General features: G+C 45.7%; 124 protein-coding genes (2 of these 124 only partly in view). 46 read left to right on the top strand and 78 right to left on the bottom strand.

Going from position 1 to position 112,214, the window contains the following annotated elements; translation table 11 throughout:
* Together ICW03_RS03610 and ICW03_RS11650 are read right to left on the bottom strand one after the other, a co-directional pair.
* Window positions 1–757 carry the 5' portion of a linear amide C-N hydrolase gene (locus ICW03_RS03610; RefSeq protein WP_215349110.1) on the bottom strand. 353 nt of this gene lie to the left of the window's left edge, so 757 of the gene's 1,110 nt are visible here — the first part of the coding sequence; the start codon lies at window positions 755–757; its stop codon lies off the left edge, out of view.
* A 71-nt stretch (window positions 758–828) separates the two neighbouring features.
* Entirely contained in the window at window positions 829–960 is a 132-nt protein-coding gene (locus tag ICW03_RS11650) for a hypothetical protein (RefSeq protein ID WP_256441454.1), read from the bottom strand.
* Window positions 961–1,140: 180 nt separating this feature from the next.
* Here ICW03_RS11650 and ICW03_RS03605 point away from each other — a divergent pair, with 180 nt between their 5' ends.
* Together ICW03_RS03605 and ICW03_RS03600 are read left to right on the top strand one after the other, a co-directional pair.
* Window positions 1,141–1,419 carry a type II toxin-antitoxin system RelE/ParE family toxin gene (locus ICW03_RS03605; RefSeq protein ID WP_215349107.1) on the top strand — a complete coding sequence of 93 codons (279 nt, stop codon included), beginning with the start codon at window positions 1,141–1,143 and terminating at the stop codon, window positions 1,417–1,419.
* Between the two features lie 2 nt (window positions 1,420–1,421).
* Complete coding sequence (locus ICW03_RS03600) at window positions 1,422–1,724, top strand: HigA family addiction module antitoxin (RefSeq protein ID WP_215349104.1); 303 nt, start codon at window positions 1,422–1,424, stop codon at window positions 1,722–1,724.
* A gap of 119 nt (window positions 1,725–1,843) precedes the next feature.
* Here ICW03_RS03600 and ICW03_RS03595 read toward each other — a convergent pair whose 3' ends face one another.
* The gene (locus tag ICW03_RS03595) at window positions 1,844–2,305 is read right to left on the bottom strand and encodes a hypothetical protein (RefSeq protein ID WP_251374455.1); all 462 of its coding nucleotides are present in this window, start codon (window positions 2,303–2,305) and stop codon (window positions 1,844–1,846) included.
* Window positions 2,302–2,604: a DUF4258 domain-containing protein gene (locus ICW03_RS03590; protein WP_215349101.1), complete on the bottom strand. Its 303-nt coding sequence runs from the start codon at window positions 2,602–2,604 to the stop codon at window positions 2,302–2,304. The genes ICW03_RS03595 and ICW03_RS03590 overlap by 4 nt, the downstream gene beginning before the upstream one ends.
* A gap of 233 nt (window positions 2,605–2,837) precedes the next feature.
* Between ICW03_RS03590 and ICW03_RS03585 the strand changes: the two genes are divergently transcribed.
* Complete coding sequence (locus ICW03_RS03585) at window positions 2,838–3,497, top strand: putative quorum-sensing-regulated virulence factor (RefSeq protein WP_215349098.1); 660 nt, start codon at window positions 2,838–2,840, stop codon at window positions 3,495–3,497.
* 19 nt (window positions 3,498–3,516) lie between these two features.
* Here ICW03_RS03585 and ICW03_RS03580 read toward each other — a convergent pair whose 3' ends face one another.
* The 18 genes from ICW03_RS03580 to ICW03_RS03495 all read right to left on the bottom strand — a co-directional run bounded on the left by ICW03_RS03580 (window position 3,517) and on the right by ICW03_RS03495 (window position 23,459).
* Window positions 3,517–4,059 carry a TIGR00645 family protein gene (locus ICW03_RS03580; RefSeq protein ID WP_215349096.1) on the bottom strand — a complete coding sequence of 181 codons (543 nt, stop codon included), beginning with the start codon at window positions 4,057–4,059 and terminating at the stop codon, window positions 3,517–3,519.
* A gap of 152 nt (window positions 4,060–4,211) precedes the next feature.
* Window positions 4,212–5,174, bottom strand: coding sequence for a tripartite tricarboxylate transporter substrate binding protein (locus tag ICW03_RS03575; protein ID WP_215349093.1), 963 nt, complete (start codon window positions 5,172–5,174; stop codon window positions 4,212–4,214).
* Between the two features lie 85 nt (window positions 5,175–5,259).
* Entirely contained in the window at window positions 5,260–6,237 is a 978-nt protein-coding gene (locus tag ICW03_RS03570; RefSeq protein WP_215349090.1) for a zinc-binding dehydrogenase, read from the bottom strand.
* Between the two features lie 41 nt (window positions 6,238–6,278).
* Window positions 6,279–7,094, bottom strand: a complete 816-nt coding sequence (locus ICW03_RS03565) for an enoyl-CoA hydratase (RefSeq protein WP_215349087.1) — start codon at window positions 7,092–7,094, stop codon at window positions 6,279–6,281.
* A complete protein-coding gene (locus tag ICW03_RS03560; protein ID WP_215349084.1) occupies window positions 7,094–8,284 on the bottom strand; it encodes a CaiB/BaiF CoA-transferase family protein in 1,191 nt (396 codons plus the stop codon). The genes ICW03_RS03565 and ICW03_RS03560 overlap by 1 nt, the downstream gene beginning before the upstream one ends.
* A 73-nt stretch (window positions 8,285–8,357) precedes the next feature.
* Window positions 8,358–9,350 (bottom strand): NAD(P)-dependent oxidoreductase, encoded by a 993-nt coding sequence (locus ICW03_RS03555; protein WP_215349082.1) that lies wholly within the window; start codon window positions 9,348–9,350, stop codon window positions 8,358–8,360.
* A 1-nt stretch (window position 9,351) separates the two neighbouring features.
* On the bottom strand, window positions 9,352–10,248 hold the full coding sequence (locus tag ICW03_RS03550) for an amidohydrolase (protein ID WP_215349080.1): 897 nt from the start codon (window positions 10,246–10,248) through the stop codon (window positions 9,352–9,354).
* Window positions 10,249–10,253: 5 nt separating this feature from the next.
* Window positions 10,254–11,228 (bottom strand): tripartite tricarboxylate transporter substrate binding protein, encoded by a 975-nt coding sequence (locus tag ICW03_RS03545; protein ID WP_215349077.1) that lies wholly within the window; start codon window positions 11,226–11,228, stop codon window positions 10,254–10,256.
* Window positions 11,229–11,337: 109 nt separating this feature from the next.
* Window positions 11,338–12,123, bottom strand: coding sequence for a class II aldolase/adducin family protein (locus ICW03_RS03540; protein ID WP_215349074.1), 786 nt, complete (start codon window positions 12,121–12,123; stop codon window positions 11,338–11,340).
* 19 nt (window positions 12,124–12,142) lie between these two features.
* Window positions 12,143–13,501: an MmgE/PrpD family protein gene (locus tag ICW03_RS03535; RefSeq protein WP_215349072.1), complete on the bottom strand. Its 1,359-nt coding sequence runs from the start codon at window positions 13,499–13,501 to the stop codon at window positions 12,143–12,145.
* Between the two features lie 3 nt (window positions 13,502–13,504).
* Window positions 13,505–14,479, bottom strand: coding sequence for a tripartite tricarboxylate transporter substrate binding protein (locus tag ICW03_RS03530; protein ID WP_215349069.1), 975 nt, complete (start codon window positions 14,477–14,479; stop codon window positions 13,505–13,507).
* A 55-nt stretch (window positions 14,480–14,534) separates the two neighbouring features.
* The gene (locus tag ICW03_RS03525) at window positions 14,535–15,680 is read right to left on the bottom strand and encodes an acyl-CoA dehydrogenase family protein (protein WP_215349066.1); all 1,146 of its coding nucleotides are present in this window, start codon (window positions 15,678–15,680) and stop codon (window positions 14,535–14,537) included.
* A 41-nt stretch (window positions 15,681–15,721) separates the two neighbouring features.
* Entirely contained in the window at window positions 15,722–16,672 is a 951-nt protein-coding gene (locus tag ICW03_RS03520; protein WP_215349064.1) for a D-2-hydroxyacid dehydrogenase family protein, read from the bottom strand.
* 20 nt (window positions 16,673–16,692) lie between these two features.
* The gene (locus ICW03_RS03515) at window positions 16,693–18,735 is read right to left on the bottom strand and encodes a 3-hydroxyacyl-CoA dehydrogenase NAD-binding domain-containing protein (RefSeq protein ID WP_215349062.1); all 2,043 of its coding nucleotides are present in this window, start codon (window positions 18,733–18,735) and stop codon (window positions 16,693–16,695) included.
* A gap of 8 nt (window positions 18,736–18,743) precedes the next feature.
* Entirely contained in the window at window positions 18,744–19,562 is an 819-nt protein-coding gene (locus ICW03_RS03510) for an alpha/beta fold hydrolase (protein WP_215349059.1), read from the bottom strand.
* 5 nt (window positions 19,563–19,567) lie between these two features.
* Window positions 19,568–21,664: an acetate--CoA ligase family protein gene (locus tag ICW03_RS03505; RefSeq protein WP_215349056.1), complete on the bottom strand. Its 2,097-nt coding sequence runs from the start codon at window positions 21,662–21,664 to the stop codon at window positions 19,568–19,570.
* A 9-nt stretch (window positions 21,665–21,673) separates the two neighbouring features.
* The gene (locus ICW03_RS03500) at window positions 21,674–22,471 is read right to left on the bottom strand and encodes an enoyl-CoA hydratase/isomerase family protein (RefSeq protein ID WP_215349053.1); all 798 of its coding nucleotides are present in this window, start codon (window positions 22,469–22,471) and stop codon (window positions 21,674–21,676) included.
* Window positions 22,472–22,493: 22 nt separating this feature from the next.
* Entirely contained in the window at window positions 22,494–23,459 is a 966-nt protein-coding gene (locus tag ICW03_RS03495; protein ID WP_251374486.1) for a tripartite tricarboxylate transporter substrate binding protein, read from the bottom strand.
* Window positions 23,460–23,594: 135 nt separating this feature from the next.
* Here ICW03_RS03495 and ICW03_RS03490 point away from each other — a divergent pair, with 135 nt between their 5' ends.
* The 3 genes from ICW03_RS03490 to ICW03_RS03480 are packed head-to-tail and all read left to right on the top strand — an operon-like array spanning window position 23,595 to window position 27,207.
* On the top strand, window positions 23,595–24,371 hold the full coding sequence (locus ICW03_RS03490) for an IclR family transcriptional regulator (RefSeq protein ID WP_215349051.1): 777 nt from the start codon (window positions 23,595–23,597) through the stop codon (window positions 24,369–24,371).
* Window positions 24,372–24,384: 13 nt separating this feature from the next.
* A complete protein-coding gene (pcaF, locus tag ICW03_RS03485; protein WP_215349048.1) occupies window positions 24,385–25,587 on the top strand; it encodes a 3-oxoadipyl-CoA thiolase in 1,203 nt (400 codons plus the stop codon).
* A gap of 12 nt (window positions 25,588–25,599) precedes the next feature.
* A complete protein-coding gene (locus tag ICW03_RS03480) occupies window positions 25,600–27,207 on the top strand; it encodes an MFS transporter (protein ID WP_251374453.1) in 1,608 nt (535 codons plus the stop codon).
* A gap of 53 nt (window positions 27,208–27,260) precedes the next feature.
* Here the strand turns inward: ICW03_RS03480 and ICW03_RS03475 are convergent, their stop codons facing one another.
* The 4 genes from ICW03_RS03475 to ICW03_RS03460 all read right to left on the bottom strand — a co-directional run bounded on the left by ICW03_RS03475 (window position 27,261) and on the right by ICW03_RS03460 (window position 31,466).
* The gene (locus ICW03_RS03475; protein ID WP_215349046.1) at window positions 27,261–28,160 is read right to left on the bottom strand and encodes an SMP-30/gluconolactonase/LRE family protein; all 900 of its coding nucleotides are present in this window, start codon (window positions 28,158–28,160) and stop codon (window positions 27,261–27,263) included.
* 13 nt (window positions 28,161–28,173) lie between these two features.
* The gene (locus ICW03_RS03470) at window positions 28,174–29,142 is read right to left on the bottom strand and encodes a tripartite tricarboxylate transporter substrate binding protein (RefSeq protein ID WP_215349043.1); all 969 of its coding nucleotides are present in this window, start codon (window positions 29,140–29,142) and stop codon (window positions 28,174–28,176) included.
* A 183-nt stretch (window positions 29,143–29,325) separates the two neighbouring features.
* The gene (locus ICW03_RS03465; protein WP_215349040.1) at window positions 29,326–30,525 is read right to left on the bottom strand and encodes a CaiB/BaiF CoA-transferase family protein; all 1,200 of its coding nucleotides are present in this window, start codon (window positions 30,523–30,525) and stop codon (window positions 29,326–29,328) included.
* Complete coding sequence (locus ICW03_RS03460) at window positions 30,522–31,466, bottom strand: hydroxymethylglutaryl-CoA lyase (protein ID WP_215349037.1); 945 nt, start codon at window positions 31,464–31,466, stop codon at window positions 30,522–30,524. The genes ICW03_RS03465 and ICW03_RS03460 overlap by 4 nt, the downstream gene beginning before the upstream one ends.
* Before the next feature lie 59 nt (window positions 31,467–31,525).
* Here ICW03_RS03460 and ICW03_RS03455 point away from each other — a divergent pair, with 59 nt between their 5' ends.
* Window positions 31,526–32,248: an IclR family transcriptional regulator gene (locus tag ICW03_RS03455; protein WP_215349034.1), complete on the top strand. Its 723-nt coding sequence runs from the start codon at window positions 31,526–31,528 to the stop codon at window positions 32,246–32,248.
* A 79-nt stretch (window positions 32,249–32,327) separates the two neighbouring features.
* Here ICW03_RS03455 and ICW03_RS03450 read toward each other — a convergent pair whose 3' ends face one another.
* The 3 genes from ICW03_RS03450 to ICW03_RS03440 form a co-directional block, all read right to left on the bottom strand.
* Window positions 32,328–32,471 carry a hypothetical protein gene (locus ICW03_RS03450; RefSeq protein WP_215349031.1) on the bottom strand — a complete coding sequence of 48 codons (144 nt, stop codon included), beginning with the start codon at window positions 32,469–32,471 and terminating at the stop codon, window positions 32,328–32,330.
* A 114-nt stretch (window positions 32,472–32,585) separates the two neighbouring features.
* A complete protein-coding gene (locus ICW03_RS03445) occupies window positions 32,586–33,893 on the bottom strand; it encodes a Y-family DNA polymerase (protein ID WP_251374452.1) in 1,308 nt (435 codons plus the stop codon).
* Between the two features lies 1 nt (window position 33,894).
* On the bottom strand, window positions 33,895–34,386 hold the full coding sequence (locus tag ICW03_RS03440; RefSeq protein WP_215349028.1) for a LexA family transcriptional regulator: 492 nt from the start codon (window positions 34,384–34,386) through the stop codon (window positions 33,895–33,897).
* Window positions 34,387–34,594: 208 nt separating this feature from the next.
* Between ICW03_RS03440 and ICW03_RS03435 the strand changes: the two genes are divergently transcribed.
* Together ICW03_RS03435 and ICW03_RS03430 are read left to right on the top strand one after the other, a co-directional pair.
* Window positions 34,595–35,662: a tartrate dehydrogenase gene (locus ICW03_RS03435; protein WP_215349025.1), complete on the top strand. Its 1,068-nt coding sequence runs from the start codon at window positions 34,595–34,597 to the stop codon at window positions 35,660–35,662.
* Window positions 35,659–36,621, top strand: coding sequence for a tripartite tricarboxylate transporter substrate binding protein (locus ICW03_RS03430; protein WP_215349022.1), 963 nt, complete (start codon window positions 35,659–35,661; stop codon window positions 36,619–36,621). The genes ICW03_RS03435 and ICW03_RS03430 overlap by 4 nt, the downstream gene beginning before the upstream one ends.
* A 10-nt stretch (window positions 36,622–36,631) precedes the next feature.
* Here the strand turns inward: ICW03_RS03430 and ICW03_RS03425 are convergent, their stop codons facing one another.
* The 4 genes from ICW03_RS03425 to ICW03_RS03410 all read right to left on the bottom strand — a co-directional run bounded on the left by ICW03_RS03425 (window position 36,632) and on the right by ICW03_RS03410 (window position 44,552).
* Window positions 36,632–37,168, bottom strand: a complete 537-nt coding sequence (locus tag ICW03_RS03425) for a hypothetical protein (protein ID WP_215349020.1) — start codon at window positions 37,166–37,168, stop codon at window positions 36,632–36,634.
* A 304-nt stretch (window positions 37,169–37,472) separates the two neighbouring features.
* On the bottom strand, window positions 37,473–37,976 hold the full coding sequence (locus tag ICW03_RS03420) for a DUF1993 family protein (protein WP_215349017.1): 504 nt from the start codon (window positions 37,974–37,976) through the stop codon (window positions 37,473–37,475).
* Window positions 37,977–38,028: 52 nt separating this feature from the next.
* Window positions 38,029–41,544: an exodeoxyribonuclease V subunit beta gene (locus tag ICW03_RS03415; protein ID WP_251374451.1), complete on the bottom strand. Its 3,516-nt coding sequence runs from the start codon at window positions 41,542–41,544 to the stop codon at window positions 38,029–38,031.
* Entirely contained in the window at window positions 41,541–44,552 is a 3,012-nt protein-coding gene (locus ICW03_RS03410; protein ID WP_215349011.1) for a PD-(D/E)XK nuclease family protein, read from the bottom strand. The genes ICW03_RS03415 and ICW03_RS03410 overlap by 4 nt, the downstream gene beginning before the upstream one ends.
* Before the next feature lie 109 nt (window positions 44,553–44,661).
* On the opposite strand from ICW03_RS03410, the gene trxA reads away from it, so the two are divergent.
* The 5 genes from trxA (at window position 44,662) to ICW03_RS03385 (ending at window position 50,244) form a co-directional block, all read left to right on the top strand.
* A complete protein-coding gene (trxA, locus tag ICW03_RS03405; RefSeq protein ID WP_068321063.1) occupies window positions 44,662–44,988 on the top strand; it encodes a thioredoxin TrxA in 327 nt (108 codons plus the stop codon).
* A gap of 286 nt (window positions 44,989–45,274) precedes the next feature.
* Window positions 45,275–46,537, top strand: a complete 1,263-nt coding sequence (gene rho / locus ICW03_RS03400) for a transcription termination factor Rho (RefSeq protein WP_215349008.1) — start codon at window positions 45,275–45,277, stop codon at window positions 46,535–46,537.
* Window positions 46,538–46,693: 156 nt separating this feature from the next.
* Window positions 46,694–47,041: a type B 50S ribosomal protein L31 gene (locus ICW03_RS03395; protein ID WP_068321059.1), complete on the top strand. Its 348-nt coding sequence runs from the start codon at window positions 46,694–46,696 to the stop codon at window positions 47,039–47,041.
* 89 nt (window positions 47,042–47,130) lie between these two features.
* Entirely contained in the window at window positions 47,131–48,849 is a 1,719-nt protein-coding gene (locus tag ICW03_RS03390; protein WP_215349005.1) for a glycosyltransferase family 39 protein, read from the top strand.
* 3 nt (window positions 48,850–48,852) lie between these two features.
* Window positions 48,853–50,244 carry an MATE family efflux transporter gene (locus tag ICW03_RS03385; protein WP_215349003.1) on the top strand — a complete coding sequence of 464 codons (1,392 nt, stop codon included), beginning with the start codon at window positions 48,853–48,855 and terminating at the stop codon, window positions 50,242–50,244.
* A gap of 18 nt (window positions 50,245–50,262) precedes the next feature.
* Here ICW03_RS03385 and ICW03_RS03380 read toward each other — a convergent pair whose 3' ends face one another.
* From ICW03_RS03380 to ICW03_RS03360, 5 genes are all read right to left on the bottom strand, one after another.
* Window positions 50,263–50,724: a glycine zipper family protein gene (locus ICW03_RS03380; protein WP_215348999.1), complete on the bottom strand. Its 462-nt coding sequence runs from the start codon at window positions 50,722–50,724 to the stop codon at window positions 50,263–50,265.
* 27 nt (window positions 50,725–50,751) lie between these two features.
* Complete coding sequence (locus ICW03_RS03375; protein WP_251374450.1) at window positions 50,752–51,180, bottom strand: hypothetical protein; 429 nt, start codon at window positions 51,178–51,180, stop codon at window positions 50,752–50,754.
* A 124-nt stretch (window positions 51,181–51,304) separates the two neighbouring features.
* Window positions 51,305–52,252, bottom strand: a complete 948-nt coding sequence (locus ICW03_RS03370) for a tripartite tricarboxylate transporter substrate binding protein (protein WP_251374449.1) — start codon at window positions 52,250–52,252, stop codon at window positions 51,305–51,307.
* Window positions 52,253–52,338: 86 nt separating this feature from the next.
* Window positions 52,339–52,902, bottom strand: a complete 564-nt coding sequence (locus ICW03_RS03365; protein WP_215348992.1) for a disulfide bond formation protein B — start codon at window positions 52,900–52,902, stop codon at window positions 52,339–52,341.
* 6 nt (window positions 52,903–52,908) lie between these two features.
* Window positions 52,909–53,067, bottom strand: coding sequence for a DUF5993 family protein (locus ICW03_RS03360; RefSeq protein ID WP_215348990.1), 159 nt, complete (start codon window positions 53,065–53,067; stop codon window positions 52,909–52,911).
* Between the two features lie 111 nt (window positions 53,068–53,178).
* Between ICW03_RS03360 and ICW03_RS03355 the strand changes: the two genes are divergently transcribed.
* Window positions 53,179–53,958: an enoyl-CoA hydratase/isomerase family protein gene (locus ICW03_RS03355; protein WP_215348987.1), complete on the top strand. Its 780-nt coding sequence runs from the start codon at window positions 53,179–53,181 to the stop codon at window positions 53,956–53,958.
* An 18-nt stretch (window positions 53,959–53,976) separates the two neighbouring features.
* On the opposite strand, the gene ICW03_RS03350 is transcribed toward ICW03_RS03355, so the two are convergent.
* The 3 genes from ICW03_RS03350 to ICW03_RS03340 form a co-directional block, all read right to left on the bottom strand.
* Window positions 53,977–54,966, bottom strand: a complete 990-nt coding sequence (locus ICW03_RS03350) for an alpha/beta fold hydrolase (RefSeq protein WP_251374485.1) — start codon at window positions 54,964–54,966, stop codon at window positions 53,977–53,979.
* A gap of 83 nt (window positions 54,967–55,049) precedes the next feature.
* On the bottom strand, window positions 55,050–55,742 hold the full coding sequence (locus ICW03_RS03345; protein ID WP_215348981.1) for a fumarylacetoacetate hydrolase family protein: 693 nt from the start codon (window positions 55,740–55,742) through the stop codon (window positions 55,050–55,052).
* Window positions 55,743–55,777: 35 nt separating this feature from the next.
* Window positions 55,778–56,059 (bottom strand): SemiSWEET transporter, encoded by a 282-nt coding sequence (locus ICW03_RS03340; protein WP_068321027.1) that lies wholly within the window; start codon window positions 56,057–56,059, stop codon window positions 55,778–55,780.
* 106 nt (window positions 56,060–56,165) lie between these two features.
* Between ICW03_RS03340 and ICW03_RS03335 the strand changes: the two genes are divergently transcribed.
* Window positions 56,166–57,167 (top strand): tripartite tricarboxylate transporter substrate binding protein, encoded by a 1,002-nt coding sequence (locus ICW03_RS03335; RefSeq protein ID WP_215348978.1) that lies wholly within the window; start codon window positions 56,166–56,168, stop codon window positions 57,165–57,167.
* Window positions 57,168–57,214: 47 nt separating this feature from the next.
* Here the strand turns inward: ICW03_RS03335 and ICW03_RS03330 are convergent, their stop codons facing one another.
* The 5 genes from ICW03_RS03330 to ICW03_RS03310 all read right to left on the bottom strand — a co-directional run bounded on the left by ICW03_RS03330 (window position 57,215) and on the right by ICW03_RS03310 (window position 61,808).
* Window positions 57,215–57,610, bottom strand: coding sequence for a cytochrome c5 family protein (locus ICW03_RS03330; protein WP_215348975.1), 396 nt, complete (start codon window positions 57,608–57,610; stop codon window positions 57,215–57,217).
* Between the two features lie 70 nt (window positions 57,611–57,680).
* Window positions 57,681–59,594 (bottom strand): ferrous iron transporter B, encoded by a 1,914-nt coding sequence (locus tag ICW03_RS03325; RefSeq protein ID WP_215348972.1) that lies wholly within the window; start codon window positions 59,592–59,594, stop codon window positions 57,681–57,683.
* A complete protein-coding gene (locus tag ICW03_RS03320; protein ID WP_068321020.1) occupies window positions 59,587–59,832 on the bottom strand; it encodes a FeoA family protein in 246 nt (81 codons plus the stop codon). Before ICW03_RS03320 ends, ICW03_RS03325 begins: the two co-directional genes overlap by 8 nt.
* Window positions 59,833–59,990: 158 nt before the next feature.
* Window positions 59,991–60,746, bottom strand: coding sequence for a molybdate ABC transporter substrate-binding protein (gene modA / locus ICW03_RS03315; protein WP_215348970.1), 756 nt, complete (start codon window positions 60,744–60,746; stop codon window positions 59,991–59,993).
* Between the two features lie 39 nt (window positions 60,747–60,785).
* Complete coding sequence (locus tag ICW03_RS03310) at window positions 60,786–61,808, bottom strand: substrate-binding domain-containing protein (protein WP_215348967.1); 1,023 nt, start codon at window positions 61,806–61,808, stop codon at window positions 60,786–60,788.
* An 85-nt stretch (window positions 61,809–61,893) separates the two neighbouring features.
* Here ICW03_RS03310 and ICW03_RS03305 point away from each other — a divergent pair, with 85 nt between their 5' ends.
* Both ICW03_RS03305 and ICW03_RS03300 read left to right on the top strand, forming a co-directional pair.
* Window positions 61,894–62,709, top strand: coding sequence for a substrate-binding domain-containing protein (locus ICW03_RS03305; RefSeq protein WP_215350151.1), 816 nt, complete (start codon window positions 61,894–61,896; stop codon window positions 62,707–62,709).
* A 30-nt stretch (window positions 62,710–62,739) separates the two neighbouring features.
* Complete coding sequence (locus ICW03_RS03300; RefSeq protein ID WP_215348965.1) at window positions 62,740–62,964, top strand: molybdopterin-binding protein; 225 nt, start codon at window positions 62,740–62,742, stop codon at window positions 62,962–62,964.
* Window positions 62,965–63,055: 91 nt separating this feature from the next.
* Here ICW03_RS03300 and ICW03_RS03295 read toward each other — a convergent pair whose 3' ends face one another.
* Window positions 63,056–63,637 (bottom strand): hypothetical protein, encoded by a 582-nt coding sequence (locus tag ICW03_RS03295; RefSeq protein ID WP_251374448.1) that lies wholly within the window; start codon window positions 63,635–63,637, stop codon window positions 63,056–63,058.
* 157 nt (window positions 63,638–63,794) lie between these two features.
* Here ICW03_RS03295 and ICW03_RS03290 point away from each other — a divergent pair, with 157 nt between their 5' ends.
* The 5 genes from ICW03_RS03290 (at window position 63,795) to selD (ending at window position 67,795) form a co-directional block, all read left to right on the top strand.
* A complete protein-coding gene (locus tag ICW03_RS03290) occupies window positions 63,795–64,232 on the top strand; it encodes a GNAT family N-acetyltransferase (protein ID WP_251374447.1) in 438 nt (145 codons plus the stop codon).
* 6 nt (window positions 64,233–64,238) lie between these two features.
* Window positions 64,239–64,682, top strand: coding sequence for a YbgC/FadM family acyl-CoA thioesterase (locus ICW03_RS03285; RefSeq protein ID WP_215348962.1), 444 nt, complete (start codon window positions 64,239–64,241; stop codon window positions 64,680–64,682).
* A gap of 20 nt (window positions 64,683–64,702) precedes the next feature.
* Window positions 64,703–65,281 carry a hypothetical protein gene (locus tag ICW03_RS03280; protein WP_215348959.1) on the top strand — a complete coding sequence of 193 codons (579 nt, stop codon included), beginning with the start codon at window positions 64,703–64,705 and terminating at the stop codon, window positions 65,279–65,281.
* A gap of 142 nt (window positions 65,282–65,423) precedes the next feature.
* The gene (locus ICW03_RS03275; protein ID WP_215348956.1) at window positions 65,424–66,701 is read left to right on the top strand and encodes a DEAD/DEAH box helicase; all 1,278 of its coding nucleotides are present in this window, start codon (window positions 65,424–65,426) and stop codon (window positions 66,699–66,701) included.
* A gap of 26 nt (window positions 66,702–66,727) precedes the next feature.
* Window positions 66,728–67,795 carry a selenide, water dikinase SelD gene (gene selD / locus ICW03_RS03270; protein ID WP_215348953.1) on the top strand — a complete coding sequence of 356 codons (1,068 nt, stop codon included), beginning with the start codon at window positions 66,728–66,730 and terminating at the stop codon, window positions 67,793–67,795.
* Here selD and mmsB read toward each other — a convergent pair.
* Window positions 67,785–68,666, bottom strand: coding sequence for a 3-hydroxyisobutyrate dehydrogenase (mmsB, locus tag ICW03_RS03265; RefSeq protein WP_215350145.1), 882 nt, complete (start codon window positions 68,664–68,666; stop codon window positions 67,785–67,787). The genes selD and mmsB overlap by 11 nt on opposite strands.
* A 10-nt stretch (window positions 68,667–68,676) precedes the next feature.
* Entirely contained in the window at window positions 68,677–68,946 is a 270-nt protein-coding gene (locus ICW03_RS03260) for a cupin (RefSeq protein WP_215348951.1), read from the bottom strand.
* 60 nt (window positions 68,947–69,006) lie between these two features.
* On the opposite strand from ICW03_RS03260, the gene ICW03_RS03255 reads away from it, so the two are divergent.
* Window positions 69,007–69,303, top strand: a complete 297-nt coding sequence (locus tag ICW03_RS03255) for a DUF1330 domain-containing protein (protein ID WP_215348948.1) — start codon at window positions 69,007–69,009, stop codon at window positions 69,301–69,303.
* Window positions 69,304–69,386: 83 nt separating this feature from the next.
* On the opposite strand, the gene ICW03_RS03250 is transcribed toward ICW03_RS03255, so the two are convergent.
* Window positions 69,387–69,575 carry a hypothetical protein gene (locus tag ICW03_RS03250; protein ID WP_072582937.1) on the bottom strand — a complete coding sequence of 63 codons (189 nt, stop codon included), beginning with the start codon at window positions 69,573–69,575 and terminating at the stop codon, window positions 69,387–69,389.
* 161 nt (window positions 69,576–69,736) lie between these two features.
* Between ICW03_RS03250 and ICW03_RS03245 the strand changes: the two genes are divergently transcribed.
* The 3 genes from ICW03_RS03245 (at window position 69,737) to ICW03_RS03235 (ending at window position 72,900) form a co-directional block, all read left to right on the top strand.
* Window positions 69,737–70,711 carry a tripartite tricarboxylate transporter substrate binding protein gene (locus tag ICW03_RS03245; RefSeq protein ID WP_215348945.1) on the top strand — a complete coding sequence of 325 codons (975 nt, stop codon included), beginning with the start codon at window positions 69,737–69,739 and terminating at the stop codon, window positions 70,709–70,711.
* Window positions 70,712–70,744: 33 nt separating this feature from the next.
* Entirely contained in the window at window positions 70,745–72,334 is a 1,590-nt protein-coding gene (locus tag ICW03_RS03240) for a rhodanese homology domain-containing protein (protein ID WP_215348942.1), read from the top strand.
* Window positions 72,335–72,678: 344 nt separating this feature from the next.
* The gene (locus tag ICW03_RS03235; protein WP_215348939.1) at window positions 72,679–72,900 is read left to right on the top strand and encodes a TIGR02450 family Trp-rich protein; all 222 of its coding nucleotides are present in this window, start codon (window positions 72,679–72,681) and stop codon (window positions 72,898–72,900) included.
* Between the two features lie 58 nt (window positions 72,901–72,958).
* Here ICW03_RS03235 and ICW03_RS03230 read toward each other — a convergent pair whose 3' ends face one another.
* Window positions 72,959–73,474: a hypothetical protein gene (locus ICW03_RS03230; RefSeq protein WP_215348935.1), complete on the bottom strand. Its 516-nt coding sequence runs from the start codon at window positions 73,472–73,474 to the stop codon at window positions 72,959–72,961.
* A 103-nt stretch (window positions 73,475–73,577) separates the two neighbouring features.
* On the opposite strand from ICW03_RS03230, the gene ICW03_RS03225 reads away from it, so the two are divergent.
* Entirely contained in the window at window positions 73,578–73,967 is a 390-nt protein-coding gene (locus ICW03_RS03225; protein ID WP_215348932.1) for a group II truncated hemoglobin, read from the top strand.
* Here ICW03_RS03225 and ICW03_RS03220 read toward each other — a convergent pair whose 3' ends face one another.
* Window positions 73,968–74,945: a tripartite tricarboxylate transporter substrate binding protein gene (locus ICW03_RS03220; RefSeq protein WP_215348930.1), complete on the bottom strand. Its 978-nt coding sequence runs from the start codon at window positions 74,943–74,945 to the stop codon at window positions 73,968–73,970.
* Window positions 74,946–75,008: 63 nt separating this feature from the next.
* Between ICW03_RS03220 and ICW03_RS03215 the strand changes: the two genes are divergently transcribed.
* Entirely contained in the window at window positions 75,009–75,770 is a 762-nt protein-coding gene (locus ICW03_RS03215) for a TerC family protein (RefSeq protein WP_215348927.1), read from the top strand.
* 28 nt (window positions 75,771–75,798) lie between these two features.
* Here ICW03_RS03215 and ICW03_RS03210 read toward each other — a convergent pair whose 3' ends face one another.
* Genes ICW03_RS03210 through ICW03_RS03200 form a run of 3 tightly spaced genes read right to left on the bottom strand, consistent with a single transcriptional unit; the run spans window position 75,799 to window position 78,413 of the window.
* Window positions 75,799–77,016, bottom strand: a complete 1,218-nt coding sequence (locus ICW03_RS03210) for an NAD(P)/FAD-dependent oxidoreductase (RefSeq protein ID WP_215348922.1) — start codon at window positions 77,014–77,016, stop codon at window positions 75,799–75,801.
* Window positions 77,017–77,019: 3 nt separating this feature from the next.
* Window positions 77,020–77,532, bottom strand: a complete 513-nt coding sequence (locus ICW03_RS03205) for a hypothetical protein (protein ID WP_215348919.1) — start codon at window positions 77,530–77,532, stop codon at window positions 77,020–77,022.
* Window positions 77,533–77,555: 23 nt separating this feature from the next.
* On the bottom strand, window positions 77,556–78,413 hold the full coding sequence (locus ICW03_RS03200) for an LOG family protein (protein ID WP_215348916.1): 858 nt from the start codon (window positions 78,411–78,413) through the stop codon (window positions 77,556–77,558).
* A gap of 164 nt (window positions 78,414–78,577) precedes the next feature.
* Between ICW03_RS03200 and ICW03_RS03195 the strand changes: the two genes are divergently transcribed.
* On the top strand, window positions 78,578–78,790 hold the full coding sequence (locus ICW03_RS03195) for a hypothetical protein (RefSeq protein WP_215348913.1): 213 nt from the start codon (window positions 78,578–78,580) through the stop codon (window positions 78,788–78,790).
* 58 nt (window positions 78,791–78,848) lie between these two features.
* Complete coding sequence (locus ICW03_RS03190; protein WP_371819905.1) at window positions 78,849–79,667, top strand: ABC transporter substrate-binding protein; 819 nt, start codon at window positions 78,849–78,851, stop codon at window positions 79,665–79,667.
* Window positions 79,668–79,679: 12 nt separating this feature from the next.
* Here ICW03_RS03190 and ICW03_RS03185 read toward each other — a convergent pair whose 3' ends face one another.
* Window positions 79,680–81,095, bottom strand: a complete 1,416-nt coding sequence (locus ICW03_RS03185; RefSeq protein WP_215348910.1) for an MBL fold metallo-hydrolase RNA specificity domain-containing protein — start codon at window positions 81,093–81,095, stop codon at window positions 79,680–79,682.
* A 64-nt stretch (window positions 81,096–81,159) separates the two neighbouring features.
* On the opposite strand from ICW03_RS03185, the gene ICW03_RS03180 reads away from it, so the two are divergent.
* Window positions 81,160–82,044 carry an NAD(P)H-hydrate dehydratase gene (locus ICW03_RS03180; RefSeq protein WP_215348907.1) on the top strand — a complete coding sequence of 295 codons (885 nt, stop codon included), beginning with the start codon at window positions 81,160–81,162 and terminating at the stop codon, window positions 82,042–82,044.
* A 6-nt stretch (window positions 82,045–82,050) separates the two neighbouring features.
* Window positions 82,051–83,028 (top strand): DMT family transporter, encoded by a 978-nt coding sequence (locus ICW03_RS03175; protein WP_215348905.1) that lies wholly within the window; start codon window positions 82,051–82,053, stop codon window positions 83,026–83,028.
* Between the two features lie 11 nt (window positions 83,029–83,039).
* Here ICW03_RS03175 and ICW03_RS03170 read toward each other — a convergent pair whose 3' ends face one another.
* On the bottom strand, window positions 83,040–83,312 hold the full coding sequence (locus tag ICW03_RS03170; protein WP_215348902.1) for a hypothetical protein: 273 nt from the start codon (window positions 83,310–83,312) through the stop codon (window positions 83,040–83,042).
* An 81-nt stretch (window positions 83,313–83,393) separates the two neighbouring features.
* On the opposite strand from ICW03_RS03170, the gene ICW03_RS03165 reads away from it, so the two are divergent.
* Complete coding sequence (locus tag ICW03_RS03165; RefSeq protein ID WP_215348899.1) at window positions 83,394–84,023, top strand: FABP family protein; 630 nt, start codon at window positions 83,394–83,396, stop codon at window positions 84,021–84,023.
* Between the two features lie 91 nt (window positions 84,024–84,114).
* Here ICW03_RS03165 and ICW03_RS03160 read toward each other — a convergent pair whose 3' ends face one another.
* Both ICW03_RS03160 and ICW03_RS03155 read right to left on the bottom strand, forming a co-directional pair.
* Window positions 84,115–85,263, bottom strand: coding sequence for an aminotransferase class V-fold PLP-dependent enzyme (locus tag ICW03_RS03160; RefSeq protein ID WP_215348896.1), 1,149 nt, complete (start codon window positions 85,261–85,263; stop codon window positions 84,115–84,117).
* Between the two features lie 115 nt (window positions 85,264–85,378).
* On the bottom strand, window positions 85,379–86,281 hold the full coding sequence (locus ICW03_RS03155; RefSeq protein WP_215348893.1) for a DMT family transporter: 903 nt from the start codon (window positions 86,279–86,281) through the stop codon (window positions 85,379–85,381).
* A 147-nt stretch (window positions 86,282–86,428) separates the two neighbouring features.
* On the opposite strand from ICW03_RS03155, the gene ICW03_RS03150 reads away from it, so the two are divergent.
* The 5 genes from ICW03_RS03150 (at window position 86,429) to ICW03_RS03130 (ending at window position 89,419) form a co-directional block, all read left to right on the top strand.
* Entirely contained in the window at window positions 86,429–87,574 is a 1,146-nt protein-coding gene (locus ICW03_RS03150; RefSeq protein ID WP_215348890.1) for an alpha-hydroxy acid oxidase, read from the top strand.
* Window positions 87,575–87,733: 159 nt separating this feature from the next.
* Window positions 87,734–88,375, top strand: coding sequence for a hypothetical protein (locus tag ICW03_RS03145; RefSeq protein ID WP_251374445.1), 642 nt, complete (start codon window positions 87,734–87,736; stop codon window positions 88,373–88,375).
* A gap of 23 nt (window positions 88,376–88,398) precedes the next feature.
* Window positions 88,399–88,590 (top strand): hypothetical protein, encoded by a 192-nt coding sequence (locus ICW03_RS03140; RefSeq protein WP_215348887.1) that lies wholly within the window; start codon window positions 88,399–88,401, stop codon window positions 88,588–88,590.
* A gap of 92 nt (window positions 88,591–88,682) precedes the next feature.
* A complete protein-coding gene (locus ICW03_RS03135; RefSeq protein WP_215348884.1) occupies window positions 88,683–89,219 on the top strand; it encodes a cytochrome b in 537 nt (178 codons plus the stop codon).
* Window positions 89,220–89,242: 23 nt separating this feature from the next.
* Window positions 89,243–89,419 carry a hypothetical protein gene (locus ICW03_RS03130; protein ID WP_215348881.1) on the top strand — a complete coding sequence of 59 codons (177 nt, stop codon included), beginning with the start codon at window positions 89,243–89,245 and terminating at the stop codon, window positions 89,417–89,419.
* A gap of 53 nt (window positions 89,420–89,472) precedes the next feature.
* Here the strand turns inward: ICW03_RS03130 and ICW03_RS03125 are convergent, their stop codons facing one another.
* On the bottom strand, window positions 89,473–90,573 hold the full coding sequence (locus ICW03_RS03125) for an alkene reductase (RefSeq protein WP_215348879.1): 1,101 nt from the start codon (window positions 90,571–90,573) through the stop codon (window positions 89,473–89,475).
* Between the two features lie 83 nt (window positions 90,574–90,656).
* Window positions 90,657–91,562: a hydrogen peroxide-inducible genes activator gene (locus ICW03_RS03120; protein WP_215348876.1), complete on the bottom strand. Its 906-nt coding sequence runs from the start codon at window positions 91,560–91,562 to the stop codon at window positions 90,657–90,659.
* A gap of 144 nt (window positions 91,563–91,706) precedes the next feature.
* Between ICW03_RS03120 and ICW03_RS03115 the strand changes: the two genes are divergently transcribed.
* From ICW03_RS03115 to ICW03_RS03105, 3 genes are all read left to right on the top strand, one after another.
* Entirely contained in the window at window positions 91,707–92,192 is a 486-nt protein-coding gene (locus tag ICW03_RS03115; RefSeq protein ID WP_215348873.1) for a rubrerythrin family protein, read from the top strand.
* A 61-nt stretch (window positions 92,193–92,253) separates the two neighbouring features.
* Complete coding sequence (locus ICW03_RS03110; RefSeq protein ID WP_215348870.1) at window positions 92,254–92,421, top strand: rubredoxin; 168 nt, start codon at window positions 92,254–92,256, stop codon at window positions 92,419–92,421.
* Window positions 92,422–92,477: 56 nt separating this feature from the next.
* Complete coding sequence (locus ICW03_RS03105) at window positions 92,478–93,647, top strand: NAD(P)/FAD-dependent oxidoreductase (RefSeq protein ID WP_215348867.1); 1,170 nt, start codon at window positions 92,478–92,480, stop codon at window positions 93,645–93,647.
* Between the two features lie 65 nt (window positions 93,648–93,712).
* On the opposite strand, the gene ICW03_RS03100 is transcribed toward ICW03_RS03105, so the two are convergent.
* From ICW03_RS03100 to ICW03_RS03090, 3 genes are all read right to left on the bottom strand, one after another.
* Window positions 93,713–94,306 (bottom strand): urate hydroxylase PuuD, encoded by a 594-nt coding sequence (locus tag ICW03_RS03100; RefSeq protein ID WP_215348864.1) that lies wholly within the window; start codon window positions 94,304–94,306, stop codon window positions 93,713–93,715.
* Between the two features lie 172 nt (window positions 94,307–94,478).
* On the bottom strand, window positions 94,479–95,255 hold the full coding sequence (locus tag ICW03_RS03095; protein WP_215348861.1) for a 3-hydroxybutyrate dehydrogenase: 777 nt from the start codon (window positions 95,253–95,255) through the stop codon (window positions 94,479–94,481).
* Between the two features lie 69 nt (window positions 95,256–95,324).
* Window positions 95,325–95,828, bottom strand: coding sequence for a YqaA family protein (locus tag ICW03_RS03090; protein WP_215350139.1), 504 nt, complete (start codon window positions 95,826–95,828; stop codon window positions 95,325–95,327).
* Between the two features lie 202 nt (window positions 95,829–96,030).
* On the opposite strand from ICW03_RS03090, the gene ICW03_RS03085 reads away from it, so the two are divergent.
* Together ICW03_RS03085 and ICW03_RS03080 are read left to right on the top strand one after the other, a co-directional pair.
* Window positions 96,031–97,200 (top strand): acyl-CoA dehydrogenase family protein, encoded by a 1,170-nt coding sequence (locus tag ICW03_RS03085; protein ID WP_215348859.1) that lies wholly within the window; start codon window positions 96,031–96,033, stop codon window positions 97,198–97,200.
* Window positions 97,201–97,211: 11 nt separating this feature from the next.
* On the top strand, window positions 97,212–98,396 hold the full coding sequence (locus ICW03_RS03080; RefSeq protein WP_215348857.1) for a CaiB/BaiF CoA-transferase family protein: 1,185 nt from the start codon (window positions 97,212–97,214) through the stop codon (window positions 98,394–98,396).
* Here the strand turns inward: ICW03_RS03080 and cls are convergent.
* From cls to ICW03_RS03065, 3 genes are read right to left on the bottom strand one after another with little or no spacing between them, the layout of a single operon-like run.
* On the bottom strand, window positions 98,393–99,868 hold the full coding sequence (cls, locus tag ICW03_RS03075) for a cardiolipin synthase (protein WP_215348854.1): 1,476 nt from the start codon (window positions 99,866–99,868) through the stop codon (window positions 98,393–98,395). The genes ICW03_RS03080 and cls overlap by 4 nt on opposite strands.
* Window positions 99,865–100,617: an endonuclease/exonuclease/phosphatase family protein gene (locus tag ICW03_RS03070; protein ID WP_215348851.1), complete on the bottom strand. Its 753-nt coding sequence runs from the start codon at window positions 100,615–100,617 to the stop codon at window positions 99,865–99,867. Before ICW03_RS03070 ends, cls begins: the two co-directional genes overlap by 4 nt.
* Window positions 100,617–100,817, bottom strand: a complete 201-nt coding sequence (locus ICW03_RS03065; protein ID WP_215348847.1) for a hypothetical protein — start codon at window positions 100,815–100,817, stop codon at window positions 100,617–100,619. The genes ICW03_RS03070 and ICW03_RS03065 overlap by 1 nt, the downstream gene beginning before the upstream one ends.
* 66 nt (window positions 100,818–100,883) lie before the next feature.
* Between ICW03_RS03065 and ICW03_RS03060 the strand changes: the two genes are divergently transcribed.
* Window positions 100,884–101,579 carry an ABC transporter permease gene (locus tag ICW03_RS03060; protein WP_215348844.1) on the top strand — a complete coding sequence of 232 codons (696 nt, stop codon included), beginning with the start codon at window positions 100,884–100,886 and terminating at the stop codon, window positions 101,577–101,579.
* Window positions 101,572–102,279, top strand: coding sequence for an ATP-binding cassette domain-containing protein (locus ICW03_RS03055; RefSeq protein WP_215348841.1), 708 nt, complete (start codon window positions 101,572–101,574; stop codon window positions 102,277–102,279). Before ICW03_RS03060 ends, ICW03_RS03055 begins: the two co-directional genes overlap by 8 nt.
* Here the strand turns inward: ICW03_RS03055 and ICW03_RS03050 are convergent, their stop codons facing one another.
* From ICW03_RS03050 to apbC, 11 genes are all read right to left on the bottom strand, one after another.
* Window positions 102,280–102,570: a hypothetical protein gene (locus ICW03_RS03050; RefSeq protein ID WP_215348838.1), complete on the bottom strand. Its 291-nt coding sequence runs from the start codon at window positions 102,568–102,570 to the stop codon at window positions 102,280–102,282.
* A 3-nt stretch (window positions 102,571–102,573) separates the two neighbouring features.
* Window positions 102,574–103,635 carry a formate dehydrogenase subunit gamma gene (locus ICW03_RS03045; RefSeq protein WP_215348835.1) on the bottom strand — a complete coding sequence of 354 codons (1,062 nt, stop codon included), beginning with the start codon at window positions 103,633–103,635 and terminating at the stop codon, window positions 102,574–102,576.
* A 47-nt stretch (window positions 103,636–103,682) separates the two neighbouring features.
* Window positions 103,683–103,919, bottom strand: a complete 237-nt coding sequence (locus tag ICW03_RS03040; protein WP_215348833.1) for a hypothetical protein — start codon at window positions 103,917–103,919, stop codon at window positions 103,683–103,685.
* The gene (fdh3B, locus tag ICW03_RS03035; RefSeq protein ID WP_215348830.1) at window positions 103,919–104,575 is read right to left on the bottom strand and encodes a formate dehydrogenase FDH3 subunit beta; all 657 of its coding nucleotides are present in this window, start codon (window positions 104,573–104,575) and stop codon (window positions 103,919–103,921) included. Before fdh3B ends, ICW03_RS03040 begins: the two co-directional genes overlap by 1 nt.
* A 27-nt stretch (window positions 104,576–104,602) precedes the next feature.
* A complete protein-coding gene (locus ICW03_RS03030) occupies window positions 104,603–107,581 on the bottom strand; it encodes a formate dehydrogenase subunit alpha (protein WP_215348827.1) in 2,979 nt (992 codons plus the stop codon).
* Window positions 107,582–107,647: 66 nt separating this feature from the next.
* Window positions 107,648–107,869 carry a formate dehydrogenase gene (locus tag ICW03_RS03025; protein ID WP_215348825.1) on the bottom strand — a complete coding sequence of 74 codons (222 nt, stop codon included), beginning with the start codon at window positions 107,867–107,869 and terminating at the stop codon, window positions 107,648–107,650.
* Between the two features lie 115 nt (window positions 107,870–107,984).
* A complete protein-coding gene (locus ICW03_RS03020; protein WP_215348822.1) occupies window positions 107,985–108,635 on the bottom strand; it encodes a molecular chaperone in 651 nt (216 codons plus the stop codon).
* A complete protein-coding gene (locus tag ICW03_RS03015) occupies window positions 108,632–110,722 on the bottom strand; it encodes a 4Fe-4S binding protein (RefSeq protein ID WP_215348819.1) in 2,091 nt (696 codons plus the stop codon). Before ICW03_RS03015 ends, ICW03_RS03020 begins: the two co-directional genes overlap by 4 nt.
* Before the next feature lie 11 nt (window positions 110,723–110,733).
* Window positions 110,734–111,312, bottom strand: coding sequence for a DUF3306 domain-containing protein (locus ICW03_RS03010; protein ID WP_215348816.1), 579 nt, complete (start codon window positions 111,310–111,312; stop codon window positions 110,734–110,736).
* Entirely contained in the window at window positions 111,312–111,845 is a 534-nt protein-coding gene (locus ICW03_RS03005) for a DUF3305 domain-containing protein (protein ID WP_215348812.1), read from the bottom strand. Before ICW03_RS03005 ends, ICW03_RS03010 begins: the two co-directional genes overlap by 1 nt.
* Before the next feature lie 14 nt (window positions 111,846–111,859).
* Window positions 111,860–112,214: the end of an iron-sulfur cluster carrier protein ApbC gene (apbC, locus tag ICW03_RS03000; protein WP_215348809.1), read on the bottom strand. It continues 734 nt past the right edge of the window; 355 of the gene's 1,089 nt are visible here — the last part of the coding sequence; its start codon lies beyond the right edge, outside the window; its stop codon occupies window positions 111,860–111,862.

The following is a 112,214-nucleotide window of genomic DNA, read 5'->3' as shown; positions in this document are numbered from 1 at the left end:
CAGGCATACCATGCAAGCCAGTGCCCGAACTAGGCGCATTGAAAGTCGCACCATTAATTTTTAGTGGTGGTTTTTCGACATTAGAAAGATTGACATAGTTACCAATATCGCGCAGATGATACTCAAACGGCGGATCATTGGTCATGACGGTGGTTGGATTATCAAAAATCGTCAATTGGCCTTTAACGTACTCCACTACGATGCTTTTGCCTTTAGCGTCATGGAAGGTGTAATGCACTAGTGGGGTAGCAGTTCCATAGATCGCAAGCTTGGCACCATTGACTTTAATCTGCTGTAGGCCTGCTTTAATCTCATCCACAGTTGCGAAATTAGATAGTGCATAAGTAAGCACTTGGACTGAGTTAATGCTATTGGCAGATTCAGCAGCAGAAACTGCTTGGTATTGAGCGCTATTCGGAAGATTGAGTACACCACCCATCAAACCTTTTTCATTCATGCCATCAACCAACTCTGGCAGGCCTAATGGATTCATTCCGGCGACAGCATATTTAGTAGTCCAGCTACGACCAGAACCATATTGACCATCAGCGCCAATTCCCTTTAATGCGTAGTTCTTAGGAATGGTAATAAGCTCAGACTTGAGTGGCATACCAAATTCCATAGTCCGACCATACACAGAGCCACCGTCGCTACCCTTGAGCATGAAGCTAGTACAAGCATTACTAATTAATGGTGCAAACGCCAATGTGGCAGAAACTGAAGCAGCAAGAATTTGCTTAGTCCATGAATGTTTCATGTATTTCCCTTTATATAGACTGATATCTCAGGAAATTCTAACTGAATGGCTAGGCAAAAGAATCCAATTATTTAGAAGATCTTCAGAATTCTGAAAATGCCCCAAATCATCCAAATAATGAGCAAAATCAGGACAGTTCGTGCATCTAACTGGATCTTAAAGAGACGTAATGTCTTATGGGTACATTCAACAGATACTTGCAAGCTTAACCCTCCTCTATGTAGATGGATTCAGCGTAGAGACTTTTGGGGGTAATAGGTAGGGATTGAGGATGACTTGGCTGTAGGAAAGCCTTTAAGTTCCATTAATAAACTTAGCTTTCTAAGCCTTTACAAGTGTAAGGCTTTACTTTACACTTTGTTCTGAGCCTTTAAAATGAATATATGATTGAATCGTATATTCATAAGGGCCTAAAGGAATTATTTGAAGACGGTAAAAGTATCAAGATTCAGAAGTCTTTAGTAAGCAGAATCATCCGTCGTTTAGACGCTATTGACTCCGCTAAATCACTTGATGATCTAAGGGTTCCTGGTTTTAATTTTCATGGATTAGAAGGGGTTCCAAAACGCTATAGCATTCATGTCAACGGCCCTTGGTGCCTTACCTTTGAATGGCGCGAAGAAAATGCTTATCGACTTAACCTGGAAAACTATCATTCATGATCATGCGTAAAAGACCCCCAACCCACCCTGGCGCCATTCTGAGAGAGGACGTTTTCCCTACTTTAGGGATTTCCGTTACTGAATTTTCAAAACACCTGAGGGTCTCTAGACAAACGCTGCACGCAGTTCTCGCCGAGAAAAGTGCCATCACCCCAGAACTTGCCCTCAGACTAGGAACCTTTTTAGGGAATGGTCCGCATCTGTGGATTGAAATGCAATCCAAATACGATCTATGGAACGCAGAAATCAAATTAAAAAAAATACTTCCCAAAATTCCATCATTCAACGGTCTTTTGGCAGCCTAATCCCGCCAAAGGCTCCAATCGTTGGTCGGATCAACAAATCAGATGATCCCTTGAAATAGAAAGTAAACGCCATGCCTTTGATGGCGCTGAAGAGTTACTGAGATGCTACTAGGCAAACATTAAGCAACTACGAGGTCTGATCGCCATCCTTTGTTGCGCACTTCCCTAACCACAATCTTTTGATTGATAAGGCGCTCCACGGCACTAACACGGGAAACAACCGAGCTTATCGTCTGATCACCATCCGCATGCGCCATATATAAAACCCGGACCATTTTGTCTGCCCATTTTGGTAAACGTCCATGCTTCTCCCAGCGAGCGATTGACTGGGCATCAGCGCCCATCATCGTGCCAAGCCCTGCCTGAGATAAAAGCATTCCACCGCTACGGATATACCGAAACTCAACTCCACTTAAAGGGCTTGATTTTTCAGCCAAAGCTAAACAGATGGCTTTGGTCAGTCCTTCCACATCATGAATTGCCACACCTTTCCCATAAGGCGTTGAACGTATTTCGAAGCCATTCTGCAGCCATACATTCTTGAGGCCGCCGTCGGTGTAATGATGCATTTTCTTATTCATGTAATCTCATATACCGTAATAACAATTAAATCCTCGGATGGAATCTCTACATTGACTATGGCTGCGATATTCATGCCGGCGCTATACCGCTCCATCTGACATTTAATACCAGAATGCCTCATATCTGGCTCTGGCTCCCTCTTAATCACTCCACATTTCAAAACATCAAACAACATCGCATTAGTAATATGACGCTCACGCATTCTCAAACTCGCATGATGCGTGATAGTCACATTCATCGTTTGTAGTGCTGCCTTGCGTATATGCTTTTGAAGCTGCGCCTTGGAGATCTTAAGCATGGGCGCTACCTATCAAATTGATAGGTAGCCATAATATATCATTTTGATAGGTATAGCGCATGAAGGCTTATAAATAATGGGTGGGATCCCATTTTAATTAAGCCCATAACCCAATTTATTGGAGGGATTCTTAATTCCATGTTAGCAACTCAGACTAATGAGCTTGTAACCTCTTTTTGATCGATCCACCCATTCAAGGCACAATGGGTTGATTCAATAACAACGAAGCCCTTATGCCCCAAGCCATTATTTTTGATGTAGAAGCAACCGATAAGAACGATGCTGTCATTATTGAAGCTGCTTCACTTGATGTCACTTCACTAAATCCATTTGAAGTGGGTAATCCTTGGGTGCAACGCTATAACCCAGGCAAGCCGATTAGCTTGGGCGCTCTTGCTACACACCACATCATGGATGAGGAGTTAGTCAATTGCCCCGCCAGTAGTTCTTTTCGCTTACCAGCTGGCACTAAGTACCTCATTGGACATAACATTGATTTTGATTGGGTTGCTATTGGCAAACCTGAAGTTAAAAGAATTTGCACACTAGCGCTAGCTCGTAGCCTTTGGCCTGAGCTAGATAGCCATACTCAAAGCGCTCTGCTCTATCACTTCGAACGCGCAACCGCGAGAGATCAATTGCGCAACGCGCATAGCGCTTTGGCTGATGTATGGATTTGTTCCAAGATTGTTGGAGAAATTATCGATAAGTTGCACCCAGTCTCTTTAGATGCTTTTTGGGAAATGTCTGAGAAAGCACGCATTCCGAAGGTGATGCCTTACGGCAAACATAAAGGTGAGCTGATTAGCCAAATGCCTGCCGACTACAAGCAATGGATGCTGCGTCAAGACAATGTTTCTGAATATCTGCGCAAAGCCTTAGAAGCTAAATAGCGGGCATTCCTTATTGCCGTTAGTGTGGCTTATGCGCTGCCGTCACTATTTTTTCGGTATAAGCAATTGCTACAGCTGATAGCACAAAGGTGATGTGAATTAAGGTTTGCCACATCAAGGTTTTTTCATCATAGGATGCCGCATTGATAAATGTCTTGAGCAAATGAATTGATGAAATGCCAATAATCGCAGTTGCCAGCTTTACTTTGAGAACACCTGCATTGACATGTGAAAGCCATTCAGGCTGATCGGGGTGATTCTCCAGCTCCAAACGCGAGACAAATGTTTCCCAGCCACCAACGATAACCATGACCAACAGATTAGAGATCATGACAACGTCGATCAATCCCAATACCACCAGCATTAAGGCAGTCTCAGTCATCGACTTGTCTGCCATCATAGTAATGAGATGAACTAACTCTATCCAAAACTGCCAAACATACACACCCTGGGCAACAATCAATCCCAAATAGAGGGGAGCCTGCAGCCAGCGGGACATGAAAATCCAGCGCGGCAAAGGTCGTAATTTTTTATCTAGGAATATCTGTTTATCTTGGTTCATATTCAAATATTAAACACTTTTGACCTTATTAAAGACCTAACAACCTTAGGGGAATTAATTGTGTGGCGCGAAAATGTCTTTAGTCATCTATTTTGGGCGATAAAAAAGGTGGGCTGTATGACCCACCTTTAAATGTTTGCTGCTCACTACTTTTAATCAACCGTTACTTCAGTTGTTTTAACTAACTTCACCCAAAACTTCTCATCATCCGCCAAGAACTTAGCAAATGCGGCCGGAGAAGCTGATGTAGAAATATCGGTTCCTTCGCGAGCTAGTGCAGCCTTTAGGTTTGGATTTTTGAGAGCGACTTGGGTTGCATCGTAAATCTTCTGAATAATCTCGGGCGGTGTGCCCGCTGGTACAAACAAGCCGTACCAAAACTCGATCGAATAATCCGGCAACCCTGCTTCTCGCATACCAGGCAGACCTGGCGCTAATGGTGAGCGCTCGCGTGAAGAAATAGCCAAGCCTTTTAAGCGACCGGCTTGAACCATAGGCAATACAGAAGGCGGGGTACCAAAGGTCAGCTGGGTATCGCCTGCAATGACTGATTGCACGGCAAGCGCGCCACCGCGGAATGGAATATGCGTCATCTTCACATCAGCAACTTGCCCAAAAAGTGCGCCAGCCAAATGCGGAGCAGAGCCGTTACCAGAAGAACTGTAGTTCAAGCCGCCTGGATCCTGCTTTGCTTTTGCAATTAATTCTTTTATGTTATTTATTCCCGCTCCTGGATAAGCAGCAATCACGATTGGCGAACTAGTAACCTTTGTCACCGGCAATAGATCGCTCGCCTTATAGCTCAACTTCGGATTGAGAGCGGGGTTCACAGAAATGCTGCTTGGACTCGCAAGCAACACTGTGTAGCCGTCTGGCGCTGATTTGGCCACCTGATCAGCAGCAATACTGGAGCCTGCTCCTGGCTTGTTTTCTACTACGATCGACTGCCCTAACGCCTGCCCCAAAGGCACACTTAGGTTTCGAGCTACATAATCTGCAGCCCCGCCTGGGGTAAAGCCAACAACTAATTTAATAGGCTTATTGGGATATGACTGAGCTTGTAGACTACCCATCATTACAGCCAATACCAGCGGAACAAATAATTTGAATTTCATCGTTGTCTCCTTGCTACTTATTTTTTTAACTGCTGTTTATTTTGCATTTCTGATTTGTATTTCTATTTATTTTTACTGGCACTACTTAAGGTGTTCCTGCTAATACAATTTTTCCTAAATGCTGATTGCCATCCATCATGGCCTTTGCTTCTAGTAGATTTTCAAAGGGAATGGTTTTGTAAATCATCGGTGTTACGCGCCCTGCTTCTATCAACGGCAAAATTTGCTCCTTAAAAGCAGGCAATGATTCTGCACGCTGCTCCGGTGTGCGTAATTTATTTGATACACCAAATAAGCTCAGACGTTTAGCATGCAAAGCTTCAATGTCAATCTCGGCTTTCAATACACCATCTACATAACCTACAGTTGCCAGGCGGCCTTGGAAGGCCATGGATCGCACGCATTCAGCAAAGACTGAACCGCCAACGGTGTTGATGACTAAATCAACTCCTTTACCATCGGTTTCCTTCATTACTGCGTCATAGAAATTCGGTGCACGCGTACAGATTCCTAAATCAAGACCTTGATCGCGCAATTGATCCAACTTCTCCTGCGAGCCAGAAGTACCAATTACTTTTGCACCCAATGCTTTTGCCATTGCCAGTGCAGTGACTCCAACACCCGAGGTGACACCAGTTACCAAAACCCACTCACCCGCTTTGACATGGCCCTGCAAAACCAACATATCAAACACTACCAATGAAGTTAACGGTAATGCTGCAGCTTGTTCCCAGGTCAATGATTTTGGTGCGTGCATGATTTCGCGTTCCGTCATCAAAGCATATTCTGCAAAAGCACCGGGGCAACGGCCCATGACTCGATCGCCCACTTTAAAGCCAGTAACTGCTGAACCGCAGGCAACAACCTCGCCTGACGCTTCCATGCCAATTTGCTTAGCAGCACCTGCTTTATGAAGTCCATGCCCGAGAATGAATTCACCACGATTTAAGCCGGCAGCTTTTACGCGAATCAGCAACTGATCCGCTCCAGGCTTAGGCTGATCAACCTCGCGCATTTCTATCTGCGCATTTACACCATCGCTTTGCATCCAATATGACTTCATCACTTACTTTCTGAAGTAATTAACTTCTTTAATGTGTTTGCTTATTTACCGCGGAATACAGGCTTACGCTTCTCCATGAAAGCGCGTCTGCCCTCTGCATAATCCTCACTCTCAAAGCAGTCCTTGATCAACTGACGGCAATGATCATGGTCAACCTCAGGAGAAGGCTTCAATATCTGGGCAATGATTGCCTTACCAGCGCACACAGTGATGGGTGCGTTTTCTGCTAATGCTTTTTTGTATTCAGCCTCTAAAGCATCTAGCTTGCCCACCTCGCAGATACGGGTAATCAAGCCCACATCACGTGCCTCCGTCGCATTAATACGTCTTGCAGTAAAGAACAGATCTTTAGCCACCGCGGGGCCAACCAGATCGACTAAGTTCTTGAGTGCGGAATAGCGATAGCCCAAACCTAAGCGTGCAGCTGGAATAGAGAAAACAGAATCATCAGCGGCAATACGAATATCGCAACACATTGCTACGTTAACCCCGCCACCAATGCAATAACCTTTGATGCGGGCCAATGTTGGTTTACCAAAATTGTATATACCCATCAGCGCCTGCTCGGCCATTAACTCATAACGTGCCACCGCTTCTTTTGCAGCGCGCATATCTTCAAACTGAGTGATATCAGCACCCGATACAAATGCTTTTTCACCGGCGCCAGAGAAAATGACCAACCGAATACGCTCATCACTTTCAGCGGCGTTGAGCAATGGCGTAACCGCCTCCCACATATCTACAGAAAGGGCGTTATGACGCTCGGGATTATTAAATTGGATCTGTAAAGTGCTGCCATCTTCATCGAGCCATACCTTTACGCGCTCAGTGTTAGATTGATAAGTAACTGCGCTCATTAATACACTCCTTTGGATTTCAGTAAAGTGAGTTCGGCCGCCTCTAGGCCAATCTCTTTCAAAATTTCTTCACTATGTTCGCCTCGCTTAGGGGCGGCACGGGCTATCGTGCTAGGTGTTCTCTCTAACTGCATAGGCTGCCCAACAAGACGTTGTGGCCCATGATGCTTAGACACCACTTCTTTCACAATACCTAAATGTTGCACTTGAGGCTCTTCAAATACTGCCTTGACATCATTGATCAGCCCGCAAGCTACGCCACCAGAATTAAAGCGCTCTACCCAATAAGCGCAATCTTGTGCGGCTAGCCGGCGATTAATTTCGGCGTTAATCGAATCTCTATTAACTGATCGGCCCTGCTTATCTTTATAGCGCTCATCAGTCACCCACTCAGGGGCGCCCAAGATGTCACAAAAACGTTCCCATATCTTGGAACCAAAGACGGCAATATTCATATAACCATCTTTAGCCTTATAGACACCAGTAGGAATACTGGTTGGGTGGTAGTTGCCTGCCTGCGTAGGAATATCCCCTTCAATCAACCAGCGTGAAGTTTGGAAGTCCATCATATAAACCATGGATTCCAACAAGGAGGTATGCAACCATTGCCCTTTACCTGAGGCATCACGCTCAAGCAAGGCAACCAATATTCCCTGAGCAGCGAAGATGCCGGCACATAAATCCGCAATCGGAATGCCTACGCGCATCGGCCCTTCTCCAGGCATGCCTGTAACAGACATTAAGCCACTCATACCTTGGGCAATTTGATCAAAGCCTGGTCTTTGAGCTAATGGACCGCTTTGGCCAAACCCAGAAATGCTGGCATATACCAATCCAGGATGATCCTTGCTTAATGTCTCGTAATCAATGCCCAAACGGAACTTCACATCAGGTCGAAAGTTCTCTACTACAACATCAGCACTTGTAATCAACTTCTTCAGGATTGCAATACCTTCAGGCTCTTTTAGATTTAACGTGATGGATCGCTTATTGCGATGGGTATATTGATAGTCGGATCCATCTTGCCCGCCTAAGGTGTCATCGCCACGCATGTGATCTGGCATTTGCACTTGAATAACATCCGCACCCCAATCTGCTAGCTGGCGACAGGCTGTGGGTCCCGCCCTAACCTGGGTCAGATCAATGACGCGAAAACGCGCTAGCGCGGCAGAAGCAGGTAAATGTGGCATACGTTCAACTCGATTCAATATTAATAAAATGTGTTTTTCAGCACTTCTTCTTGGGCCTTCTCAGTAAATCTTCCTAGCTAGCAATCTGGTTTTTGAGTTTTTTACCGTCAGCGAATAAACGTAAATTCTCAACAAACAATTCCAGCACTCGCATTTCATTTCCAGCAGAGTGGCCAGCAGAATGCGGGGTCACAATCACGTTTTCCATGCCCCATAGAGGAGAGCCTGCATCTAGCGGTTCAGATGCAAAGACATCTAAATAGGCGCCAGCCAGTTTTTGATTCTTGAGTGCATCAATTAAATCTGGCTCAACAATAATTTCACCGCGAGCAATATTGATGACATGTGCGCCATCAGGTAGCAACTTGATAGAGTCTTTATTAATGATGCCGCGTGTTTCATTGCTCAATGGGCAAGCAATTACCAGCCACTGCGCTTGGGGTAGTAACTGATTTAATTCTGAGATGTGGTTCACGCCATCTTGCGCTGATTTACCGTCTTTCAATGCGGCATTAAACCCAACCGAAATCGTCTTAACTCCTATAGCTTCTAAGACTTTTGCAATGCCCCCGCCAATAGGTCCTCTTCCAATAATGACAGCAGTCTGCCCAGCTAGATCAGGAGGAAGCGGATACTTGATTAAAGGATCCCACCTACGCTCAGCCTGGGCCTTGAGCATTAAAGGAAACTTTCTAGCCAGCATCAATATTCCTGCAATGGCGTTTTGCATCACGATCGGCGCATTGACGCCAGATGATCCTGAAATTGTCACTCCGCGAGCCATCAAATCCAGGTAGATTTGACGATCCGCCCCAGCTGAATGAATTTGTACCCAACGCAAATCACGAGAATTCAGCAACAGATCGTAAAAGGCTTGGGTTGAAGGAATAATTTTTTGCTTGGTTGAGGTGGCGGTCACATCTCTTGAAATAAGGGCAGCATCAAATTCCACCCCAATCTTTTGCTCCGCGCTATTGATGAGCTCAATCGATAAGCCCTTCTCCCCAACAAGGAGACCTTTCAATTCGGTCAAAGCATTCGGGCTTACCAATACTCGCAGTGACATATTAGACCCTAGGGAAATCATAGAGGCGAGCGGGATTAGTCACTAAAACACGCTCTAGGTCGGCGACCTTATCAATCCAGCGAGACAACAAGTTCACCAATCTTCCATCATCAGGAATCAAAGCGGCATCAAAATAATTAATATGAGGCCAATCCGTACCCCAAACTACATTATCTGGATTAGCTTCTAGCAATGTCTTTGCAAAAGGATCAACATCCACATATTCCTTGCTGACATCACCAATACGATCCGCTCCAGAAATTTTGACCCAGCCTTTACCCTCTGCAAGTAATTTGCACAAAAATTGAAATCCTGGATTATTCAGGCCATGACTGGTATTCATCCGACCCATATGATCAATGACCAAAGGCAAACCTAAGGGCAAAAGCTTTGGTGCGAGCTCAGGCAGGTCTGGTGCATGCGCCCATATTTGGGCATGCCATCCTCGCTCGGAAAACTTCGGGGCCAACTTATGCAATACCTCGAGTCCAACACCATTCCGATACATGGGCTTGCCATCAATTTGCAATAAATTAAAACGAGCGCCACGCACGCCTAAATCATGCCAACGGTCCAGCTCTTTGTCGGTGACATTGATATCGGGAACAACAATACCTCTAAAGCGATCGGGATATTGCTCAAGACCCTCTAATAAAGAACCGTTATTGGTTCCGCAAACACTCGCAGTGACCAGGACACCTCGCGCAAAACCAATCCCATCTAGATGCGCAGCAAATTGAGCTGGTGAATATTCTTGGGGGGTGTAACTACGGTCATCGGCCAACGGATACTTTGCAAAAGGTCCAAATATATGAACATGGCTATCGCATGCTCCAGGAGGCACTGCAAAGTTAATTGGACTGTGATCTGATTTTGGTGGGAGGCATGCGCGGGTCATCTGGTTTATTCGGCCTTTATTTTTCCAGATTGCAATAAAGCCTGTGAGTTGCTTGCCTCTTGATTTAACATTGCAGCCCATTCTTGTGGCGTGGATGACTGAGCGGTACTACCGAGCACCCTTAAACGCCCCCGCACCCCACTATCATCAATGGCTTTTTTCAACGAGGCATTCAGTGACTTCACAACATTAGGCGGCGTTCCTAAAGGCGCCAAGATGCCTGCAGTTGTACTGGCATCTAGATCAACACCCATTGCTTGGCGCAATGTGGGGGAATCCGGCAAACCAGGATCTCTTTCTTTAGATAAAACTGCCAAAACTCTTAAATTTCCTGAATCGATAAATGGCTTAGAACTGGTTATTTGATCAACAACAAAATCAATCTGCCCACCCATGAGGTCTGTGAGCGCTGGAGCAGATCCTTTGTAGGGAATAACGTTAAAAGTAGCTTTACTAGCATCTTCCAAACGTAAGATCGCGATATGGTTTGACGTTCCTTGTCCTGCATGACCAACCGAAATTGAACCAGGCGTACTTTTAGCAGCCTGTAGTAACGCTTTTGCATTTGGAAAGCGTTTATCGTCTTTACGAACCACCAATACCAAAGGTGAAATTGCCGCCAGACTAACTGGCTCAAAGCTATCGGGTTTATAAGGCGGCAACTTTAGCATGTAAGGCAGCACTGAAATGGTATTGGTCGTAGCAACCAATAACGTATGACCATCTGGCTCTGCACGTGCAACATAGCTAGAACCAATTGCACCACCAGCTCCAGCTTTATTCTCCACGACGACTGATTGACCGGTCACCTTAGCGAGAGAAGGTGCTATTGATCTAGCAATGACATCGATATTGCCGCCCGGTGCAAATGGCACGACCAAAGTAATCGTCTTACTTGGGTAAGCTTGTGCAGATACCCCGAAAGAGCAGCAGAATGCCAAGATGCCCAAAGCCAGTCTTTGGAAATAAAGTTGTCGCATGTTTGTCTCCAGCGTTGCCGCTTGTATTTTTATGGTGCTGCTTTTTTAGTTGGGGACGTTTCTGTAACCCCACTACGCTCAATCCTACCTCAAATTGGGTATTTTTGAGTTACTCCTTAAATGTCGGATCCATGCGCTCAACCATGCGTAATAAGGCAGGCCACTCCATCAAACCATAAGGGCGCCGCGTTTGGGGTTGGTAGTTCATATAAGTTTCTTGCAAGATTTCTGGCGACACTTCCTGCAAAGGAGTATTGCATGCCATGGCCGCCAATTGAGCCCTGCAGGAAGTCTCCAAACGATGCATCCAGTTAAAGGCCTCGCCCACTGATCTACCTACAGTCAACAAGCCATGATTACGCAAAATCATGGCTTCAGCAGTACCCAAGTCTTTGACCAATACCTCCTGCTCCGCCAGATCTAGCACCACTCCCATATAGTCGTGATAACTGATCTTGAGAAAGCGCATGGAAGTTTGGTTAATTGGCAATAAACCGCACTTCAGGGATGAAATCGCCATACCTGCTGGTGTGTGCGTATGAATCACACAATCCACCTCAGGACGAGCTTTGTGAACTGCGCTATGCAAGATATATCCAGGTTTATTAAAACCGTAGTTCAGATCACCAAAGTCTGGCTTGAATAACACCTCACCATCATGGTTGATCTTTAAGAAACATGAGGCGGTCATCTCCTCGTACATCATGCCGTAAGGATTGGTTAAAAATGCGCCCTCTTCCCCGGGCACACGAATAGTGATGTGATTTGCCGCCATATCGGACATTCCATAATGCGCGATCAGTCGATAGCAGGCGGCTAAATCAACCCGAGCCTTCCATTCTTCTGGGGTAACTTGATTTTTAAGAGAAGCTAGTTGCAAACGACCGAAATTCATTTTTTTCACCTCTTGATAGCTAAGCAGATATTTTCGACCATAACTCAGCTAATTTTCTGACCTTGATATCAGGACTTTCCAGCACCTTACTAGCTAATATCTGAGCTTGGTCCAGACCTATCCTAGGCTCCGCCAACTCATGGAACTTATCCACCAATTCTTGATCCGTTAGTGGCTCATCAGGATCGCCATGTCGCGTGAGCTGATGATGTGCATACACAGTGCCATCTGCCATTTCAATTTCTACCTTGGCAGAGCGATGGACTGGGAAATGCGAGGCGCATTCCGGATCTAGCGAAAGTTTTACTTTTTCTTCCATGGCATAGATTTGCGGATTACTTAATGCGCTTGGTAAGAAAGCTTTTTCTCGTACACGGCCAAGAATGATCCTAGCCGACACAGTATAGGTAAGACTAAATTTAGCCTCGAATGGTGATTTAGGATGTACATAATGGCATACCTCTACCGTTGGCTTATATCCCCCCACCCGTATCTGCTTAATTTCTTTTGAGTCAATATTGTGCGTATTTAAAAGATGAGATACCGCATCAATTGCCGGGAAGTTATGTCCACAGCAGCCATGATTCTTAAATGTCATTTGATCTATATTCCAACCTTTACTCAGATCCTTAAATAAAAGATCCCAGCGCGGGTTATCACATAAGGCAGCACCAAAGCCGGCATCGCCCTCTAGTAAATCAGGTGTACCTGTCATACCTGCTTGGGCCAATAACGCCGCATTTAAGCCCACCTCAGCTGCATGGCCAGGGTGCATTGGCTTGGTCATCGAATCTGAACGAAAGGCTTGCTGTAGACCACTAGCAAATGTGCCTGCGGTAGCCATGGCATCACAAGCTTGAGCGGCATTTAGTCGCAATAAGTGAGCACAAGCTGCTGCCGCTCCAAAAACGCCAACAGTACCAGTCGTATGAAAAAACTGATAGTGGCTTGGCTGAATAACCTTGCTGATACGAGTAGATACCTCGTAACCAACAATGATGGCTGCTAGCAAATCTTGCAAAGATTTATCTTGCGATTCAGCCAAGGCAAACGCAGCGGATATGGTTGGGCAAGCTGGGTGATAGGCACCATCGCGGAAAATATCATCGAATTCTGCGATGTGACTAATCGTTCCATTCAGAAATGCAGCCGCTCTTGAAAATGTTTTTTGTGAACTTCCAGCAATGCTACAGCTCCCTACCCCAAACTCTTCTTGATAGCCTTTACGCAATCTTTGTGCAGCATCAGTATCACTCCCTGCAATAAGGGCGCCATGCCAATCCAACAGTGCGCGTCGCGCACTGTGGAGAGTCTCAGGGGAAAAAGTGGTCTGATAGCTGCCCTCAATAAAGCTACCGAATTGCTCTAATAAAGTCATCGTTTACTCGGGCTTTGCACCAGAGGCTTTCACAATAGGTGCCCAGAGTGCGAAATCATTGCGAACAAATTTAGTAAATTCTTGAACATTCATCGGAATGGGATCCGCACCCAACCCCAGAAGCTTCTGCTTGATGGCAGGCTCTTCCAAAATACTAAGAGTGGTTTCATTTAATTTCTTAACGATTGCTGGATCTGTTCCTGCAGGAGCAAAGAACCCGAACCAAGCGCCTGTTGCAATGTCCACACCCAATTCATTCAAAGTTGGCAAATCAGGCATTGCACTGATTCTCTTTTTAGAAGAAACGGCAATCGCATTTAACTGCCCTGCTTTGATTAATGGCACGACTGAAGGTGCTGTTGCAAACATAAATTGCAAACGACCTGCCACCAAATCACGAGTTGCCTCAGCCCCCTTGTAAGGTATATGAGTTGCGTCGATATTCAGCTTTTGTGCAAACAAGTAACTGATTAAGTGCGCAGTGGTTCCAATACCAGTGGAGCCATAGTTGATGGCACCAGGGTTGGCCTTGAGGTATGCGACGAATTCTTTCCAGTTTTTAATGCCACTGCTTGAAGGCACCGCCAAGATATTCGGCACATCACCAAGCAACGCTACAGGCTGCAATGCCTTTTGTGGGTTGACAGGTAAGTTACCAAACAAGGTTGGGTTAATCGAAATCGGACCAATTGAGCTAGCTAATAAGGTATATCCATCAGGAGCTGCTCGTCCCACAACCTCAGTACCTAAGTTACCAGCAGCACCAGGCTTGTTCTCAACAACAACTGGGACCTTCCAGCGAATGCTCATTTGATTGCCTACTTCACGCGCCAAGATATCGGTAGTGCCACCTGCTGTAAACGACACAATAATCTTGATAGGCTTGTCGGGATAATTTGCTGCGGATTGTGCAAAGGCACCGGAGGCTAATGTAAATACGCAACCCAAAGATACTGCTAGCGATTGAATCAGTTTCATGTTGTTTGTCTCTTGGTTTATTTTTAGTTTAGTTAATGCAAGTGCTAATACCCTACTATGCCCTTTGATTAAAGCGCCTGTCAAATACCTCTTCCGCAATGCGATTTTTTAGTATTTCGATCGATCCGCCAGCAATCATCCAGCCACGGGTTCGCCTGACACAGTACTCCACTAGGGTTTCTTGACTATAGCCGGTAGCACCCATAATTTGTAGAGCCTCGTTAGCTACCTCAAACCCAGTGTTGTTGCAAATGAGCTTAGCGGCTGTTGTTTCATACGCCGATGGTAAGCCGCCTTCTGCATTTACCGCAGCCCTGTAAAGCATCAGCTGCGCTGCATCCAGTTTGACGGCCATCTCCGCAAACTTCCACTGGATACCCTGAAATTCGCAAATCTGTTTACCAAACTGTTCGCGCACAGAAGCATATTCCTTGGCTTTATTAAATGCATATCGACCTAAGGCAAGCGCGCGTGAAGAATTTCCAATGCGCTCGACGTTAAATCCACTAATTTGTTTTTTAAATCCACCTGGTCCCAAGAGCAACCCAGCATCCGATACAAAACAATCCTCGAAATACAGCTGCGACCACTCTTCCCCACTCATAAAGCTATTAGGCTGTCCAATCGTCAAGCCCGGTGCGCCTCGCTCTACCAATACTGAGCCAATGCCATCTAAGCCAGGACCAAAACGGACATAAACCAAAAATAATCCCGCTTCAGGGCTGTGGGTAGAGAAAACTTTAGAACCATTAATAAGGTAGCCACCGTCTACTTTCTTTGCAGAGGTGGCCAATTCCGTTACTGCAGAACCGGCTCCTGGCTCGCTCATCCCCAAACCTAGGATTTTTTTGCCCGCAAGCAAGTCGGGTAAATATTTTTCCTTTTGTTCTTCGCTAGCGTATTCAACGAAAGTTCTAATGGCGCCAAAATTACCCGCCTGCACAACATCTGCTGATTTAGGGCAATGCAAAGCCACTTCCTGAATAGCGATTACAGCATCCATTAATGTACCGCCCATACCGCCATCCTTTTCAGGAAAAGCGATACCTAGTAAACCTTGCTCGCTAATCTTCTGTGCAATCGCCCAGGGATACTCTGGACTATGTGCCCGCTCCAATGCGCCCGGAGCTAATTCTTTCTCAGCAAACTTTGACACAGCCTCCGCAAAGGCTTTTTGCTCGCTATTTAAATGAAAGTCCATATCTCGTTCCTATTTTTCTATTTCTGTTTTTCTTTGTTGATCTAGACCACTACATTTTGTGGTGAGCCAGCAGCATAAGCATTAATGTTGTCAAAGGCGATTCCAAAATACGCTTCGTAGTTATCTTGCTCTACAAATCCAATATGGGGTGTGCATAAACAATTTGAGAGATGCAATAGCGGATGATCTGCACCTAAGATCGGCTCAGACTCATAGGTATCAACTGCACCATACCCAGGCTTACCTAGTTGCAGGGCTTTTTCTAAGGCGCCTTCTTCGATCAATTCAGCACGACTAGCATTTACTAATAAGGATGTTGGTTTCATCATCGCCAAATCGGATGCTTTCACAATTCCGCGAGTCTGATCGTTCAACCTAAGTTGAAGGCAAACGATGTCGCTATTGCGGAAAAATTCTTCCTTAGTAGATGCAACGTCATAACCAGCCTGCTTTGCTTTTTCTACACTTGAATCACGACCCCATACCAAAGGCTTTGCACCAAAGGCTTTGCCGAGCTCACAGACTTGCTTGCCGATCCGGCCAAATCCATAAACACCTAACACCTTACCTGACAGCTGGCTACCTACAAAGCCCTGCCACTGACCACCTTTTAATCTATTCACCTCATCAACGAATTTTCGTAATGCAGCCAAAATTAGGAGCATATTGAGTTCAGCGGTTGCGGCGCCAGAGCCGCGGCCATCCATCACCACGATGCCTTTTGCTTTACAGGCTTCCAAATCAACATGCGAAGCCATCTTTCCTGTTTGCGAGATCACCTTGAGTTTTGGCAAGCGATCCAACAACGCTTTGTCAATGACCGTTCTTTCGCGGATAAGCACAATGGCTTCAGCATCTTTGAAGCGCTCTGCCAGAGCGTCTACACCAGTAACCGTATCGTTATAGATCTTTACGGTGTGGTTTTTTGTCTTCTCAAAGCAACTAAGCTGGCGGATGCTATCTTGATAGTCGTCAGAAATAACAATATGCATTTAGTTTCCCAGTCTTTCTTCTATTCAAACAAGACATTCAGATTGGCGCGTTTAAAGCCTGAGCCACTTTGCTTCTCAATAGTATCGATTGCAGCATTTAACTTTTCCAGACCCATCTCACGAGCCATAAATACAGGGCCGCCCTGCCAGCGTGGGAACCCATATCCATTGACTAGAGCAATATCACAATCAGTGGCATCGCCAACCACCCTCTCGGATACTAAGTGAGCCACTTCATTCACCATGGTGAGTAGTACGCGGTCTACTATTTCTTGGGAGGAAAAGTCTCTTCTCACAATATTCTTGGCTACGCTTGCTTCATCGATCACTTGGTGCACCCAGGGATCTATTGTGCGTTTTCCAGCAACATCATAAGCATAGTAACCAGACCCAGTCTTTCGGCCAAAGCGCCCTGCCAAACACAAGGAGTCTGGAATACTTACATACCGATCTGCTGGGTCTCTGTTTGCCGCCTGGCTCTTACGCATCGCCCAAGCAATATCTAGGCCAGACATGTCTGCAACCGCAAAAGGACCCATAGCAAATCCAAATTCCTCGAGCGCTTTATCTATCTGCTCTGGATAAGCACCCTCCTCCATCATGAACTCGCATTGGCGACGGTAAGCTGCATAAATTCGGTTGCCAATAAAGCCAAATGCATTAGCGCTAATTACCGGGGTTTTACCTAAACGCTTTGCAAACAATAAACCTGTAGCGATCACAGCATCTGATGTGTCTCTTAGGCGAATAATTTCCATCAACTTCATGATGTTGGCCGGACTAAAGAAATGCAGGCCAAATAAGCGCGCAGGATTACGGGTTTTAGCGGCAATAGCCTCGATATCTAAGTAAGAAGTGTTGGTTGCTAGTAATGCATCTGCTTTTGCATGCTCATCAATTTGCTTGAAGACCGCATGCTTTACTTCCATATCCTCAAAGACTGCTTCAATAATTAAGTCAGCAGAGGCAATATCAGTCCATTGTGAAGAATGTGTAAAGCGTCCCAAAGCTGCAGCTACCTTCTCGGCGCTCATCTTGCCATTTATCAGGCGAGAGCTATAAAAGTCTTCAATCTTCTTCACACCATTTGCCAATGAAGTTGCGCTTTGATCCAGCAAATGCACTGAGTAGCCGGCAGATAGACAGGCGATTGCTATGCCAGACCCCATCGTGCCAGCGCCAATCACCGCAACACGCTCTAAGGTTTTTGCTTGAGCGCTATTTAGACTCAAGGCCTTAAATAATTTACGCTCAGCAAAAAATTGATGGCGCAAAGCCTTTGCCTCAGTAGAGGTTCGAAGTCCTTGAAAAACTTCACGCTCTTTTGAGAGGCCATGATCAATTGGCATTGTCATTGCATTGAGGATCATCTCAATTGCCATTTTGATTTGTGGGCGACTTTTACCTGCCTTTAAAGCTTTTTGAGCAGCGACTTCAATATGTTCACCCTCTGTACCTGGCGTCACCAGATCACGGACTCGTGATTTTTTGCCACCAAGCTCTTTTGCCAAGATGATAGCGTGACCTAATAAATCCTCGCGGACAACTTTACTAACAATGCCCAGCTTTAAAGCTTCATCAGCCTTAATACGAGTAGCGCCACAGATAAGCTCTATAGATTTCTCAATACCAATCAGCCTTGGTAAACGTTGAGTACCGCCAGCGCCAGGAATAATCCCCAAGGTAACTTCTGGCAAACCAACTACCGCTCCTTCTTGGGCGATACGTGCATCACAACCCAAAGCAAGCTCAAAGCCACCACCCAAAGCAGTCCCATGAATGGCACAAACAACCGGCTTAGAGCAATTTTCAATAGCGGCAATTACCTGTGGCAGATGTGGCTCCGCTAGAGGCAATGAAAATTCTTTGATATCAGATCCCGCAATAAATGTAGTACCTGAACCAATAATGACTGCAGCCTGCGCTTCAGAATTTTCTTCGAGCTGAGTAATGGCATCCAATAGACCTTGGCGTACTTCTATAGATCCCGCGTTGATTGGCGGATTGTTCACGGTGATGACCATGACACCTGACTCGAGATGAGAAGTGACTTTAGTATTCATGTCCTTACTTATTTGAACCACGCAATTAATGATTGATTGATTTGATCAGCTTTTTCATACTGCACCCAATGACCTGCATCAAGAATGATTTCTGCAGTTCGATTAGGTTTGCCATGTACCAATTTTTCAAGTAAATATTCCGGGGTGCAGGTAATGTCATGCTCACCCCAAATTAATAAAGTTGGGCCAACATATATCTCCAGCTGCTCCGCCAAACCACCTGGTCTAGCAATGGGTTTGCTTCTAAAGCGCGTAGCTACGCATGCATCTCGGTGAATGCGAACGGCTAAAGGGTCAATTCTGTCGTAGGAACTTAACATTTGCTGAAACAAGTTTTCGCGCATCACGCGATTTAACTCTTCATTATTGCCGCTAGCATGAATCTCCTGCCAGGCAAGTAAATCACCCCTTGGGCGGCGAGGGCCGCCATGACCCGCGCTCCCCAATAACGCTAGCTTCCGTACACCAGCCCTTTGGTTGGCGATATGAGCCGCTACAAAACCACCAAAAGAAAATCCAGCGATATCAATTTTCTCGTTAGCACCTATCAGGGTATTGATCGTCGCTATCATGGGATCAATCATTCCAACCTGAAATTGGCTATCAAAAAATGAGGAGTCTCCAAACCCTGGCATATCTGGCACATATATATGAAAGTGCTCAGCCAATCCCTCGATATTTTTGCGCCAGTGCTCCCAGCTACCGTGGCCTCCATGAAGCAAGACTAAAGGGATGCTGTCTAAATTGGCAGAACCAAACTCGTGCCAGGACACGTGCCCGTCCCTATAGGGCACTTGATGAACGGTCTTGATTTGCTCGAGCTGCATTCTGTTTAGTTCAATACTGCAATACCATCAGCAGCTTTTACTCCGCGGCCTTCGCCAAAAACAAAGATAGGATTAATCTCGCACTCTAGCAAGCGGTCTTCAAGAGCAGCAACCATTCCTGAAAACTGAACAATCGCTTTGACTAAGCTTGCGACATCACACTTTGCTCTACCCCGATAACCATCAAGCAACGGCCAGGTTTTCAGCTCCTTCAGCATCTCCAGCGCCTCTTGCTCCGAAAATGCTCGTCCAGGATGAATGAGTCGCATATGAGTGTCTTTAAATAACTCAGCGGTGACACCGCCCATACCCACCAAAATAGCAGTGCCTAGCGGATCGCGATGCATTCCCACCATAAACTCAAGTCCACCCTGCGCCATTTCTTGAACCAAGAACTGTTTAATCGTCGCACCAGCTTTTGATTTAACGTCTGCAGACATCGCATTGATTTTGCTTGCCAGATCAGAAGATGAAACATTGAGCGCAACTCCTCCAACCTCTGTTTTATGAAGAATCTCATTCGATAGAATTTTTACAACCAGCCTATCACCCAAATCCTTTGCCGCTTCAAGATTGGGATTAATCGCATCAACAATCACTTCGCGCACCCCTGGAATTCCAAAAGCAGAGAATAGATTTTTTGCATCGCTCTCATTAAGCGAGCCATGCAAGCTAGTGATATCTAACCCAGCAGGAATGTTGATGTTCGCACCCTCATCCACCCTGGACTCTTTTAATTGGCTGGCATGCAACATACTGCCTAGTGCAACGCTACAGCTCTCTGGCTGTGAAAACGACGGGACGCCAAGCTTTGTCATGAGAGCGCCTGCGATAGGTGCATGTGGACTGACATAAGCAATCACTGGCTTATCGCTAGTTTGCATGCAATCACGTACTGCTCCAGCCATAAGGTCTGGCATAGAAAGACTTGATGATCCCAAAATGAGGATCAACGCATCGTATGTTGGGCTATCTAATAACGCACTAATGGCGCCACGCAATAAGTCAGGCTGAAGACCAGCCAAAGTCACATCAATCGGGTTGCGATCGAGCACCGCCTGATCTCCAGGCTGAAGAGCTCGCAAACGCTCTGCAGTTTTCTCATCGGGCACCGGGGTTTCAAAGCCCCACTCACCCAAACTATCGGCTACCAAGGTTCCGGCGCCACCAGTGGAAGTCAAGATGGCAACGCGCTTACCTTTTAAGACTCTTCCGGATGACAGTGCAGCAGGGATATCCAAAAAGTCTGAAAATTTATTGGCGCGAATAATTCCTGTTTGCTTAAATAACGCGTCATACATTTTGTCGGCACCTGCTAAAGCGCCTGTATGCGAGACAGCGGCCTGAATACCCGCTTCAGATTTACCTACCTTGTATACGACAATTGGCTTGCCAGCTTTTTTAGCTCTGAGCGCTGACGCGCGAAATTTATCCGGATGACGAATGCTTTCTATATAGAGCACGATTACCTTGGTGCTTGGATCATCAACCAGATAATCCACAAAATCTGCCAAGCCAAGATCTGCTTCATTACTTGTGGAGACCAGTTTTGATAAACCAAGGCCACAAGCAGTGGCACGAGATAAGAGTGAACCCAAAATTCCACCGCTTTGAGAAATCACACTGACTGAACCCTTGGGAAACTCGTCCATCTCCAAAGCACTACTTGGCGATAAGGGAATGTCGTCAGTAATGTTCACCATACCAATGGTGTTTGGCCCCAGAATCCGCATATTGCCGGCGGCTTTAATGAGCTCTTCTTGTTTTTTTAAGCCTTCTGGTCCATGTTCAGCAAATCCACTGGTTAAAACAATCGCAGCAGGTGTTCCCAGTGCAGCTAACTCTTTAACTGCAGTCAATGCTTTGTCCGTTCCAACCATCACGATGGCAACATCCGGTGTTTCTGGAAGACTCGCAATATCTGGGTAACACTTCAATCCAGCAATTTCTTCTACTCGAGGATTAATGGGATAGATCTTCCCCTTGAAATGATGCTTTTGTAAATAGGCGATTGGTCTGCCGGCAGTTTTCTTGGGGTCTGTTGATGCTCCAATAACCGCAATGCTGCGGGGCTCCATTAATTTCTGAATTGCGCCACTCATATCTTTGCCTTATTTATTTTTTGCAGCTGCAGCTTTTTCTAAAAAAGCCAATACTGATTCACGATGCTCCGTGCTGGTGTAACAAATTCCTTGAGCTTGACTGCCTTGGGCAAACACTTGCGCAGCAGTCGTTTCAAATGTTTGATTCAAGATAGTTTTACCTAAGGCTAGGGCTGTGGCAGAGCCATGACTCATTTGCTTGGCCCAAGCCTGCGCTTCTTGAACTAAAGATTCGGAATTGGTGACTTTATCCACAATGCCAATGCGCGCCGCTTCATCGATATCGACCTTTCTACCTGAAAAGATCAATTCTTTTGCCTTTACCAAGCCCACGCGCCTTGGCAAGAAATACATGCCACCGCCATCCGGAATAATCCCGCGATTAATATAAGACCAGGTAAAATTAGCGGCATCAGAAGCGATGATGAAATCGCATGCTAAGGCGGTGTCAGCCCCTAAACCAGATGCCGGGCCATTAACGGCAGCAATCACTGGCTTTGGCATAGTGTGCAATAGCGAAACAGCATGGTGCACTCGCTGTTGACGATGCCAGCCGTTATAAGCCACCTCTCCTGCCGGTGCTTTCATACGTTTTTCCATACCGGCAATATCTCCGCCCGCACAAAAACCTTTACCGTTGCCAGTCAAGACCAGAGCACGAATAGATTTATCTGCTGTAATCATTTCCAGAGCTTCGATAAATTCTGAACGCATATCGTCGTTCATGGCATTACGTTTTTCTGGACGATTTAATCGTAAGGTTGCTATACCGTCATCAACGGTCAACTCAATTAGTTGAAAAGTCATCACACTTCCTTGTTGTCAATTTTTAATCTGGGCTAATGTTGGCGTCTTTAATAACCTTGCGCCAGCGAATTTCTTCGGCTTTGACGAAATTACCAAAATCCTCTGGAGTGCCTGTTTTAATCATAAGGCCCTCGCTCTCTACCCTGCTTTTGAATGCAGGAGTTTGCACACCTTTTTTGATAGATGCATTTAATTTATTAATGACATCTGGTGGCGTGCCAGCTGGTGCGAAGTAGCCATACCAACTGCCTGCGTTATAACCAGGCACGCCACTCTCCGCAACTGTAGGAAGCTTGGCCAGCGATGGTGTGGTGGAACGTGTTGGCGTAGTCACAGCAAGAGCACGTAATTTGCCAGCGTCCACTAGGCTTCCAACTGCAGAGGCCGTGGCAAACATCACATCTACTTGTCCACCAATAACATCAGTCAAAGCTGGGCCTGCGCCCTTATAAGGTACGTGAGTTAATTTTGTACCGGCCATCGAGTTAAAAAGCTCACCCGCAAGATGGGCTGAAGTTCCACCGCCCTGTGATGCATACGATAGTTTTCCTGGATTTGCTTTTGCCGCTGCAAGAAATTCTGCAAACGTTTTATACGGGCTATCTGACGAGACCACCACAATATTCGGAGATACGCCAACCAATATCACTGGAGCAAAATCTTTATCTTGTGAGTAAGGTAACTTTGCTTTTAGGCTTGGGTTTACCGCATGAGCCAATGTTGCCACCACCAAGGTATAACCATCAGGAGCGCTCTTTGCTAAGGCATCCGTTCCAATAATGGTGCTTCCACCCGGCTTGTTATCAATCACGATGGGCTGACGCAAAGAGTCAGACATTGGTACGGCTAGTGTTCTTGCTACGAGATCGGTTCCTCCACCAGGAGCAAACGGTACGATGACCTTGATGGGTTTATCGGGATAGGCTGCAAGAATTGAAGCGCTAGCTAAACAGGCAGTCAATCCAGCTAACAGTCGACTTATAAAAATCACGCATTTTCCGCTTTTCGTGTAATGACTCACATTTGTCTCCGCATAGTGCTTATTAGGTTGTTAGGTTGTTAGGTTATTTATGAAGCAGTATCCCCCCATCCAAACCCGAAATTTATGGTTTAATTCCACTAGATGGAATTAAGAAAATCCTCCCCCAAGCTCAACCGGTCCCTGGAACGTGGGATTGAGATATTGCGCTGCTTTAAGCCCGGTATGAATTTGCTGGGCAATAGCGAGATTGCCGAACGGACCGGACTGCCACCATCTACCATTAGCCGTCTAACGCAAACCCTGGTCCTATCAGGCTTTCTGGAGCATGACAAAGAGAAGTCCGCCTACCGCTTGGCTCCCACGGTGCTAAGTCTCGGACACGCTTATAAAACCAGCTCGGTTGAGCTCAGATTGATTGAACCTTTGATGCGCAAAGCTTCTGAAAAATTGAAGCTCAATGTTGGCCTTGCTGTTGCCGATCGTCATGAAATGGTTTACCTAGAATCGATTCGGTACACCAAAAATATCGCCCTCAGAACCGTTGCTGCTGGCCAAAGAGTTCCGATTGAAAGAACTTCCCTTGGCAGGGCCTGGATTGCCAGCTTAGACCCTAAGCGTCGCGCTTCCCTGCTTTTGGAATTAAAAAATAGTGAAATAAAAAACTGGGGGCAAATAGAGCGGGAAATACTAGTGGCAATTGAATCTATGCAAAACAAAGGTTATTGTCTTGCTACTTGGTTACCCGAAATTTCCGCGATCTCTACTTCAATACAACTTTTAAATGGAAAGCACGCCGCACTCAATTTCAGTACCCCGGCTGAAAGCCAGCTACATGGTCTTCTTGAAAATTATGTACCGGCACTATTTGAATTAAAAGATAAGATTGATGCAGAACTTTACAAAATTAAACACACTTAATTAAAGATTAAAAATGAAACCTGTCTATATTTGCGATGCCATCAGAACTCCTATAGGCCGATATGGCGGGGCTTTGTCAGGGGTTCGAGCAGATGATCTGGGTGCTGTGCCGATTAAAGCTTTAATGGAGCGCAACCCTCAAGTGAAGTGGGATGAAGTGGATGAGGTCATCTATGGCTGCGCAAATCAAGCAGGCGAAGATAACCGCAATCTTGCACGCATGAGCTCCTTGTTAGCAGGGCTATCACCCGATGTTCCAGGATCCACAATCAATCGTTTATGTGGCTCAGGCATGGATGCCATTGGAACTGCTGCACGCGCTATTGCTTCTGGTGAAATTCATCTAGCAATTGCTGGTGGCGCAGAAAGCATGAGTCGCGCACCCTACGTCATGCCCAAAGCAGACTCTGCATTTTCACGGGGACACTCTTTGCAGGACACCACGATTGGTTGGCGCTTTATAAATCCCTTAATGAAAAAAGCATATGGCGTAGATTCAATGCCAGAGACAGCAGAAAATGTTGCCGATGACTTTGAGATCAACCGTGCAGATCAAGATCAGATGGCGCTGCGAAGCCAAGCTAAGGCTGCCGCCTCACAAGCAAACGGTCGCCTTGCCAAAGAAATTACACCGGTTACCATTCCCCAGAAAAAGGGGGATCCCATCGTTATCGATCAAGATGAACATCCTCGCGCAACCACCATTGAGGCGCTTGCAAAGTTAAAGCCTATCGTTCGCCCAGACGGCACTGTGACAGCAGGAAATGCTTCCGGGGTTAATGATGGTGCCTGTGCACTGCTGCTCGCCAGCGAAGAGGCTGTTAAAAAATATCAGCTCAAACCTAGAGCCAAAATTTTGGGCATGGCCACTGCTGGTGTTCCCCCGAGAATTATGGGTATTGGCCCCGCTCCAGCATCCAAAAAGATTTTGAAGCGTCTTGGTATGACAGTTGATCAAATGGATGTCATAGAACTAAATGAAGCATTTGCATCTCAAGGCCTTGCTACCCTGAGAGATCTGGGAGTTGCCGACGATGATGCGCGAGTAAATCCAAACGGAGGTGCAATCGCCTTAGGTCATCCACTGGGTATGAGCGGTGCGCGCTTGGTCACTACTGCGCTAGTTGAGCTTGAAGAAAAGCAAAAGCGTTATGCACTTTGCACCATGTGTATTGGTGTTGGCCAAGGTATCGCAATGGTAATTGAACGCGTTTAATACCAAGTTCTTGTGAATCAAACTCCGATCCAAACACCGCGCACTGAGGGCTGGTTATCGCCCATGAGGCATAGCGTGTTTAGATCGTTGTGGTCGGTATGGCTAGTAGCCAATATCTGCATGTGGATGAATGATGTTGCTGCAGCTTGGACAATGACATCATTGACCACCTCTGCCACTTTAATTGCCCTGGTGCAAACTGCTTCAAGCTTGCCAGTTTTGCTTTTAGGCATCCCTAGTGGAGCACTTGCCGACATCATTAATCGCAAACATTATTTTCTCTTTGCGCAAATTTGGCTTGCAACGAATGCTACTGCATTAATGTTGTTCATCGCTTTTGATGCGCTCAACCCCTACTTACTGCTTTTGCTCACCTTTACAAACGGGATTGGCCTTGCCATGCGCTGGCCTATTTTTGCCGCGATTGTTCCAGATCTCGTACCTCGCGACATTCTTCCCTCGGCGCTCGCTCTTAATGCGATTGCCATGAATACTTCCAGGATTATTGGCCCTCTTACTGCTGGAGCGATTATTGCAGCAGCTGGTAGCAAATACGTTTTTGCTTTAAATATGGTTTTGTCACTCATCACCGTCATTGTTGTGATGCGCTGGAAATATCAAAATTATGTTTCCGCCCTACCGGGCGAGCGCTTTGTCGGCGCAATGAGAGTCGGCATGCAATACGCCTGGCAATCCAACCGGATGCGAACCATTATTGGCCGAGGATTTTTATTTTTCTTCCAATCCACCGGCCTGATTGCTCTGTTGCCCGTGATTGCCAAGGATCACTTCCAGGGTGATGCTCATACCTTTACCTTATTGCTTTCGTCGCTAGGTTTAGGCGCAATCATTGCGGGCTCACAATTACCGCGTCTGAGAAAACGATTCAAGAGTAGTAATTTAATTACCTACGGATTAATCCTTTTAACCATCACCTCTAGTGGAGTCGTTCTAGTTCCAGATCTTTGGCTTGCGTCCATATTAATGATGGCTTGTGGTGCAGCATGGATTGCTGTGGCGAACTCATTAACCACTTCTGCACAAATGACCCTTCCAGGTTGGGTTCGCGCTCGTGGTATGTCCATTTATCAAATGGGTTTGATGGGCGGAAGCGCGGCAGGTGCTGCAGTTTGGGGGAAACTAGCTACTGAATTTGGTGTGGACAATAGCATTCTGATTAGCTCTGCCTTTGGATGCTTGGTGTTATTTTTCATACGCAAGCATCGAATTGATAACCATCCACTAGAAGACCTCACACCCGTCTGCCCGCTAGAACGCCCCCATCCCAGTGCCGATATTGATATGGATGCCGGCCCCGTCATGATTTCGATTGAATATCAAATTCATCCAGAAAAGTCTGAAGAATTTAAAAAGCTAATGGCCAAATCTCGAAAGTCTCGCCTCAGACAAGGCGCCCTTTCTTGGAGTCTATTCAATGATGCCGAACATCTTGGCAGGTTTGTTGAGTACTTTGTATTTAATGCCTGGGCAGATTACTTAAGAAGGTTTGATCGCTTTACGGCCGAGGATCTCAAAATGCAAGAAGAACGTCACCGATATCACATTGATGAGCACCCACCTAAAATTACTAGGCGTGTTTCTGCAGCAATCGTTGACTGAGAGATTCTTTTTTGAAATAAGAGGTGCCCTAACGCCACTTTAATCTAGGGCAATTACTCAGGAATCGAAACCTTCAGAAGGGTTCCGGAGGAAGATTCAGTAATCATGAGTGATTTTAGGTCTGGCGTGAAACAAAGATTGGTTACCGTATGCCCAATGGGCGTCTTGATGTAGGCAAGAAGTTCTCCACGCATATTTAATTTAAATACCCCTCCTAAACTTGCATGAGCTACATAAAGATTGTCCTTACCATCTAGCGCTAAACCGTCAGGACCACTAGCCCCAAAGAAGGTTTGAAATGCCCCAACCTTTCCAGTCGAAAAATCTGCAAAAATGGGCATTCGCCAAACATTATTTGATCGAGTTGCAGAAACAAATAAGAATCTTCCCGACTGATCAAATACCAAACCATTAGGGCTTGGGACATTATTTAATATTTGATGTAATTGACCACTCGGCTCAAGGCAAAAAACTTTCCCGGTGGGATCATGAAGTCCTGTTTGGCCTTGATCTGTAAAAAATAGGTTGCCCTTTTTATCAAAAATTAAATCATTCAATCCCAAGAATGAATCTTGATTTTTGTTGGGACCTCTTAATATCACCTCGAGACTTTTTGATCTGGGGTCAAATCTTAATAAACCCTGTTTGTAATCTGCTATCCAAATCACTCCCGACACATCAATTGCTAGCCCATTAGGCATGCCGTCATATTGAATGATTAATTCCCAATCCTTGTTTGGGGAGATCTTAAAAATTCGACCATACGGAATATCGGCAACATAAAGATTTCCAATGGCATCAAAAACAGGCCCCTCCAAGAAACTATCAATTAATTGACCAGGCTTATTCACCAATGCCCATTCATTTTCTTTGGCAATCCTAAATTGCTGAGGGAGTGAGGACCAAATGGATGCGTCTATGACTGTGGGAGGTTGAAAGTTAAGATTCCACATATTTATTTACCAACTATTCTGCATTCAAGCCGGCCTGTTTTGCAGCGGCTCCCCATGCAACAGTTTCTTTCTGAATAAATTTCTTGAACTCAGCAGGAGTTACACCGCCAGGTTCTGCCCCTAGTTTTGCCAGCCTTTCTCTTAACTCAGGATCAGCCAAGCCTTTTTTTACTTCGGCAGCAAGCTTACTAATAATGGGTGTAGGCGTTCCTTTTGGTGCAGCTAAACCAAACCAGTTTGATACTACATAAGCAGGCAACCCCGCTTCCTTAAAAGTTGGCACCGTTGAAATTGTACTTAGCCTTTTTTCACCTGTAATTGCCAAGGCGCGGATTTTTCCACCTTGTAATTGCGGAATAGCGGTTGGTGCAGCAGTAATTAGAAAATCTACTTGACCAGATAACACCGCTAACATAGCTTCACCCGCACCTTTATAAGGAACATGTGAGGCATCAATTTGAGCTACCTGCTTAAAGATTTCTGCGGCTAAATGAGTAGAACTTCCTGCACCACCAGAGCCATAATTTAATTTCCCTGGGTTCACTTTAGCGTACGCAATCAAAGATGTTAGTGATTTAAGGGGTGAGTTCTCAGGCACCACTAAAACTACAGGAGTCTGGGTAATAATCGCGATTGGCTCCAAATCATTTGCATGATCCCAGGGCAAAGATTTGAATAGTGACGGCAACATGGCATAAGTGGTGTCATTTGTAAGCAATGTATAGCCATCTGGTGCCGCTTTGGCCACATAGTTTGTAGCAATTGTTCCTGATGCACCCACCTTATTTTCAACAAAGAATGATTGTTTAGTTTGCTCTGTAAGTTTCTGAGCAATTTGCCTAGCCGAAAAGTCCGCCGTTCCTCCTGCGCTATATGGGACGATGATTTTTACTGGTCTATCAGGATATGTTTGCGCAACACTAAGTCCGGAAATTATCAGGCATGCTGAGCCTAATAAATTAATCATAAGTTTTTTACTCATATTCACCCCAATTTTATACATTTGATTAATCAAGTTTGATGCCAGACGTCTTTACTGCTTCACTCCATTCCCGTTGTTCTTTTGAGAAAAACATGGGGACGCAAAAAAAGGCAGGTTGACGCAAATCCTAAAAGCAATTTTTTCATGACGTAATTGTCTTTATGAATAAATGCTTACTACATTTCAACAGTTCACCAAACCATTAGATACTAGACCATCAATCTCGGATACGGAATAGCCCAGCTCAGCTAAGATTTCTTGAGTTTGCTCACCGGATTTAGGGGGGTTTAAGCGGACACCCAAGCGCCGTCCATCCATCATGATCGGCAATAAAGGAGCGGTGGTTTGATCTCCAGCTCTAGGGCCATCCGTTAGGGTAATAGGCGCTAATCCTCCGGTGGCGATCAAGTGTGGATCGTCAAATAATTCTTCTGGCTTGGTGATGGGGGCAAAAGGTAGGCCATGCTCTTCAAAAATTGCTGATATCTGCGAAGCGGTATATCCAGAGATTCTTTTTTTGATTTCAGGAATCAAGGTTGGTCTTGCTTCTACTCTCTGCTTATTCAGTTTTAGCAAGGGGTTTTCGTAAAGATCTGAAAAACCAAATACATCACAGAATATTTTCCACTGCGTATCAGTAACGACTGCTAAAAATACTTTATCGCCGTTACCCAATTCGAAAACATCATAAATTGCCCATGCAGAGATACGGCTTGGCATTGGCTTTGCAGCTTTACCAGTCACTGCATACTGCATCATGTGCTGACCAACTAAAAATACATTGTTCTCAAATAAAGAACTCTGAATTTCTTGTCCCTCGCCCGTGATTTCTCTCTGCCTTAGTGCCGCCATTACACCGATGGCGCCAAATACGCCGCCCATAATGTCATTCACTGAAGATCCGGCACGTAAAGGCCTATCTTCTGGGCCAGTCATATAGGCTAACCCACCCATCATTTGCACCACTTCATCTAGAGCCGTACGGTGATCATAAGGTCCAGGCAAAAAGCCTTTGTGAGATACGTAAATCAGTTTAGGGTTTGTCTTTTTTAAAGTTTCATAATCCAAACCTAACTTTGCCATTGTCTGTGGCTTGAAGTTTTCACTGACAACATCAGCCGTAGCAACTAACTTTCTTACCAACTCGATGCCCTCTGCCGACTTCATGTCTACAGCAATGCTTTTCTTATTGCGATTAAACATCGGGAAAAATCCTGCGCCCGAACCCACTAAATCTCGCGTCTTATCTCCATCGATTGGCTCAACCTTAATCACTTCTGCACCTAGGTCGCCCAACACCATGCCACAGGTAGGCCCCATCACCATGTGAGTAAATTCAACAATGCGGATGCCTTCGTATGGAAGTGTTTTCTGTTGACTCATTTCGCACTCCACTGAGTTGCCGCCGCAAAACCCTTTGGCAAGCCCGCCTCAGAAATCATTCCATAGATTTGCTCGTGAGGAACACCATCCTGCAGAGGTTTGCGCGCTTCTAATAACAAATCCAAATTAATGCCCGTTTTAATGCCCATTGCTTCAAACATAAACACTAAATCCTCGGTGACTACATTTCCAGAAGCCCCAGGAGCATAAGGGCACCCACCTATCCCACCCATGGAAGAATCAAACGAAGTCACACCAACCTCATACGCTGCCAAGCAATTTGCCAGGCCTAGACCGCGGGTATTGTGTAGATGCGCCGCACCAGCATGCTGACCGATCGCCATCTTTAAGCGTTTAAATAATCTTTGGATTTGTGCAGGGTTTGCATAGCCCGTTGTATCTGACAAACCAGACTCATCTGCACCAGCCTCAATCACCTGCTCTGCCATCCGTATCACATCATCTTCAGATACCAAGCCCTGCAAGGTGCATCCAAATGCAGTTGCTATACCAGCCTCCACCTTCACTTGCGGAGCAACCTCTTTGCGATAAGCTGAAATTTTCTTTACTTCCTCAATCATCTCTTCACGTGTTTTGCGAACATTTGCTAATGAGTGCGCAGCACTTGCTGATACCGGAATGGTGATCTTATCGACCCCCGCCTCAATAGCAGCTTGTGCACCTCTTAAGTTTGGAACTAACGCCATCACCGTTAAACCAGGTAATGTTTTTGCATAGCGCACCACTTCTGCTGCATCTGCCATTTGTGGCAATAACTTAGCTGGAACAAATGAGGCCACTTCAATCTCTTTAACGCCAGCCTGATATAGCGCCTTTATCCATGCATGCTTTGCTGTAGTTGGCATGATGGACTTAATCGACTGAAGCCCATCTCTTGGTCCCACTTCGCTGATTAATACATCTGTTGACGCGGAGTTCATTAAGTTCTATCCTATGGAATCTTGTTCTATTATTAAAGCATAATTACCAGCCACTGTCGATGCTAAAAAAATCCCCCAAGCCCGCAACCGAGAGCATTCCCATTTCCACATCCGGGGTGGCAGCGGTTGATAAGGCTTTAGCCATACTGCGGCTGTTTTCCTCTACACAGCGCGAACTGTCTCTACATCAAATTTCTACAAGCACTGGCCTGTATAAAAGTACGGCATTGCGCATGCTAGCGTCCCTTGGTAATGCCCTATTGGTGATGAAACGTGCAGATGGAATGTATGTGCTTGGGCCTGCCATTGCATCGCTAAATACCGCTTATCAAGAACAAGAATCTTTAGGTATGGTGATTATTCCGGCCTTGGAGAATCTTGTGAAATCTACCCAGGAAAGTGCTGCATTTCATGTACGCGAAGCAAATAAGCGGCTCTGCCTATTCCGCGTAGATTCTCAACAAGCTTTAAGAGACCACATCAAAGTTGGAGATTTATTACCTATTGATAAGGGAGCCGGCGGAAAAGTATTGCAAGCTTTCGAAGGCGCCACTGGAAAGGTATTTAACCAAATTAGATCGGATATGGTGCTTGCAATTTCAGGCGACAGAACTAAAGAAATCTCTGGAATCTCTGCCCCAGTATTTACTGCTGATGGGCTGATTGGCGTCATCACACTAACGATGCCAACCTACCGCTTTGATCCTAGCAAAGCGCTAGCCGTTAAGGCCAGTGCAAAAAAGTTGACTGAACTTCTCGGCGGTCAGTTCACCTCAAGATAGAAGCAAACGCAAAAGTAAATGGCCGTAGCAGGGAATAAGGAATCCGTGATTTCCTTATTCCCCTTCTGCCCACTGCTTTTTACTGGTACTTGCGTGCAAACATTTGTTTGCTAGAAGCTTCACTGCGCTTGGTGTTTTTCAATACTGCGCAGTAAGACAAGATCATGATCACTGCCAATGAGATGCCGTTAAAGTTATTCATCAAGTTACTTAATGTGTTCATTTGTTTCCCCTCTTTTGCTATTGATTTACTGCTATGAATTCAGAATATTGGTTATGAAGCTCACAAAATGAGCTTGTTAAACATTGTGGTTTTTTATTCAAATATTTCATGTTTCTATCGTGCTATAGGTAGCTCATCCCAGCGCGTGGTGTAGTTCGGTGATCGATTGTTTGATCTCATTTGCCACTCTTGTTTTGTGTTATTGGTTCCTGAAGCCGCAGATCTAATGACTGCATTACCAAATCGTGTGTTGATCTCATCTACTGCCTTCATAAGATGGGCAGACTTGCCTTTAGTTTCAATATCGTCAAACAAGGATTGCTGGGCTGTGGGCTTGTCGCTAATGAGATTCAAGATGACACCCGCTTTTTTGTAGCGAAAGTTTGTCTGATAAATCTGCTTGAGGCCCGCTAGCGCAGCGTTTGTTAATGTCAGCGTGTTATCCGTTGGGTCCGCCAATGGAATCGTGACGCTTTGATGATGCTGTGGCTCATTTTGCTTAAATGGATTAGTCTGAATAAACACTGTGAGTGCGCCCGTAGTACTATTCTGCGCCCTGAGTTTTTCAGCCGCACGAGCCACATGGGTGGCAACCGATTGCGCAAGCTCAACCTGACTAGTCACAGGCTTACCAAAACTACGTGAGGCAATGATTTGTTGTTTGGCTGGCGCTACTTCCTCCAGCGCTAAACAAGATGTGCCATGCAGCTCATAGCAGAGGCGCTCCATGACTACGCCAAACTGCTGGCGCATAGCTTGCGGTGAAGCTTGCAGGAGATCGAAGACGCTGTGAATGTTCTGGGCTTTGAGTTTTTTGGCAATTTGCTTACCAACACCCCATACCTCCCCCACCTCGGTTTCACTCATCCACTGGTAAAGCTCTTCTTTTGTCATGGCATTGACATCGCACACGCCAGCAAACTGCTTGTGCTTTTTGGCCAAGTGATTAGCGAGCTTTGCCAAGGTCTTGCTAGCGCCAATACCCACACAAACTGGTAAGCCAGTAGTGTCTTTAACTTGTTCTTTGATCTTCTGACCTAATTCAATGGTGTCGTGATATTGCTTGAGGACAGTCTCGACCTGTAAAAAGCTCTCATCAATACTGTAGACCTCTAGGTTTGGTGTAAAACCTCTCAGCACTTGCACTACCCGGCTACTCATATCGCCATACAGCGTGTAGTTAGATGACTGAGCTTGGATGCCATGCTTCTTAGCTAGCTCTTGCATCTGAAACCAGGGGGTTCCCATCTTCACGCCAAGTGCCTTAACTTCAGCACTACGCGCTACAGCGCAACCATCGTTATTCGAGAGCACCACCATCGGCACATCCTCTAATTTCGGCTGGAATACACGCTCACAAGAAACATAAAAGTTGTTTACATCAACCAAGGCAAAGAGTGGGCTTACAGAATTGGAATTCATTTCACTTGCCATTTCTGCCACTGGCATTGCTGTACTTGCGCACCACCCCAACAACTACACCCCAAATTTGCAGCTCACTACCTTCGTTAAAGGTGATGGGTTGATAGCTAGGATTTTCCGGTTGGAGCTCGATACGACCGCGTAATTGATAGAGGCGCTTGATGGTGTACTCGCCATCCACAACAGCCACAACGATATCTTTATGTTTTGGTTTGAGCGCCTTATCAACAACGACCTTGTCGCCGTCACAAATGCCTGCGCCCAGCATGGAATCCCCCTTCACAGTGAACATGAAAGTGGCTGGCTTGTTCTGCACGAGATAATGATTCAAATCCAGGCCGTCTTCAGCGTAATCTGCCGCGGGACTAGGGAATCCAGCTGAAATCCGGTGACTAAGAAGCTTGAGCTCACAGGTAGCAAAATGCCCTGCCAAGGCTTGTGGTGCCTGGCTAAGAGTAGATTTTGCGGGGTTCATTACTTGCGTCATAGTCATTAATATACTGTATGTTTATACAGTATATGTAAAAACCGCAAAAACAGGGCTATTTTTGTTGTTTTGGGGCTATTTGCCCCCTGCCACCCCATGTTTTTCTAGCCATAAACCCCAAGTGCCCCACGCTTGCATTGGACCCAAGGAATTGCATAATGGCTCTAGAAGTTACGCGTTAAGTAACTCATATAAAAACAATAGTAGGAGACATATGAAGACGTATAAGATCGCGTCCGTTCCGGGCGATGGTATTGGCAAGGAAGTCATTCCAGAATGCGAGAAGGTATTAAATGCCTTAAGCAAAAAACATCCTGAAGTCGCTTTCCAATTCGAGCACTTTGATTGGGGTGGTGACTACTACCGCAAACACGGCATCATGATGCCGGATGATGGCCTTGAACCTTTGCGCTCAAAAGATGCCATCTTGTTTGGCTCGGCTGGCGATCCAAAAATTCCAGACCACATTACTTTGTGGGGTTTGCGCCTCAAAATATGCCAAGGGTTTGATCAATACGCAAACGTGCGTCCTACCCGTATTCTTCCCGGTATCGAAACACCGCTACGTAACTGCAAACCCGGTCAACTCGATTGGGTGATCGTGCGCGAGAACTCTGAAGGTGAGTATTCCGGTGTAGGCGGCAGAGCCCACCAAGGTCACCCGATTGAAGTAGCCTCTGATATGAGCATCATGACTCGCGTTGGAGTGGAGCGCGTGCAGCGCTTTGCATTTAAGCTAGCGCAATCACGCCCTCGCAAACATCTCACTGTGATTACCAAATCCAATGCGCAGCGCCATGGCATGGTGATGTGGGACGAGATCGCCAACATTGTTGCTAAAGATTTCCCGGATGTGACTTGGGATAAAGAGTTGGTCGATGCCGCTACTGCGCGCATGGTCAATCGCCCTGAGTCCTTAGACACCATCGTTGCAACCAACTTACATGCAGATGTCCTAAGTGATTTAGCGGCTGCACTCGCTGGCAGTTTGGGTATCGCGCCAACCGCAAACCTAGATCCAGAGTGTCGCTATCCATCGATGTTTGAACCGATTCACGGTTCTGCGTTTGACATTATGGGCAAAGGTCTTGCCAACCCGATTGGCACCTTCTGGTCAGCAGTGATGATGCTCGACTTCTTGGGTGAAAAAGCCTTAGGAGCAAAGTTAATGGCGGCCATTGAAAAGGTAACCGCCAATCCAAAACTACACACTCGCGATTTAGGTGGTACAGCCATGATGGGTGACGTTACTAATGCAGTTATTGAGGAGATCTCCAAATGAAGCTATTTAAATTACTCAGTGGATTACTGAGTGCTTGTTTGCTTTCGTTCGGCTTGTTATCTAGCGCGAGCGCCCAACCTTTCCCAGATAAAACTATTCAATACATCATTCCCTTCCCGCCTGCTGGTGAGTCTGACTTAGTAGCGCGTTACCAGGCCGACATCTCTGCCAAGAAATTTAAGCAGCCCATGGTGGTTATGAATCGCGCTGGTGCAGGCGGTGCTTTGGTATGGAGTGCACTCAATACCTATCCAGCTGATGGCACTACGGTAGTGGGTGTAAATATTCCACACACCATCTTGCAGCCGCTACAAGAAGGCATTCAGTACAAGACCGAAGACATTAATGCGATCTACTACTACCACTTCACTCCTGATGCCTTGATGGTCTCTGCAGACAGCCCTTACAAGACCTATCAAGAATTTATTGCAGCAGCCAAAAAAGAGCCTGGCAAGATGTCCTTAGCTGGCTCCGCACAGTTCTCTGCCAACCATATGGCCGTTGAGCGCCTCAATAAATTAGCAGGCGTCAAAATCAATTACGTACCCTTTAAAGGTACCGGTGATTTGATTACCGCCTTGATTGGTATGCACGTTGATGGCGCTATGGGCTACTTACCTTTAGCCATTCAGCAAAAAGGTAAGGTGCGCACACTAGCCATTGCTACTGAGAAGCGTAACCCCGCACTACCAGACGTACCAACCTTCAAAGAGCTTGGTCTGAACTGGGTGGACGGCGCCTATCGTGGCGTTGCTGTACCAAAAGCTACCCCACTAGTATTGCAACAAAAGATGTCCGATTACTTTGCCCAGTTAAATGCCGATCCTGAAACCAAGAAAAAGTTGGAGGACTCTGGCTTTGTGATTGTGGATGTTCCTTTGGCAAAGATGCCAGCATTCATGAAAGAGAAAACGGCTCAAGCCATGGATGATGCCAAGAGTGCGGGAATGATTAAATAACCTTGAGCGCTTATGCCTGGCCAGTTTTACGCATAAAAGTTTGCATATCCTCTTGAGAGGTTGGCAAATTTTTCAGTTCATCAGCATAAAGACTGGCGCCAGGCAAACGCTCGACCGACACCGGAGCTAGGCGCCCAACAGGCACCAAATACTCTTGCCATAAATAGCGCATATGGATGCTGTAAGCGCTAATGGGGAGCTTTAGCTCAATAGCGCGCTCTGTCAGTTGCGTACACAGGGTGCTAGGGTTTTCAATGTGGAGCTCGTAGATATGAGGGCGCTCTGATAGCGCCTTTTTCTCGTAACGCTCCACATGATAGTCTTGGTAGGTTCTCGTTCCAAAATCAAAAATATTGTCAGCAATCGCGCGTGATAACCAATAGGCATCTACCGCACTATAGCTTTGAGAAAGCGCATCACTCAATTTGTCTTGATAACGCTCTTTATACTTTTGGGTTTTATGGCTATAAAAAGGGTGCTTCTTCATGTAGCTAGCAACTAAACCGCCGAGCACTACCAAGCCCCCTATTAATATTCCCTCCGTCATCTCCTCGCACCCTTGTTCTTTTTAATCAGTAGATCGTTGCGTCGCCAAGCCAACGAACTTATATAAGATTTTTAATGCTCAGAGATTACCAAATAAAGAGGACGGCCGTATGAAAAAAATGCATACTTTTTGGGCAATTTAACCTTACTTTTTGTAAGGATTAATCTATGGAGAACTTGCTAACAGAACATGAAGGCCAGAATTGCAGGATCATCAGCAACGCTATTAGACACATAGGCCCCTAATCGGTAGAGCCAGGGCTGCGCCGTTTCTATGAGCTCAAGAATGACGGGGAACCGTTTCATCATCCCAAATAATCTGTCTTGCCGATTTCCACCCCGTTATGACGCAGAATGGCATAAGCCGTAGTCACGTGGAAATAAAAATTAGGAATGATCCAAGTTAGTAGATATTGTTCCCCAACAAACTCAAAGTTCCACTCTCTAATCGAGAACTTAATTTCTTTTGTCTCGGTGCCGTCAATTTGCTCTGGCTTGAGGCTATTAGCAAATGCAATGGTTTGAGCAATGCGCTCTTGCAACTGGGCAAAGGTAGTTTCGTTATCTTCAAATTTAGGCGGCTCAACACCAGCCAAACGCGCCATGCCATTTTTGACTTGATCGCAAGCAATTTGAATTTGCTTAGATAGCGGAAACATGTCTGGAGCAAGGCGACATTCTGATACTAAAACCGCATCATCTACACCCTTGGCTTTTGCAAACTCTTCTCCCTTTTTGAGGATATTGGAGAGGTTTGTAAGCATCTTAGTGAACTGCGGAATAGATGTCTGATACATTGAAATTGCCATGGAGTTTCCTAAAGAATAAAGTGTGGCGAAGTTACTAAACTGATTTTTCAGTTTAATGGATCTCTTTGATCTCGCCCTTAGATGAAATTAAATATGCCTTGTTCCGCTTATCTTTTCTGATTCGAGTTAGCTCAGCCTGATAGCCTTGTAACTGCTTGCGGTACTTTTCATACTTCTCACTACCTACTTCCGGAATAGTGAGCTTGTAATCCAAAATTGCCAGATGGTCGTCAAACTCAACCAATCTATCCATACGGTAGCTCTTGCCTTGTTCGCTAGCGATGTCCAACTCATTCCAAGCCTGCACCCACTCGCATGAGGTCAGATAGTGTTTTAACTCTGGGGTTGCGAGTACTTTTTGGACGTGTGCAATAAGTTTGCTTGCGCCCTCCTGATCAACACCAAGCCAGTTCATGAGCTCCTGCTCGCTTGGCATAGGTGGCCTGTTTTGATTGGCGGAGTCTGGGGTGATGAACTCCAATAGCTTATGGAAGTTCGTGCCCTCTTCTAAGATTTCTGGATCGGGCTCTTCTTTTGCTTGTTCTAAAGCCTTTGCTGTCAACTCTTGAGCTAGTGCACCACTCTCAATCTTGGCAAGATGCTCTTGATGGGTGGCGATTGCACTATCCCACTCAACTTGAAAGTGATCAATCTTAAATGGCATGCTGCCGCGCTCAACTTCCATCTCTTTTGTATCTGTTACAACACTAGGAAGGTTGAGGGCATCAATATCTAAGGTTGGTGTACCGGCTGCTAATGCTCTGCCATACCAAGAGTGTTCTTTAATTCCAGACTTTGACTTCGCCGCTACACCACTCATCCATAAGCCTTGCTTTGCCCTGGTCATTGCGACATAGAGCAAGTTCCAGTTTTCATTCTGGCTGACTTCACCCTCTTTTTTAAATACGGCACTACGTTCGCCTGTTAAGGTTTTAGCGGTATACATAGAAAGATGGGTTGGGCTACTCTCCTCTGGAGGCCAATCTAACAAAACTCCTCGGTGCGGCGCTTTCCACTCTGTGTTATTGGCATCCAGAATGAAAACAAATGGCGCCTCCAATCCCTTTGCTCCATGAATTGTCATTAAGCGCACACGTCGATGCCGCTCCTCTTCTGACATCTCACTATCTAGATCTACTTCGCCAATATCATCAGTATCGGCTTCGGTTTCCGCTTCTACATCTCCCTCATCCGGCGTTTCGTCATCATCACCGCGCCGCATCGCATTCATTTCATCAATAAAGCGACTCAAACTCGGATAGCGTCCACCATCCTGATTTAAAGCGAGCTCTAAGAATGCGTCTAAATTCGCTAACACCTGCGCACGAGCCAGATTCTGAGCAGAAATGGCGTAACTGACTCGCAAATTACTCTCGTGATAAATCAAATCCAGTAAATCATGTACAGGCAATACCTCGCCTAGGCCACGCCAATGCTCCAAATACCGCGCAGCCTTTTGTATTGATGGGGTCTGGTTCGCTTGTAATGCATCCCACCATGATGGAAAGCCATTGGCCATACTTTTGCGGAGCTCCTGCATTTGCTCTTCAGTAAAACTGAAAATTGGACTACGTAATGCTTGAGCTAAAGGCAAATCATGTCTTGGCGAAACCAATACCGTTAATAGCGCAATCAGATCATCGATCTCAAGAGTATTTAGTAAACCACCCAAGCGCGAACTGTCATAAGCGAGCCCCGCATCACGCAAGGCTTTTTCATATTGAGGTAAAAATTGGCGGCGTTTGACCAGCAATATGAAATCGCTTCCTCTTGCATCACGCCAGCAGTCTTTGCCATCTTTTTTATCCATCACCTTACGAGTAGCGATGATGTGATGAATCAAACGAGCAACCACTTCACCTTCTTCATAGCGTTGCTGAACACTGGTGGTGTTAGCAGCATCCTCAATGGGGCCGTCAAACGCCGTACCATTTCGCTCCGCTATCTGCGGATCTTTGCGCTCAATCAAAGGCAATAAATAAGCCTCACCTGTTGCGGCGTAATCGTGCTCGGATATGCCATCTAACAGGGGTTTCCAGGCGGTTTCCTGCTTTGTATACCGGTAGGTATCAGGCAAAGGTCCCGCCAAGAAGACCTTGTTAACCGCATCATTGATGGCAAACGCATTACGGCGGGTCTTATTTTTATCTTGAGCTTTAGCCTTAAGCTTAGCCTTCAAGAATATGCGAGCGCTCTCAAATAATCTTGGGTCAGCACGGCGGAAACGATAAATTGATTGCTTAGGGTCACCCACAATAAAGATGCTTGGCATTGAGCCATCATCACCATATCCCGCCAACCAAGCACGCAAAATCTGCCACTGCAATGGATTGGTGTCTTGAAACTCATCAATCAGAATATGCTTGTATCTTGCATCCAATCGAGCCTGCAGATAGGCAGCATTGTCTGTGCTCGCCATTAATTGGCTTACGCCAATTTCTAAATCATCAAAGTCCCGAACGCGCATGGCCTCTTTAGTTTTTTCCATATGTGCCAACATTGCTTCGCTCATAGCAAACCATGCATCATTTAACGCATGCATCAAATGCTCGCCCTGCCATGCAAATAGGGCTTCATAGGCATCTAACCACCCCTGACAAATCGCAGTAAATTCATCAGGATCCTTACCAATACCGTTGAGATACTTAGTCATAGGCACGGATGGGGTTGCAATAGTAGCTAATGGGGTGCGTTTTTGGGTAAAGAAGTAGGCCTCCCATTGATCAGCGATATCCATGACCAATCCACCAGCAGCATGATGCTCGATAACCTCCTCGATATAAGGAGCGCTTGCTTTTTGAGTTGGAGTGCCATTACTAAAACATTTATAAAGAAACTCTAAATTGGTTTTTGTCTGAGACTGCTTCCATAGTTCCTCAAGAGGATTTACTGTTCCTAAGTGCGGCAGAATTCTATCCAAGCACTCAATCGGTTTGATGCGCTGCTTCTTGCAAGACTCTTGGAAGAAAGTCCAGGCACCTCTTTGCTTGAAGAGGCTGTAGTTACCCATCAAGAATTTTTGAGTCTCTACTGCGCCAAACTCTTCTAACAAAATGTCATAGTGCTTTTGTAGATCCTCAGGTAAGTCACCCCACCAATCCGCCATACACTCTTCTTGCAAGCGCTTGGCATCTTCACGCAAGCTAAAGCCTGGCTGAACCTCGGCTGATACAGGCGCCGCTCCCAATAAACGCCCAAACCAGCCGTGGAAGGTGTCAATAACAACAGCCTGTGGACTTGATAAGACTTTTAAATAGAGTGCCCTAGCCTGAGGCAGTAATGCAATGGCATCTTTTTCTTCTAAACCACGCTCTCCTAACTCTCTGATTAAGGTAGCGTCATCGCAGGTAGAAAACTCTTCCAGCAATTTATAAAGGCGATCGCGCATCTCCTGCGCAGCTTTGCGAGTAAATGTCAGGGCTAGAATCTGCTGTGGTTTTGCTCCGGCTAGTAGCAAACGAATCATGCGTGACACCAATAGCCATGTTTTGCCACTACCTGCGCAAGCAGAAACGATCACCGACTCAGCAGGATTACAGGCTATGTCGGTTTCTAACTTATCGCTCACCACATCCCCTTCCTGCATATACCTCTGGCTTCACAGTATTGACATACGCTATCGGGTGCGAATGCTGTCATGGGTTTGCGTGCCCATAAATCATTTAAGTCTTTCACCACCTGTTCGGAAAACTCTGCCATCACTGCAGGCATATCCTCAACTGGGTGAACACGAACAATCTTTTCTGCATCCTTGAGATCCGCCCGCAGCGTGACCCATTCGGCCTGCTCTACCCCTCGTCCCGGTATACGTGCCTCAACTGGGTTCTCGCTTGCGCCCCTGGCATATATCAATAGCTGTGGATCATCCAGAATACTCTCAGCACGTTGAGTAATTTTCTTGATCTTTTGATTTTTATAGTCAATTACCGCTGCCGCACTGGCGTCAGACTCATGAATATCAAATCGATCAGCGCGCCCGGCAATGCGAATATCTCGCTTGATTCCGTTCGGGTCGGTAATCGACAAATTAAAGCCAATAGACAACTCAGCATCATGGTAGCGCCAGCCTTCACTCTCACGCTTGAGCTGCCAATCGACAAAGCTTGGTATCTGTTTTTGCCAATCCCTTAAAGTTCCTAATATTCTGGCGTCGCCAGCGATAAGCTTCTCGAATTCTTTTTCAGAAAACTTCATCAGATGATCAATCATCCATTGACGTCTTGCATCTGCACCACCATGAATCGTTGAATGGGATTTATTTTCTTCCGTTTTGAGTGCCTGAAAGAAGTTTTTCAATAGAGCATGCAAAGTCTGACCGGCCAATGAGGCGTCAAACCCTTCTTCGAATTCTTTTGCTTTACGCAAACCCAATAAATTGCTTACATAGTAGCGATAAGGACACTCTCTTAAAGCCTTATAGGCACTGGGTGAAACCGTAGTTGGGATTTTCAAATCCTGATCGGCAGTAGTTACCGATTTTTGAATAGGCTGTGATTGCCCTTCAAATGGCTTGAGTTTTGCCTCCACTACTTCCCATGGCATTTTCTTTTTGAGCGCAGCTTGTAGGCGTTGAATCCAAGCTGATGGCCTTAAGGGTTCGCCACTTTTACTCTTGCTTTGCCAAATTAAATCTACGTTCTTACAAGAAACCAGCAGCTGAGAAAGATCTCGAGCTTGCTGAATGTATTGCGCTGTAATAGTGGATGACTTGAGATAGCGATTGAGTGCATCTGAAAAAAACAATGGCGGCTCAGAAAAAGCAGGTAGTTGTTGTTCGTCGCAACCCACAACCACCACGGCATCAAACTCACGCAGGCGTGTTGAACTGAGAGGCAAAATACTCAAGGTAGCCTCCGCTTCTTTGCCAGCCTCCTCATAAGAAGCTTCTTCGATCACCGTTTTAAGAAGACTCAACCACTCTGGTAATCTCATCTTCAGATCTTGGTATGGTCCACCACTCAGGTCAAAGCGTTTGAGAACCTCTAACAGTTGCTTACCGGCAGCATCTTTTTCAAGTCGCTTTGCCATGCCAGCATCTTCAAGGCTCTTTTGTAGTTGGGCATAGGCGCCTGAGCACTCCAAAAGCGGTGACTGCCAAGCCGCATGCAGTTTTTTAGCAAAGCGGATTAATTCGATGAGCTGCTCATTGGGCGAGCCCCCATGAGTACTGGCATATCCATTCGCCTTATCAATAGCAGCAAGAAAGGTTTCCCAACCAGATTTTACTTGACTGGCAAGCAAAATATCTTCGAGTTGCGCAATGAGACCATCGCAAACCTCGGGACTCAATTGCAAGCTATGCGCTAAATCAAAATACGGATTTTGCAAAAACTCGAGCAAGACACTTGCGCTAGGCCCTTCCTTAGGAGCGCGAATCAACTCTAGCATACTATCAAATGCTGCTGCAGCTCGAGTAGTGGATAACTTCCAACCTGTTTCATCACGAATACGAAGAGAGTTTCCAAGACGACTTAACAACGCACGTGCACGGCGTGCCGCCAAACGATCTTGCGCTACTAGCGCAATATTTTTCTTCTTCGCAACTAAATGCGACTCGATAGTTTTTGCCGCAACCCATGCCAACTCTTCAAAACGTCTTGCGGCTAGTAAGCGCCAGCCTTCATGACGACTAGAGTTGATATTGCGTTCAATTTGCTGCTCTTGTGCTGCATCTGCAATAACGATATTGCCCTCAGCATCTTGTCCGCACAGTGCCTCAGGCCATAGAGCAACGGCTTGCCAATCAAGATTGACGCGGAATACTGGCGCATATTGAGCGTACTCACCAAGGTAACGATCGATTAACTCTTGCTCTACAGGTTTTGGGTCAGCAGTTTGCACCCAAATAAATGAGCGTACTGCGCCAGGATTATTTTTTGCAGTTTCTTTTGCTACTTGCAGATGAGCAGCCATGGCCAAATGCTTACGAATAATAGGATCGCCAATGCTGGTGAGGTAGCGCCAGAATGTTAAGAGGACAGCAGACTCTTCATCTACGACATTACGTGATAGACCTACGTAAGCTTTTGCAACCGCCTGATCTAGTACAAGCTCCACTTTTTTAAGCCAAGCTTCAGTATCTATCGAGTGCGTCTCTAGCAAGGTATTGAGCTCGCCTTGCAACTGGGGGACCACTAATTCAGACAAGGCATCACATGCATCAACAACTGCTTGAGCCAATCCCCATGCTCCCGCTTCGCTTTCAGCTTTAAACCATGCTTTGAGTTTGGGATGTTTGCGAAGATTGATGTAAACCGATAACCATCTTTCCAAATCTGCTTGCTTCTTTGGAAATTTCCATGCGCCGGGTGCTGCTTCTAGCCAATCCGTAAAACTAATGACCTGAGGCAAGAAGGCAATACTGCTTGGTAAGTCTTTGGGTCGATTTTTCTCCAAGGCTGCTCTCACCCCAATAAGCGGGCCAGCAGTACTGAGGACTACCAAGGGGCGCTGATTCGTTTGGATTGCACAATCCCATATACCTGCCGCCAATTGGTCAAGGGCCTGGCCGTCGGGCGTAATTGCCCAAGCTAGTGGCTGCTTTTGGTCAGAAATGGTTGGGAAAGGCTGAGGCATTAAGTGTGTATTTATCTATTTTGAGCGGAATGTGTCGCTTATTGCTAATATAAGCGTTGTAACGCCATAATTAAATAACTCGCTAAATAAGTCTAAATAAGGAATTTTCATGAGTGCCGGCATTAAATATGTAACTGACGCCTCTTTCGAACAAGACGTCCTCAAGTCCGATAAACCTGTTCTGCTCGACTTCTGGGCTGAGTGGTGTGGTCCTTGCAAAATGATTGGTCCGATCCTGGAAGAGCTCGCTGGTGAATACGGCGATAAGCTACAGATCGCAAAAATGAACGTGGATGAGAACCAAGGCGTTCCTGCCCAGTTCAATATTCGCGGCATCCCGACCTTGATCCTATTCAAAAATGGCACTGTAGCTGCTCAAAAAGTAGGCGCTTTGGCCAAATCCCAGTTGACTGCATTTATTGATAGTCATCTGTAAATAGTCCCAGACCACAGGTTCACCCGCTGAGCCTGTGGTTTTTATCGCTTTAGCGATCTTGCCAGGCCCATTTTTTAGTGTAGTATTGCATTTAACAGCAGTTCAGCGCTCTTAAGATTTCATCAAAGACTGCGCCAATCCCCAGTAATTTACCTCCCCCTCTTCTTTTAGCAAATATCCAAAAATTCTGTTTTTCTACATCTGCATGATCTTAATCAGCGCAGCGATACCTCAAAACAAATTCCTTCTATTCTGATTTTTCCTTTTATCTATACCCGAGAACCACATGCAATTAACTGAACTCAAAGGCCTCCACGTATCCGCTCTGCTCGAAATGGCAGCCAGCTTGGAGATTGAAAATACACAACGCATGCGCAAACAAGAATTGATGTTTGCCATTCTGAAAAAACGTGCGAAGGCTGGTGAAACAGTGTTCGGCGACGGCACTTTGGAAGTTTTGCCTGACGGCTTTGGTTTCTTGCGCTCACCTGAAGCCTCTTACATGGCTTCTCCGGATGACATCTACATCTCTCCTGCGCAGATCCGTCGCTTTAACTTACACACTGGTGACAGCGTTGAGGGTGAAGTACGAACACCTAAAGATGGTGAGCGTTACTTTGCACTGGTAAAGGTAGACAAGATCAATGGTTTAGCTCCAGAAGCCCTCAAGAACCGCATCATGTTCGAGAACTTAACGCCTTTGCATCCGAACCGCGTTATCAGTCTAGAGCGTGATATCAAGGCTGAAGAGAACCTCACTGGCCGCATCATCGACATGATCTCCCCTATTGGTTACGGTCAACGTGGCTTGATCGTAGCTTCTCCAAAATCCGGTAAGACTGTGATGATGCAGCACATTGCGCACGCAATCTCTGCAAACAATCCTGATGCCATCCTCATCGTATTACTTGTTGACGAGCGCCCTGAAGAAGTTACTGAAATGCAACGCTCCGTTCGCGGCGAAGTCGTTGCATCAACTTTTGATGAGCCAGCAGTGCGTCACGTTCAAGTTGCCGAGATGGTGATTGAAAAAGCAAAACGTTTAGTAGAGATGGGTAAAGATGTAATCATCTTGCTTGACTCGATTACTCGTCTTGCTCGTGCATACAACACGGTTGTTCCTTCATCAGGAAAAGTACTCTCTGGTGGTGTGGATGCAAACGCATTGCAACGTCCTAAGCGCTTCTTCGGTGCGGCACGCAATATTGAAGAAGGTGGCTCATTGACCATCATCGCTACCGCCCTGATTGAAACGGGCAGCCGTATGGATGACCTCATCTATGAAGAGTTCAAAGGTACTGGCAATATGGAAGTTCACCTTGAGCGTCGCCTGGCTGAACGTCGTGTTTACCCATCCATCAATCTCAATAAGTCCGGTACCCGCCGTGAGGAGCTCTTGGTTAAAGCTGAGAACCTCCAGAAGATCTGGGTATTACGTAAATTGCTGGCTGATATGGATGATATTGAGGCGATGAACTTTATCGTGGATAAACTCAAATCCACCAAAAATAATGGCGAATTCTTCGACCTAATGCGTCGCGGAGGCTAATTTAGGGGTCCAGAGGGCTGTTTTAGCCCTTTTTGGACCTTCAAAATGCGCTTTGTTGTTGATTTCATGGCATAATTTCGCCTTTACTGCTTTTAAAACCTGGGAAAGTATTTCAGTCAATTTGACTAAAACGGCTACCCGCTCATAGGACTCATAATGAAACCTGGCATTCACCCCGAATATCGTGAAATCGTCTTTGTAGACGTTTCTAATAACTTCAGCTTCAAGACTCGCTCCACAATGGCTACTAAAGAAACCATTAAGTGGGAAGATGGCAATGAATATCCATTGGCCAAGATTGAGACTTCATCTGAATCACACCCTTTCTACACTGGCACCCAGAAAATCATGGATACCGCTGGTCGTGTTGAGAAATTCCGTCAGAAATTTGGTACCAAGGCTGTTGCTAAGGCATCTGGTGATGGCGCTGCTAAAACAGCTGAGAAAAAAGCTGCTGCTGCAGAAGCTAAAGCTGCTGAAAAGCCAGCTAAGAAGAAGGCTTAATACACTTCTATTCGCAGGGTATGTTAAATACCTGCTCTGCGAGATAATTAAGGCAGCGTTTGCTGCCTTTTTTATTTTGAACTGCACACATGGTCAAACTTACCGCCGCTGCCACTAAATCCATTCCGCGCATTATTATTTTTGCGCTGACATTGGTTTATGGTTTTGCTGGACTCTTCTTTCGGGATCCCTGGAAAAACGAAGACGCCATTGGCTTTGGTGGAATGTGGACGCTCTTTCGCGGCGACTCTATCGACTGGATCGTTCCGCATCTAGCTGGTCGCGATATCTCGCTTGGCACACCACTACCCTACTGGATGGGCGCGACCCTCATCAAATGGTTTGGCCCACTCATTGGTGCTGCCAATGCTGCCCGTTTGTATTCGGCAATTTGCTTCTTTGCTGCGGCACTAGCCATTTGGTATGCAACCTATTTATTAGGTCGTCGCCGCGAAGTCCAACCAATGGCCCTAGCTGTTGGTGGTCAACCTGATTTGAAGAGTTACGGCATGACCATGGCCGACGGCGCTTTACTCATCTTCTTAGCTTGCGTAGGTCTTGCTCAACGCGCCCATGAAACCACGCCGATGATGGCGCAATTGATGGGCATTAGCATTGTGCTTTATGGCACTGTGCGCGGCTTAGACAAACCATGGCAAGGCGGCTTATGGACTGGTCTTGGTATTGCTATTGTTGTCCTATCAAGCAACCTCACCCTCAGTCTAATCATTGTTAGCTCGACCATTATTGCAGTCATTGCCAGCAACGCAAGGTTGCGCTTTCGCTGGACACTGACCAGCACCGTCTTGGGTTTAATTGGTTTTGCGATTTGGCCGTTAGTTTGGTATTTAACTGACCTACCTCCAAATTGGCGTCACATTGCCGAGGATGGTTGGCGCAATATGCCTGAAATGGGCACCACACCCTCAATTGAGTCTTTGGGATTCTTGAGTGTGAACTTCTGGGCTTATGCCTGGCCTGTGTGGCCCCTAGCAATTGTTTCGCTGGCCCACTGGGGCCGAGTTAAAGAAGCGGGTGCATGGCGCGCACCGCACCTTTGCATTCCACTGAGCTTATTTATTGGTAGCTTATTTTATGTTTTGTTCCGCCTTGAAGCAAACGAGCATGATTTAATGATTTTGATTCCAAGTCTTTCCATCATTGCTGCTTTTAGTCTGCCCGTTCTAAAGCGAAGCGTTATTAGTTTTATTGATTGGTTTGCAATGTTTAGCTTTACGCTCATTGCTCTAGCTATTTGGATTATTTGGCTAGCAAAAGTCACTGGCTTTCCAGAATCCACTGCAGCTAATGTTGCACGCCTACTCCCTGGTTTCGAAAGCCAATTTAATATTTTGGGATTCATTGTGGCGCTTGCAATTACCGGCGTATGGCTTGCCGTTGTTCGCTGGAGAACTTCACGCGCCCCAAAAGAGATTTGGCGCTGCCTGATTATCTCGGCATCAGGCACAACACTCATGTGGGTCTTGTTAATGACCCTCTGGTTACCAACTATTAACTACGCCAAAACCTATCGTCATGTTTCTGCGCGTTTAGCGCAAATGGTCCCATCAGGGAGTGGCTGCATTGATACGAGTAACCTCGGTTTTGCACAGCTTGCTTCTTTTGAATACTTCTCCAAACTCAAATTGCGTGATGATCCAAACTGCCCTTGGATGCTGACCCATAGCCCATCTGAGGCAAAAGCTTACGCGCAACTAAACAATAAAAAACTCATCCTAGTTTGGGAAGATCGTCGTGCTGCTGACCGCGACGAGCGACTGCGTCTTTACGAAGTCATCTCAGAGTAAATCGTGCTGCACTTTAAGTTATCGCGCCTGCGCGAGGATATCCCCTCCTTACTAAAACTGGCCGGGCCTTTGCTCATAGGGCAACTAGCTGTTATTGCATTTGGCGTACTAGACACAGCAATGACAGCACGCTACTCTGCAGACGACTTAGCAGCGCTCGCCATGGCTTCAGCCATCTTCATTAGCATTTACGTTGGTCTCACCGGGGTCATCTCTGCGCTTGCACCAATCGCTGGTCAATTATTTGGCGCCAAGCGATTTTCAGAAATCGGTGAAGAAGTTCGTCAAGCAACATGGCTAGCTTTAGGATTAAGTGTTTTAGGTTGTTTCATTTTGCTGAACGCAGATCATTTGCTTGCGATCTCACAAATGAATGCTGCGATTGAGGGCAAGGCAAAGCTATATCTCAATATTTTGGCAATCGGCCTACCTGCCAGCATGGGAATGCGCGTCCTGATGGCGCTTCACAATGCAGTGTCGCGCCCTACCGTAATTACAGTAGCTCAAATCATCGGTTTAGCACTTAAGTTACCCCTCAATCTGCTCTTTATTTATGGCGGCTTTGGCATTGAGGGTATGGGTGGCCCTGGTTGCGCAGTTGCCACAGTAATCATCAACTGGTCATGGCTAATAATGACTTTAGGATTTGTTCTGTTTGATCGCTTTTATAGACCCTTTAAGATCTTTGTGCGCTTTAGTATGCCTAACTGGCACAGGATTTGGACTTTACTAAAGCTCGGCGCACCAATTGGCTTTAGCTACTTAATTGAAGTGACTTCATTCACCTTCATGTCTCTATTTATCGCCCGCCTTGGAACTACTGCATTGGCAGGCCATCAAATTGTGGCAAATATGGGAACCGTCATTTATATGGTGCCACTCTCCCTCTCGATTGCAACGATGACACTAGTATCTCAGTCCATTGGTGCAAATAAACCTGAGCGCGCTGAAGAGATAGGTTGGTCTTCAGTCTTTTTCACCACCTCACTTTGCATCACCATTGGTATTGCTGTGTGGATCCTGAGGGTTCAACTACTCGATTTATATGATCCGCCGGCGGAAGTGAAGGCATTCTCAATCCCCCTCTTCTTATTCATTGCGTTTTATCAAGTGTTTGATGCATTACAAATTACAGCGGCTTTTATTCTGCGAGCTTACCGAATTGCGTTTTTGCCAATGGTGATCTACGCTGGCTCGCTCTGGGGTGTCGGTCTTGGAGGAGGTTATCTCATGGGCTTTAATGTATTGGGTAATACACCTGCCCTCTTGCAAGGCGCCAATGGTTTCTGGGCTGGCAACAGCCTCAGTCTGGCATTGGCTGCGTGCTTTTTGCTCTACCTCTTTAGAAGAACGGCAGAGCGCTACGAAAGAACGCACCCGCCCATTGAAACCTAGATTAAATTTCTAAAGAAATTATCGATTGCTTGGACCGGATGCTGGAGCAGCATAACTTGGTACTTGATTCCCTTTGGAGTACATGCACTGTTGGTAGGCAATGTTGTATTGCGTCTGCGCTTGGTTTTGCTTGCCAGCAGAGTTCATTGCACCCATAGCAGCTCCGCCTAATAAACCGACACCGGCTCCAGTACCAATATTGGCATGATTACCACCCTGAATTACTGCGCCGGCGGCTGCGCCCAATGCAGCACCAATAGCGGCACTAGTTGCGCCCTCCTTTAAAGCTGCATCACTAGTGTCTTTCACGGCATTTGCAGCAAACTGTCGACATACTTGATCTTCCTGTTGGAATACCTCAAATGGTTTTCCAACACGAGGCATGATTGCCACTGTCGGACCAGTGGGTGCGGATACACATGCAGCTAGAGATGCAAGTACAGGTACAGCTAAAAATACAATGCGGGTAAATCGTTTCATATCAAACCTTTAATATTCTGAAAATTTTTAATGCTGCTGCTTGGGTTTTGTATTACTTGCTGGTGGCATTGCTGGCTGCGTTTGCCAGCCTGTTGGACACTCTTGAACATACGGAAAGTACTTTCCACTAGCTTCGCAGTAATACCAGACGGCAGGCTGTGGTTGGGATGCTAAAACCATTGGTTGAACTGGCTGCACATATGTAACTACCGGTGGCGCGTAGTAACCAGTGTATGGGCGGTAATAACCACCCCCATAAGCCCAATTACCTCGCCACCCTGGACCCCATCCTGGGCCCCACCCTGATCCCCAGACCGGTCCGTAGGCAGCAGGATTCCAGCCTCCGCCCACAGATACATTCCAACCTACATTACCTGCTTGCGCAAAAGCTGGCAAAAGGATCAAAAAAGAGGCTAGAGCCGCTACCAAGATGCTGAATTGCTTGATTCGATTCACAATCAACCCCTTTTAAAATTGGTCACGCTTCATATATTGCTATTTTAGTTTTTACTCGTCTTACTATCAATAACGCCTGAAATACATCAAGGCTGACAATAAGATCATTTATTTATCGTAGTTCTTACGGCTCCAATTTTGCGCCAGATTGCCGCACCACCCTATCCCATTTGGCAACTTCAGAGGAAATCAACCTTGAAAGGTCTTTAGGGCTACCTGGCGCAGGATCTAGGCCGCCAGCTAAAAGACGAGACTTCACCTCGGGGTTGGTAAGAGTGTGATTGGCCATGCGATTCAGTTGCTTTTGAATATGCGGCGGTAAATTGGCTGGCGCCATCAAAGAGAACCAAGAGACCGCCTCAAACCCAGTCAAACCCTGCTCTGCCAAAGTAGGTATTTCCGGTGCGGCATGAGAACGCTTAAGAGTGGTTACCCCAAGAGCTTGTACTTCCCCGGCCTTAATTAAAGTCAAGGAGGAAGAAAGATTGTCAAACAGCATGGAAATGCGTCCACTCAGTAAATCCGGCAAAGATTGTGCCCGTCCTTTGTAGGGAATATGACGTATCTGCACACCCGCCATCTCTTTAAATAATTCACCCGACATGTGTAGCGATGTCCCCACCCCTGAAGATCCAAAAGTCAGTTGATCGGGTTTTACCTTTGCCAGCTCAATTAATTCATGAAGATTACTGACGCCTAGTTTTTTATTCACTATGAGAACATTGGGCGTACTAGCTAAAAAACTAATCGGCGTGAAGTCCTTTACGGGGTCGTAAGAAAGTTTTTCATATAGAGCACTATTTATTGCATGTATACCGACAGTGCCGATGAGTAACGTATATCCATCAGGCTCGCTCTTCGCAACTAAGTCAGCACCAATATTGCCGCCGTAGCCCGGCTTGTTTTCTACGAGTACTGGCACCCCTAAACTTTGCTGCCAATTTTCAGCTAGTACGCGTGCCAAGATATCTGGCGCTCCTCCCGGAGTGAACGGGACAATAATTCGAATTGGTTGTTTTGGCCAGACAGCCTTTGCCGCTGATTTAGACTGCGCATGAACAGAAATAGTCATCAGCAATGCTAGGCAGAAAAGCAAGAGATGCTTAAAAGCCTTGGGGAGTTGCATATTCGATAAATGCAGAATTTGACCGAGGGGTCTTAAAAACCAAAGCGAGAGCGAAGCCACAGCCAGCCGTCATATTTCACTGGGTCATCTGCGCAAGGGCCGATGCCGCATTCAAGCAAGGTGGAAACAAGATTTCCGAACACCAACAGAATAAAAAGAATGATTAAAGTATTTGCAAACCAGGAGCGCGAACGTACATCGCGATTGGGCAGCATCAACAACACTGCCAAACCCAGTAATAAACCGGTATAGCCGACATAAGCCCAAGTATAAAAATGCAACTCTAAAAAGGTTTTACCAAAGCCTTTATCGCCTGGAAGAATATGCAAGAACACCTGACGCAATGAAACCATCATGCCCACTAGCCCACCAATAATGCCCAAACCATAATGCGCAGAATACGCACCGCAGCGAATATTTAGGACCAAAGCAAAACCAATAATTACAAATCCAATACGTTGCATTAAGCATAGCGGGCAAGGCAACTCGCCAAAATAGAGTTGATCTACGAATGCATAGGCCAGCATACCAACAACAGCAAGCAGCGCAAGCTGATTGCCTAATGCCGCTAATGAAGAAAAAGAATGTCTGCTCATAATGGTTTACAGACTAAGATTGAGATGGCTGGTTGCATGAAAACGGAACCAAACCACCAGGATGCCAATAGTAATCGCCAAAAGTATTAAGCCTGCACGGCGCTTCTCAAACCAGACCAATACAAGTCCGATAAAAGCTGTCAGAAAAGGCAGAAACATATACATAGAGGAATTCTAGCGCAGGAGGGTCGATGTATGGATAAAAAACTCCATTACAGTGTTTGTGAGATGGTCTTTTCCTGATTTCAGGTACGAGCTATTGTTTAGAATAAAAGCATGACTGTCAATTCTGCCCCGCCCTGCTTAGACTTACATGTCGACGGAAAAATTGCGCGAGTTACCTTTAATAATCCCGCGGCCCGCAATGCCCTCACTTGGCCAATGTATGAAGAGCTAAAACATATTTGCGACTCGCTGGCGAAAAATGTGAATATTCGTGCAGTCATTTTTCAGGGCGCGGGAGATAAAGCATTTGTTTCAGGAAGCGATATTCAACAGTTTGTTGATCTCAAAGAAAATGAGGCTTATGAAGTTGCTGTTGATCATATCTTCGCTTCTTTACAACAACTGCCTATACCAACGATTGCAGTGATTGAAGGCTTAGCAGTGGGTAGCGGTCTTTTGATGGCAACTGCATGCGACTTTCGAATCTCTACGCCCGAAGCGCGTTTTGGGATACCAGTAGCTAAAACACTTGGAAACTGCTTATCGCCAAGCAATCTATCCTGGCTTGCTGCTCATCTAGGCGTACCAACCGTAAAAAAAATGTTACTCACTGCAGAACTTATTAAAGCACCAGAATTATTGGATTCAGGCTTCCTGTATCAAACGGCAGATGCATCAGAAATCAATGTGGCAACAAATGAGCTGGTACAAAAACTGATTTCACTGGCGCCAATTACTCAGAAGGCGAGCAAGCTTGCATTGGCGCGCCTGCTTCAGAGCAATCTGCCCGATTGCACAGACCTTATGCGTGAGACCTATAACAGCAAAGACTTCAGGGAGGGAGTGAACGCCTTCTTAGAGGGTCGCCCACCCCAGTGGATTGGCAAATAGCACTACAGGGTCATTGTTCTAACCCTTGGAATTCAAAAACTCCACCACTGTTTTTATAAACTGATCTGGCACCTCAACATGGGGTACATGGCCGACGTTCTCAATCGGCACCAATTTTGCATTTGGAATAGCTGCCTGTGCTTTTTTACCTAACTCTGGAAAGTTACCCAATGACTTAACGGCCTCAGGTGGCGCAAAGCGACGACCAAATACAGTACGATCCTTTTGTCCAATAACCAATAAGACTGGCATCTTCAATTGCGGCAAGTCATGCACTACCGGTTTTTCCGCAATCATTTGATAGGTCAATACAGAAGTCTTCGCATAAGCTGGATAGTCCGGACCTTTTTGTACTCGTACATACACTTCCACAAATTTTTCGTAACTAGGCTGCCAGCTAGGGAAATAGGTTTGCAGAAAACGACGATAACTGACTTCTGTTTGCGCCATTTCTAGCTTAAGAAGATCTTCGTTCTTCTGTGGGGGAATATCTTTACTGTAATCCTCAAGGCCCAAAGGATTCTCAAGGACCAACTTTTGCACTGTTTGAGGATATAGGCGCGCAAAACGAACGCCAACCATTCCGCCCATTGAGTTCGCAATTACTGAAACTCGTTGAATATTGAGAGACTTTAATAAAGCTTGGGTATTGGCAGCTAAATCATCGAAATGGTAAGCCACATCTGGCTTGGAAGACTTACCAAAGCCAATCTGATCTGGCGCAATCACCCGATAACCCGCTTCAGAGAGGCCCGCAATTGTTGGCGCCCAATAGTCGCTAGAAAAGTTCTTGCCATGAAATAAAACAACTACGCCCTTTTGCTTACCCAAACCAGCAACGTCCATATACATCATGCTGGCTGGCTGCCCTTGCAACGAAGTCTTAAATTCTTTTAGGGGATATGGATATGGCCACTTACTTAAGCGCAAATCTAATGGAGCCGCATCTGCATAGAGGCTGGCTGGTGGAATAGGCTTACTTGCTTGCTCAGTATTAGCGCAAGACATGAGGAGCAAGGGCAGCGCTCCTAAAGACAATACGACCCCTACTCTCCTCAACAATCTTTTCATCAAGCAAACCTCTTCTGTAATTAGATAACTTTTGTCTTCAAATTAGGTAAGCCTGCAACGCTGCCCTCGAGCACATCCCCTTTTTTAACCGGTCCCACACCTGCTGGAGTGCCAGAAAAAATAAGGTCACCAGGCTCCAAAGTAAATAGAGTAGAAAGATAGGCAATAGTATCTGGCACATTCCAAATCAGCTGATTCAGATCACCCTCTTGACGCACTTCGCCATTCACTAAAAGTTTGACCGAACCCTTGGATGGATGACCGCACTGACTGGCCGGAGTGATTTCTCCGCAAGGTGCCGATTGATCAAATGCCTTGCCGGTATCCCATGGGCGGCCCATTTTCTTGGCTTCGCCTTGCAAATCACGTCTAGTCATATCCAGGCCAACTCCATAACCATAAACATGTTCAAGCGCTTTATCTGCAGAAATATTCGCACCACCCTTGCCAATCGCTACAACCATTTCAATTTCGTGATGCACGTCATTTGATAGCTTGGGATAAGCCATATCTTTGCCATCAGTCACAATTGAATTAGCTGGCTTCATAAAAAAGAAAGGTGGCTCGCGATCAGGATCATGCCCCATTTCACGAGCGTGATCAGCATAGTTGCGGCCAACACAATAAATACGATTGACTGCAAAACGACGAGCATCACCCGTTACTGGCAAGGAAACTACCGCTGGGGGATCGATCACAAATGCTGAGCACATAAAAACCTTTCTAAAAATTTAAATGAATAAGTGTTTTATTTCTGATGCGTAGAAGTATGGCGCAATTTCAACAACAAGATACTGAGAGCTAAAGCAAAGGTCAATGCATTTGCCATGATGAGGGGCCACTTCTCAATAATCAGACCGTAAATGAGCCACAAGCCCACCCCAACGGTAAATAAGGAATACATACCTAGTGAAATGCCCGACAAATCCTTGGTTCGCCATGAGCGGATCGCCTGAGGTAAAAAGGCAATGGTGGTTAAGAACGCAGCGCAATAACCAATAATCTCTATTTGATGGGGCTCTAGGGTCATTTTGGCATTGTAATTAGATAAATTTCCAAATCATTGATGCAGTGCATAAATTTAATTTATGTTCATAATAGAAATTCGTAATTCAACCTAACATTAAAAATACAAAATGAGACAAAAACTTATTAAGAGTCTAGGCCTACTCCTGTGCAGCAGCCTCATCAGCAGCTCGCTACTTGCTCAAAGCAATAGCGCTGCAATCAAGAACTATCCTGAAAAGTCTATTAAGCTAGTTATCCCTTATCCCCCAGGTGGGGCAACAGACGTCATTGGTCGCATCCTGGCGCAGGAGCTATCCAAGTCACTTAACCAACAAGTGATTCCCGATAATCGTGGGGGAGACAGCGGCAATATTGGAGCTGACATGGTGGCCAAGTCTGCACCGGATGGCTACACCCTGCTTATGGGCGCCCTCACATCGCACGCCATCAATGCGAATTTAGATAAAGACAAAATCAAATACAACTTGGAAAAGGATTTCACCCCGGTTGACGTGGTGGGAGTTGTTCCGCTTGTGTTTGTAGTGAACCCTTCAGTTCCCGTAAAGAATATGAAGGAGTTCATTGCCTACGCAAAAGCCAACCCAGGCAAACTCACTTTTGCCTCATCTGGTTCTGGCGCTCCACAACGCCTTGCAATGGAAATGTTTCGCAATCAGCTTGGCTTAGATTTATTGCATGTACCTTACAAAGGTAGCGGCCCCGCTATGACCGACTTAGTTGGCGGACAGGTGCTAACGATGTCTGAGACCGTGCCAGCGGCATTGCAATTTATTCAGGCAGGTCAGCTAAGAGCTTTAGCAGTAACAACCTCCAAACGGATTAGCCAATTGCCAGATGTACCTACAGTTACAGAGGCAACTGGCCTGCCTAACTTCGATGTCGTGAGTATGTTTGGAATTTTGGCGCCAGCAGGAACACCTAAACCAATCATCGATAAACTTAGTGAAGACATTAAAGCAATCTTGCAGCGTCCTGAGGTTCAAGAGCGCATGTTGGCAGCTGGTGTATATGTGAACTACTTATCACCTGCCGACTCTGCAAAACGCATTCAGAGAGAATTGGCAATGTGGGCCAAAGTAATCAAGGACGCCAACGTTAAGGCTGATTAAAGCCTTTGAATATTCCAACGCTTGATGATGCAAGCGTTGGATTTCAATTAATTCTTTTTTTGGCCTGCCTTGCGGGCTTCTAATTCTTTATTGATGGCAGCGATCATCTTGGTATCTGGTGTTTTCCAATTGCCGCCTGAATTATTGACCATATAAACCAAGGCGTCAGAGAAACCTTCAATACTAAGATTGGGGTTACCGCCCTTTGGGGGCATTGCCCTCACACCAAAGTAAGCGTGAGCAGTCAGGGTTGCCTGACCTTCTGCAATGAGGGGCGCCCATTTAGCCTTGTCACCAAACTTAGGGGCATTGAGGACTCCTGCTCCATGACAGGCGGCGCAAACTTGTTTATAGGTATTCTCGCCAGATTGAGCCAAAGCCAAACTTGAGACAAAAACACCCAACAGGCAGGACAGTAAGAAGAAAATTGGTTTAGAACGCATTTGAGCACTCTCTTTAGTGGTGAATGCTTAAGAGATTATCTGAATTTCAGAAACCTTGCTTTGATCGCAATCAAGCTAGACCAAGAGCGCTAGCAATTTGATAGGTAATAAAGGCGGCGATATAGGCCAATCCAAAAAGATAGCTCAACATAATGACGGGTATTTTCCAGCCCCCAGTCTCTCGCTTGACTGCCGCAATGGTCGACAAACACTGCGGCGCAAATACAAACCAAGCCAATAAAGAAAGTGCCGTAGCCAAAGACCAGCCACTAGAAATCAAGGGAATTAGGGCATCAGCCGCATCTGCGCTAGAGCTAGATAATGCATATACGGTCGCCAGAGAACTCACAACAACCTCACGAGCCGCCATACCCGGAACTAAGGCAATACTAATTTGCCAGTTAAAGCCAATCGGTGAGAAAACATGGGCCAAGGCTTGGCCTAACATTCCGGCAAAGCTATATTGAATAGGCGAACCCGTTGCACCCTCAGGAGGGAATGGGAAGCTAGATAAGACCCAAAGGCCAATTGTCATTAACAGGATAATTCCACCAACTCGGCGTAAAAATATTTCTGCACGTTGCCATAAGCTAATTGCCAAATTGCTCAGACGCGGCATGTGATAGCTTGGCAGCTCCATCATCAGAGCATTCATCTTGAATTGCTCACTCGTAAAGCGCTTCAAAATCCAGGCAACTGCCATCGCCCCTAAAATTCCAGCAAGATAGAGCAAGAACAAAACTAAGCCCTGCAGATCAATGCCAGCCCAGAGCTTTTGCTCAGGAATAAATGCGGAGATTAATAAGGCATAAACCGGTAAACGTGCAGAACACGTCATCATCGGCGCTATCAGGATGGTGACCATACGATCACGCGAGTTAGAAATGCTTCTGGTTGCCATGATTCCGGGGATAGCGCAAGCGAAGCTAGACAGTAATGGAATGAATGACCTACCAGAGAGTCCAACCGATCCCATCACCCTATCCAAGAGGTACGCAGCTCTTGGAAGATAACCAGATTCTTCAAGCAACAGAATGAAGAAGAACAAAATCAGAATCTGTGGCAAGAAGATCACCACGCCACCTAGGCCAGCCAAAATTCCGTTGATTAATAAGCTGCGCACCCAACCATTGGGCAGCAACTCAGCAACTTGACCACCTAAGTATTCAACTGCATCCTTAATAAGATCCATCGGTACAGTCGCCCAACTAAAGACCGCCTGGAAAATGCAAAAGAGTAAGACCACCAAAATAATAGGGCCAAGAACTGGGTGAAGCAACACTGCATCTAGACGATCACTTAACTGATCGGGGATGATGCGATCTAGCTTCAGGTTTTGCAGAATTTTTTGTACCTGAACATTGTCTGATTCGGTATGGGCAATGTGGGAAGCAACATTTTCTAAGGTGGCGTCACTTGTCCCAGTGCGAAGACTATTTAAGTTTCGCCAATCCAGATTGGAAAGAAACTGTTTAATCTCATCAGCACCATTGGATTGAATGCCAATACTGGTAAGCACAGGCAAACCCAGCTCATTTGATAGCGCAGCCGTATCTATTTGTAAGCCTTGACGCTTGGCGATATCGAGCATATTGAGCACTACGACGCAAGGCAAGCCAAGGCGCTTTGCAGCCAACACCAGGCGTAAGTTACGACGTAAATTAATTGCGCTTAATACGCAGATCACTAAATCAGGGCGCTTCTCACCTTCCGCCCTACCAAGCAATACATTGCAAGTCACGCGCTCATCAAGCGATCTGGGATACAGGCTATATGCGCCTGGCAAATCCAGAATGCGAATATTTTTTTCTGAATCCAGCGTCAGACGCCCCTCTTTGCGCTCAACAGTGACACCAGAATAGTTGGCCACTTTTTGGCGACTACCAGTCAATAAATTAAATAGCGCTGTTTTGCCGCAATTGGGATTACCCAAAAGCGCTACGAGTGGCTCACTAGGAAAAAAATGAACTTTGGATTCAGACATGCTGCAAAGATTCAACCAAAATCATGCGCGCTTCAGACTGGCGCAAAGCAAAAGTCGAAGCGCCTACACGAACCATATACGGCCCCTTACCAAGCAAGCCTTTACGCAAAACAGTTACTTGCTCGCCAGGCAAAAAGCCTATGTCTTCTAGTTGCCCCTTAATTTGGGGTGCACCCTTAGGCACGTCTACCTCGGTAACGCGATAAAGACTGCCTAAGTCGACCTGGTCTAAATTCATCAAATATGCTTTTTAGCTTGTATAAGGCCCATTATAGCGATAAATGAGAATGAATATCATTCGCCTAAAGGACCAACTCATTGGCAATAATGCCCTTTTTGAGGCCTTCTTGGGTTGATCCAAAACAAATGGTGGGGGACTAATGCACTCTTTAGTGGCTAAGGCGTGCTGTAACCGTATCTTTGCAAAATAACTTTGGCTTGGGGACCCTGCATAAAGCGGTACAAATCAACCGCCTCTTGTGGCGCACCCTTTATCAATACCATGCGCTGCTTAATGGGGTCATACATTTTTGTATCGACCACCAAATAATTCGTTTGCTTCAAAAGCTCCGGCGACTTAGCCAAGGAAAAAGCGGTGAAGCCAATATCGGCAGCACCGCTAGCTACATATGTAGTAGCCGCCCCAATATTGTCGGCATAAACAAGCTTATCTTTTGCAAGATCCCATAAGCCTTCAGCCCTTAAATACTGAACAGCTGCCCTGCCGTAGGGTGCAAGTTCAGGTTTAGCAATTGCTATCTTATTAGCTTTACTAATTGCCTTAGCAATATCTGCCTTGCTATTTATCAAATGAATCCCAGACGATGTTTTGGTAATGATGACTAACTTACCAATGGCGTACACCAAACCATCATCCACTGTCTTGCCATTTTTAAAGAGCTCGAGTGGAAACTGCTCATCAGCCGCGATAAATAAGTTGAAGGGTGCCCCATTCAGAATTTGCGCAGCAAAGTTACCTGATGAACCATAAACCACTCTCATTTCTGGTTTTCCTGTAGATCTAAACGCTGTAGCGATCTCACTAAATGCATCCTTCATATTGGCAGCAACAGCAATAGTCGAAGCCTGTGCGAATGCACTACCGGTGAAGATAAAAAATGCTGCGAGGAAGATAAAGATCCGCTTGGTCATATCGAATCCATTCTAGTGGATTCATTGCCCTTTAGAAAACTATAGCCAATCCTGAATTTGTCTATTGAGGCTGACAGCTTTGTATCCCGGCGTTTCACCAGAAGCACTTCGAATCTTGCGTATCAACTTAGAAGATGCTGACTGAGCTGCCATCTCCTTATGCATAGCCACAAAGAAAATCTCATCTTTTAGAGGCACAAATCCAAGACCGTTTTCTAAGGCAATATTCTTGACCCCCAAACCAACATCAGCCTTACCTGCAAGAATCGCGTTGGCCACAGCTGAATGGGTAAATTCCTCATGCATATAGCCGTTAATGTCTAAGGGGTCGATGCCCTCCTCCATCAATAAGTTATCCAACAGCAAACGAGTCCCGGAGCCGATTTGGCGATTGATAAAGCGTACTTTTTTGCCAATTAAATCCTCAACAGAACGAATATGAAGTGGATTTCCTTTTTTCACTATCAACCCTTGAATACGCTTCATCACAGGATAGATTTCAATATTATTTTTTGATAAGCGCTGATAAATTGCTTTTGAGTTGTCTTGATCAGAGACGTGATAGCCAGCAATATGCGCTTCGTTACTAAGAAGCCTCTCTAGAGATTCACCTGAACCTGCAATTTTGAGTTCGAGCCCCTGAATTTCTCCAGCTGCTTTTTGAATGACTGAATCACTACTGGAGAAAAATTTCCAGCGCACGCTTTCTGACTTTTGTATTTTCTTAATTTCCTTTAATAATCTATCGTGATACTGGGCATCATGCTTTAAGTGCTCAGCCTGCATATCTTCAATAAACTGAATTAAAAAAGTTCCGAATTCAGTCAACTCGGAACCATGGCCCTTGGTCCGAATAATCAGCGGCATACCTAATTCAGCTTCGACTTGATTGAGCTTGCCCCACGCTCCTCTATAGGAAGTGCCTGATTTTTTACTGGCAACTACTAGGGAGCTTCCCTGACCGATGTCTTTCAGCAGCTGAGCGAGCCAAATCAGATCGACAGAAGCCCTTCCATCGACCTTGGTATTCACAATTAACGTGGGCCTGACTTCAATTTGCATATGTAATTTTTTGCATATTCAATAAGTATTAATGTATGCGATCATATCTTTTTAATCAACCCTTTCGAGTGCAAATATGAAAAAAATGTTTCGGAGACTGCTCCTTGTTACCCTCGTAGCCCTATCCATTCCTGCAGCACAGGTTTATGCGCAGGAGAAAAGCATTGTGGTTTCATCCACCACTTCTACTGAGCAATCAGGCCTATTCAATTACCTGCTGCCCATCTTTAAGATGAAAACTGGAATCGAAGTCAAAGTAGTGGCTGTAGGCACTGGACAGGCACTAGATATTGGTCGACGTGGTGATGCAGATGTTGTATTTGTTCACGACAAACCTGCCGAAGAAAAATTTATTGATGAAGGCTTCTCTACCAAACGTTATGAAGTGATGTACAACGATTTTGTTCTGATTGGACCCAAGTCAGATCCAGCGAAAATTGCTGGCGGCAAAGACATTCAAGTCGCACTGCAAAAAATTGCTGCTGCACAAGCACCATTTGTATCGCGCGCAGATAAGAGCGGCACTCATGCAGCAGAATTACGTTACTGGAAAGGTGCTGGCGTTTCAGTCTCCCCTGGTCCATCTTGGTACAAAGAAACTGGCTCAGGCATGGGACCTGCACTGAACACTGCGTCTGCAATGAATGGCTACATCTTGGCTGACCGTGGCACTTGGCTCAGCTTCAAGAATCGCGGCGATCTCGCGATCTTGGTTCAAGGAGATCCAAAACTCTTTAACCAATATGGTGTGATGCTAGTAAACCCAGCTAAGTTTTCTCATGTGAAAAAAGCACAAGGTCAGGAGTTTATTGATTGGCTTATTTCCAAGAACGGTCAAGACGTGATTGCTAGCTACAAGATTGATGGCGAACAGTTGTTCTTCCCAAACGCTAGAAAATAAGCCCTCACTCAAAAATCATTAGGAGAAATCATGGAACTGAAAGTCAAACTTAGCGCTCGCAACACCCTAAATGGAAAAGTAGTTGAACTAAAGATGGGTCAAACTACTTCTCACGTAAAGCTGGATATTGGCGGCGGCCATATTGTGACTGCCTCCATTACCAATGAAGCGGTTGACGAACTGAATCTCAAGGTTGGAGATCAAGCTTGGGCTGTTATTAAAGCCTCTGATGTCATGATCGCCAAAAGCGCGTAAATCAAGACCTGCATTAGGCAACAAAAAAGCCCGCGTTAGCGGGCTTTTTCTTACTGGTGCACTACCCAGTTCATTCGATATTGTGAAGTTTTTATTTCTTCGGTGTTACGAAACCAATTGCTGTGTCGTCAACGAACTCAACAATAACGTCGTCACCAGCCTTGAATTTCTCAAGACCAAGAACTGCTGGATCTACTTTTACCTTTTGCTTTTCACCGTTAGGCATTGTAAAAGTGACGATACGTGTCTTTTGATCGATTGTTGAAATCTTTACAGTTGCGTAAATAGTATCTACGGTTTCTTCAAATGGCTTAGCAGAGCCTTTGCCTGCTACCACTACTGAGCGCACACCAGAAACACCTGGCTTTTGATCTTTACCAGCGGCCGTTAATCCAACAGCAACGGCTTGAGCATGCTCAACCAAGAATAAGTCGCCTTTTTTAACTTTATCCAAATCGTTGATGGATTTAGAAACGTTCATTTGCGCCAAGTTACCGTTGGCATCCTTCAATACAACGATACGCTTCTTTGCATCTACTGAATCAACTGTTGCGCTCAGCACCACAACGTCTGCTGCTAAAGGCAACATTTTTGCAGGAAGTTGTGCAAACACAGAACTTGCCAAAGTAACGCCTGCCGCAGCAAACAAAACAGCCAATAAAGATTTTTTCAAGATAACTCCTAATGAGTGAAGGTTAGAGAGGCTCAACATAGAGACACAATTGATTGTAACCATGGATTGAGCTGTTTTTAGTGCAGCAGCGAACTATCTCCTACCCCCATTCTTTGGTAAATTGGTCAAGTAATTAAAAATAAAGGCGCTAGGAATCTTGGAAATACTTATTAAATCGTGGAAAGAGGCTGAAGCAGACGCCTTTTTGGTACGTCAGAAAGTATTTATTCAAGAGCAAAGGGTTCCAGCTGAGCTTGAATTGGATGAATTTGATTCGTCAGCAGTACATGTTTTAGCCTATCAAGATAAACACTGCATTGGCACTGGAAGGCTGTTGAATTTAAGTAATCAGCAGTCTCAAATTGGGCGTATGGCCGTCCTAGCCAAATTCAGAAGAAAAGGCGTAGGGAAGCAAATGCTGCGAAAGCTAGTGGATCTAGCCGCCTCTCAGGGAGCGCAAGAGATCATTCTGCACTCCCAAGTGAGCGCTCTGCCCTTCTATGAAAAGCTGGGCTTCCAAGCTCATGGGGACGTCTATGATGAGGCCGGCATTCCACATCGTAATATGATGCTCACATTAGCAAATTCAGATTAATAAGCAATGACTACTAACACTACTTCAGCCACTTCAACCCCTTCAAATTTCACTTACGTTCATCGAGTTTGCTATTCCGATACTGATGCTGCTGGTTTTGTGTATCACGGTCGCTATTTGGAGATTTTTGAACGCAGTCGTGCAGAGTGGCTATCTCAACGCGGATTGAGCCCAACTAAGCTTGCAAATGAATACGCCATGGTGATGCCCCTACGAGAGCTCACCATGAACTTCTATAAGCCAGGACGCCTAGATGATTTGCTTTACATAGATCAAGTGATTGAACACCGTGGCCGTACACAAGTGACCGTTAAGCAGACGGCACAAAGAAAGCTTCCTGATAGTGAGGAATTTCAAATTATTGCGAGCGCTGTATTGCATATCGTCTGCGTTGATACCAATACACTCAAACCTAAGGCATGGCCTGATTGCGTATTCCAAGATGAGTAATGCATGTTACGGAGTGAATAATGTCTGATGGAAAACTACTGACCTTCGTAAAAGAACTTAGCCTTCTGCTTGAGCAAAAGCCAAGTGAGGCTGTGATTTTTACTGAAGGGAAAAAATTACTAGAGAAGCTCATTGCCGTAGATGATTGGCTCCCCGAAGAATTTACTAAACCCCACCCTCAGTATTACCAGCAATATCTTTTATATGCGGATCCCTTGGACCGCTTTTCAGTAGTGAGCTTTGTGTGGGGTCCGGGCCAAAAAACACCTGTTCATAATCACACTGTCTGGGGAATGGTTGGTCAATTGCGCGGCCAAGAAAAAGGCACGCCTTACTATCGACAAGCAAATGATGAATTTAAACCTGGTGAATCCTGCGTGAGCCCACCAGGACATGTAGATACAGTCTCGCCCACTACCCATGATATTCATGTAGTGGAAAACAATATGAGCGACCAGACTTCAATCAGCATCCATGTCTATGGCGGCAATATTGGACGCATTCATCGCTCTGTATTTGATCCAGCGACTGGAGCAGAAAAATCTTTTGTCTCTGGCTACGCCAATTCCGTCGTACCAAACCTCTGGAATCCAGCTTAATCAGGTAATTCTCCAGCTTTGGGGTCGATGACTTAAAATAGAACCTCTTACTGCAAACGCACTAGCGTGGCAGCTCACCCCATTGGCCGGGATAGTCGATTTTTAAGTACGTTGAATACGGGTCAATACTTTATTGGTCCCTATGTTATTTACAGATCTTGGTTTATCAGAACCCATTCTTCGCGCTATTGCCGAAGAAGGCTATACCAGCCCCACACCGATTCAAGCTAAATCGATTCCTGCCGTCTTAAAAGGTGGCGACCTATTAGCCGCAGCACAAACTGGTACAGGCAAAACCGCCGGCTTTACCCTTCCAATTCTGCAACGTTTAACTTCAAGTAAGGCAAGTTCAGGTAAGCGCTTGTTGCGCGTTTTAATTCTGACACCTACTCGCGAATTAGCCGCTCAAGTCCAAGAGTCTGTCCTGACCTATGGCAAATACACTGGCTTAAAGTCGACAGTTATTTTTGGCGGAGTTGGCGCCAATCCTCAAATTAAAGCAATTGCTGGCGGCCTCGATATTTTGGTTGCGACACCAGGACGCTTATTAGATTTAATGTCACAAAATTGCGTATCTCTTAAAGATATTGAAATTTTAGTGCTCGATGAAGCGGATCGCATGCTCGACATGGGTTTCTTACGCGACATTAAGAAAATTTTGGCCGCACTACCAAAGCAGCGTCAGAATCTCCTCTTCTCAGCAACTTTCTCTACCGAAATTAAAGCGCTGGCCGATGGATTGCTAAATGCACCGGAGTTAATTGAGGTGGCTCGCAGCAATAGCACCAATGAGGCAATCGCCCAACTCATACATCCAGTGGATAGAAATAAAAAACATCCACTATTAGCCCATCTCATTAAGAGTAACGACTGGCAGCAAGTGTTGGTCTTTACTCGTACCAAGCATGGCGCTAACAAATTAGTGACGCAGTTAGAAAAAGATGGCATCACTAGCATGGCTATTCATGGCAATAAGAGCCAATCCGCCCGCACTAAAGCATTAGCCGACTTCAAGGCAGGCAAGTTAACCGCCTTAGTCGCTACCGATATTGCAGCGCGCGGAATTGATATTGACCAACTACCCCATGTTGTTAACTACGACCTACCGAACGTGTCTGAAGATTATGTGCACCGTATTGGACGTACAGGCCGTGCAGGATCAAACGGCGTGGCCGTATCTTTAGTCTGCGTTGATGAACACCAGATGCTGAGAGATATTGAAAAACTAATTAAGCAAAAACTACCGCAAGAAGTGATTGCCGGTTTTGAACCAGATCCAAATGCTGTAGCTCAACCGATTCAATTGCGTAGTCAACAACACCAACAATCCCGAAAGCCAAGACCTACCGGCGCTGGTGGTGGGGCTAAAAAGACACCGACAAAACGTAGCAGTCCACCCAAAAGAAGCTTTAACCGTTAATTTCACCTACGTTTAGAATATTTAGCATGAACCAAAACGTAGAAACCTTACCGAACGAACCACGCCTTACCTCCCTCTCGCATGGCGGTGGCTGCGGCTGCAAGATTGCCCCAGGAGTTCTTTCTGAGATTCTGAAGAATGTCCCACAATTGCCTTTTCCAAAAGAATTACTGATTGGCATTGAAACATCTGACGATGCAGCGGTTTATCAAATCAATGAGTCGCAAGCTATCGTTGCGACTACCGATTTTTTCATGCCGATCGTGGACGACCCATTTGATTTCGGAAAAATTGCTGCCACTAATGCGATTAGCGATATCTATGCAATGGGTGGCACTCCTTTATTTGCTCTTGCTTTGGTTGGCATGCCAATTAAGGTTTTATCAAACAAAACCATTGCTCGCATCTTGGAAGGTGGCGCTGAAGCTTGTCGTAGTGCCGGCATTCCTATTGCCGGTGGACACACAATTGATTCTGTTGAGCCTATTTACGGATTAGTAGCCATTGGCATTGTTGATCCCAAGCGTATCAAGAGTAACGCCAGCGCAAAACCGGGTGACGTTCTCATCCTAGGCAAACCACTAGGTGTAGGAATCTTATCGGCCGCCCTGAAAAAAGATCTATTAGGTCCAGACGGATATCGAGAGATGATCTCCAACACTACCAAGCTCAATGCTGCAGGACCTGATCTAGCTAAGCTATCCGGTGTTCATGCCTTAACTGATGTGACTGGATTCGGTTTAGCTGGTCACACTCTCGAGTTAGCGCGCGGCTCAAACTGCACTGCACATATTGACTGGAGCCAAGTACCCCTACTCTCTAACGTACAAACACTAGCTGATGATGGCGTGTTTACTGGCGCCTCAGATAGAAACTGGCTTAGCTACGGCAATGAAGTTGGCATCCCAGCAGACTTCACTCCAGCTCAACGGGCCTTGTTAACCGATCCTCAAACGAGCGGCGGATTACTTGTGTCTTGTAGTCCAGATAGCGTCAAAGAGGTATTGGATATTTTCAATCAACACCATTTTTTGGGCGCCCGCGTCATTGGTCAAATGAGCAAGCGTCAAGAGAAGCCGCTGGTTATTTCTTGAGATTAAACACGCTTGAGAAATCAAGCTGACCATTGCCTGCCTTGCTTTGAGTTTCATAGAGTTGCTGTGCCAGCCTTCCGAGTGGAACGCTTGCTTCTAGACCCTCAGCATTTTCAACCGCCAAACCCAAATCTTTGAGCATAAGATCAACGCCAAAACCACCAGCGTACCCCTTTGAGGATGGCACGTTCTCCATAACGCCTGGACAAGGGTTATAAAGTTCCAACGCCCAATTGCGTCCCGAACTCTTTGTCATGATGTCTGATAGCACCTTGGGGTCAAGGCCATTAGCAATGCCCAAGCGCAGAGCCTCACTCGTGCCCAGCATCTGAATACCTAAAAGCATGTTGTTGCAAACCTTAACAGTCTGTCCTGCTCCATTCGCGCCAGCATGAAAAATGTTTTTCCCCATCCTCTCTAATACCGGACGCGCACAATCTACTGCCCCAACATCACCGCCAACCATAAACGTTAAGGTGCCAGCTTGCGCACCAGCAGTACCACCAGAGACGGGCGCATCAATCATGGCAAAACCCTTTGCCTTAGCCGCCGCAGCAACTGATTGCGCTACCTTAGGTGAAATGGTTGAACAATCAATCAACAAGGTTTTAGGATTGGCATTTGCCAATATACCTGCATCACCAAGATATAAACCTTCTACGTGACGTGAGGCAGGCAGCATACTAATCAATACATCGGCATCCTTAGCTGTGTCATTTGCATTAGCTGCAACAGCGCCACCCGCATTAGCGAAGGCATCTAACTGACTCTTTACTAAATCGAATCCCGATACCTGATGCCCTGCTTTTAATAAGTTCAGGGCCATTGGTAAACCCATATTGCCAAGCCCAATAAATCCGATTTTCATAATGCTCCTAGTTTTATTGTTTTCTTGAGGCTAAGTATTTCACACCCTCAGGTCCATATGATTCTGCATGAGGCTGCTTAAATTCTAGGTGGAAAATTTCTCCAGCCTTGTAATTCTTACTTAGACCATCAATCACGATGGTGATATCGCCTTCGACAATAAGAGCCTTCACCTCAAATGGATGCTCATGAATGCCAAGCCACCCCTTGGGCGCTTGCTGAACCTCCACCGGCTCAGGAAAACTATCCCGACGCAGTAACTGCAAAAATTGCTCTGAATTCATATCTTAACTATAGCGTGGATATACTCATTTAGCATCGATCAATTTTTATAGGGAGTCAAGATGGTCAAGGTAATTGGGTTGATTGAATTAAGAGATGAAGAAGCTTTTGATCAGTACCGCTCCCAAGTGGGTCAGACCGTTGAGCTGTATAAGGGTTCTATCAAAAATCGGGGTTCGGTAGTCGATATATTTTGGAATGAACTTGATTGCGCACCTTTCAGCACATTCGTGGAGCTTGAATTTCCCAGCGCAACACAAGCTAAGACATGGGCCAATAGTCCTGAGTACCAAGCGCTTGTACCCATTCGCAACAAAGCAATGAAGTTGACCTTATTGAGCATTTCAATTGAAACCTGACAAATCCTCTTTTTAAATTCAGGCGCTAGAAATAAAAAAGCCTAGCTCGTAAGCTAGGCTGATCAATCAGTGTGAAGTGAGTGTTACTTCTTCGCTTCCATTGCCTCTTTAGCAGCAGTGATTTCTTTGCGACGCTCTTTACAAGCGCCGGCGATTTCCTGCAAGGCCTTACGAGCACGCGCGGCAGATGCCTTGATGCCCTTTTCAATGAATTTTTCGTTTTCAGCTTTATATGCTTCAAAAGCAGCCAACAATGTATCGTGTTGTGACATCTTGTCTCCTATTAACAAATGAATATTCTTACTGACAACCGAATCAGTATATCCCCATAAAAACCACTAGAAATTGCCCCCCAAATCAGGGATAACTCTTATATTGCTAGGTTCAGCCAAAATAAACCCATTCAATAAAAAACCATCTGGAGGCTAGCAAAATGATCAAAAATATCTTTCTATTGCTTTTTGGTGCCCTCATTGGATTCTCAGCCAATGCGCAAACCACTTCCTGGCCCAATCCCAGCAAGCCAATTACCTTTATCAACCCCTTCCCGCCAGGTGGGGCTGTAGATGCCTTTGGACGCCCGCTTGCTAAGCAGCTATCCACTCAACTGAATGATTCCATCGTCGTAGATAACCGCGGTGGCGCAGGTGGCACCGTGGGTGCTGCAGCTGCAGCAAAAATGGCACCAGATGGCTATACCTGGCTTCTTGGTGCGGTGCATCATTCTATTGCGCCAAGTATGTACACCAACCTCTCTTATGACATCACCAAAGATTTTGAGCCAATCGCCATTATTGGCAGCGTTCCCCATGTCATTGTTGTGAACCCTACTAAGTTCCCAAAGAACGATCTGAAATCCATCATGGAAGAGATTCGCAAGCATCCGGGCAAGTACAACTATGCTTCGACAGGCAATGGCACCTCACAGCATTTAACGGGCGAGCTCTTCAAGATGCAGAACAAGCTATTTATTACTCATATTCCTTACCGTGGTACCGGTCCAGCACTTCAAGACCTTGTAGCTGGTCAAGTCGATATGATGTTTGACACACTAGCAGGTGCAGCGCCATTCATTAAGAACGGACAACTCATTGCGGTTGCTGTTGCAACACCTAAACGAGTCGATGCATTTCCAAATGTGCCAACTGCCCAAGAGTTAGGAATATCAAATTTTATCGTTTCTAGTTGGTATGCCATGTGGGCAATCAAAGGCACTCCTAAAGATATCGTTGAAAAGATGAGTGTTGAAGTGCAGGCAGCACTTGCCTCTCCTGAAATTAAAGAGCGCTGGGCGGCAATGGGCGCAAGCGTTCCCAAAATGACTCGGCCTGAGCTTACTAGCTACATCAACCAAGAAATTACCCGTTGGGGTGAAGTAGTTAAAAAGTCTGGCGCCAAGTTAGACTAAACAAAAGCATATTAAAAACAATTAAGAGACAGCATGGCCTTTCAGACTAAAAACTATTCCTTTATTCGCAACAAACTCCTCAATAAAGAAGAGATTGCATTCTTGGATGTCCGCGAAGAAAATCCTCACGCACAAGAGCACCCTCTCTTTGCTGCAAACCTACCACTTTCAAGAATTGAGATTGATGCATACGCCAAGCTACCAAAGAAAAATGTGCCCATCGTCACTCTAGACGATGGTGAGGGATTTGCTCAGCTTGCAGCTCAGCGCCTGGTGAATTTGGGATTTACGGATGTCTCAGTATTTGAAGGTGGCGTCAAGGCTTGGAAGGAAGCGGGCGGTGAAGTATTTAAGGATGTAAATGTTCCCAGTAAGTCTTTTGGGGAGTTTGTGGAATCAAAGCGTCACACACCCTCTTTATCAGCTCAAGAGGTAAAGCAGTTAATTGATAGCAAAGCCGATGTTGTGGTTGTAGACGTTCGTCGCTTTGATGAGTACAACACCATGAGTATTCCAACCGGGATTAGTGTGCCTGGTGCTGAACTTGTTCTCCGCCTGCCTGAATTAGCCCCCAACCCCAAAACCAAGGTAATTGTGAACTGCGCAGGCAGAACCCGCAGCATCATTGGTACCCAATCGCTCATTAACGCCGGCATCCCCAATGAAGTAAACGCCCTGCGTAATGGCACGATTGGCTGGACATTAGCGGGACAAGAACTCGATAAAGGTCAAAGTAGAAAGTTTCATGAGGTGAGCGACGATACAAAAAATGAAGCAGCGATTCGTGCTCGTAGCGTAGCTGACAGAGCTGGCGTCAAACGCGCCAGCATAGATGATGTCCAAACTTGGAAAACGCAATCTGATCGCACCACTTATTTCTTCGATACGCGCACACCAGAAGAATATGAAGCAGGCCACCTTCCAGGATTTCGCTCCGTACCAGGTGGACAGCTTGTACAAGAGACTGAGATGGTTGCGCCCGTTCGCGGTGCCCGCGTTGTGCTGGTAGACCCTAGCGGCGGTGGAGTGCGTGCCTATATGCCAGCCTCTTGGTTAGCGCAAATGGCATGGGATGTGCATGTGCTCGATGGCGTTCACGCCTCAAACCTCATCGAAAAAGGATCATGGCAGGCGCCTTTACCTGGTCTTCCAAAAATAGAAGTTGTCGATGCAGTTACAGTTTCCAATTGGCTCAAGAATGACAGCAACACTATTGCAATTGATTTCAGCACGCATGCTAATTACGTTAAAGGGCATATTCCAGGAAGTTGGTATGCTCTGCGCTCTGAACTTGCCGCGGCAATGAAAAAGATTCCTGAGGCAGATCGCTATGTCATCACAAGCTCGCCAAGTGAGTTAAGTCTTTTTGCTGCTCAAGAATTACAAGCTCTCACCGATGCGGAGGTACTTGTTTTAGCAGGAGGAAATGTAGCATGGGTAAAGGCAGGCTTAGAGCTTGAAAAGGGTGCAAGTCATTTGGCCTCCCCACCTCTTGATCGTTATAAGCGCCCTTATGAAGGTACCAATGTAGACATGGCGGCCATGCAAGCCTATCTAGACTGGGAGTTTGGTTTAGTGGAGCAACTTAGGAAGGATGGAACGCATCACTTTTGGGTTCTATAGATCTTGATATTCACACAGACATTTTCCTGTTTTAGACTGCTAGTCTGCATCTCTATTTTGCTAGGGCTTTGCGCCTGCGAACGAGAAACGTATACAAGCTGGAGTTGTAACTCTCAAACAGAAACCAAGATTCCTATGGTGCTTCGAAAAGCCCAAATGGAACTACAGGGGAATATATTTGACTATTGCGGCAGCCTTGGAAATCAAAGTTACTTTGATCAAAAATGCCCAGCCCAAACCAATCAATCCAACATAACCTTTATGCCGTCTACCGGGTTACTGGTAAATAGAGGTCAAGAGTTGCAATGTTCAGCATTGTGATCGTAACCATACTCAATTAACACATGAATCGTCTCAGTCCTAAGAAATTACTGCTTACAAAGTGGACGGCCGTTAAGCCAATTGTCAAACAAAAGCACTTCTTAGTCAGTAAAGTCATTCTTCCTGAGCCACCAAACGACAAAATTGAATTTGTTGAAATTGAGGCAGTCTATTCCAAAAAAACAACACTGATTGCTTGGCGCGATCTCACCAATAGCGAGCTATGGTTACAGGGCTGGCAATAAAAAACCGCCCCAGTAGTGAGGCGGCTCTTCAAACTGTTAGAGGTAATGATTAATCAGTCTACTTTTTGCCCCCAGATTTTTTAACTAAGTCATCAATATTCTTTTCAGCAGCATCGGCCACCTGATTCACAATACGACGACCCTCTTTAAACATCTTTTGCCCTGTTGTAGACATTTCATTCACAACTTTAGATAACTTATCGGCATGACTTGGTATCTTATTTTCAGCATCCTCTAACCAATTGACCAATGAGCTGCGAACCTTCTCAAGATGCTTCTCCGTTTCATCGGCAGCACTCTCACCAATATCTTTAAGAACTGATTTCACTTTCTTCTGATAAACAGCGGCACGCTTTGAAGCCTCTTTTGCAGCCTCTTCTTGCAGATCTTTTAATTTAGCCAAATCATTTTTTGCCGCTGACTTTGCGCTATCGAGGGCATTTTTCATGCCCCACTCCATTTCAGCAATATGGTGTTCGCTCAATTGCTTAGCGGCATCCAGTAACTTATGTGAATAATCAAACAATTCCTTGGCCTTCTCTTGTTGCCACTTTTGCAGATCTTTTGCATCCATTTTTCGCTCCTATGAACAAGGGTTAATAAGACTTTGATACTTAACTCTATACCGAATTAGATGAGCTGCCAATGCCCCTACTTTCAGGCATTAAAATAAGGGGATGAATGAAAGACAATCCGCTTACGACAGCATTGGTGGGATCGACAAGATCGATGAATTAGTAGATCGTTTTTACGATTTAATGGCTTTAGAGCCGATTTTTGGTGATTTGCGTGCGATGCACCCCGAGGATCTTTCAACCTCTCGCGAAAAACTCAAATTTTTCCTAACCGGCTGGATGGGTGGTCCTGATATTTACTCCCCCAAATACGGACACCCCATGCTCAGAGCCCGCCATCTTCCATTCAAGATTGGGCTAAAAGAACGCAACCAGTGGTTAGCATGTATGTATAAAGCCATGGAAGAATGTGGCATCGGAGGCGATGTCGCTAAACAACTAGAAGAATCTTTTTTCAACACCGCAGACTGGATGAGAAATCAACCAAACTGATTAATCTATTTTGGCACCAGCTTGCTTAACTGCTTTTGCCCAACGCGGCATTTCGCTTGCCAGAAACTTTGTGAACTGATCGGCATTTAAGTAGGCGGGATCAGCCCCTTGGTCGATCATTTTTTTCTGAATATCAGGCGCTTCCAAAGTTTCCTTGAATGCTTGGCTCAATTTATTAACGGCTTCTGGTGGCGTACCTTTTGGCGCCAAAACTCCATAAAACCCCACCACTTCCAAATTGGCCACGCCCGTCTCAATAACGGTTGGAGTATTTGGCAAAGCAGGATTGCGTTTAGCGCTAGTAACAGCTAAAGCTTTAACCTTTCCCTGCTTGGCGTAATTAGCTGCTTGCGGTACCGACTCCGCCATGAATTGCACATGCCCTGCAATCAAATCAGTAAACGCAGGTGCACTTCCTTTAAATGGAATGTGCACCATGAATATTCCAGTTTCATTTTTGAGCATCTCTGGCACCAAGTGAGAAATGCCACCGTTACCGGCCGATCCATAATTCAACTTACCGGGATTTGCTTTTGCATATGCAATCAACTCTTTAAGAGTATTTGCCTGAACATCCTTGTTCACAATTAAGGCAAGGGGCTGTTGGGCAGTTCTTGCAATAGGCTGAAAATCTTTTAAGGTGTCATAAGGCGACTTGGTATAAATCGCAGGGTTAATCACCATGGTTCCTGTATTAGCCAATAGAACGGTATATCCATCAGCAGGCGATTGCATAACAAACTGCGCACCCACTGTCCCGCCCGCTCCAGCCTTGTAGTCAACAATTACCGTTTGACCTAAGGATGTCTGCAATCTATCAACCAAAAGACGAATGTGAGCATCTAATGGGCCGCCTGCTGGAAAGCCAATAATGATCTTGATGGGTTTATCGGGATAGGCAGCCTTAGCTGGATCAATCACTAAAAATAGAGCCAAGCTTAGTAAGAATATCCTACAGATCCGTGTGGGGTTTAGCATATAAGATTTTGTTAAGAAGATTTAGATACACTTTACCTCAAGGCCATTAAAGAAAAGAAAAAAATGATTGAAAGCTTTATGCAACTTATCAGCGATCCTAACGCATGGATCGCCTTTTTAACACTCTCTGCCCTTGAGATCATTCTTGGCATTGATAACATTATTTTTATTAGTGTTATCGCCAACAGGCTCCCAATTGAGATTCGAGAAAAGGTTCGTCAATTTGGCCTGATCTTTGCTCTCGTCACCCGCATCTTATTGTTATTGAGCCTTTCTTGGGTTATGGGTTTAACCGAACCACTTTTTGACATTGCAGGCAAATCAATCAGCGGCAGAGATCTCATCCTCTTGCTTGGTGGCTTCTTTCTTATCTGGAAAGCGTCAAAAGAAATTTATGTTGAGGTTGAGGTTGGTGATCATGGCGATGAACATAGTGAATCTGGCGAAAAAAAGAAAGTCAAAACGCTACTCTCCTTGTTTATCGGATCAGTATTGCAAATTGGGTTGCTAGATATTATCTTTTCTCTCGATAGTGTCATTACTGCGGTAGGCATGGTTGATCAAATTAGCGTCATGATCGCAGCTGTACTGACCTCTGTAGTGATTATGCTGGTTGCAGCAAAGCCTATAGGGGACTTCGTACATCGCCACCCATCCATAAAGGTTTTAGCTTTATCTTTCCTAACAGTGGTTGGCGTAGTCCTAATCGCAGAAGGCATGGGAGTTCATATTCCCAAAGGATATGTTTATGTTGCTATGGCATTTTCACTATCTGTGGAGCTTTTAAACATTCGCTCACGTGAAAAAAAGAAAAGGTTGAAGTAATTCTCGATTAATTTGCCGCTTATGCCGCTTATGCGGCTTGTGCGCAAGCAAACCCGCTTGCCCAAGCCCATTGGAAGTTATGTCCGCCTAAATGACCGGTGACGTCAACACACTCACCAATAAAGAATAGCCCCGGGTGTTTACGAGACATCATAGTCTGCCCATCCAGCTCTTTAGTATCTACACCACCCAACATTACCTCAGCTTTTTTCCAACCCAAAGTGCCCGCTGGCTTGACTGACCAGTTAGTAATGAATTCTTTTAGAGACTGACGATCTTTTTTAGAAACTTCAGCCCACTTGCGACCCGTTAATCCTTTTTGGTCTGCAAATGCTTTTGCTAGGCGCTGAGGTAAAACAGAAGCTAGTATCGTCTCGGTCAGTTTTAAGCGATTTTCCTCATTATTAAAAAGCTCATCACAATTGAATCCTCCGGGACGCTCAATTGCACCAAGCCAATCGATATGAATGGGCTCACCCTCTTCCCAATAACTGCTTGCCTGAAGAACTGCGGGGCCTGATAAGCCCTTGTGAGTTAGTAGCAAATCTTCATTAAACCGGCAAGCGCCGTAGCGATGACCTTTAGAACCAGAGGCAATTCTGACGGGGACGCTTAGACCAGCCAATTCATTAAGATTCCCAAAGTTATCCGCAGTAAATGAAAGCGGCACTAGAGCGGGTCTTGGGTCAATCACCTTTAATCCAAACTGCTTTGCAATATCTAAAGAATAGGCAGTAGCTCCAATGGCGGGAACAGGCAAACCACCCGTAGCCATTACCACTGACTTTGTCTTTTCAACACCCATATTAGTGCGCACGGTCCACTGATCGCCATCCTGTGCAATAGATTCAACTGTCACAGGATTGCGAATAGTTACTTTGCCCTTGGCACATTCAGCAAACAGCATCTCAATAATTTGCTTGGCAGAGTCATCACAGAACAATTGACCTTGATGCTTCTCGTGAAAACCAATTTTATAAGCAGTAACCAGTTTGATGAATTCTGCCGAAGGATATCTAGCTAGCGCACTTTTTACAAAATGTTGATTGAGAGAAAGAAAATTAGCTGGGTTGCTATGTAAATTAGTGAAGTTGCAACGGCCGCCTCCACTAATACGTATTTTTTCACCCAACACTTCTGCGTGATCTAGCACCAAAACTCTCTTGCCTAACTGACCAGCAACGCCTGCGCAAAATAAGCCCGCAGCACCGCCACCAACAACAATGGTATCCCAGGCTTTACTCATGCCTTACTCAAAACGATCGATGATTTCAGATGAGATCTTCAGTTTTCTCATATGAAGCTTGGTATAGGCTTGACGGAAGTTCTTAGTCATCGAGATCATGACCGATGCAGTCCATGCAAAAGAAAACATGCCAGAAAAAGCGATGATGACTGCCAACATCTTCCAGCCGTCCGGAAGAATATCCTCCATAAACCCCATCGCTGTATAAGTACTACCGCTAAATAAAATACTTTGACCTAATGCTGGGAGCAATTTGAATACATATAACGCAATGCCCCAGATGAGTATTTCAGCAATGTGCGTCAAGAACAAACCAAAGACGCTAATGTAAAAACAGATTGCTACTGCCGAGTATTTCTTTTCGGCTAAATATAGAAAGGTTTTGACTTCATAGCGCTTGGCGATCTGCAATAGCAGAACACCATGAAAAACCATCACCAGCAACAACATAACGCCACCCAACAGGTAGCCTGGCAGATCAAGGGCGGTAGTGAGACTTGCTTGTACTGAATTCATAGTAATGATTTTACAGGCACCCTTTAGCCTAGCTGATACCAGTCCCGAATCACCTGCCAAGCCTCCTCGGCGGTCTCGGAAAAATGGATGCTCTGCATATCCTCTTGATCAATCACACCAAATTCCACCATGCTCTTAAAGTTCAACATCTCATTCCAATAGCTTTTCCCTACCAATATCACCGGTATCGGCACAACCTTTTTGGTCTGTATGAGCGTTAAGACCTCGAATAACTCATCAAACGAACCAAAGCCCCCTGGATAGGCCACGATTGCTCTTGCTCTCAACATAAAGTGCATCTTACGCAGAGCGAAGTAATGAAAACGAAAACTTAATCCTGGACTGATGTATGGATTGGGGTGCTGCTCTCTTGGAAGGCTGATATTAAAGCCAATAGTTTTATCGCCTTTTTCAAACGCACCACGATTGGCGGCCTCCATAATTCCAGGACCACCGCCCGTACAAATATGAAGCTTATTGGAGTCTTTTTTCTGTGTTGAATTATATGAAGCGACTAGAGCGCCAAACAGACGAGCAGACTCATAATATTGACTGTGTAACAAGGCTTTATTGGCAGCAGCTATCTCATCCGGTGTTTTCGCCTTTTCTTTTAGCGCTATTGCAGCAGCTTGGCTAACAAAACGGGTTGATCCAAAAACGGTAATCGTATGCTCAATGCCATGTTCTTTGAGTAGCACTTCGGGCTTGAGTAATTCCAATTCAAAACGAATGCCCATGGTTTCTCTACGAGACAAAAAGGCCTCGTCATCAAAGGCAAACTTATAGGAGTCATCAGAGTCCCCCTCTGAGATTTGACTATGGTGTAGATTTAAAAACTCGGTGATCGTTTGCGAGTTATGAATGGGTAGCTTTGGACTCATATGGCAATCTTTTAGGGTAATTTGGACCATCTTAACTTGCGCCCAAAATAAGTGTTAATACCTAGTTCATCCAAGGATACGGGCCTCTAGGGATTATTCGGATTTACCTAGAGCTCATCCCGAGTTAATATTGATGCAATTTCAATCCAATCGAAGGAAAAGCAATGAGCAACCGTGCAATTATCATTATGGTACTAGTCTTAATTGGTGCCACCGCCTATTTATTAATCAAAGGCGACGGCGACATTGATATGGGCGGCGAAAAGCATGGTGCTGAGGCTGCGCACATGGAAGATGCTAAGAAAGATGCTCCTGCTGCTCCAGCAGCACCAGCAGCACCAGCAGCAGCAGCTCCTGCAGCTGACGCTAAGAAGTAATCACTTCTCCTCTATATAAAACCGCGGTCCGCCGCGGTTTTTTTATCCCCATACCTTAATGAAAACAATATTTTCCTTAGCCATCTCTTGTGTACTTCTATGTGCACCCCAATTTGCTATCGGCCAATCATCTCTGGCCATGAAAAAAATGGATGCCAAAACACTCTCCTCCTTTGCGCCAACTGGCACCCTACGTGTTGGCATTAATTTAGGTAACCCCATTCTTGCTAATGAAGATCAAGCAACTAAACGTTTATCTGGTGTGTCAATTGATATTGCCAATGAGATTGGCAAAAGAATTTCATTACCAGTACAACTTATTCCCTTCAAAACTGCAGGCACAACAGTTGATGCACTAAAGACTGGAAATATTGACTTAATATTTGTAGCGATCGACCCTGTGCGTGGTGCCGATATTAACTACACGCCACCCTATATCCAGATTGAAGGGGCTTATATGGTTAAGGCTCCATCCCCAATTAAGACCAACGAGGAAGTGGATGTTGCTGGCAACGAAATCGTGGTTGGCAAAGGCAGCGCCTATGACCTATATTTGACACGCGAGATTAGGAGTGCCAGCATCCTTCGCGCCGCCAGCTCTCAAGCCGTGATTGATGATTTTATGTCAGGCAAAGGCAATGTGGCCGCAGGCGTAAAACAACAATTAGAAAATGATGCAAAGCGCTACGAAGGATTGCGCATGCTGCCCGGACGCTTTATGGCAATTAATCAAGCGATTGGCATTCCAAAATCTAAGGCTCGCTCTGAAGACATTACCGCTTACCTTAGCGACATCATTGCTGAACTAAAACAGTCTGGGTTTGTGGCTGATGCTTTGAAGCGCCACAATATTCAAGGCGCCAAAGTGGCTGAATAAATCAATTCCGGTTCAGCACTGATACGTATGTAAGCGCTCAGGGATAATGACATTGCTCCAATGCAGCTCATCCCTAATGCATTCAGCTAATACAGAAGAAGATTCTGGTTCGCCATGCACCACAAAGATAGTACTCGGCGCCTTTTTAAATCCTCTGAGCCAGTCTAATAATCCTGCCTGATCGGCATGCGCTGATAAACCACCGATTGTGTGTATAGAAGCTTTGACCGGAACCTCTTCGCCAAATAAGCGCACTTTTTGCACCTTATCTACTAGGCGCCTACCAAGACTGCCGTACGCCTGAAATCCGGTAATCACAATCGCATTTTGCGAGCGTGGCAAATTACTGGCTAAGTGATGAACAATGCGGCCAGCATCACACATACCGCTAGCAGAAATGATGATGGCACCACCCTTCAGCTTATTCAGCGCCTTTGATTCTTCTACATCCGCAATAAAACGAAGATCAACTGCATCTGAGTTATTTTTGTACCACTCAAAAGTTGCTTGTGACTGACCGTCTAGCTGCGAGAAAAAATGCTGGGTAAGATGAGTCGCTGCTGTAGCCATCGGCGAGTCCACCCAGATACTCAAATGAGGCAGGCGCCCCCTTTTCACTAAGTCAATCAACAAAAAGAGTATTTCTTGAGTTCGTCCGACTGCAAAAGCTGGCATCACTACATTACCATGCGCAGTCATCGTGGAAGCAATCACTTCCACCAATTCGTCTTCAGTATCTTGGAGACTGCGATGGAGTCGATCACCATAAGTTGACTCCACCACCACAACATCAGCCTCCCTAATCAAGTCAGGATCGGGCATGAGAACTTTGCCCTTCATGCCAATATCGCCTGAAAACACACAGCGTTTTTTCTTTAGCCCATCTTCGGTGATATCGATGACCGCTATAGCCGAACCCAAAATATGTCCAGCGTTATGAAACTCCAGTTGCACGCCTGGCACCAGCTCTACTGACCGTCCATAATCCAAAGGCTCAAACTGGGTCAGTGTCATCTCAACCTCTTCCCTAGAATAAAGGGCAACTGGTATTTCTCCGTGCCACTTACCTGCCTTTTTCTTTCTCTCTGCCCGTTCTACATCAGCCCGCTGCAAATGAGCACTATCTAGCAATAGAATTTTTAATAACTCAAAGGTAGCGTTGTTGCAATAAATCGGGCCGCTAAAACCTTGTGCACATAAACGAGGTAGTAAACCACTATGGTCAATATGTGCATGTGTGAGCACCACAAAGTCGAGTTCTTTCGGTGCAAATGGCAAAGCTTCGAGGTTCTTATTGGATGCCTCGCGGCCACCCTGGAACATGCCGTAGTCAACCATGAAACGCCTTGGCTTCCCAGAAAGCATCACTTCAACCGAATGGCGCGAGCCTGTTACCTCACCTGCAGCACCAAGAAATTGAATCTTCATATAACCAGCATACTCTTTCCTATAATTAGCTCAAGAGCTTTGTAATCAGAGCGATACTACCCAAATGATCTCCCAACCAGCCACACTCGATACTCTGAAGCTAATCAAACTTCTCAAGCGTGAGCCTGCAGAACATAAAGGTAATGCCGGTAAAGTTGTTTTAATTGGTGGTGCACCGGGCATGGCAGGCGCACTGATTTTGGCAGGTAATGCCTGCTTACATCTAGGTGCCGGCTGGACCATCCTAGAAATACTAGACCCATCGTCAGCACGTGCTGATGCAAATCAACCCGAGCTCATGATTCGTCTTGCTGCACTGGATATTCAAGAGGTGCTTATCGCCACCCAGCCTGATGTGATTGCAATTGGTCCGGGTCTAGGCAATTCTGAGTTGGCATCTTGCTGTTTGCGCTCAGCACTGTCATATCCAAACGTTCGATTGGTAATTGATGCTGATGCACTGAATTTAATTAGCGAGTCTGCTGCGCTACTTGAGCAACTTCAAGCTCGTAATTTACAGTACCCAGGTCTCACCGTTCTCACCCCCCACCCCGGTGAGGCAGCCAAACTTTTAAAGTCCACAACCGATAAAGTGCAGGCTGATCGCATGAATGCCATTCAACAACTTGTTGAATTAACGCATTCGATCGTAGTACTTAAAGGACAAAACACCCTGATTGCATCTCCACAGCACTCTCCGGCGCAATGTCTTGCGGGGAACCCAGGAATGGGAACCGGAGGAATGGGCGATGTTCTAACGGGATGCATTGCTGCCATTGCCAGCCAAGGTGTTCGTCATCAAATTGATTTATGGCAAGCAACTGGTATTGCGGTTGAACTCCATGCCAGCGCAGCAGATAGTCTAGTAAATCAAGGGGTTGGCCCAATTGGCCTCACCCCCTCCGAGACCATTTTAGAAATGCGGACTCTACTCAATAAGCTGTTATAAATCCTTATGCATTCAGTAAGCGCAGCACATCATCACCGACGTTACCTCTACGGCATCTTGATGGCCGGGGTAGGTTCAATGCTTTTCTCCGGAAAAGCGATTTTGGTAAAACTCGCATTCGGTTATGGCGCAAACGCAGAAACGCTTTTAGCTTTACGTATGCTCATGGCCCTCCCCTTGTTTTGGGGAATCTTTTGGTGGGAATCACGTCGCAAAACAATGAGCCCAATCACTTGGCTTGATCGCGGTAAATTATTTTTCTTGGGATTTTTAGGCTACTTCCTATCTAGCTATATTGATTTCTTAGGTCTGCAATACATCTCGGTTGGTTTGGAGCGTATCATCCTTTACCTCACACCCACTGTCGTTCTACTGATCTCTTACTTTGTATTAAAAAAACCAATCACTAAACTGCAGTGGTATTCACTGATCGTTGGCTACATTGGGGTTTTTATTGTGTTCATACAAGATGCCAGCTCTTCAGGACTTAGCGCTTGGCTTGGAATGTTTTTAGTTTTTGGCAGCGCCTGCTCATATGCAGCCTACATGATAGGCGCAGGAGAGATGGTTAAGCGTATTGGAAGCGTTCGCCTGGTTGTCTATGCCAGCTCAGCCTCAGCCATCTTCAGCATATTGCAATCAACCATACATAATCCGACTGCCATATTCGAGCAACTCCCACAAATTTACTGGTACAGCATGCTCAATGCGAGCGTATGCACAGTCATCCCGATGCTACTCATCATGGTCGCCATCAACCGTATCGGCTCACCATTAGTGGCGCAGGCTGGAATTCTCGGTCCGGTATCCACTATCTTTATGGGATATTTAATTCTGGCCGAACCAATCACATGGACACAAATCAGTGGAATGGTTTTAGTGATTGCAGCAATGTGGCTATTAGTACGCAATGATGCATCAGCAAAAAAGTCACCAGATCCAAAAAAATCTGATGACTTAGATAGTACAGAGCCCCTCAATTAGAGGGCATTCATTTACTGAGCTGCTGCGTCGGTAGCTGCTTTAGATTTCTTTTTGGATTTCTTTTTAGACTTTTTATCTGCTTTCTTTTCTTTCTTAACTTTTTTCTTAGCCTTCTTCTCTGTAGATTTCTCGCTCGGGGCAACAGTCGGTGCAGCGGCAGGTGCGGCTGTAGGTGCGGTAGCTGGGGCTGGCGCTGGATCAGCAGCCATTACAGAAGTCGGTGCAATGCTGATAGCAGCGGAAATTAGACTAGCCAGGCTCAAGCGCGCAATATGAGAAATCATGCAATTCTCCGATAAAGTTTGTGGATAATTTAATAATACTCAAAAAATTGAGATTAACGCTTCATTTTTACAGGGTTGGATATGAGCAATTTTCCGAGCGACATCTTTACTGAGCCCCAGGGTTACTCAGTAAACACCCTAGAGCAACTAGGACCCTTGACTGGCATGGCTGGTATCTGGGAGGGTATTCGTGGTTTGGATGTAAAGCCTAAGGCTGAAGGCCCCAAGAAGCAGGCTTATGTAGAGCGGATTGAATTGCAACCTATTGACCCCCAAACCAATGGCCCTCAATTGTTTTATGGCTTGAGATATCACACTCACATTACCAAGCCTGACCAAGTAAAAACCTATCATGATCAGGTGGGGTATTGGCTATGGGAACCTTCGACTGGCAACATCATTCATACCCTCTCGATACCGCGGGGCATGATCACAATGGCAACAGGCAAAGCCGCTTCCGATGCTAAGCAATTCGAGTTGCTAGCCAAAGAAGATGATCGATGCGCAGGCATCTCCTCAAACCCCTTCCTGGATTATGCTTTTAGGACTGTCGAGTTTCGTATTCAGGTTTCGATTCATGATGATGGCACTTGGTCTTATGAGCAAGATACTGTCATGAAAATTAAAGATCAGACAGAGTTATTTCACCATGTAGATAACAATACACTGCACAAAATTGGAGAGGCAACGCCTAATCCTCTAGCCAGATGATTTGGTAGATGAATCTGAATTTGATTTCGGTAGATGTAATAAAGGCCATCGTGTGATGGCCTTTATTTTTATTGCTTAACTACCGAAGTTTTTAAGCAGGCTGCGCTTCAGTCTCGGTAATTTTTTCTAGTGCTGCTTCAAGATGACCGACAGTACGATCAACATGAGCGAGTTTTTCTAAGCCAAACAAGCCGATACGGAAAGTGCGGAAGTCTGGACGCTCATCGCACTGCAAAGGAACGCCTGCTGCAGTCTGTAAGCCAAGCGCAATAAACTTCTTACCAGACTGAATATCTGGGTCCTTGGTATAGCTCACTACTACGCCAGGAGCTTGGAAGCCCTTAGCTGCTACAGAGTCATAACCTTTAGAGACCAACAGGTTGCGCACTTTTGTGCCCAACTCAATCTGCTTGTCCTTCAGCGCCGCAAAGCCGAGTGATTGAGTTTCCTTCATCACATTACGCAAAACTTTTAAAGCGTCTGTAGCCATAGTGGTGTGATAAACATGGCCACCCTTTTCATAGGCCTCCATAATCTGCAACCACTTTTTCAAATCCATCGAAAAGCTGCTGCTTTGTGTAGTCTCAATACGCTCACGTGCACGATCACCTAAGGCGATCAATGCACAACATGGAGAACTACTCCAGCCTTTTTGGGGTGCAGTAATCAGCACATCCACATTACAAGCCTTCATATCAACCCACATTGCACCTGAGGCGATGCAATCCAATACAAACAGACCATTTACTGAGCGAACCGCCTCACCAACTGCTTTGAGGTAATCATCCGGAAGAATGATGCCAGCTGAAGTTTCTACGTGTGGAGCAAATACAACTGCTGGTTTTTCTTTCTTAATAAACGCTACCACTTCCTCAATCGGAGCTGGAGCAAAAACACCTTGCGCGGAATCCTCCAATTGGCGACCTTTAATTACGGTGACATCCTTGGTGATATTTGCCAAATCAAAGATTTGGGTCCAGCGGTAGCTAAACCAACCATTGCGCAAAACTAAGCATTTTTCATTATTAGCAAACTGACGAGCAACCGCTTCCATGCCAAAAGTGCCGCTACCAGGAACGATCACTGCTGAGCTAGCGTTATAAGCATCTTTCAGGACACTTGAAATATCCACCATCACGCGCTTAAATTCTTCAGACATGTGATTTAGAGAGCGGTCGGTGTAAACAACCGAGAACTCCAATAAACCGTCTGGATCAACGTTGGGAAGTAAGCCTGGCATAGTAATTTCCTAGGGGTTTCAGTGATTAGCCCTAAATGATACTGATTTAAGTCTTTTTTGGGCAGATGACACCAAAACCCTCTTTCAAAGGGCATTTTTTGCTGTTTTTGACCGGCTACTTGCCGGTTTTTGAGGAAATTGCGATCCCGGCAACGATTAATGCGAATGCCAGACCATGAAAGAGTTGCGGAGGTTCGCCGATTATGGCGGCCGACAAAAGCGCCGTGAACAAGGGGATGAAATTCGCAAAAAATGCTGCGACCGTAGGTCCAGCACCATTCACACCCAAGCCCCAACAACGATATGCAATGAGTGATGGGCCAATAGCCACAAACAAAATTAAAGATGCGGTCCACCAATTTAGATCGATAAAGGCATGGCCGGCAACTATTTCAAAGCCATCAAAAAAACCTGTCCACAAAAGACCAACGGTCACCTGCGCCATTAAAAACTCGGCCCATGGCCATTGGCGCTCCGAACTCGATCCAGGGCGACTTAGCATCCAGCTATAAAAAGCCCATAAGATAGTGGCCAGCATAATCAAAAGATCGCCGATCACCATTTCCATGGACAACAGCGTCGCTAGATCACCGCGTGTTAATACGATACCAACGCCAAGCAAACTCACAATCGCACCAATCATTTGTAGCACGCTTGGCTTAACTTGATAAAACACCGCACCAATAAATAACATCCAGATCGGCATACTCGCACCAATTAACGTGACATTGATAGCAGTCGAAGTTTGTAGGGCAAGATAGAGAAGTACGTTGTAGCTCCCTACCCCAAATAACCCCAAGAGTAAAAAACGTTTCTTGTTTTGCCATAAAGCACTTCCAGGTATGAAGACGCGCCAACCCAAAGGAAGCAAAAGCAAAGCAGCAAGGCCCCAACGAACTGCGCTTAAAGTAATCGGGGAAATGCTCCCCACCAATACTCGGCCAGCAATCGCATTACCCGCCCATAAAGCGGTGGCTAATAATAAGTAGGTAATTGTTGCGAAATTAAGCTGGGGCATAGGGAGATTTAAGAAGGGGAACGGTTATTTGACGCCCCAAACAAGGGATACCCTAGCATTGTAGAAACAATTCCCTGGGTATTGCTAAGATAGAGCTTAAATTAAGCTTTTGCTCTAAGAAAATAGCATCAAATAGAAGGATTTACTGTGGCAATCATTACCAATATAGAAGACTTGCGGGTCCTCCACCAAAAACGCACCCCCAAGATGTTCTACGATTATGCAGACTCAGGATCATGGACCGAGTCCACATACCGCGCCAATGAATCAGATTTCCAAAAAATTAAATTACGTCAGCGTGTAGCAGTCAATATGACTAATCGCACGACCAAGACAACCATGATTGGTCAAGAAGTTTCGATGCCGGTTGCGCTTGCACCTACCGGCCTCACCGGGATGCAGCATGCCGATGGTGAAATTTTGGCAGCTAAGGCTGCCGAAAAGTTTGGTGTGCCATTTTGCTTATCAACCATGAGTATCTGCTCAATTGAGGATGTCGCTGAGCGCACTACAAAACCATTTTGGTTCCAGCTTTACGTGATGAAGGATCGTGGCTTTATTGAACGCCTCATTGAGCGCGCTAAGGCGGCGAAATGCTCAGCACTTGTCCTCACTCTGGATTTACAAATCTTAGGCCAACGCCATAAAGATTTAAAAAATGGACTCTCAGCCCCACCTAAACTCACCATTGCCAATATGATCAATATGGCGACCAAGCCACGCTGGTGCCTGGGAATGGCAATGACGCCACGTAGAACATTCCGCAACATTGTTGGTCATGCCACTGGTGTTGGCAATATGTCTTCGTTATCTTCTTGGACTGCAGAGCAGTTTGATCCAGGCCTTAACTGGGGTGATGTGGAGTGGATCAAAAAGCTTTGGGGCGGCAAACTAATCATCAAAGGTATTCTGGATGAAGGCGATGCACGCTTAGCGGCAAACTCTGGCGCTGATGCATTAATTGTTTCCAATCATGGTGGTCGCCAACTAGACGGCGCGATCTCTAGTATTCAAGCCCTACCTGGAATTGTGGATGCTGTTGGTAAAGATATTGAAGTATGGATGGATGGCGGCATTCGCTCTGGTCAAGACGTACTGAAAGCCTGGGCATTAGGTGCACGTGGCACGATGATTGGGCGCCCATTCTTGTATGGCTTGGGTGCAATGGGTGAGGCAGGCGTAACCAAGTGTCTCGAACTGATTCACAATGAACTCGACATCACTATGGCATTTACTGGTCATCGTGATATTCAAAATGTAACTAAAGATATTTTGTATCCAGGAACCTTTTAAATTTTTCACCTTCTAAACTACCCCCTTGTAGTCTTTGGCCTATCGTTCGTAGCATTTACTTTCGCCGTATGGTTTGGGCATGCAGTACTGAGTCGCTTTCGCACCAAAGACACTGAGACTTCTGAAGATCTAGGCATCATTCAGACGGCTACATTAACTTTGCTAGCCCTCATTATTGGTTTCACCTTCTCCATGGCAATTGACCGCCATGACCAGCGAGAAATCTTTGAAGAAGGCGAAGCAAATGCCATTGGAACTGAGTTTTTGCGCGCAGATCTCTTATCTCCAAAGCACTCTGCAGTAACTAAAGACCTATTGCTTCAATACGTAGATCAACGCATCCTGTTTTACTCCAAACAAAGCCCAGAGAAAATTCAAGAGATTCGCAGCAAGACCGATCAACTACAAGCCGACTTGTGGAATGAGATTGTTCCTGTTGTTCGAAAACAAGACACCCCCTCCATTGCACTAGTTGCCTCTGGAATGAACGATGTCTTAAATTCGCAAGGCTATGTTCAAGCTGCTTGGTGGAATCGCATTCCTCTTACTGCCTGGGCACTTATGACAGCAATCGCCATTTGTGCCAATCTATTAGTAGGTTTTGGTGCACGCAATTTTGAAAGGAACATGGGGTTATTCATGATCTTTCCTTTCGTTGTGTCGGTATCGTTCTTTTTGATTGCTGACATTGATAGTCCTAGAGGCGGCGTTATTCGAATTGAAGCCAGAAATTTAATCGCCCTCAAAAGCAATCTTATTCAACAGATGGAAAAAGCCAAACCATCTATTGGCAATAAATAAGCCCCACCATAAAGGCAGCCCAGATGAAACGTGTAGTGGATGTTTTTAAAAACCGTGGCCGCGAGCTAGTCTGGACCTATGTTGTTCACCTTCAAAACGATGAAGAATTTCATCCCGGACAACTCGACTTTGAAATAGAGGCACTTAGACTCTCTCAGCTAGACAAACGTGGCGCAGCCAACGAACTAAGCGCCAAAGTACGGCTTAATAACTAATAATTAAGGTGTTTTGGGCCAATTAGCCCTAGTATTGCAAATGTTAATGAGATTGATTATCATTAACATTAGTTCAAATAACACCTTAAATCATGTCAAAACTCAAATATCACCCAGTTTCCATATTCTTCCATTGGTTTGTTTTCATCCTGGTTGTGGCTGCATTTATCGTGATTGAACTCAAGGGGCAATTCCCCAAGGGAAGTGAGCCACGTGAACTATGCAAATCAGTCCACGGCGTTATTGGACAGCTTATTTTCTTAACAATGGCCATTCGACTGATATTTCGTTTCGCATATGGCGTGCCAAAACCCACCAACCCAAAACCTGTTTTTATTTCCTTAGCTAAAGCAATGCATTGGTTGCTGTATGCCCTACTCTTGATATCCCCTATTTTTGGCATCTTGTATTTTCAGTACGGCGGCAAAGAAATCCACTTCTTTGGCTTGGTGTGGCCTCAGCTAGTGACTCCCAATCCTGAGATGAAAAAATTAGTCGAAGGAATTCATGAGTTTTTAGGGAATTCACTCTATTTCTTGATAGCTTTGCATGCCTTGGCTGGCTTATGGCAACATTACATCGTAAAGGACGATACACTTCGTCGTATGTTAAATAAGGCTAGCGCCTAAACAGAAGTTGGAGCGATGATTAAATGAAGCCACTCTCTAAAAAAGCCAAGATGGCTGTCGGCTGGACAATCTTAATGACCGTCGTGGGAACTGCGATGTTGCATCAGTGGCAATTTTTTGCCATGGGATGTGCATCCCTTGCCCTACTTCTCATCGCCAATCACTACGACCTTCTAAAAGATCCTGAAGACAAAAAATAATCCCGCCTGTTATGGCGGGATTATTGTTGTGCGTCCCAGGTTTGAGGTTTGCACTAAAGGGTTGGGTAATCGGTATAGCCAACCTCATTGCCGCCATAAAAAGTTGCACGGTTATAAGGATTTAAAGCGGCGCCTTTCTGGAATCTTTCCGCCAAATCTGGATTTGCGATATACATACGGCCATAAGCCACTGCATCAGCTAAACCATCCTCCAATACCTTCTCTCCCATCGCCTGGTCATAACCACCAGCGGTAATAAATTTTCCTTGATACGCGGCTCGGAATAATTCTGATGTAATAGGCGCCTCTTCATTCACCTGATCACCACCGCCAGCACTAGTCGCACGTGGCTCGATCATATGAACATAAGACAGCTTATATGTATTGAGTTTGGAAATTGCGGCTTTGAATAAGGCCACCGGATCGCTATCACCCATATCATTAAATGTGCCATAAGGTGAAAGGCGTACGCCTACCTTATCGCTTGGGAATGCTTTACTGACTGCCTCTATGACTTGTCCCAATAAGCGTAGGCGATTCTCGATAGAGCCGCCATATTCGTCAGTACGTTGATTGGTTTTATCTTGCAAGAACTGATCTAGCAAGTAGCCATTAGCAGAATGAATTTCAATACCATCAAAGCCTGCAGCTTTTGCATTTTGCGCCGCCACTTCAAACTCTTTTAGCAAGCGAGCGATATCTTCCTGACTCATCGCAGTTGGAGTCTCATAGTTATGCAGCTTCCAGTCGGCACCATAAGTTTGACCGGATGCAGCAATTGCTGAAGGCGCCTCTGGTGCGCCCTGCTCTGGATGCAAAGAAGAATGAGAGATTCGACCCACATGCCATAACTGCGCAACAATAGACCCGCCCTTAGCGTGCACTGCTGTAACGATCTCCTTCCAGGCGGCGGTCTGCTCTGCAGAGTAAATTCCAGGTGTAGCTGGATAGCCTTTGCCTAATGGGGAAATTTGGGTGGCCTCGGTAATAATGAGTCCAGCACTTGCACGCTGTGCGTAGTACGTTTTTGCCAGTGGGTTTGGTACATCACCATCAACTGCACGCATTCTGGTGAGCGGCGCCATAACCAAACGATTCTTTAACTCAATTGAACCGAGAGTAACTGGTGTGAACATGATTTCTTTGCCTGACATTTGCTACCTTTTTTGTAGTAATAAATTAGATGGTGGACTGTAACAAGGTTTAGTAATTTTTGCTGGACAAAGAGATAACCTAATTAGGCGCGTCCAAATTGCTCACGAATGCAACTAGCTAGCGCATTAAATTCCTGGGTATGCGCCGTGGATGAACGCGCAACTAAAGCAATCACCCTCTTAGGCGTAGGTGATGCCAACTCTTTCGCCACTAATTGTGAGTTATTCAATAAACTGCTCTTTACTGCCATGCCAGGAAGCAAGGCAATCCCAAGACCGGACTCGACCATTTGCAGTAAGGTTAGTAAGCTCGTCGCCTCTAATCCTTCGGCCTTGCGGATATCGGTTCGTCTGCAAGCTTGCAAGCTATGCTCTCGTAAGCAATGCCCCTCCTCAAGCAATAAGAGCCTCTCAGCCATTTTGGCTGGTAAGGTCACCTCTTTACCCTTTAATGCTGGATCACCCTCTTTAGCAACCAGCCAAAAGTGATCATCGAATAATTCTTGCACCAGAAGACCACTAACATCATATGGCAGGGCAATCAAAGCAAAATCTAACTTATGTTCAGCCAATCTTGAAAGTAGATTTGCGGTCAGATCTTCTCGAAGAGTAATTTTTAGGTCAGGAAATCGCGTGCGAACTTCTGGCAAAACGGTAGGCAATAAAAATGGTGCAATCGTTGGAATCACCCCCAAGCGAATTGTGGCGGTCATTGGCTTACCAGTTGTACCCGCATATTCAACCAGGTCTTCTGAAGCAGCCAAAATGAGTTTTGCGCGTTCAAGCACCTCTAGTCCAATGGGTGTAATCGAGACATTCTGACGATCGCGCTCCACTAAATGGATGCCTAGCGCATCTTCAAGCTCTTTTAGCCCAGCACTCAGTGTCGACTGCCCAACAAAGCAGGCTTGCGCAGCTCTAGTGAAATTCAGTTCTTTTGCTAATGCAACGAAATACCCTAACTGCCTTAGAGATGGTAGATAAGCCATATATACCCCTGTTATCGATTTATTTGATAAATACTATCATAATGATTTACTGGACTGATAAACAAATAGGGCGCACACTGCATTCATGGTTGAGAAAGTAGCAAATATGGCTCAACAAACTGAATTCAACGAAAAGGAATCAAAATGGCACGTCCAGAAATCAAAACCATCCATAACTTAGAGTCTGCCTTTGCAGGTGAATCTATGGCTCATATCAAATACCGATACTTTGCAAAGTTGGCTCGCGCAGCGGGTGATGAAGAGACCGCTAAGATATTTGAAGCTACTGCCGAGCAAGAGGTAATGCATGCATTTGGTCACCTAGACTTACTCTACCCCGCCAATACAATGACGCCAGCGCGTGCCTTAGAGATTGCAATCGAAGGTGAAACTTATGAATACACTGAAATGTATCCTTCATTTCGAAAAACAGCTGTAGAAGAGGGCAATGCAGCCGTCATTCAAGAAATTGATGAACAAATCGCTGAATCAAAGGAGCACGCAGAGCAATTTCAGGCAACATTAGCTAAAGCAGCAAAACGCTTCGCAGCATTAGCTAATGTAGAAGAGCGCCATGCAAACCATTACAAGCAGGCTTTAGAAAAAGCAAAAGTTTTTGCTGCTCAATAAGAGTGATCCAGAAATAAATAGCAATTAAATTTAAAATGAATGAATTATTTAAGGAACCAGTATGAAAACTTACCAATGTATCGTGTGCGGCTATATTTATGATGAAGCAAAGGGAATTCCTGAAGATGGCATTCCAGCGGGAACACTCTGGGCTGACGTGCCAGCCGACTGGGAGTGCCCTGACTGTGGCGTTGCAAAAGCTGACTTTGAGATGGTTCAGGTAAGCTAACGCCTACAAATCAAACTTAGCCCTGTTTATTATTCGTCATTTTGGAGAGCCCAGCTTTGGATCAAACCACCCCTCAAATCCCATCCGCGATTGTCATCATTGGCAGCGGATTGGCTGGCTATACCGTCGTACGAGAAATTCGCAAACTGAATAAAACAGTGCCGATCACATTAGTGACCCGAGAGCCTGGTTACTTTTATTCAAAGCCGATGCTCTCTACCGCTCTAGCGAGCAATAAAGAGGCTACGCAACTCATCTCCACCTCTGCCGATGGCATGGCAACTCAACAAGAAATGGCCATCATGGGTGAATGTGATGTGATCTCCATTAACCCTAATACGCAAACCATTCAAACTAGTAAAGGCGAAGTGGCCTACGGAAAATTGGTAATGGCATTGGGGGCTGATCAGATTCGTTTACCACTGCAAGGCAATGCTGCAAATGAAGTAATGACAGTCAATGATCTCGAAGACTACGCGCACTTTCGCAAAGCGATTGTCGATAAAAAGAAAGTTGCCATTCTTGGTGCCGGTTTAATTGGCTGTGAATTTGCTAACGATCTTGTGCTGGGTGGCTATGAGGTTGATGTCATTGACTTAGCCCCTCAGGCCCTAGGGCGCCTGCTACCAGAAACAGCGGCGCTTGAGCTGCAGCAAAAATTAAGTGATGCCGGTGTACGTTGGCACTTGTCTACCACTGTTCATGCGATAGACCGCCAGGCAGAATCTCTACAAGTAACACTAGAGAATGGCGAGACAATTACTTGCGATGTATTTTTATCTGCAGTTGGCTTAAAGCCACGCCTAGAGCTGGCGAAAGCAACTGGAATCAATGTCGGGACTGGTATTCAGGTTAATCGCCAACTAGAAACCAATATTCAGAATATTTATGCTATCGGAGATTGTGCAGAGGTAGAGGGTTTAGTCCTGCCTTACGTGATGCCCATCATGCAGTGTGCAAGAGCATTAGCGCCAACCTTGATAGGACAAGCAACCTCACTGACTTATCCTGCAATGCCGGTAATGGTTAAGACGCCTGCCTTGCCTACGATAGTTTCCCCGCCGGCCAAAGGGGCTGAAGGCAAGTGGTCCACGACTCCGGTAGAAGGCGGTTTAGAGGCCCGCTTTGAATCTGCTAATGGTCAGTTGCTGGGCTTTGCATTAATGGGTGCAGCTACAGCGCAGCGTGGCGCCCTCACCAAAGAGTTACCAGCCATACTGGCCTAAGTAAGGCGTATCTAGCAATAAAAAGGCCCGCAGTGCGGGCCTTTTCTTTAAGCGTCTAGCGGTGATTAAGAAACAATCACGAACCAAGTTGTGTTGTGTGATTGAGCAACCATCAAGAACAACATTGGCACAGATAACAATGTATTCAAACGGGATGTCAACATTGCAACACGAGCAGATTTTGCTTTTACATCCGCCTCAACAGCAACGATACCAAGTGCACGCTTTTGATTTGGCCAAATGATGAACCAAACGTTAAAAGCCATTACCAAGGCAATCCACATGCCTAAACCAATTGCACGAAATGGCGCTTGTAATGTGAAAGCTTGGTGCAAGTAACCACTTAACGCAGCAACAATCAAACCAGTCACTACAGTAAACAAGGCTGCATAACGGAACCAAAATAATGCTGCTGGAGCAATTACTTTACCGATCGCTGGTTTTTGTTCATCAGGAATCTTTGGCATAGATGGAATTTGCACGAAGTTGAAATACCATAGCAAACCAATCCACATGACACCAAACATCACGTGCAACCAACGGAAAACAAATGGGAGTTCAGCGGAGCTAAAGTTACCGCCCAATGCAAAAATAATTAAAACGAGAAGAACGAAGCCCGCAAATACGGTGCGTCCCAAAGAGGTCAAGATTGATGCCATTTAAGGATCTCCTATGAGTAATAATGGGTCTAACTATAAACGATTCTGCCAATTTTGTTTGTATGTTTCAAAATCCAGAATTCCTACTTAAAATAAAGACTTAGCCCTAACTAATATACAAAAATGCCGACAATAACTTGCCGGCATTCGATCAAATCAGGCTTGGTAAGACTTATTGAGCAGTCCAGCCGCCATCCATATTCCAAGCCACCCCACGAACCTCAGACGCATCTGGTCCACATAGGAACACAGCCAAGGCAGCCAATTGCTCAGGGCTAACAAACTCGCCAGAAGGTTGTTTTTCAGATACCAAGGCGGTCTTTGCTGCTTCATTAGAAATGCCTTCACGTTCAGCACGGGCATCCACCTGTTTCTGCACGAGTGGAGTTAGTACCCAGCCTGGGCAAATTGCATTACAGGTAATACCGGTACGCGCATTTTCTAGAGCGGTTACTTTAGTCAAGCCAACAATGCCATGCTTGGCAGCAACATAAGCAGCCTTCTGAGTTGAGGCCACTAGACCATGCACAGAAGCGATATTAATAATGCGCCCCCAGTTACGTTTTTTCATACCAGGCAAAGCATGATGTGTCGTATGAAAAGCGGAGCTCAAATTGATGGCGATGATGGCATCCCATTTGTCCGTTGGAAACTCTTCAATATTTGCAGTGTATTGAATGCCAGCGTTGTTAACCAAGATGTCGAGTGATCCAAAACGTTTTTCTGTTTGCTTGATCAGGTCTTCGATTTCAGCTGGCTTGCTCATATCGGCGCCGTGATAATCAACCTCTACTCCACACGCTTTAATTTTGGCAATAGCTTCATCTTTCTCACCGAAACCATTCACCATAATATTGACGCCCTGCTTTGCTAGTGCCAATGCCATGCCTAAGCCAATGCCACTAGTGGAGCCAGTGACTAGAGCAGTTTTACCTTTTAATGTAGACATATATTTACCGTATCAAGTTATCCAGAGGGCTTCAAATTACCCAAAACTTGATGTTACAGGATTCGGGGTTTAGATCAGATGCAGCCAGTGACCCAACTGATGCCAAAAGCTATCGGGGACCAGAGTGAGTAGCCAGGTGAACATAATGAAGCGCATTAGCTTGCCTATGAACATATAAACAAGGCATGGCTGCCAGGGAAGTTTTAACCAGCCTGCCGCTAAACACAAGGGATCACCAAGACCAGGCAGCCAAGAGAGCAATAAAAGCTTTGGACCCCAATTTTCTAGCCAGCGCTTCAAGCGGCTATTGCTGGGTTCATCTATTGATTTAAAACTATTGCGAGCGATAACCCCAAGCCACCAATCTACCATCCCTCCCAATGTATTACCAACTGTGGCAACCAAAATGGCAACCCAAAATAAGTGTGGATTGAGAGTGATGTACCCAAACAAAATGGGTTCAGAGCCAGCCGGAATTAATGTTGCGGAAATAAATGCGCTAATAAATACTGCTGGCAAACCAACGGAGGGCATCCCAAACCAGGCAAAGAAATGTTCAAAGATATGCTCCATTAAGCAACCAACGCCTGCATCAGTTTGCTTGAGCAAAAAGACAGTATTGAACGGTATCCGTCTTTATTTATTTGCATCTTCTCTTTAGGCCTCATTTGGTCTATTTTGCCTTGTTTTGGCCAATATCCAGGAATTTCAAATCTTGCTTAAACTAACACCTTAATTGGCATATAAACCATAAAACTTATAAATTGAGACTTTCATGAATCACCCCATTCCCAAGCCAGACCAATATCAAGAAATGCGTGAAGCATTGCGCGATCTATGCGGCTCTTTTGATTCAGCCTATTGGCAAAAGATCGATCACGAACGCGGCTATCCAGAGGCCTTTGTAGATGCCATGACTAAGGCCGGATGGTTGGCAGCACTTATTCCTGAAGAATACGGTGGATCCGGCTTAGGCCTTGCTGAGGCATCCGTCATCATGGAAGAGATTAATTTTTCCGGCGGCAATTCAGGTTCATGCCATGGACAGATGTACAACATGGGCACCCTGTTGCGCCACGGCTCAGAAGCTCAGAAAAAAATGTACTTGCCCAAAATTGCATCGGGTGAATTGCGACTTCAAAGTATGGCTGTTACTGAACCCACTACTGGTACCGACACCACTAAATTGAAAACTACTGCAGTTAAAAAAGGTGACAAGTATGTAGTGAATGGCCAGAAGGTTTGGATTTCTCGTATTCAACACTCTGATCTCATGATCTTGCTTGCACGCACTACACCGATCAGCGAAGTGCAACGTAAATCTGAAGGCATGTCGATCTTTATCGTGAATCTTGCTGATGCTATCGGCAAAGGTATGGAGGTTCGACCAATTGCCAATATGGTCAATCATGAAACGAATGAAGTTTTTTTTGACAATTTAGAAATTCCAGCAGAAAACTTAATTGGTACAGAAGGTCAGGGTTTTAAATACATCCTTGATGGCCTCAATGCAGAACGCGTCTTAATTGCCGCTGAATGCATTGGAGATGCTTACTGGTTTATTGATCGGTCACGTCGCTACGCTAATGACCGAGTTGTATTTGATCGACCTATAGGCAAAAACCAGGGGATTCAATTTCCAATTGCTGATAGCTATATTGAAACTGAAGCGGCTAATCTGATGCGCTTTAAAGCCTGTGAATTATTTGATAATCACCAACCTTGCGGACCAGAAGCCAATATGGCCAAATACCTTGCTGCTAAAGCATCCTGGGAAGCTGCCAACGTCTGTCTGCAAACTCATGGTGGTTTTGGTTTTGCCAATGAATATGACGTTGAACGTAAGTTTAGAGAAACTCGCCTCTATCAAGTGGCGCCAATTTCAACTAATTTGATTTATTCGTATATTGCTGAACATGTTCTTGGTCTACCAAGATCTTTCTAAAAAGTGACTGTATGAACGTTCGTCCATTAGATGGTATTACGGTTGTTGCGCTAGAACATGTTATTGCAGCGCCATTTTGCACCCGGCAATTAGCTGATTTAGGTGCGCGCATTATTAAAATCGAACGTCCTGGCGGCGGAGATTTTGCGAGAGGCTATGACACTCAGGTGGAGGGCCTCTCCTCTCACTTTGTTTGGGTCAATCGATCTAAGGAGAGTTTGACGCTTGATCTCAAGCAAGAGCCTGCAATGGCAATATTAAAAAGCTTATTGAAAACTGCAGATGTCTTTATCCAAAATCTCGCACCTGGTGCAGCCTCTCGCATGGGTCTGAGCCCAGAGGTTCTTCAGAAAGACAATCCCGGATTGATTACGTGCGCTATCTCAGGATACGGTAACGATGGACCCTATCGCGATAAAAAGGCTTATGACCTCCTTATCCAAAGTGAGGCAGGATTTCTTTCAATTACCGGAACACCAGAGACGCCCAGCAAAGCTGGCAACTCGATTGCCGACATTGCAGCAGGAATGTACGCCTATACGAATATCTTGGCAGCATTACTACAGAGAGGAAAAACTGGAAAAGGCTCCGTTATTGATATCTCCATGCTTGAAGCATTAAGTGAGTGGATGAGTTTCCCGATGTATTACGCCTATAAAGGTGCTGAGCCTCCGCCAAGAAACGGTGCATCACACGCAACGATTTATCCATACGGCCCCTTTAAAGCGGGCGATGGTAAGACGGTGATGCTAGGCCTACAAAATGAGCGTGAATGGGTACAGTTTTGCGAAACTGTATTAGAGAACCCAGCGCTTGCATTGGATGAGCGATTTGATCGCAACTTTAAACGCAATGAAAAACGCACTGAGCTCTTGGCGATTATTGACGCTTGTTTTAGTCAGATAACTTCAGAACAGCTGATTGCCAGATTAGAAAAGGCTCAAATTGCAAATGCTCATCTCAATGATATGGCGGGCCTATGGAAGCATCAGCAACTCAAAGCGCGCAACCGCTGGACTAAGGTTGATACCCCAAATGGAACGATTGCTGCACTGCTACCACCCGGACTTAATGACAGCTATGACTACCGCATGGATCCCATCCCTGCGGTTGGAGAGCACACTAACTCCATCCTCAAAGAACTCGGAATTTCAGAGCCCGAAATAGCCTCTATGCGCGCTAGCGGAGCGATTTAAAGCAGCGGTGAAGTCAGGTGTGCGGCATTCTCAAGATATCGACGCCAAGCCGGTCTTTTTGCCCACACCTTTGGATCAACGTAATCTGATTCTGCCAAATAAGACTCAATTAACTTTTCTAGTTTGGCGCAGAACTCGTTGTTATAGACAATCAAGCTGATCTCAAAATTTAGTCTTAGACTGCGTTGATCAAAATTAACCGAGCCAAAGATAGCAATCCGTTTATCAATCAACAAACTCTTGGTATGCAAAAGGCCGCCATGGAATTCAGCAATCGTTACTCCAGAATTCATTAAATCTTCGTAGAAACTCTTGCTACTCCAAGCCACCAGCCTGGAATCATTGAGCTTAGGAACGATCAGGGTTACTTTGACGCCTCTGGCTGCCGCAGCCATTAGTGCCTGGATTAAACCATCATCCGGACCAAAATAAGGTGTAGTGATGACCAACTCTTCACGAGCATCCATGATGGCCGATAGCAAGACCTGATAAAGAATATCGTCACGATAGACTGGGCCAGAAGAAAACTCTTGAGCTATAGCGCCTCCAGCATGGGGCGAGGCAGGCGGCTCTCGATCTCTAAAGTTGGTGATATTCGGGTTATCAACGCTCCAATCAAATGCAAAGGTCAACTCAAACTGAGCAGCCACCGGTCCTTCTATGCGAACCATGGCATCTACCCACTCGCCCACGCCTGAATCCTGCTTAAATGTGCGTGGATCAACCAAATTCATACTGCCTGTCCACACTGCAGAGCCATCTATAACGAATATCTTGCGATGCAAGCGCAAATCGGCACGACGGAATTGGAAGCGGCCAATCTGAATCGGCAACGCCTCCGTTACCTCAATCCCTGCCTTACGAAAACGTGCTGGCCATTGAGACTTAAACCAATCCTTACTACCCAGAGAATCCAGCAATACACGACAGGCTACACCTCGTTGAGATGCTGCAATCAAAGCCTCACAAACTCTATCGGCATCACCACCCAAAGCCCAAATATAAAACTCTAGGTGTAAGCTTTTTTTTGCATTATTAATCTCATCAATAAAATTTTGCAATATCTTGAGTGAGTTGGTATGCAATTCTATTTTGTTGCCAGCTACTACTGGTGAGCCATTTTTGGATTCAGCCAAAAGACTGAGAGCCCTTCCCTCGGCAGGTAATTTCTGCCTATCAACTGCAAACTCTTGGCGCATTGTCTCTGTAATTTTTTCATACTCGCGATTCATACGAATAATCTTGCGTGTAAGCTTCCGACCAACAGGCCTCTCGCCGATCAAAACATACAATGAAATTCCTAATATAGGAATCAGTATGACGATCAGAAACCATGCAAATGCTACGCCCACTGGTCTTCTAGCAGAGATCAAGTGAATGCCGAATAAAAGTACGATAACGGCATGTGTAATCGGAACCCATATTAGAGAGAATCCAAAAACGGATCCAAAAATAAAAGTCATAATATTCATAGAAGTTCCAATTCAGCAGTAATGCCTAGATGATCTGATAGCTTGAGCCATTCATGCAAAATTTGTGCAGAATGAATTTTAAGTCCGCGCACATAAATCCTATCCATAGGAAGTAGCGGCTTCATGCTTGGAAAAGTTTTCGCCGGTGAACCGGTGAGAGTTTCAAATACCTCGTCGAAACCAGCGGCTTTCATGGGGGCACTTACACGATTACGCCAATCATTAAAGTCTCCTGCAACTATCGTGGGTCCATCTTGCGTCAAGTCTTGAATATGTCGAATAATAGTCTCCAGCTGCCGCTCCCTACCGCGCTCGAAGAGCGCCAGATGCACGCAAAAGCAATGAATAGGCTTATCTATACCTTCTAACCTAGTAATGCTGTGCAGCAATCCACGACCCTCAAAGCGGTATGCTGAGATATCGTAGTTATTGCCTTTTTGTTGCGGATGCCTAGAAAGAATCGCATTGCCATGATGCCCATCGCGATACTCAACATTCTTTCCATAATGCCAGTGCTGCCAAAAATCCTCAGATAGAAAATGAGTTAACTCTGTCAGCGGCCACTGTCCAAAGCGTCTTACTCTTCCTCGATGCTCTTGTTGTAACTCTTGCAAAAAAAGTAAGTCCGGATAATGACTCCGCATTTTTTGACGCAACTGATAAATCGTGGCATGCCGATGCAAGGGCGATAAACCCTTATGAACATTCATGCTTAAGACTGTAAAACGGGAGGAGTTAACTGGGCTCATTAAAACTGCCCTGCTGCGCGCTGACGCCGAACGCGCGCTAAATAGATTTCGCCTTCGACTAAATCCTGGCACTGCATGCATTTATTGCAAATGGATGCTTGCTCACGCAACTCATCGATAGAGTCAATCGGGTGAGCATCTAAATACTCACGCAAATCCACGTCGAGGACCTCGTTGCAGAGGCAAATCACTTCAGCCATTAATCAAAAATAGGGAAATCAGTCTCATTACAGCCATTTTGCCACCGCCTTGATAGAATCAAGCGCATGTTGAAAGCTTTTCAAGACGCACTTACTTTACTTGCCCACCTAGATGGCGCAGTTTTGGGTATCGTCCTAGTCTCCCTGCAGGTCAGCCTGAGCGCTCTCTTGATTGGCACGCTTTTAGGCCTTCCTATTGGCGCCCTTCTGGCGACCGAGCAATTTACTGGCAAAAAGACGATTATTGTGGCCCTCAATACCCTGATGGGGGTGCCCACTGTAATTGTTGGCGTCCTGGTATATCTCATGCTGTCTCGCACAGGCCCTCTGGGGGCTTGGGGTTGGTTATTTACGATCAAGGGTATGGTTGTTGCTCAGACCCTGCTCACAACCCCTTTAATTGCGGCTCTAAGCCGACAAATCCTTGAGGATTCTTGGAGGGTTCATAGAGATTCTTTTCTAAGCCTAAAACTACCCCCGCTCTCACGTTTTAAGTGGCTTTTATGGGATTGCCGCTTTTCCCTGACGATTGCCGTTCTTGCTGGTCTAGCCAGGGCAATCTCTGAGGTTGGGGCCGTCATGATTGTGGGCGGCAATATTGATCGCTCAACCAGAACCATGACTACGGCTATTGCACTAGAGACGAGCAAAGGGGATCTGCCTTTAGCTCTTGCCCTTGGAATAGTCCTGCTGATGATTGTCCTGCTAGCTAATTTATTTACGTTTGCAGTACGCCAAATCGCGGAGCACCGCTATGGTTAATTCTGTTGAACATTTTGAGAAATTCATTGAACTCAAAGACATCATCGTCAAGAGTAATGGCAGAACGATTCTCAACATTCCACATGCCATCATTCCTGCAGACAGAATTACCGCCTGTATTGGACCGAATGGTGCTGGAAAGACTACTTTTCTAAAGGTGCTGGATGGCCTTATCAAGCCGGATAGCGGCACTGTCACCTACTCATTCAAAACTAAGACTTCATTAGTTCTGCATCACACCCCGATGATTAAAGCTTCTGCAGCCGCTAACATTGGGATTGTTCAAGATGTCGATTCAAGCATCACTAAATTAGATGTGCAAAAGGTTATGGATGAAGTTGGTCTTAGCAACTTAGCTAATAGTCCAGCACATAAATTATCTGCTGGCGAAAGACAAAAACTATGTCTTGCAAGAGCCATTCTTCTGAAGCCAAATTTAGTTTTATTGGATGAGCCTACCGCAAATCTTGATCCAAACACCACCGAGCAGGTTGAAGACCTCATTCGGAAATTTGATCAGCATGGTGCGGATGTAATTTTTTCATCTCACCAACTTGCTCAAGTACAAAGACTAGCAAAGCATGTGATTTTTATTGATCAAGGCGAAATAAAAGAAAAGGGACCCGTAGGCCCCTTCTTTGATAATCCTCAAACAACGGCAGCTAAACGCTACTTACATCAAGAGTTGCTCTCCGATTAATTACTTAGCAGCAGGTGCCGCAGGAGCGGCTGGTGCAGCCGCAGCTACCGGTGGAGCAAATGGTGGAGGCGCTACGCAAGCTGCAGGAGCCGCAGTTCCAGGAACCCTAAAGCGATCAGCAACACGATTCTGAGCTTGGCATAGTTGATAAGCGCCAACTCTATCACCGTAAGCAGCCTTAGCCTTAGTCAAAGCTGCTGCCTCTGCCTGCTCAGGTGTCAATGGAGGTAATGCAGCAAAAGCTGCTGTTCCAGCAAAAGCACAGAATGTGAAAGCAATGATTTTTTTCATGGCTTATCCCTTTTTATTGAGTTCGTCATACCAGAGCTCATGATGCTCTTTAGCCCAAGTAGCATCAACATAGCCAGTCTTCATGCCATCAATTGAACCTTGCATGCCGATGGTGCCGATATAGATGTGCCCCATCGCCATCGCAGACATCAAGATCGCAGCACTACTATGAATAATGTTAGCAATCTGCATCGTGCCACGAGTGTACTCAATGGTCATAAATGGCACGATCATATCGAGTACAAATCCGGATGCTGAAATTACCAGACCCAAGAAAGTCATACCAAACCAGAACCAGATCTTTTCACCACCGTTGAAGAAACCAGCTGGCACATGCTTGCCGCTGAAAATTCCACCAAAGGTTAAATACCACTGCAAATCACCTTTGCCTGGTAAATTCTTATGCGCAAAAAGCAAGAAGAAGATCACGATGCAAATAGTGAACAAAGGGCCTGTGAAGTTATGAATGTTCTTGCAAACATTCAAGAAGGATCCGTAGGCAACCCCACCCATTAATGGCATTGCAAAATACTTGCCGTAAAGAATTAATAAGCCAGTAAATGCCAAGGCTAAAAAGCTAAATGCCATCAACCAGTGGACCAAGCGATCAAATGCGCTAAAGCGCTTAATTTTGACGCCGGACATTGGCTCATGCAACTTGATTGAGCCCTTGATTGTGTACATCGCAATGATGCCGAAGAAGGCGATGGCCAGCAACCAGCCGCCATAAACAGTAATCACACCATTACGAATCACGCGCCACTCTTGACCGGAACGCTGAATCAATACACTAGCCTCTTTGTCAGGAATACTGACATAGTTGTATGGATCGCTGTTGGCAGTAGTAAAAATTGATGGGTTTGCTGGCTGAGACTGAGCCTGCGTTCCATTGGCTAAAGCATTTGGATTAGCCGGCACAGACAATGGCGGAATATCTACTCCGCTAGCAGATGGCAGCGGCGCCATCGGTGCACGCTCAGCGAAACTGATCCCGCTTGCCAAAGTTAGCGACAAACCTGCGGTCACCACTAAAGCGCGTAGAACTTTTGAAAATGATCGTTTCATACACATGTCCTTAAACGTTTTCGTTTTATTTATTGTTATTTAGTTGATCACTTAACGCGACTGTATTCGTTCTGACCTTGAGTGCGCTTATCAACAGACTCAGTCCAACTAGCCTGATTACCTGGCGTCCAATTCTTAGTCATAAAGCCGTTGTTCGCACCCATGTAAGGAGCAACGTCCGGACGCTTGGCGGCCTTAGCGGCAATTTCTGGAGGCTCAGAGCAGGCAGCCAACAGCGTTGCTGCTGCAAAACACAAACCGAGAGTTTTGAAATTAACTTTCATTATTTGGCTCCTGGAATTTTTGCAGCAGGCGTTGGTGTTGGCGCTGGTGTATCTGGACCGCCATAGGCAGTCGTCCAACCAAACGCTTTGGATCCTGGGTACTTACCGTTCTTCTCACGCATTGCCACACGATTATTGAAGATGCCAGAAATGATGTCGCTGTCGCCACCAATCAATGCCTTGGTTGAACACATCTCAGCGCAAAGTGGCAACTTACCTTCTGCCAAGCGATTGCGTCCATACTTCTCGAATTCGGCAACGCTGCCGTTTTCTTCTGGACCGCCGCTACAGAATGTGCACTTATCCATCTTGCTACGAGTGCCGAAGGCACCCTTGCTCAAGAATTGTGGTGCGCCAAATGGGCAAGCAAAAGAGCAGTAGCCGCAACCGATACAGATATCTTTATCGTGCAACACAACGCCCTCATCGGTGCGGTAGAAGCAATCTACTGGGCATACCGCCATGCAAGGAGCATCGCTACAGTGCATACATGCAACTGATACTGATTTTTCTTGACCAATGATGCCGTCATTCACCGTTACAACGCGGCGACGATTAACACCCCAAGGCACTTCGTTATCGTTTTTACAGGCTGTGACACAACCGTTGCATTCAATGCATCGCTCTGTGTCGCAAATAAATTTCATTCTTGCCATTGTGTTCTCCTGACTTTATTTTTTGACTTAGGCAAATTTTTCGATTTGGCACATAGTGGTTTTGGTCTCTTGCATCATCGTCACCTGGTCGTAACCATAGGTTGTTGCAGTATTGACCGCCTCACCAAGAACCACTGGAGCCGCGCCTTCTGGGTAGTACTTACGCAAGTCATTACCCTGCCACCAACCAGCAAAGTGGAATGGCACCCAAGCTGTTCCTTGATCAACACGCTCGGTAACCAATGCACGAACTTTGATTCTTGCGCCCGTAGGTGATTTCACCCAAACATAATCCCAGTTCTTAATGCCGCGATCTGCTGCAGCCTTAGGATTAATCTCAACAAAGTTTTCTTGTTGAAGTTCAGCCAACCATGGATTTGAACGAGTCTCATCGCCACCACCCTCGTACTCAACCAAACGACCGGAGGTCAGAATGATTGGGAACTTCTCATATAACTTCTGATTCAAGTTTTGATCTTGAACAGTCTTATAGAGAGTTGGCAAGCGCCAGAAATTCTTCTTATCTGCAGAAGTTGGATACTTGCGCATCATCTTCTCGTTAGTACTGTAGAGCGCTTCACGGTGAATTGGAACTGCATCCGGGAAGTTCCAAACCACTGCGCGTGCTTTTGCGTTACCAAATGGATGGCAACCGTTTTTCATCACAACGCGCTGGATGCCGCCAGACAAGTCAGTCTTCCAGTTCTTGCCTTCAGCAAGCTTCTTCTCATCTTCAGTTAACTGATCCCACCAACCAAGCTTCTTCACCAATACGTGATCGAACTCTGGGTAACCAGTCGTAATTGCAGAACCCTTAGAGCAGGAACCATCACCAGCCAACAAGCTCACACCCTCGCGCTCAACACCAAAGTTTGCGCGGAAGTTACCGCCACCTTCCATGACGCTCTTACTGGTGTCATAGAGATTTGGTGAACCTGGGTGTTTGATTGCGGCAGTGCCGTAGCAAGGCCAAGGCAAACCGTAGTAATCGCCCGTTGTATCGTATCCAGTAACTGGATCTACCCCTCCACGAGACTTGAGTGTCTTCGGATCAAATACCCCAACCATTCTCATGTGCGCTTTGAGACGCTCAGGAGTTTGACCTGTGTAACCAATAGTCCAAACGGAGCGATTGATTTCACGCAAGATGTCTTCAATTTGCGGCTCTTTCCATTGCTTACCAGCAAATTTAGAGTTCAACATCTTGTAGTTCTTGGACAACTCTTCACCGAAGCCAAGGCGGTCAGCAAAGGCTTGCATGATCACATGGTCAGGTACAGATTCAAACAATGGGTCGATCACTTTCTCGCGCCACTGTAAAGAACGATTAGATGCTGTCGCACTTCCGCATGTTTCAAACTGGGTTGCTGCTGGCAATAAGTAAACATTGCGGTTCTTGTTTACTACATCACCCTCTGCCGCAGGCATTGCTGCCATCGCTGCAGTAGCACTTGGGTATGGATCAACCACCACCAAGAGATCCAACTTATTCATCGCACGCTTCATATCTAAGCCGCGAGTTTGTGAGTTAGGAGCATGGCCCCAGAAGAACAAGCCTTTTACGTTTGTCTGTTGATCGATCATGTCGTTCTTTTCAAGAACGGCATCCACCCAACGAGAAACAGTAGTTCCAGACTTCTCCATCATGTCCGGCGCGTAGCGACCTTTAATCCACTCGTAGTCAACACCCCAAACAGTTGCGTAGTGTTTCCATGAACCAGCAGCCAAGCCATAGTAGCCAGGCAATGAGTCTGGGTTAGGACCTACGTCAGTTGCACCTTGGACGTTATCGTGACCGCGGAAAATATTTGTACCGCCACCAGATTTACCAACGTTACCTAATGCCAACTGCAAGATGCAAGATGCGCGCACCATGGAGTTACCAATGGTGTGCTGTGTTTGACCCATACACCAAACAACCGTACTTGGACGATTCTTAGCCATGGTTTCAGCAGCTTTATACATTTGCGCCTCAGGAACGCCGCACGCTTCTTCTACAGCAGCAGGAGTCCACTTCTCCATGACCTCTTTACGAATCTCTTCCATTCCGTAAACGCGGTCATTGATGTACTTTTTGTCTTCCCAACCGTTTTTGAAGATGTGATACAGAAGGCCGAACAAGAAAGGAATGTCTGTACCGGAACGAATGCGGATGTATTGATCAGACTTCGCTGCTGTACGTGTGTAACGTGGATCAACCACAATTACTTTGCAGCCATTTTCTTTAGCGTGCAACAAACTCAACATAGAAACTGGGTGAGCTTCAGCAGCATTTGAACCAATGTACAAAGCTGCCTTAGAGTTCATCATGTCGTTGTAGCTATTCGTCATCGCACCATAGCCCCAGGTGTTTGCAACACCGGCAACTGTTGTGGAGTGACAAATACGAGCTTGATGGTCTGTATTGTTTGTGCCAAAGAAAGAGACCCACTTACGGAGTAAGTAGGCCTGTTCGTTGTTGTGCTTTGATGAACCGATAAAGAACATTGCATCTGGTGAATATTTCTCACGAATGCTCTTCATCTGCGCAGTAATTTCTGTAAGCGCTTGATCCCAAGAGATACGCTGATACTTTCCATCAACTAATTTCATTGGGTAACGCAAACGATAGTCACCATGACCGTGCTCACGCAATGCTGCGCCTTTTGCGCAATGAGCCCCTAAGTTAATAGGTGAATCGAACACGGCGTCTTGACGTACCCAAACACCATTCTCAACAGTCGCATCAACCGCGCAACCTACTGAGCAGTGGGTACAGATGGAGCGTTTAACCTCAATCTTGCCCTTACCGTCGAGCATTGCTTTGCTTTGCTCTGCAGATGCTTTTTGCACAAAGCTCAACTGGCTAGCGGCGATACCAGCACCAACACCTACGCCAGAGCGTTTAAGGAAAGTGCGGCGATCCATCGTTGGCACTGCGGCTTTTAAACCTCGTGACAGACTGCCAATCAGGCGTGATGTTGAACGACTGCTTTGTGGGGTATTGGATTTACGAGTCAGACTCATATTGTGTCCCTGAGAAAGTTTTTGTATTTATTAATTAACTGTTAAAGCAATAACTGATGAAACTAATTAAATCAAAGTGGTTTCGTAGTACTTACGCATGTGAGCAGTCATTGTTTGACCTGCATCTTTCACTGTTTTGGTGCTACTAATTTCTTGGATAACTGCTTTACCAACTGGAGTTTGGCTAGCTACTGCAACAGCACCCACTGCAGCGCCTGCACCAATAAAGAAATTACGGCGCGATGGCTTCGCTTGGTCACTTAAAGCAACTTTGGATTTAGTGCTCATGGCTTGCTCCTATCTAGTTATTCTTGATTTCGATCAAGTGTAATTGGTAATTGCATTTTTCGCATATCGTCATATCAAAATGCATCTAAGGCTTACCCTCTATTGCGCTGCAACATTAAATCATGTCAAAGCCTTGTCCCTCGATAGCCAGGAATTCTCTAGTGAGAGCGGCAACTGGGTGATACAAATGCATCTCTGGAATACCTTCTATTGCATCGCACAATTCGTCATACCAGGGTCTAATGTGTTGGTTAAAAAATACCCTTTGATTTGTAAGGTTTGATATTTCAACATCATCCCCAGCAATCAGATATCGCATGACCTCGCAAAGCGCCGAAATATGGTCTTCTGTTTCGGTAACTTCTTCCGCAGCTTCAAGCCCAAATCCCTCTAGAGCTTTGCGAATATTGACTAAAGGCTTCTCATTGAGATGGCCTGCCATATAAAAAGAGCCATTCAGAACAACGTTAGGCTTACCAACGCTAATGAAATTCAAATCAAACTCATCATGCCAAGCCTTGGCAGGGTTATTTTTGGCAACCTCAACAACATCCATCCACACTTTGGCTAATGGCGCCTCGTTAGCAGCATCTTGCTGATCTGCTGTAGCAGCAATTTGATCTAATAATTCTTGATCTGGCGGCATCTGAAAAAAGCGGGCAATCAAGCCATATAAATCTGCCCTTGCTAAGTCCTCTGGTAAGCCAACATCCCCAACTTCGGTAGATGCATTCTCTTTCATTGCGTCTTTTGCTATTTCGCTCATGTTTCTTTTTTCACCATATCTACTACGCGACAATCACTGCACATCTTCAATCGATCCATTGCTGCTCCAGCAAACGCACCGTGAGCACCCAACTTAGTGAGCATCAAGTCAACCATCTTCAATGTCCCAAAAGGCTTGCCGCAGCTAATGCAATGGAAAGCCTGGGTTTCATTTAAGGCTACTTTTTTCTTACGCTGCTCCACTGTCTGCAAGCGAGGTGCAAGAGTTAAAGCCTTTTCTGGGCAGGTTTGAACACAGAGGCCACATTGAACACACTGCTTTTCAATAAAGGAAAGTATGGGTTCATCCGGGTTATCCAAAAGCGCGCCTTCCGGGCAACTGCTCACACAAGACATGCATAAGGTACAGGCATCTTTGTTAATCGTCAGGCCGCCTAACAATGAAGATGATGGCAGTGCTACACCAGCTTCAGGCAAAGGTGTTTTAGCTTGCTTTTGTAGGTGCTCTAAAACAGCCTCTAATGTTTCACGCTTTTGATTGGATAAACCAATACTTGCTGGAGTGCAAATTGAATTTAAGGAGCCACGCTGACGTAGTACACCCATTGCCTTCGATACTATTGATAAATCATCAACGGAGTTAGTCAATATCAAATGAATGCGCTCGTCAAATCCATATGCCTTCAAAATGTTATTCGCTAAATCTGCCTGCTCTTCTAGAGCAGCGCGGTATGCAGGATCCTCATCCCCACTTAGCAACAAGATAACTTCAGCAAATCCATAGGACAACGCGCCGAGCCATAAGTCCAAGCCAGTTGAGGCAATATGCTCAATGCCATAAGGAATAACAAATGCAGGCAAGCCCTCAAACTGCTTTGGCATGATGTGCGAGGATCTGCCCAAGCTGTCAATCATATGCGTACCAGCTTTTAAGGTCTGCAACAGCAAACTAGGAGCCATTGCTTGGTTGATCTTTTGAGCTTCAGCTGTAAAGACATTCGCTATTGTTTTTAACTCCTTACCTTGATGGGCAACACTAGGGTAGTTGTAACTCATTGCACCTGATGGACAGGACGTGGCACAGGCACCACAGCCCATACATAGATTTGGGTTCACCTCTACAGAGCCTTGGCCATTTTTAAAGATGGAACCAATCGCACCAGTTGAGCAAACATCAATACAAGCACTACAACCTACTTTGCCATTACGGCCATGAGCACAAATCTTTTCGTTATAAGTAAAGTATTTAGGCTTCTCAAACTCGCCGACCATCTCAGTTAGCTGATTAACTGCCAACGCTTGATCGAGAGGATCACTTCCGGGAGAAAAGTAACCCTGCGGTGTTTGACTCATGCGCATTTTGGGATCGGCACGTAAATCCAAAATAAGATCAAACTCGGAGTTACGCTTTTTCTCTTTACGATCAAAAGAAATTGCACCAATACTTGCGCAGGCAGTAACACAAGCGCGATGAGACTTACATTTATTCAAATCAATCTGGAAGGAGAGATCAATAGCGCCTTCAGGACAAACCTCAACACAGGCGCCACAGCGAGTACACATCTCTGGGTCAATCGGATTTTGCAAATCCCAATCCACTGAAAAGTTGCCGAGATATCCGTCTAGCTTGGTAACCATTCCTGTGTAGATTGGATAACTTCTATTGAGGGGCAAATCGCCAGGCTCAGTACATAAAACAGAGACATCCAAGGAAGTGCTTAATTTTTCAGCCCATGGAATAGCTTGGGACCCCGCACCAACAATCAACAACCTGCCCTGGCTTTCATAGCTCACCACCGGGACAGGATCGGCTTCTGGCATATCAGCTAAAGCAAGCAGCGCAGCAATCTTAGGCCCAGATGTTTTCGCCTCTTGCGTCCAGCCTGCAACTTCACGGATATTTACAAAACGAAGCGGGGCAACCAAAGGCTTCTCAGCCTGATCTGCTAACTCGCTAAAAAGTGCACCCTCTTGAGTGCATGCAACCACTACAGAATCTGAGCCATCCAAGGCTTTCAAAAAAGAGCCAACCTCTTGTCTACACAATGAAGTGTGCATAGGCACACCAAGTGCTTTTGCATCCAAGGGCATGGTGCCATTACAGTTGCAGACTAATTTTTGACTCATGCGCTATCTTCTTAAGTTTTTTTCTGTTCAGGCTCAGTCGACACATCTTTAGGGACTTCATCCAACTGGGCGGAGATTTTTGGTTGTGTGGATGTTAAATCAGTTTGCTGCTGCACATCCAAAGCATTTGCCTCCAACTCTGGATTAGGGGCTTGAATTTCAGTTTGCTGGGAGACAGGGGACACCTCTTTAGAAGACTCTTCGACAGACTTACTAAAGAGCTTCAACATATCGCTCTGCACCATTCTTTCTAGCATTCCTGGCGGCAGAGGATCTGGTTTACTGTAATCGTCAATATAGATATCCAACCCATCCATGATGTTGAAATGAGGGTCAGTAAACATTTTCTTTAAAGCAGCCTGCTGAACAGTGGGGTCAACATCTGGCTTCATAAAGGCAGAAAAATCGGGATCAAACCGATCAATCTTCGCAACATCTTCTAAGGTGGGTAGCGGAGGAGCATCTTCAGCAGTATTTTCAACAGAAGGTACTGGAGGGGGCTCTTTAGGAGTCTCCACTTTTTTCTCTAGAGCTTCAGCCTCTAAACCTGCCTTGCGCTTAGACCAGCGTCCGAGAAACCCGTCAGCCATTATTCCTCCGTGGTGCGTTGGGCACCCTTGAATGATGCTGGCTTATGGCGTTTTTTAGGTTCGGGACGATATTTGTCATTGACATACTCTTGTAGCCAAGAGGTATGTTGTTCACTCATGGGAACTGTGTCGACTGATTCGCCGCCATCAAGCAAGCGAGCCGCTTCGTTGTAACTAACGCAAATACGATGTGGTACTGCGAACGTTGATTCTACTTTCGCCAAAGCAAGAGATTGCTCGTCAACATATCGATTAACATCTTCCTCAAGGCGCCACATCACAAACCAACTTGGGGTTGTGGCGGAAACATTGAGATAGTATCCCTCAGCCTCATCAGGAAAAAGATCAAGTTCATAGCCAGTAAATAGCCAAGACTCTCCATCGGCATCGCGCCCAAGAAACTGACCTGAAATAGCATTGTTTTGATTGCTATTAAATTGCCCCAAATCTGGCACCACCTCATGAGGCACCCAACGATAAGAAACCCATGGGTTATCAATATTTTGTTTACGCATCAATACAGCAAAGCGCATAAATGTTCAGAGCCTCAAGTGTTTTGAACAACAATGTTCGGAAATTTACTGCTCATATCTTTGGATAGAGTAGCGACACGAATAGCAACCTGTCTAGCAATGCCTTTGTATATTGCGCTAATTGCGCCGTCAGGATCCGCAACCACTGTAGGGCGGCCAGCATCAGCCTGCTCACGAATGGAAAGGTTAAGCGGCAATTCACCTAAGAAATCCACTCCATACTCTTTGCACATCTTTTGGCCACCGCCAGTACCGAATACATGCTCTTCGTGTCCGCATTTTGTACAAACATAGGTGCTCATATTTTCAATGATGCCAATGATGGGAACGCCTACCTTTTCAAACATCTTCAGACCTTTGCGAGCATCT

Origin of the sequence: Polynucleobacter sp. MWH-Aus1W21 (assembly GCF_018687275.1) — a bacterium.
GTDB lineage: Bacteria > Pseudomonadota > Gammaproteobacteria > Burkholderiales > Burkholderiaceae > Polynucleobacter.
The sequence above is the reverse complement of the archived record's forward strand: the minus strand, read 5'-3'. Positions and strand labels throughout refer to the sequence as shown.

Excerpts from the sequence above, each read along its gene's own strand:
- ICW03_RS03115 (WP_215348873.1), top strand. The coding sequence starts at position 91,707 with ATGGCACGTCCAGAAATCAAAACCATCCATAACTTAGAGTCTGCCTTT.
- ICW03_RS03080 (WP_215348857.1), top strand. The coding sequence starts at position 97,212 with ATGAACGTTCGTCCATTAGATGGTATTACGGTTGTTGCGCTAGAACAT.
- ICW03_RS03205 (WP_215348919.1), bottom strand. The coding sequence starts at position 77,532 with ATGAATTCAGTACAAGCAAGTCTCACTACCGCCCTTGATCTGCCAGGC.
- ICW03_RS03570 (WP_215349090.1), bottom strand. The coding sequence starts at position 6,237 with ATGAAGTCATATTGGATGCAAAGCGATGGTGTAAATGCGCAGATAGAA.
- ICW03_RS03450 (WP_215349031.1), bottom strand. The coding sequence starts at position 32,471 with ATGAACACATTAAGTAACTTGATGAATAACTTTAACGGCATCTCATTG.
- ICW03_RS03070 (WP_215348851.1), bottom strand. The coding sequence starts at position 100,617 with ATGAGCCCAGTTAACTCCTCCCGTTTTACAGTCTTAAGCATGAATGTT.
- ICW03_RS03040 (WP_215348833.1), bottom strand. The coding sequence starts at position 103,919 with ATGAAAGTTAATTTCAAAACTCTCGGTTTGTGTTTTGCAGCAGCAACG.
- ICW03_RS03590 (WP_215349101.1), bottom strand. The coding sequence starts at position 2,604 with ATGCTTAAGATCTCCAAGGCGCAGCTTCAAAAGCATATACGCAAGGCA.
- ICW03_RS03555 (WP_215349082.1), bottom strand. The coding sequence starts at position 9,350 with ATGTCACTGCGAGTATTGGTAAGCCCGAATGCTTTGACCGAATTGAAA.
- ICW03_RS03025 (WP_215348825.1), bottom strand. The coding sequence starts at position 107,869 with ATGAGCACTAAATCCAAAGTTGCTTTAAGTGACCAAGCGAAGCCATCG.
- ICW03_RS03050 (WP_215348838.1), bottom strand. The coding sequence starts at position 102,570 with ATGAAAAAAATCATTGCTTTCACATTCTGTGCTTTTGCTGGAACAGCA.
- ICW03_RS03085 (WP_215348859.1), top strand. The coding sequence starts at position 96,031 with ATGAATCACCCCATTCCCAAGCCAGACCAATATCAAGAAATGCGTGAA.
- ICW03_RS03490 (WP_215349051.1), top strand. The coding sequence starts at position 23,595 with ATGGAATTAAGAAAATCCTCCCCCAAGCTCAACCGGTCCCTGGAACGT.
- ICW03_RS03260 (WP_215348951.1), bottom strand. The coding sequence starts at position 68,946 with ATGAATTCAGAGCAATTTTTGCAGTTACTGCGTCGGGATAGTTTTCCT.
- ICW03_RS03190 (WP_371819905.1), top strand. The coding sequence starts at position 78,849 with ATGAAAACAATATTTTCCTTAGCCATCTCTTGTGTACTTCTATGTGCA.
- ICW03_RS03575 (WP_215349093.1), bottom strand. The coding sequence starts at position 5,174 with ATGAAATTCAAATTATTTGTTCCGCTGGTATTGGCTGTAATGATGGGT.
- ICW03_RS03175 (WP_215348905.1), top strand. The coding sequence starts at position 82,051 with ATGCATTCAGTAAGCGCAGCACATCATCACCGACGTTACCTCTACGGC.
- ICW03_RS03325 (WP_215348972.1), bottom strand. The coding sequence starts at position 59,594 with ATGTCTGAATCCAAAGTTCATTTTTTTCCTAGTGAGCCACTCGTAGCG.
- ICW03_RS03355 (WP_215348987.1), top strand. The coding sequence starts at position 53,179 with ATGACTGTCAATTCTGCCCCGCCCTGCTTAGACTTACATGTCGACGGA.
- ICW03_RS03370 (WP_251374449.1), bottom strand. The coding sequence starts at position 52,252 with ATGACTATTTCTGTTCATGCGCAGTCTAAATCAGCGGCAAAGGCTGTC.
- pcaF (WP_215349048.1), top strand. The coding sequence starts at position 24,385 with ATGAAACCTGTCTATATTTGCGATGCCATCAGAACTCCTATAGGCCGA.
- ICW03_RS03210 (WP_215348922.1), bottom strand. The coding sequence starts at position 77,016 with ATGAGTAAAGCCTGGGATACCATTGTTGTTGGTGGCGGTGCTGCGGGC.
- ICW03_RS03470 (WP_215349043.1), bottom strand. The coding sequence starts at position 29,142 with ATGAGTAAAAAACTTATGATTAATTTATTAGGCTCAGCATGCCTGATA.
- ICW03_RS03285 (WP_215348962.1), top strand. The coding sequence starts at position 64,239 with ATGACTACTAACACTACTTCAGCCACTTCAACCCCTTCAAATTTCACT.
- ICW03_RS03535 (WP_215349072.1), bottom strand. The coding sequence starts at position 13,501 with ATGACTTTATTAGAGCAATTCGGTAGCTTTATTGAGGGCAGCTATCAG.
- ICW03_RS03455 (WP_215349034.1), top strand. The coding sequence starts at position 31,526 with ATGCTAAAAAAATCCCCCAAGCCCGCAACCGAGAGCATTCCCATTTCC.
- ICW03_RS03120 (WP_215348876.1), bottom strand. The coding sequence starts at position 91,562 with ATGGCTTATCTACCATCTCTAAGGCAGTTAGGGTATTTCGTTGCATTA.
- ICW03_RS03020 (WP_215348822.1), bottom strand. The coding sequence starts at position 108,635 with ATGAGCGAAATAGCAAAAGACGCAATGAAAGAGAATGCATCTACCGAA.
- ICW03_RS03090 (WP_215350139.1), bottom strand. The coding sequence starts at position 95,828 with ATGGAGCATATCTTTGAACATTTCTTTGCCTGGTTTGGGATGCCCTCC.
- ICW03_RS03430 (WP_215349022.1), top strand. The coding sequence starts at position 35,659 with ATGAAGCTATTTAAATTACTCAGTGGATTACTGAGTGCTTGTTTGCTT.
- ICW03_RS03600 (WP_215349104.1), top strand. The coding sequence starts at position 1,422 with ATGCGTAAAAGACCCCCAACCCACCCTGGCGCCATTCTGAGAGAGGAC.
- ICW03_RS03350 (WP_251374485.1), bottom strand. The coding sequence starts at position 54,966 with ATGTCTTGCGCTAATACTGAGCAAGCAAGTAAGCCTATTCCACCAGCC.
- ICW03_RS03125 (WP_215348879.1), bottom strand. The coding sequence starts at position 90,573 with ATGTCAGGCAAAGAAATCATGTTCACACCAGTTACTCTCGGTTCAATT.
- ICW03_RS03425 (WP_215349020.1), bottom strand. The coding sequence starts at position 37,168 with ATGACGGAGGGAATATTAATAGGGGGCTTGGTAGTGCTCGGCGGTTTA.
- ICW03_RS03445 (WP_251374452.1), bottom strand. The coding sequence starts at position 33,893 with ATGAATTCCAATTCTGTAAGCCCACTCTTTGCCTTGGTTGATGTAAAC.
- ICW03_RS03510 (WP_215349059.1), bottom strand. The coding sequence starts at position 19,562 with ATGCAGCTCGAGCAAATCAAGACCGTTCATCAAGTGCCCTATAGGGAC.
- ICW03_RS03465 (WP_215349040.1), bottom strand. The coding sequence starts at position 30,525 with ATGAGTCAACAGAAAACACTTCCATACGAAGGCATCCGCATTGTTGAA.
- ICW03_RS03180 (WP_215348907.1), top strand. The coding sequence starts at position 81,160 with ATGATCTCCCAACCAGCCACACTCGATACTCTGAAGCTAATCAAACTT.
- ICW03_RS03500 (WP_215349053.1), bottom strand. The coding sequence starts at position 22,471 with ATGACTTTTCAACTAATTGAGTTGACCGTTGATGACGGTATAGCAACC.
- ICW03_RS03235 (WP_215348939.1), top strand. The coding sequence starts at position 72,679 with ATGAATCGTCTCAGTCCTAAGAAATTACTGCTTACAAAGTGGACGGCC.
- ICW03_RS03045 (WP_215348835.1), bottom strand. The coding sequence starts at position 103,635 with ATGAAACGATCATTTTCAAAAGTTCTACGCGCTTTAGTGGTGACCGCA.
- ICW03_RS03390 (WP_215349005.1), top strand. The coding sequence starts at position 47,131 with ATGGTCAAACTTACCGCCGCTGCCACTAAATCCATTCCGCGCATTATT.
- ICW03_RS03185 (WP_215348910.1), bottom strand. The coding sequence starts at position 81,095 with ATGAAGATTCAATTTCTTGGTGCTGCAGGTGAGGTAACAGGCTCGCGC.
- ICW03_RS03585 (WP_215349098.1), top strand. The coding sequence starts at position 2,838 with ATGCCCCAAGCCATTATTTTTGATGTAGAAGCAACCGATAAGAACGAT.
- ICW03_RS03095 (WP_215348861.1), bottom strand. The coding sequence starts at position 95,255 with ATGTCTACATTAAAAGGTAAAACTGCTCTAGTCACTGGCTCCACTAGT.
- ICW03_RS03100 (WP_215348864.1), bottom strand. The coding sequence starts at position 94,306 with ATGGCATCAATCTTGACCTCTTTGGGACGCACCGTATTTGCGGGCTTC.
- ICW03_RS03110 (WP_215348870.1), top strand. The coding sequence starts at position 92,254 with ATGAAAACTTACCAATGTATCGTGTGCGGCTATATTTATGATGAAGCA.
- ICW03_RS03215 (WP_215348927.1), top strand. The coding sequence starts at position 75,009 with ATGATTGAAAGCTTTATGCAACTTATCAGCGATCCTAACGCATGGATC.
- ICW03_RS03005 (WP_215348812.1), bottom strand. The coding sequence starts at position 111,845 with ATGCGCTTTGCTGTATTGATGCGTAAACAAAATATTGATAACCCATGG.
- ICW03_RS03605 (WP_215349107.1), top strand. The coding sequence starts at position 1,141 with ATGATTGAATCGTATATTCATAAGGGCCTAAAGGAATTATTTGAAGAC.
- ICW03_RS03420 (WP_215349017.1), bottom strand. The coding sequence starts at position 37,976 with ATGGCAATTTCAATGTATCAGACATCTATTCCGCAGTTCACTAAGATG.
- ICW03_RS03060 (WP_215348844.1), top strand. The coding sequence starts at position 100,884 with ATGTTGAAAGCTTTTCAAGACGCACTTACTTTACTTGCCCACCTAGAT.
- ICW03_RS03330 (WP_215348975.1), bottom strand. The coding sequence starts at position 57,610 with ATGCGTTCTAAACCAATTTTCTTCTTACTGTCCTGCCTGTTGGGTGTT.
- ICW03_RS03560 (WP_215349084.1), bottom strand. The coding sequence starts at position 8,284 with ATGCCACATTTACCTGCTTCTGCCGCGCTAGCGCGTTTTCGCGTCATT.
- ICW03_RS03065 (WP_215348847.1), bottom strand. The coding sequence starts at position 100,817 with ATGGCTGAAGTGATTTGCCTCTGCAACGAGGTCCTCGACGTGGATTTG.
- ICW03_RS03245 (WP_215348945.1), top strand. The coding sequence starts at position 69,737 with ATGATCAAAAATATCTTTCTATTGCTTTTTGGTGCCCTCATTGGATTC.
- ICW03_RS03440 (WP_215349028.1), bottom strand. The coding sequence starts at position 34,386 with ATGACTATGACGCAAGTAATGAACCCCGCAAAATCTACTCTTAGCCAG.
- ICW03_RS03220 (WP_215348930.1), bottom strand. The coding sequence starts at position 74,945 with ATGCTAAACCCCACACGGATCTGTAGGATATTCTTACTAAGCTTGGCT.
- ICW03_RS03565 (WP_215349087.1), bottom strand. The coding sequence starts at position 7,094 with ATGAGCGCAGTTACTTATCAATCTAACACTGAGCGCGTAAAGGTATGG.
- ICW03_RS03380 (WP_215348999.1), bottom strand. The coding sequence starts at position 50,724 with ATGAAACGATTTACCCGCATTGTATTTTTAGCTGTACCTGTACTTGCA.
- ICW03_RS03365 (WP_215348992.1), bottom strand. The coding sequence starts at position 52,902 with ATGAGCAGACATTCTTTTTCTTCATTAGCGGCATTAGGCAATCAGCTT.
- trxA (WP_068321063.1), top strand. The coding sequence starts at position 44,662 with ATGAGTGCCGGCATTAAATATGTAACTGACGCCTCTTTCGAACAAGAC.
- ICW03_RS03525 (WP_215349066.1), bottom strand. The coding sequence starts at position 15,680 with ATGGACTTTCATTTAAATAGCGAGCAAAAAGCCTTTGCGGAGGCTGTG.
- ICW03_RS03130 (WP_215348881.1), top strand. The coding sequence starts at position 89,243 with ATGAAGCCACTCTCTAAAAAAGCCAAGATGGCTGTCGGCTGGACAATC.
- ICW03_RS03540 (WP_215349074.1), bottom strand. The coding sequence starts at position 12,123 with ATGAATTTCGGTCGTTTGCAACTAGCTTCTCTTAAAAATCAAGTTACC.
- ICW03_RS03410 (WP_215349011.1), bottom strand. The coding sequence starts at position 44,552 with ATGCCTCAGCCTTTCCCAACCATTTCTGACCAAAAGCAGCCACTAGCT.
- ICW03_RS03195 (WP_215348913.1), top strand. The coding sequence starts at position 78,578 with ATGAGCAACCGTGCAATTATCATTATGGTACTAGTCTTAATTGGTGCC.
- ICW03_RS03595 (WP_251374455.1), bottom strand. The coding sequence starts at position 2,305 with ATGAATAAGAAAATGCATCATTACACCGACGGCGGCCTCAAGAATGTA.
- ICW03_RS03030 (WP_215348827.1), bottom strand. The coding sequence starts at position 107,581 with ATGAGTCTGACTCGTAAATCCAATACCCCACAAAGCAGTCGTTCAACA.
- ICW03_RS03135 (WP_215348884.1), top strand. The coding sequence starts at position 88,683 with ATGTCAAAACTCAAATATCACCCAGTTTCCATATTCTTCCATTGGTTT.
- fdh3B (WP_215348830.1), bottom strand. The coding sequence starts at position 104,575 with ATGGCAAGAATGAAATTTATTTGCGACACAGAGCGATGCATTGAATGC.
- ICW03_RS03515 (WP_215349062.1), bottom strand. The coding sequence starts at position 18,735 with ATGAATACTAAAGTCACTTCTCATCTCGAGTCAGGTGTCATGGTCATC.
- ICW03_RS03310 (WP_215348967.1), bottom strand. The coding sequence starts at position 61,808 with ATGCAAATTGAAGTCAGGCCCACGTTAATTGTGAATACCAAGGTCGAT.
- ICW03_RS03255 (WP_215348948.1), top strand. The coding sequence starts at position 69,007 with ATGGTCAAGGTAATTGGGTTGATTGAATTAAGAGATGAAGAAGCTTTT.
- ICW03_RS03580 (WP_215349096.1), bottom strand. The coding sequence starts at position 4,059 with ATGAACCAAGATAAACAGATATTCCTAGATAAAAAATTACGACCTTTG.
- ICW03_RS03055 (WP_215348841.1), top strand. The coding sequence starts at position 101,572 with ATGGTTAATTCTGTTGAACATTTTGAGAAATTCATTGAACTCAAAGAC.
- modA (WP_215348970.1), bottom strand. The coding sequence starts at position 60,746 with ATGACCAAGCGGATCTTTATCTTCCTCGCAGCATTTTTTATCTTCACC.
- ICW03_RS03240 (WP_215348942.1), top strand. The coding sequence starts at position 70,745 with ATGGCCTTTCAGACTAAAAACTATTCCTTTATTCGCAACAAACTCCTC.
- ICW03_RS03550 (WP_215349080.1), bottom strand. The coding sequence starts at position 10,248 with ATGACCCGCGCATGCCTCCCACCAAAATCAGATCACAGTCCAATTAAC.
- ICW03_RS03230 (WP_215348935.1), bottom strand. The coding sequence starts at position 73,474 with ATGGATGCAAAAGATCTGCAAAAGTGGCAACAAGAGAAGGCCAAGGAA.
- ICW03_RS03335 (WP_215348978.1), top strand. The coding sequence starts at position 56,166 with ATGAGACAAAAACTTATTAAGAGTCTAGGCCTACTCCTGTGCAGCAGC.
- ICW03_RS03505 (WP_215349056.1), bottom strand. The coding sequence starts at position 21,664 with ATGAGTGGCGCAATTCAGAAATTAATGGAGCCCCGCAGCATTGCGGTT.
- cls (WP_215348854.1), bottom strand. The coding sequence starts at position 99,868 with ATGAATATTATGACTTTTATTTTTGGATCCGTTTTTGGATTCTCTCTA.
- ICW03_RS03340 (WP_068321027.1), bottom strand. The coding sequence starts at position 56,059 with ATGACCCTAGAGCCCCATCAAATAGAGATTATTGGTTATTGCGCTGCG.
- ICW03_RS03200 (WP_215348916.1), bottom strand. The coding sequence starts at position 78,413 with ATGAGTCCAAAGCTACCCATTCATAACTCGCAAACGATCACCGAGTTT.
- ICW03_RS03520 (WP_215349064.1), bottom strand. The coding sequence starts at position 16,672 with ATGCATATTGTTATTTCTGACGACTATCAAGATAGCATCCGCCAGCTT.
- ICW03_RS03300 (WP_215348965.1), top strand. The coding sequence starts at position 62,740 with ATGGAACTGAAAGTCAAACTTAGCGCTCGCAACACCCTAAATGGAAAA.
- ICW03_RS03475 (WP_215349046.1), bottom strand. The coding sequence starts at position 28,160 with ATGTGGAATCTTAACTTTCAACCTCCCACAGTCATAGACGCATCCATT.
- ICW03_RS03345 (WP_215348981.1), bottom strand. The coding sequence starts at position 55,742 with ATGTGCTCAGCATTTGTGATCGATCCCCCAGCGGTAGTTTCCTTGCCA.
- ICW03_RS03225 (WP_215348932.1), top strand. The coding sequence starts at position 73,578 with ATGAATGAAAGACAATCCGCTTACGACAGCATTGGTGGGATCGACAAG.
- ICW03_RS03460 (WP_215349037.1), bottom strand. The coding sequence starts at position 31,466 with ATGAACTCCGCGTCAACAGATGTATTAATCAGCGAAGTGGGACCAAGA.
- ICW03_RS03170 (WP_215348902.1), bottom strand. The coding sequence starts at position 83,312 with ATGATTTCTCATATTGCGCGCTTGAGCCTGGCTAGTCTAATTTCCGCT.
- ICW03_RS03305 (WP_215350151.1), top strand. The coding sequence starts at position 61,894 with ATGTTTCGGAGACTGCTCCTTGTTACCCTCGTAGCCCTATCCATTCCT.
- ICW03_RS03280 (WP_215348959.1), top strand. The coding sequence starts at position 64,703 with ATGTCTGATGGAAAACTACTGACCTTCGTAAAAGAACTTAGCCTTCTG.
- ICW03_RS03010 (WP_215348816.1), bottom strand. The coding sequence starts at position 111,312 with ATGGCTGACGGGTTTCTCGGACGCTGGTCTAAGCGCAAGGCAGGTTTA.
- ICW03_RS03165 (WP_215348899.1), top strand. The coding sequence starts at position 83,394 with ATGAGCAATTTTCCGAGCGACATCTTTACTGAGCCCCAGGGTTACTCA.
- ICW03_RS03140 (WP_215348887.1), top strand. The coding sequence starts at position 88,399 with ATGAAACGTGTAGTGGATGTTTTTAAAAACCGTGGCCGCGAGCTAGTC.
- ICW03_RS03155 (WP_215348893.1), bottom strand. The coding sequence starts at position 86,281 with ATGCCCCAGCTTAATTTCGCAACAATTACCTACTTATTATTAGCCACC.
- ICW03_RS03160 (WP_215348896.1), bottom strand. The coding sequence starts at position 85,263 with ATGCCAGGCTTACTTCCCAACGTTGATCCAGACGGTTTATTGGAGTTC.
- ICW03_RS03275 (WP_215348956.1), top strand. The coding sequence starts at position 65,424 with ATGTTATTTACAGATCTTGGTTTATCAGAACCCATTCTTCGCGCTATT.
- ICW03_RS03435 (WP_215349025.1), top strand. The coding sequence starts at position 34,595 with ATGAAGACGTATAAGATCGCGTCCGTTCCGGGCGATGGTATTGGCAAG.
- ICW03_RS03530 (WP_215349069.1), bottom strand. The coding sequence starts at position 14,479 with ATGAAACTGATTCAATCGCTAGCAGTATCTTTGGGTTGCGTATTTACA.
- ICW03_RS03250 (WP_072582937.1), bottom strand. The coding sequence starts at position 69,575 with ATGTCACAACACGATACATTGTTGGCTGCTTTTGAAGCATATAAAGCT.
- selD (WP_215348953.1), top strand. The coding sequence starts at position 66,728 with ATGAACCAAAACGTAGAAACCTTACCGAACGAACCACGCCTTACCTCC.
- ICW03_RS03360 (WP_215348990.1), bottom strand. The coding sequence starts at position 53,067 with ATGTATATGTTTCTGCCTTTTCTGACAGCTTTTATCGGACTTGTATTG.
- ICW03_RS03395 (WP_068321059.1), top strand. The coding sequence starts at position 46,694 with ATGAAACCTGGCATTCACCCCGAATATCGTGAAATCGTCTTTGTAGAC.
- ICW03_RS03015 (WP_215348819.1), bottom strand. The coding sequence starts at position 110,722 with ATGAGTCAAAAATTAGTCTGCAACTGTAATGGCACCATGCCCTTGGAT.
- ICW03_RS03545 (WP_215349077.1), bottom strand. The coding sequence starts at position 11,228 with ATGCGACAACTTTATTTCCAAAGACTGGCTTTGGGCATCTTGGCATTC.
- rho (WP_215349008.1), top strand. The coding sequence starts at position 45,275 with ATGCAATTAACTGAACTCAAAGGCCTCCACGTATCCGCTCTGCTCGAA.
- ICW03_RS03320 (WP_068321020.1), bottom strand. The coding sequence starts at position 59,832 with ATGAATTTAGACCAGGTCGACTTAGGCAGTCTTTATCGCGTTACCGAG.